Origin of the sequence: Citreicoccus inhibens (assembly GCF_019039035.1) — a bacterium.
GTDB classification, from domain to species: domain Bacteria; phylum Myxococcota; class Myxococcia; order Myxococcales; family Myxococcaceae; genus Citreicoccus; species Citreicoccus inhibens.
Window position 1 is genome coordinate 1 of sequence record NZ_JAHNZT010000035.1, and the last position, 82,428, is coordinate 82,428.

An 82,428-nucleotide genomic window follows, 5' to 3' on the forward strand; every position below is an offset into this window, starting at 1 on the left:
GGCGCAGCCTGTCGCCGCCGCGCCGGAGGCCGAGGCCCCCGCCGCCGCGCCGCAGCCGGCCCCGGCGCCCGCCGCCGAGCCCGTGCGCCGCTTCCGCGAGCTGAACGACGCGGACCGCGAGAAGATGGAGCGCCTGGAGACCGCGGCCAACAAGGACCGCAGCCGGGCCGTGGAGCTGGAGAAGGAAGTGCGCCGCGTCAAGGGTCGCGCGGACACCCAGCAGCGCATCTACGCCGCCACCAAGGGCGAGCTGGACCTGATGAAGGACAAGTACAAGGCGCTGGAGAAGCGCCTGAACCGGACGCTGCTGGAGCGCGACCTGATTCGCCGGGCCATCCGTGACCTGGAGAAGAAGACGGGCATGCTCGCCGAGCGCACGGAGCTGACGCCCGAGGAGATGGCCGCCAGCGATCAGCGCACCGAGGAGACCGCCCGCGTGCGCGCCGAGTCCGAGGCCCAGGCCGCCCAGGTCTCCGCCCCCACCGAGGCGCCCCCGGAGACCGAGGCCAAGCCCGCGGAGACGGCGCCCAGCGCCTGATCCCGGACCACCCTCTGGGTCGTCCCCCGCCCTCCGGCCCACTCGGCCGGGGGGCTTTTCATTTGCGGGCCCCTGAAGCGCGCCGGAAAAGCGCCGGTGGCTGTGTATTGGAAGGTTTCACTCCTGGTAGCATGCGTGGCCGGTCGCAGGTGTCACGACAGGGGGAGCCTCATGTCACCCACGCAGAATTCACCCGCGTTCTCGCTGCGGGTGGGGCCTCATGAAGCCAAAGAGCTGGTGGTCCACCGAGTGGCGGGACAGGAGGGCCTGAGCCGCCTGTACGACTTCACGGTCGACTTCGCGCCGTGGGCCGAGGGCCCGCTGGACGCGACGGCCCTGCCGGGCACCACGGCCCTGCTGACGGTGGAGCAGCCGCACGGCACGCCGCGCCACGTGCACGGAATGGTGTCCACGGTGGAGGCGCTCGGTCATCGCGGGGGGCGGTGGCGCTATCGCGCGCGCGTGGTGCCCACGCTCTGGCGGCTGACGCAGGTGAGCCGCAGCCGCATCTTCCAGAACAAGTCCGTGCCGGACATCCTCAAGGCCGTGCTGGACGCCGCCAAGGTGGAGGCGCGCGTCGCGCTCCAGGGCAGCTACGTCGCGCGCGAGTACTGCACGCAGTATCGCGAGTCCGACTTCGCCTTCCTCAGCCGGCTCATGGAGTGGGAGGGCATCTTCTACTTCTTCGAGCACAGCGCGGACGGGCACACGCTGGTGCTCGGCGACACGCCCAGCGCGCACCCCGAGCCCGCGGCCGGCGCCATCCTCCCGGTGCGGCCCGCGGACGGGCGCGTGGAGTCCGGCGAGTACCTGGTCCACCTGTCGCGCATCCACCGCCTGCGCCCCGGCGCGGTGCACCTCAAGGACTTTGACTTCGAGAAGCCCGCGCTGGACGTGTCCGGCAAGGCCACCCAGGCCGAGGGCGTCCCGGCCCTGGAGCTGTATGACTATCCCGGCGGCTACGTCGCGCCCGGCACCGGCAAGGCCACCGCGCGGGTGCGCGCACAGGAGGCAGCCCAGTCCGCCCTGACGCTCGACGCGGAAGGCGTGTGTCCGCGCGCCACCGCCGGCCACTTGCTGGAGGTGGACGAGAGCGGCGGCACCCACGCGGGCCGCTATCTGGTCACGCAGGTGCTGCACCACGGCGAGCAGGCCGAGCGCCCGGGCAGCACCGAGGCGCTCGGCGGCGCCTACCGCAATCACATCCAACTCCTCCCGGAGAGCGTCCCCTTCCGGCCCCGGCGCCTCACGCCGCTGGCGCGCATTCCCGGCCTCCAGACGGCCACGGTGGTGGGCCCCGGCGGCGAGGAGATCCACACGGACCCGCACGGCCGCATCAAGGTCCAGTTCCACTGGGACCGCGAGGCGCAGGGCGATGACCGCGCCTCGTGCTGGATGCGCACCAGTCAGGCCTGGGGCGGTCCCGCCTGGGGCGCCAGCTTCACGCCGCGCATTGGCCAGGAGGTGGTGGTGCGCTTCCTGGAGGGCGACCCGGATCGCCCCCTCGTCGCGGGCGCCGTCTACAACGGCAACAACCCCACGCCCTACGCGCTCCCGGACGAGAAAACCAAGAGCACCAACAAGAGCGCGTCCAGCAAGGGAAGCCAGGGCTACAACGAGCTGCGCTTCGAGGACGCGAAGGGCTCCGAGGAGGTCTTCCACCACGCGCAGAAGGACCAGAAGCTCGTCACGGAGAACGACAAGGAGCAGGAGGTGCGCGCCTACGAGGCCCTGCTCGTGAAGAAGGACCGCAAGCGCCGCATCGATGGCAACCAGTTCCTCTCCGTCACGAAGGACGACGTGGGCATCGTCGAGGGCAACCAGACGCTGCTCGTCCAACAGAACCGCACGTCCGCCACCCAGGGCAGTCACAGCGAGCAGGTGGAGGGCAACCAGACCGTCACCGTGGCGGGCAACGAGCGCATCGACACGAGCCTCGCCTCCACGATGCTCGTGGGCGCGGCGCGCGCGATGACCATTGGCGGAGGCTACGTGGTCAACGTCGCGCTCGCGATGAACGAGGCGACGGGCGGCCTGCGCAGCCTCCAGATTGGCGGCGCGGCCACCGAGTTCATCGTCGGCACGAAGCAGGAGTCGGTGGCGAAGGACTTCTCCCGCAAGGTGGGCAAGGACTTCGTCACCGAGGTGAAGGGCACGCTCAACCAGACGATGGGCAAGGACCTCGACGAGAAGGCCGGCGGCGACTCACAGCTCCAGGCGGTGGAGCTGATGTCGTGGATGGCCAAGACGTTCCAGGTGAAGGCCGAGCAGTTCTCCCTCATCGTGGGAGGCAACCTCATCCTGAGCATGGAGAAAGGCGGCGGCCTCCAGCTCTACGCCGAGAAGCTCACGCTCGACGGCAAGGAAGTGAAGATCAAGGGCGGCAAGGTGAAGAAGCTGGCCGCGGGCTCGCTCAAGTCCAAGAAGGAGAAGTTCAAGGACATCCAGAAGCTGGAGGACGCGAAGCCCGGCCCCATGTCCGTGCAGGTCAAGAGTCAGGACGGCAAGTCACTCGCCAACGTGAAGTACGAGATGGAGCTGCCAGACGGCACCGTGCGCAAGGGCACGCTCGACGGCAGCGGCAAGGCCGAGCTGAAGGACGTCCCCCCGGGCAACTGCCGCATGTCCTTCCCCGACCTGGACGCGGGCATCTCCAAGAGCTGAGGGCACCATGAAGACCTATACCGTGCAGGACGGCGACACGCCCCACGGCCTCGCCTCGCTCTTCGGATTCAAGGACTGGAAGAGCATCTACGAGCACAAGTCCAACGAGGCGCTTCGCGGCAAGCGCGGCCCCAACGAAATCCAACCCGGAGACTCCGTCACCATCCCGGACGCGTTCATCGAGCTGCCCAGCGGCTCCAGCGCGACGCTGATGGCCTCGGAGAAGCTGCCGCTCGCGCCCGTCATCATCGACGCGCACATGCACATCATGAGCGGCAACTGCACGCCGTTCCCGGTGGCCTACTACACGCAAATCGAGCCGCGTGTGAGCGGACTCCTGTCCCCCGCGAGCTCGCGCAAGACCCTCAACGGAGTCGGCAAAGTATTCAGCTTCGTCATGCCGTTCCTCGGCTGGTCCCCACGTGTCACGCTGAAGATTGGCGAGGACACCGTCGATCAGAACGACAGTGTGCCCGCGGTGTTCCGCAAGATGGACGCGGTGAAGGAACTGCGCGACTGCCGGCCATCCTTCCTGGGTATCTCCATCGTGCTGACCATGGACATGGATCTGTGCCAGCTCGATGGCTACAAGGGCTACCCAGTCTACAGAGAGGCCCCGGCCAACGACTCGCGGACCTCGACTGGGTCGCCGGTGGCCACGCCCGAGGGGCTCCCTCCCCCGACTAACGGGCTGGGGAAGACTTCCTGTGACGCAAACACTCCAACCGCGCGAAAGGAAAAGAAGCGATACCTCTTCAATACCCGGCTCACCGGAGCCGTGGACGAGCGGCCTGATACAGGTGTGGCGCACCCAGGGGAGTGGGGCCTCTTCGAGCAGTGGAGCGCGCAGTTGCTCGCCACCAAGGTGGCTTGCGCCGAGCACCCACTGCGCCTCATCCCCATGTACCATTACGAGCCGCGCCGATATTCTAAGTGGACGGGCCAGGAGAAGTCCTTCAAGGAGGCTTCGCTCGCACCCAACTGGGACCGGCCCTTCTCGCAGCTGGCCACCGAGTCGCAGGCGGGCATGTTCGCCGGCTTCAAGATGTACACGTCGCAGGCGTATCAGCCCATCGACCCGCACGTGCCCAGCCTGGCGAAGTTCTTCGCGCGGTGCGCCCAGGAAGGCGTGCCCATCATGACCCACTGCACGCCGTCCGGGCACTTCACCCATGATCGCCGGCTCTATATCGACCTGGACCCCGCGGCCGCGGACACGCTCAGCCAGACGGACAAGGACGCGTACCAGGACGGGCGCAAGAAGCGCGATGCCTACCTGGATGCGAAGGAGGTCCACACCCAGAAGGAGAAGACCTTCAAGGACTACTGCGCGGAGAAGGGCCTGGCGCTGAACCCGTACCTGTACCAGCAGCACGGCATGCTCGCGGCCGACATGGGCGTGATGCTCCCCGCCGAGTATTGGCAGTACTACGGCGAATACGAGGACGCGCGCACGGCCATGAACGACGCGGGCGAGGACTACGAGCGCATCGCCCGCTCGCTGCGCAACCACGAAGAAATCTCCGCGCGCTACAAGCGGGCGAACAAGGACCTGGCGAAGATGGACCAGGATCCCCCCCTGCGCTTGAAGTACTTCAAGGAGAAGCACCTGCATCCGGAGGCGTGGCGTCCGCTCCTGGAGAAGCACCCGAAGCTCAAGCTGTGCCTGGCGCACTTTGCCTCGGACACGTGCCTGTGGTCGCACTACCTCAAGGACGAGAACGCGAAGTGCCGCGACCTGGATGATGTCGAGTACGAGAAGAACTGGGTCACGTCCATCGTGGACCTCTGCGACAAGTTCGAGAACTTCTACACGGACCTGTCGTACCTGCCGCTCCTGGAGCCGCTGGTCCCCTATCCCGCGCGCTCCAAGCAAGAGGAGAAGGCGCTGAGCAAGATGGTGAAGGACAAGAAGCTGCCGCTCATGTGGCAGGGCCTCGCCAAGGCGTGCAAGGCGAACAAGAAGATGCTGACGAAGATCATGTTCGGCAGCGACTGGTACATGATCCTCGCGTCCAAGAAGAGCTACTCGAAGTGGTATCAGGAGACCATCGAGGGGCTGTCCTACGTGGAGAAGGAGCTGAACCTCCCGCGCAAGGTGAACCTCTTCTACCAGTTCGCGGTGGTGAACCCGATGCGCTTCTACCGGCTGCCGCTCATCGCGGACAACCTCAAGGCGGGCATCGAGGCCTTCGTCAACGACGCGCCGCTGACCGAGGAGGAGAAGGAGGAGCGCTTCTCGCAGACGTCCGAGCGGATGACGCGCAACTACCCCATCCTGAAGAACCTCGCGGCGGTGCTCGAGAAGGTGGAGAGCGCGTCGGGAGACGACAAGGGGCGGCTGTACCTGGATCAGGTCCGCTTCGTGAACGTGGTGCCCACGTCGTGAACGTCGCCTCGGAGTCCTCCGCATGCCTTCCGCACCCTTGACGCTGGGCCAGAGCGTGCCCTTCCCCGCCGCGGCGAAGCGATACGCGTTGCCGGTGACGGCCGAGCAGCTCGCGCTGGTGATGCCCACGCCCCGACCGGGCAGCGCGGCGGTCATCCTCTTCGACGAGACGCTGCGCCTCATGGAGCTGGGCGACTCCTCCGCGCACCTCACCAAGGTGGAGCGGGGCTACCTGCCGCAGGTGTCCGGCGGCAGTCTGCAAGGCATCGCGCCCGCGGTGCTCCCTGACTCGTGCGCGTACCTGCAGACGCGGCTGCTCGTGCTCTACGACCTGGCCAAGCGCGAGCATCAGCTCCACATGGCGGCGGACACCATGGAGGAGATGCCCATGACGGCGCGGTGGCTCTCCGTGGAGCCCAAGCGCATCGCGGTGGTGGTGCGCGACCTCACGAACTACCTGGACACCGGCAAGGCGGACTTCCGCCTGCGGGTGCTCGACCTGAGCGGGCTGGAAGCCGAGACGGTGGGCCAGCTCGACATGGGCACCGACGGCGGCTTCGTGTGGGACGCGGGCCATGGCGTGTTGGTGCTGCGCAAGGACAACCAGGTGCAGGTGCTCGGCCCCACGCTGAAGGGCCCGGTGGACCACCCGCTGCCGCGCGCGCTCGCGGGCCTGCTGTCCGCCAGCATGCGGTTGGATCGCCTGCGTCTGCACCCCACGCGTCCGCTCGCGATCTTCACCGTGGCGGGCCTCACCCCGGCGGACAAGGACGTGGGCGGCCTGTGGCGCGCCACCTGGGACGAAGGCGAGGCGAAGCTGGAGCCCCTGGCGCGACTGTCTCCCCTGGAGCGCGTGAAGCTGGGCGAGTTCTCGCCCGACGGCGGATGGATCTTCTACACGCAGACGGAGCCTGGGCCCGCGCGCCTCTATGCCCAACAGGTCGTGGACACGGTGGGGCCGCCGCACCTGCTCGGGCCGCTGGAGGACGTGAAGACGTTGCTGTGGACGCGCGCGCCGCTGGCGCTGGCGGCCATCTCGACGCGCCAGCAGCAGATCACCCGCTGGGCCTTCCCGAAGTGAAGGCCCGTCCCCGCCCGCGTCAGTCGCGCGGCGGGGGCATCACCACCAGCGCCTCGACGGGGAACCGCGAGGCGTCCTGGCTGTTGTCCACCCCGCCCACCACCAACACGGAGCCGTCCGGCAACACGGTGCACGTATGCTTCCAGCGAGGCTGGGGCAGCGGCGGCAATGACAGCGCCACCGAGGCGCCGTCCGCCTCGGGCTGCACCCAGTCCGCCTGGTCCACTGCGCGCATGATGCCATCCTCGTCCGGGCGCGAGCCGCCCAGGACGAGCACGCGCCCATCCGGCAGCGCCACCGCGCAGACGTTGGCGCGCGAGGCGAGGTTGGGCCCCGCCGCCACGCCTCGGAACCCCTCGTCGCCCACGTCCAACAGCTCGGAGGCCGCGACGGTGCGCGCCCGCTGTCCGGTGGCGACCTGGCCGCCCGCCACCAACAGCCGAGGTCCCTCGGACAGCGCCCGCCCCAGCCACGCCACCGCGGCGCCCGTGCGCGGCACCTTCAGCGAAACGCCCTCGCCCTGAGGCGCGAACGTGCCGTCCACGAAGGAGAAGGTCGGCACGAGGGCCTGCACCTGCCCGCCCTCGGAACCGCCCACCAGCGCGAGCGTGTGCCCATCCGGGAGCACCGCCAGCCGCCCGTCCGCACGCGGCATCGGCGTGGGCACCGCGAAGCCCTGCCCCAGCGCCGAGTCAAAGCCCTCCGCCGTGCCCACCGTCGAGCCATCCGTGTTGACGCCGCCGACGAACAGCACGTGTCCCTCGGCGTCCACCGCGGCCGTGTGGTGGGAGCGAGGCAGCCCCAGCGACAGCGCGCTCACCGTGCCCTGGGCCACGTCCAGGAGCACGGCGCTCCGCAGGGACTCGGGGACGATGCGGGTGCCCGCGTCCATCGCGCCTGCATCCGGGGAGCCCACGCCCGTGGAGCCCGCATCGAAGGGCCCTTCGAGCGGGCCGCCCGCGTCGGCGACACCCGCGTCGGAGGGGCGAATGCCCGAGGCGCCCGTGTCCCCTCCCGCGAGGAGCACGCGCCCATCCGGCAGGAGCGTCGCGGTGTGGAAGGCGCGAACGCCCACGTCGGGCGCGGGGGAGAAGGTCCCCTCGTGCGGATCAAAAACCTCGGCCGAACCGAGCCCCTTCGTGGTGCCATCGCCCACGTCGAGGTAGCCACCGGCCACCAGCACGCGGCCATCCGGCAGCGCCGTGGCGGTATGGCCCGCGCGCTGCGTGCCCGGCACGGCGCAGCCCGTGGGGTTGCTCGCGACGTTGGCCGCGGCGAACTCGCCCACGCGGCGCAGGAAGACGCGCACCGCCACGCGCCCCGTGCCGCTCTCTGGAACATCGAACGGCGCCGAGCGCCCGAGCGCGACGCTCACCGGGTGGGCCCCTGGTGAGCCCACATAGCCCCGCACCTCCAGCACGCGCGCGCGCCCCGCGGGGACCTCGGGCACGTCCTCGGGGGCCCAGCGCACGGTGCCGAGGTGCTCGCGCGGCGCCATGTCCGGCCCGCTGACGCGGAAGGACAGGTGCGTCACCCCGTCGAGCGGCGCCGTCCCAGTGCACGCCGTGGTGATGAGGTCCAGGTCGGTGGCCGCCTCGCGCGACCCGCACGCGCAGAGGGAGGCCACGAGGGAGGCGGGCAGGAGCCAGAGGAGGGTTCGCGCGGACATGGAGGGCCCACGCTAGCAGGCCCGCCCCCCAGGGGAGCGCGGGCTGTCAGGCCAGGGCCCCCGGAGCCCCGGGAAGTGGACGGATGACTTGCGCTTGGACGCTGGGGCGCGTAGCGATGACGTTCCACGGCCAGTCCCGGCCGGCTCCTGAATGAAGCTCTCGCTCGCCACCCGCATCTTCCTCGGCTACGCGGTGGTGCTCGTCACCTTCGGGGCGGTGTCCCTGTTCAGCGTGACGGAGCTGCACCGCAACCGGCTGGAGATCCGCCTCGTCAGCCAGGGCTACCTCCAGCTCTCGCAGGACGCCGCGGAGCTGGAAGCCCTCCACAACAACCAGAAGAAGGACACCGAGCGGCTGTTCGATCAGAACAGCGTGGAGACGCGCCGCGCCCTCATCCGCCTCACCCGCCTGTACTTCCCGCCGCACATGGCCCAGCGGCTGGGCACCGCCCGCGCCCGCGCGCGCGAGGTGCTCTCCTTCGCCCCCAGCGGCGAGGTGCCCTTCGTGCGGGGGCTGGACACGCGCTTCGGGGAACTGGCCCACCAGTACGAGGCCTATGGCCGCGCCGCGGAGGCCGTCTACGCGGTGCTGGCCGCGGACGCGCCGGACCACGTGGCGCTCGCGCGCACCATGGGGGACCTGAGCCAGGTGGAGAGCACCATCAGCCGCGAGCTGAGCGTGCTGCGCACCACCCTGGAGAACCGCATCCGCGAGCGCGTGGACGGCGCCGAGGAGCGCGAGCGCCGCACGGGCCTGGCCATCATCACCCTGTCCGTCATGGCCATCGGCGTGGGCCTGGGCGCCACCGCCTGGTCGGCGCGCACGCTGCGCCCGGTGCGCACGCTCATCGAGGGCGTGTCCCGCATCGCGCGCGGTGACTACAACGCTCAGCTCGGCGTGCGCGGCGATGACGAGGTGGCCGTGCTCGCTCGCGAGTTCGACCAGATGGCCCACTCACTCCAGACGCGCGAGGCGCAAATCAAGGCCCAGGCCGAGGCCCTCATGCGCGCCGAGCAGCTCGCCGCCGTGGGCCGCATCTCCGCGCAGATCGTCCACGAGGTGCGCAACCCACTGTCGTCCATCGGACTCAACGTGGAGCTGCTCCAGGACGCCCTGGCCGAGGCCCGCTTCCCCGCCGACGCGGGCTCCGAGGCCAGGGACCTGCTGGCCGCCGTCACGGGGGAGGTGGACCGGCTCACGGAGGTCACCGAGCAGTACCTGCGCATGGCTCGGCCCCCGCGCCCGGACCTGGAGCCCGAGGACATCACCCAGGTGCTCGACGGGGTGCTGGAGTTCACCCGCGAGGAGCTGGCACGCGCGGGCGTGGAGGTGGTGCGCGAATTCACGCCCGACACCCCCCGAGTGCTCGCGGACGAGGGCCAGCTGCGGCAGGTGTTCCTCAACCTGCTGCGCAACAGCCGCGAGGCCATGCCCGAGGGCGGCCGGCTGCGCGTGGCCACCCTCCCCCGCGAACGCGACGTGGAGGTGACGGTGCAGGACACGGGCGGAGGCATGACGGCGGAGGTCCGCCGGCACCTGTTCGAGCCGTTCTTCACCACCAAGGAGGGCGGCACGGGCCTGGGGCTGGCGGTGAGTCAGCAGATCCTCCAGGCTCACGGCGGCTCGCTCTCCTGCCAGAGTATTCCCGGCCAGGGCACGACCTTCGTGTTAAGGCTTCCTCGCGCATGAGCTTCGCACCGTATCGGGATGTGCTGCCCTCGGGGCTGCGCGTCGTCACCGTCGAGACTCCCCACCTTCACACCGCCCTGTTGGCCGTGTACGTGCGAACCGGCAGCCGCCACGAGCTGCCCGCCAACAACGGCGTCAGTCACTATCTTGAGCACCTCTTCTTCCGCGGCAGCGCGAACTGGCCGGACACCGTGCGGATGAATGCGGCGGTGGAGGAAGTGGGCGGCAACCTCAACGGCGTCACCACGCGAGACCACGGCTACTACTACACGCCGCTGCACCCGGATCATCTGCGCGTGGGCATGGACATCCTGGGCGACATGCTCACCCGCCCCCGCCTCACCGACATGGAGGTGGAGCGGCAGATCATCCTCGAGGAGATGCTGGACGAGGTGGACGACAAGGGCCGGGACATCGACCTGGACAACCTCGCCAAGCGCGCGCTGTTCGGCAACCACCCGCTCGCGCTGAAGATCGCCGGGACGAGGGAGTCCGTCACCGCCCTCACCCACGCGCAGGTGCTGGAGCACTTCGCGCGGCACTACGTGGCCGGGAACCTGGTCATCACCGCCGCGGGCCGCGTGAAGCACTCGGAGGTGATGGAGCTGGCCGAGCGCGCCTTCGCGCACCTGCCGCGTGGCCCGGCCACCACCGAGGAGGCCCCGCCCGACACGCCGCGCGGCCCCACCTTCCACTTCGTGGCGCACGACGAGGCCCAGACGGAGTTCCGCCTCAACTTCCGCACCGTGCCCGAGCAGCACGACGACTACGCCGCGCTCCAGATTCTGCGCCGCCTGCTGGATGACGGCCTCTCCTCGCGGCTGCCCTTCGAAATCGTGGAGAAGCGCGGGCTGGCGTACTCGGTGAACGCGTCGCTGGACACGTACCACGACGCGGGGCTGCTGGAGATTGAAGCGGCCAGCGCGCCGGAGAAGGCGTCGCTCGTGGTGGCCGAGGCCTTCCGCGTGCTGGGCGCGCTGTGCGACCAGGACGTGGGCGAGGAGGAGCTGCGGCGCGCCAAGCGACGGCACCGCATGCTGCTGGAGTTCTCCCAGGACTCGCCGGGCGAGCTGGCCGGGTGGTTCGGCGGCACCGAGCTGTTCCGCCCGCCCGAGACGTTCGGCCACCGCGCAGACCTGGTGGACCGCCAGTCCGCGGCCCACGTGCGCGAGGTGGCGCGCCGCTACTTCGCGCGCGAGAACCTCACGGTGGTCGCGGTGGGTCAGCGCAAGGGCATCAAGGCGCTGGAGAAGGTCGTCGCGGACGCGGACGGGCTGCCCTCGCTGGGCGCGCCCGTGCTCAGCGCCGGCTCCCTCGGATGATGACGGGCCCCGTGGGACGCTTCCGCGTCTTCGGGGTCGCGTTGTCGAGCGCCTTCCGGATGCGCAGGTACTCGGGGTTGGCGGGCTCGCGCTTGAGCAGCTCCTCGATGAGCTTCTTGCCGCGGGGCACCTGCGTCTCCAGCTGAGCGGAGAGGTCCGCCAGGTTGGCCTTCTCCTCCGGAGTGGCCTCCCCCAGGCCCAGCAGCCGCTCCAGCGTGGACATGGCGTCCGTCTTGCGGCCCGCGTCCAGGTGGAGCCGCCACACGCGCGAGAGCGCGGGGGCGAAGGTCGCGTCGGCGCTCAGCGCGTGGCGGAAGCTCTCCTCGGCGGCGCGCCGGTCCGACTGCTGCTCCTGCACGCGGCCTCGCACGTAGAGGGCCTGGGCCAGCCGCGGGCGCACGCGCAGCGCGCGGTCCACCCACTGGAGCGCCTCGGACTCGCGGCCTTGCACGCGGGACACCTCGGCCAGCCACGCCATGGCGTCCGCATTGCCGGGCTCCGCGTCCAGCAGCGCCTTGAGCGCCGCCTCGGCCTCCGGTGCGCGCTTGAGCGCGATGAGCGCCTGGGCCCGCAGCGCGACGACCTCCAGCTTCTTGCCCTCCTCGCCGGGCACGCTCTGCAAGTCCGCCAGGGCGAGGTCCGGGTAGCCGCTGGTGAGGAAGTAGTGCGCGCGCAGGAGCCGTGCGGCCGTGAGGCCCGGGTCCTGGTTCAGCAGCCGGTCCATGAGGTTGGCCGCGAGCACCTCGTCCCCTCGACGCAGGAGGATGTCCGCTTCCACCACCTTGGCGCCGGGGTCGTCCGGCCGGTCCGTCTGGATTCGCTCCAGCGTCTTGAAGGCGGCATCCACATCACCCATGCGCGCCTGGAGTCGCGCGAGCGACAACACCTCGTCGTCGCGGAGCTGATCCGCGTCCCGCAGGGACAGGAGGATGGCCAGGGCCTCGGAGGAGTGCCCCTCGCGCAGGTAGAGATTGGAGAGCTGCTTCTGGATGACGGGGTCCGTCCCCGGCGCGAGCGCCTCGGCCTGCTTCAGCGTGAGGATGGCGGCGCCCGGGTTGCCCGCCTGTTGATGGGCATCGGACAAGAGCAGCAGCGGCTCCACGCTCTCCGGTGCCGCGACGGAGGCGCGCTGGAGCGCGGCGATGGCGCGGCTGGTGTTACCGCTGGCCAGGGCCGCCTTGCCCTCGGCGAGCGCCGTCTGCGCGGTCTGTGCCTGCGTTTGCGCGGCGACAGTCTCCGGGTCCTTGCAAGCAAGCGGGAGGAGTAGCGCCAGCGCCCATGGCCGAAGGAAAAATCGTCGAGGCATCACTGAGGCGCAGGGTAGCGGATGTTATCCTCTCCCGTCGATGGACCCATTCGTCCGGCGCCTCGTGGAGAGGCTCCATGATCCCAGCAAGCCCCTGTCTCGCAACAGGCACTTCCACACCTTCGACACACCGGAGGGGCGGATGGCGCTGAAGGTGTTCCGCCGCCTGCGCAGCCTGCAGCGGGACATCCTGGCCTGCCAGGCCGAGGGCCGGCGGGCCTGCATCTCCCGCCGCGTCAACCCGGCCGGTGAGCACCGCCTGGAGCTGCTCATGGAGCGGCTGGCCGGCCGGCGTGTCTCCATGCTCCAGGCCGCGGAGTTCGAGCTGCTCGCCAACCTGCCCGGCGTCCGCGACGCGCTCGAGTTCCGCGACGAGGCCGCGTAGCACCTCCCCTGCGCCGAGGCTCAGGACGCGCTGGCGCGCTGCACCTGCGTGACGCCAGGGAGCGTGGGCGCGGGGTTGAGCGCGTGCATCAGCAGCGCGCGCAGCGCCTCGGCCAGGTCCTCGCCCACCGACACCGCGCCCGCGGGAGAGCCCTGCAGCGCGGCGGGCACCTCCGAGCCCACCACCACCACAGGCACGCGCACCTCCCACGCCAGGTAGCGCGCGAGCCGCACCGCGCCCTCGGACACGTCCATGAGGAGCGCGCCCAGCGCCCCGGCGCAGAACGGACGCCAGAGCGGACGCGCGGCCTCGGCCGGAGGCAACACGCAGAAGTCCAGGCGCAGCACTTCGCTCAACTCCAGCCGCCCCAGCGTCCCGAAGCCACTCTTCACCGCGGTGGGGTCCGCCGACAGCGCCTCCAGTCCCGGGACGCGCGCCAGCACGCGCCGGGCCGCGGACGCGCCACTGCCACAGACGAACACCTTCGCGGTGGCCACCTTCGAAGGCGCCCGGGTGCGCAGGATGCGTCCACGCAGCGCATGCACCTCCGCCGCGCCGAGCAGGTCGCTGGCGCCCAGGTTCGCGCCGTCGCCCTCCACCGGCCGGGCCACGCCCTTCGTGAGCAGCGTGGACAGCACGCCGAGCACGTCCATGTCCGTCGCCGGCGCCAGGTCCAACACCTCGCCGAGCGCGCGAGGCTGGCGCAACAGCTCCACCACCTGCGCCGTCACCGGGTGCAACTCGTCCGGCAGCACGACATCCGGCGCGAGCAACAGGCGCGTGTGCCGCGGAGGAAGCTTGGGCAACAGGCGGTTCACCTCGTCCGACTGACGCATGCCCTCCAGCAGCGCGTCGTCCATGGCCCGGGAGATGCGCGGGCGCGCGGCGCTGGTGCCCGGGGTGAACGTGAAGTTGCCCTCGGTCCACGCCAACAGGCGGAACAGGGCCTTCTCCCCTTCCACCCGGCCCAGGCGCGCGTTCACCGGGCGCCCCTCGGCCACGGAGATTTCACCGCGCTCGGCGCCGCGCTCCAGCGCGAGCCGCCCGTTGCGCTTGTTCATCCCCAGGATCTGCATCAGGTCCGGGATGCTGAGCTGGGTGAGCGAGCCTTCAATCTCCTGCTGCTCGCTCTTGAGGTCCTTGGCCGCCTCGCTGCGCCGGAAGATGTGCTCGATGCGGCTGAGCACTTCGTCCAGGTTGAAGGGCTTGCGCAGCGAGCCGTCGCGCGCGCGCACCCGGTCCGCGTCCAGGCTCGAGGTGGTGAGCACCACGGGGATGTCTTCGGTGCGGGGGTTGGTGCGCAGGATCTGGATGAAGGTGCGCGCGTCCAGCAGGCGGCACGCCTCGTCGAACAGCGCGAGGTCCGGATGGCGCAGCACCGCCACCTCCAGCGCGCGCGAGCCATCCGGCGCGTAGTGCACTTGATAGCCCTTGGTCCGCAGCGCCCGAGACAGGGCGCGCACGGAGTCGAGGTCGGGGTCGGCGATGAGGATCTTCCGCACCTGGGCCACGGCCGCGCGCCTCGCTTCAGTAGGGCTGCAGGTCGTACTCGGCCTGCAGCTTGGAGATGAGCCCGTCCACCACCGCGGTGTCCGAGGTATGGAAGCCCCACGTCGCCCCGCGCCCGCGCCGCTGGATGAGCGCGTAGGCCGCCGTCTCCGACAACCACAGGATGAACTCGTGGCGGGTGACGCGCTCGTCGCCCTCCAGGAACACCGGCGTGAGCGCGGGATGCGACTCCAGGTCGCCGCGCCGCCCCAGCAGGTAGATGCGCGAGGCCATGTCCGGCGGCGCAGACTCCAACCCCGAGGCGATGGGCAGCTCCGCGCGAATCTCGGGCCCGCCCACGTACAAGAGTCCACGCTGACCTGGATCCCGAACCAGCTCCCGCGCGATCTCTGCCTGAAGCTCGTCGAAGAGCACGTCCGCGACCTTGCCCCGGCGGCTCGGCTCGGCGCGCTCATCCGAGGGCAGGCGCGGGCTGGTGGGGTTGCCGAGCAGCAGGTCCACCTCGTCCCAGAACGGCAGACCATCCAGCATCAACCGCCGCTGCAACGACGCGCGCCGCTCGTCCATGCGACGGCGGCAGCGGTGCACCAGCTCGTCGAAGTCCTCTCCGTCCTTGGGGAACGTGCTCGCCCCGCCCACCAGCGCGAGCGGCAGGCGCTGCTCCACCTCCTGCGCCTCGGGCTCCTCGCGCACCGCGGCCACCGCGCGCCGCACGAACATCATCGCGCCGAAGAAATCCGTCTCGGGCAGGAGCAAGTAGAACTCCTGGTCGCTCGCCTTCGCGATGACGTCCGAGTCTCGGATGATCCGGCTGAGCGCGCGGATGATGCCGCGCACGGCCTTCTTCGCCTCCGCCGCCCCCAGGCGCACGCGCACCAGCGGGAGGTTGTCCACGGAGAACGTCAGCAGGGAGAACGTCCGCCCGTAGCGACGCGCCTTGTAGATCTCCTTGGAGGCGTAGTCGGTGAAGTAGCTGAGGTTGTACGCGGCAGTGTCTCGGTCCCTCAGCCCCAGGCGCTGGAGCGCCAGGAGGCGGCGACCGTTCTTCACGCCCACCGCGGCGAAGTCCGCCAGCAGCTTCGCGTCGCGCGTGTTCTCGGGACGGAAGTCGCCCGCGAGCGGGTCGCTCATCTGCGCCAGTCCCATGACCTCGCCCGAGGCGATCAACGGGACATAGAGCACCATCGAGCGCTCATCGCGCGCCACCCAAGGCTGGGCCTCGCGCAAGCGGCCGGAGAGCGGGCCCTCGGGGCTCATCTTCTCGGCGAGGAACTGCTTGTCGAGCAGGCCCCGGTACGCGCGCAGCACCAGGTCGCCGCGATCATCGATGACCCACAGCGCGGCGCTCTGCGCGTCGCACACCGCGGACAGGTCCGCGATGATGCGCTCCTGAAGCCACTCCAAGTCCGGATGGGACAGCAGCTCCAGGCAGCGCTGGTGCAGGTTGTGGAAGCGCGCGAACTCCAGGTTCTCGTCGCGCAGCTGGGCACGCTCGCGCCGGAGCTGCGCGCGCTCCAGGGCCCGGTCCACCGCGAGCAGCAGGTCGGCCTCGTCCACCGGCTTGGTGAGACAGTCCGCCACGCCTGCGCGCAGGGCCGTCTCCGAGCCCTTCACGTCGGAGCGCTGGCTGACGAGGATGACCTCCTGGTCCGGGTCGCGCTCGCGCAGGCGCGCGGTGAGCGCGAAGCCGTCCACGCCCGGCATGACGACGTCGGTGATGACGAGGTCGAAGGCGGCGCGCGCCACCTCCTGCAACGCCATCGTGGCGTTCTCCACCGCGACCACACGGTGCCCCCGGCGGGACAGCATGTCGCTGGCGAGCTGACGGAAGAACAGGTCGTCGTCGACGACGAGGATGGGACCGGCCACGGAGCTCGGAATCGAGAGGAAGGGAGCCCGGAGGTTACTGGCCCGTGGGAAGGGCCACAACGCCTTCGAAGACGAAGGCCACCGGCCCACGGAGGCGGATGTCGGACAGGTCGGCCGGCACCTGGATGCCCAGGTCGCCACCCGGCAGGGTCACGCGCAGCCAGGCATCCGCTGGCAGCCGCCGCGCCAGCACCGCCGCCACCGCGGACGCACACGCCCCGGTGCCGCACGCCTGAGTCAACCCGCAGCCCCGCTCCCACACCACCACGGTGAGCCCATCGGACTCGACTCGGACGAACTCCACGTTGGTGCGGTCCGGGAAGGATGGATGGACCTCCAGGATCGGCCCCTTGAGCGGCGCATCCGAGAGCGGCTGATCCAACAGCACGAGGTGCGGATTGCCCATGCTCACCGCGGTCCCCGCCACCAAGTCCGCGTGGCCCGGCACCGCTGCGCCCACGAAGGGGGTGCCTGTCACGCCCGAGGGCAGGTTGGGCGCCACGAGCCGCGCGGGGCCCATGGAGATGTCCACCTCCACCACGCCGCTCGCGACGTAGCCGGGGACGCACCGGAGCACTCCGGCCCCCGTCTCCACGTCGAGCCACTCGGGGCGCTCCCCGGAGTGATCCACCAGGTACTTCACGGCGCAGCGCAGGCCGTTGCCGCACATCTCCGCGATGCTGCCATCCGCGTTGTGCACGACCATCCGCGCCATGCCGCGCGAGGAAGGAAGCAGGGAGAGCACCCCGTCCGCGCCAACCCCCAGGCGCCGGTCGCAGAGCCATCGCGACGTGTGCGCATCGATGTCCTGGCCCGTGCGGCGACGGTCCAGCACGACGAAGTCATTGCCCAGGCCCTGGTACTTGAAGATGCGCTCGCGTGCGTCCACGTCGGCAATCCTAAGCGCGAGCCCTCATTCCCGCTCGCCCGCTTTCTTGGTCGGGGTGGGAGGCAGGTCCAACGCGGGCACCGCGGCCCGCGGCTTGGACGCGGCCGGGCCCGGCGCCGGGCGCTGCGGGGCGTCTCGCGGGGGGGCTGCGGGGCCTTGAGCGCGCAGGGTCGCCAGCTCGGTCTCCTGTGCGGCGACCTTGTCCTGGAGCGACTCAATCAGGGTCTGGAGCTGCTCCATCTCCGCGGCCATCTCCAGGACGGCCTCGGGAGGCTGGGCGGCGGCCTTGAGGGACTCCACCGTGCCGAGCAGCTCGGCGCGCTCGGTCTCCAGCGTTTGGGCCAGGGCCCGCGTTGAAGACAGCTCCGAGTGAAGCGCCGAGAGCTGCGCCGAGGAGTCCCCCTCACGAGAGGACCGCTCGCGCGTCTGCTCCAGGGTCTGGGCAAGCTTCTCGCGCTCGGCCCGCTCCGCGTCGAGCAGCCGCACGGCATCCACGGACGCGGTCTCCAAGGCACTCACGCGCCCTTCCAAGCGGATGCGGGCAGCACGAGCGATGGTGAGGTCCGACTGGAGGCGCTCACGTTCGGAGGTGAGCGTCGTGCGCTCGGCCTCCGCCCGTCGAGCCTGCGCCTCCGCGTCGGCGGCGGCCTGGGACAGCTCCGCGACCCGGGTGTCGAGGGCGGAGCGCTGCGACGTGAGCGCGGAGTGGGCCTCGGCGGCTTGAGCCGAGAGTTCCGCGAGCCGGGCCTCATGCGCGGCCCGCTCCGACTCAGCGCGAGCCGTCAGCGCCGCGAGTCGTGCCTCCACGTCCCGCACTTCGGACGAAGAACGAGCCGTCGTCTCGGTGAGCCGAGACTCCCACTCCGTCTGCTGCGCTGAAGCCAGGGCCTCCTGCTCCGCGAGCCGCGTCTCCCACTCCGTCTTCCGCGCTGAAGCCAGGGCCTCCTGCTCCGCGAGCCGCGTGTCCCACTCCATCTTCTGCGCTGAAGCCAGGGCCTCCTGCTCCGCGCGCCGCGTCTCCCACTCGGCCTTCTCCGCCGAGGTACGGGCGCCCAGCTCCGCGAGCCGCGCTTCCAGCTCCGCCTTGTCGGACGTGGACCGAGACACCTGCTCCGCGAAGCGCGCCTCCTGCTCCGCGCTCAGGTCGGCCAGCTTCGATTCCAGGGCCGCGGTGCGCTCGCGTTCGGCCAGAGCGGACTCGGTGGCACGCTGGACTTCCACACGCGCGGCCTCGGCATCGGAGCGAGCGGACTCCAGCGCGGTGCGCTCGGCCTCCAGCGAGGACTCTAGATTGTTGGCCTTGCCGGCGAAGCGCCGCGCGGTCTCGAGCTGAACCACGAGCAACTCGGCGTGCTCGCGCGTGGCGGAGAGGCGGTCTTGCGCATCCACCAACTCCGCGTCCAACCGCGCGATGTGAATGCCGCGCTCGTGCAGCGCCGCATGGGCCCGTTGCAGCTCGGTCCCCAGCCGCATCAACTCCTGACGGGTCGCGCCCAGGTGGGCCAGCTCGCTCCGCGCACCAACCAACTCCTGGTCGCGGAGCGCGAGCTGCTGGAGCGCTTCCTCGGAGTCCTGCTGCCGCCGCTCTGCACGGGACAGCGAGCCCTCCAGCTCCGCCTCCAGCGACACCAGCCGAGCACGCGCCTCCGTCAGCGTCTGCTCGCGAGTGCCCGCGGTCTCCGTGAGCCGCTGAGCCCGCAGCTCCTCCTCGCGCAGCTTCTCCTGCAAGGACGCAACGAGCTTCTCCTGCTCCGCGAGCGACGACTCCAGCGTCTCGCGGCGAGTCTCTGCGGAGGCCTGCGCGGCGCGGGTCTCCGAGAGCTGCGACTCCCAATGCGAGCGCTGCTCCTGGACAGTCCCTTCGGCCCAGGCCCGCTCCGCCTCCAGCCGCTCCAGGCTCGCGCGCAGTTCTGTCTCCTGCGCCTCGGCGGCGGCGCGATGCTCCTCCAGCACGCGCTCCGCCGCGCTCAGTCGAGACGACAGCTCCGCGGCTTCAGTACGAAGCGTCTCCAACTCAGCCAGGGTCCGCGCCTGAGTCTCGCGAGTCTCCGCGAGCGACGCCTCCCCTTGAGCCTGCGCCTCGCGACTCTGCCGCAGCGAGGACTCGGCCCCGGCGCGAGCCTCGGTCTCCGCGCGCAGCCGCTCCTCGGCCTGCGCGAGCGCCTCCTGCTCCGCGACGAGGCGACGTTGCGCCTCGGCCAGCCCCGCTTCGCCCGCGTTGCGTCCCAGCCGCTCGGAATCCAGCTCCGCGCGGAGGCGCTCCAATTCGGCCCGAGCCGCCTCGGCCCCCCCACGAACCTCGGCCAGGGAGGACTCGACCTGCGCCCGGGTCTCGCGCTCGGACGCCAGTGCCTCCCGGGCCTCGACGAGCACGGCCTCCTGCCGGGCCCGCTCCAGCTCCCCATCGGCCTGGGTCTCGGACAGCGACGCCTTGATTCGGGCAAGGGCCTCGCGCTCCGACGTCAGCGCGCTCCGCGCCTCGGCGAGCGAAGCCTCCACTTCGGAGCGAGCCCCACGCTCGGCCTCCAGCGCGGACCGGGCCGCACCGAGTTCCTCGTGCACCGCGCCCAGCGCCACGCGCGCTTCACCCAGCGAGACCTCGTTCGCCGCGCGAACCTCACGCTCAGCCGCCAGCACCGCCTGCGTCTCGGACAGCTCCTGGTGCGTGGACTCCTGCGTCGCCCGGACCGAGGCGAGCGCAGCCTGTTCCGCCGCCAGCGCCGCGCGAACCTCTGCGAGCGAGGCCTCCGCCTCCGCCCGAGCCTCGCGCTCACGCTCCAGCGCCGCGCCCGCCTCACGAAGCGAGACCGCACGCCCCTCCTGCTCGGACTGCAGCGCGACCTGGGTCTCGGCCAGCGCCTCCACCGAGCGAGCGTGCGCGTCCTGGGCCGAGGCAAGCGCGGCCCGAGCCTCCGCGAGCGACTCCTCCGCCCGCGCGCGCCGAGCCTGTTCCTGGGCCAGCGCGCCTTCGGCCTCCTCACGCAAGCGCACCAGCGCCTCATCGGTGCCGATGGCGCGAGCCTGGATCTCCGAGAACGTGGCCTCCAACCGAGCCCGGTGCTCCCGCTCGGTCTCCAGGGCCGACCGCGTCTCCGTCAGCGACAGGTCCGTCCGAGTCCGGTGCGCGCGCTCCTCATCCAGCGTCGCCTTCGTCTCGGCAAACGAAGCCTCCAGCGCCTCGCGCTGGGTCCGCTCGGCCTCCAGCGCCGAGTCCACCCGGGCCCGCTGCTCGCGCTCCGTCTGCCACTGGGCCTGAGTGTCCGCGAGCGCGGCCTCCCAGCGAGCCCGCCGCTCCTCCTCGGCCGCGAGCGCCTCCCGGGTCTTCGCCAGCTCCGCGTCCGACAGTTCCCGCCGAGCCTGCTCGGCATCGAGCGCGCCCTGGACGTCCTCGCGCTCCAGGCGCTCCAACTCCAGCGTCTCGCGAACATCGGCGAGCGCCGACTCCAGCTCCACCCGGGTCTGTTGCTGGGCCTCGCCACTCGCCGTGGCGCCCGCCAGCCGCCGCTCGGTCTCGGCGAGAGATTCCCCCAGCCGGGTCAGCGATGCGTCCGCGGTCTTGCGCGCCTGAGTCTCGCGCTCCAGCTCCTCGCTCGCGAGCGCCGACAGCGCCTCGGCCGACTCCAGCGCGCGCCGCGTGGTCTCCAGCTCCGCGCGCGCCTCGCGCAGCGCCGCGTCCACCCGCGCGGCCTGCTCCAACGCCACGACGAGCCGAGCCTCCAGCGCCTCGTGCGCCTCGAACGATGCGCGCCGCAGCGCGCTCAGCTCCTCCTCCCCTGCCTCCCGGGCCCGAGTCGCGAGCGCCCGCTCCTCGCCCAGCGCCTGCTCGAACCGAGCCCGCTCCGAGTCCAGCTCTCGCGTCCGGGACTCACCCGTCTGTTCGAGCAGCCCCAGCCGCTCACGGGCCGCCTGCAAGGCCTCCTCGAGAGACGCGGCCAGCGCCCGCGCCCGGGCCTCGTCGGCCGTGCGCGCCTCCAGCGACTCGCGAAGCTGGGCCTCGGCCTCGCGCGTGAAGGCGACCTCCGTCTCCAACCCGCGCAGGGTGGCCTCGCGAGCCTCCAGCCGCGACTCCGCCTCCTGCCGAGCCCCTTCCGCGGCGGACATGCGCAGGTGCGCCTCGGCCAGCTCGCGGTGCGCCCGCGCCAGCTCCGCCTCCTTCGCGGGAACGGAGTCGCCCGCGGCCCGGACGGCTTCCTCGGCGCGGGTCACCTGCTCCTTGAGGTGCTCCACGGCCGCGAGCGCCGCCGAGTACTGCTCGGCGATGCGCAGCTCGCGCTCACGCGCGGCCTCCGCCTGCCGGCGCCGAGCCTCCGCCGCGTCCAGGGCGCGCTCCGCCGCCAGCCGGTCCTTCTCCCGGTCGATGCGCAGGGTCCCCTGCTCATCCTGAAGCTCGCGCACCTGGGCATAGGCCTGGGTCAACCGCTCGCGCGTCTCTTCCAGTGAGGAGGCCAGCTCCTCACGCCGCGCCCGCTCCAGCCGCACCGACTCCTGGGCCGCCAGCACCTGCACGCCCGCGTCGGCCTGGGCCCGCTGCGCCGCCTCCACATCCAAGCGGTGCGCCGAGAGCCGCCGGTCCGCATCCGCCAGCCGCTCCGTCGCGACCTGCAGCTCCAGCTCGCGCCGCCGAAGTCGTCCGCTCAGCTCATCCCGCTCGCGCGCGGACTCCGCGCTGCCCCGCGCCTGCTCCAACTGCGCGGTGAGACGCGCCACGTCCTGCCGCGCCACCTCCAGCGCGGGCTGCAGCGCCGCCACCTCGGCCTCGCGGTCGCCCGCCTCCGCCCGGACCTTGGTCAACGCCTCCTTCAGCCGACCGGCGCGCTCCTCCCAGGACTTCGCCCGGGCCGCGACGTCATCCAGCTTCCCGCGCGTGAAGGCCAGCGGCTCGGGCGGCAGCTGCACCCACGTCGGGTCCACCACCCGCGCGGGCTCCTGACCGGCCACCACGACGAAGTAGGCCGCCTCGCCACCCGTGACGAGCGAGCCGTCCACCTGGAGCCCCTCGCCCCGCTCGAACGCGAGCTGGTAGCCCAGCACGGGGGACTGGGTGGCCACCTCCACCTGGGGGAAGTGGACGGAGAGGGCGTCCAGCGCCTGGCCGAACGTGGGCGGCACGCCCTCCTCCGGCTCCATGAGTTGCGTGAGCGCCAGCCCCGCGATGTTGCGCAGCCCCCCCACCAGGTACCCCTGGCGAGACACCAGCCGCGCCAGCTCGGCGAGCAGCTCCGGCGCTCGGACATAGGGCGCCAGGTCCGCCACCAGCACCACGTCGAAGCTGCCCGGCTCCAGGTCGTCGTAGATGTTGGCGCGGAAGCGCAGTCCCGGCGCGACGGGGCCCTTCTGGGCCGCCTCCACCGCGGAGATGTCCGAGTCGCACGCCACCACCGCGCGAGCGCCGCGCTCCAGGAGGAAGCGCGCGCTCTCGCCCCCCGTGGAGGCCACCGCGTCCACTTCGAGCACCCTGCGACGCGCGAAGAGGCTCTCCGCGAAGATGTACCGGGGCAGCAGTTCACTGGGCCCCATGCGGCGGAATGTGGGATGCATGGGTGTGTTCGGGAGTGGGAGTATAGCCAGGGGCTCCCGAGCCCCAAGGAAAGCGCCGGGCCCACCTCCAGCTCCGGGGCCTGCACGACAGGAGGGTAGGCGACATGAACGTGAACTCACCCCAGGGATTTGGCCACCGGGCGCGCCGCGCCTTCATGCGCACCGTCACCCTCCTCGTCATCTTGACGCTGGGGGTGGGCGTCCTCTTCCTGCTCGGGAAGATCAACGCCCGGACCTTCACGCTCACCGTGGACAACGGCGCCCTGGTGGTCATGAAGGGCCGCAACCTCCCCACGGGCGCCGCGCCCTACCAGCCCGGCGACGCGCGGCTCGCGGACGCCTACGCCCCCATCCCCCTGGAGGGCCAGGACGCCACCCTCCTCACCCTCCAGAGCTACTCCGAGCGCGACGAACTGGACCGCGCCCTGTTCCCCCTCCTGGAGTCCCTGGCTCGGCCCCGCATCGCCTCGGATGAACCCGCCCGCGTGGACCGGGGCCTGTACTACCTGCGCCGCGCCGAGAAGCTCTCCGGCCTCACCGACGAGCAGCGCCGCTCGCTCCAGGGGATGCTCGCGGACGTGGCCTACTACCAGGCCCGCCAGAAGCTCGAGGACGCCCGGCGCCTCGTCTCGGAGAGCCTGGCCCAGCTCAAGCTCGCCGCCGAGAGCCAGAACCGCCACGCCCGCAGCGCCAACCAGATGCTGTCCACCGTGGGCCCCCCGGCCCGCGACCTGGAAGAAGCCCTCCGCCGCGCGGTGCACACCGAAAGCGGCCCCCAGGAGGCCCAGGACGGCGCCACGGCCCCGACGCGTCAGGTCTCCCCCTCGCCCCAGCCCCCCACCTCGCCCAGCGCTCCCGTGCCCGCCCAGGGCCCTGGAGCCCCCGCCCAGCCCCCGGACGCGGGCCCCACTCCCTGAGCCGGAAATGCCCCGCCCACCCTGCCAGGTGGTTCACAGCGGGTATTTCCCCCACACGGACTCGACGTTGTCTCAGTGTCTTGAAGAGAACGTGACCCGGACGCCAGAAACCGCCGAGAGGATCGATCGTAGATTGCAATTGTCGATCCTAGGGGGGCACAAGATCTCGCGTTGACAGGCCATGGGTGCCCCCATACCTTGTGCCCCGTCGATGGTTCCCCCACCACCGACGGTGTCGGCAGAGGGGGTTCTTGGAGGAGATGTGGTTTTCTTGCTCACCGCGCCCATCTGCCTCAAAACGAACCTCGCTCCGGTCGACACACCGAGACGATAGACCCTCCCGCGCGACCGACGCGGAGGGTCTCCCCTGAACAGATTTTCATGTAACGTGGCGGGGAATGGCCCTTCCCCCGAACGGGACCGGTGTCCGTCCCGTGGCCACGCCATTGTCTTGCCAATGCTTCACTTGGAGTGAGCCGCTCGTGACCGTCGAAACGCCCATGAAGCCGACCGCCGCCACCACCCTGCCCCTCCCGCCCGCGCCCCCGGTCACGGCCGCGCCGGCCACCTCCCCGCAACCGGCGCAAGGTCCGGCCGAGTTCGGCACGACGACCATGCGGGTGCGCAAGCGCAACGGCACGGCGGAGCCGGTGGACCTCAACAAGATTGTCCGCGCGGTGGGGCGCAGCTGCATGGGGCTGTCGCGCGTGGACGTCATGCGCGTGGCCACCAAGACCATCAGCGGCCTCTATGACGGCGCCACCACGCGCGAGCTGGACAGCCTCTCCATCCAGACCGCCGCCGCCCTCATCGTGGAGGAGCCCGAGTACGCGCGGCTCTCCTCGCGCCTGCTCGCCACCTTCATCCAGAAGGAGGTCAGCAACCAGGACATCCACTCCTTCAGCCAGTCCATCGCCGCGGGCCACAAGCACGGCCTCATCGCGGACCGCCTGCTGCAGTTCGTCCAGGCCAACGCGCGCAAGCTCAACGCCGCCATCGACCCGGCGCGCAACGACCTCTTCGAGTACTTCGGCCTGCGCACCGTCTATGACCGCTACCTGCTGAAGAACCCGCAGACGCGCGAGGTCATCGAGACGCCGCAGGAGTTCTTCCTGCGCGTGGCGTGCGCGCTCAGCGGCGACAACGCGCGCGAGGCCATCGAGCTGTACCGCCTGTTCAGCTCGCTGGAGTACCTGCCCAGCTCGCCCACCCTGTTCAACTCGGGCACGCGCCACGAGCAGCTCTCCAGTTGCTTCCTCCTGGACTCGCCCGCGGACGAGCTGGACTCCATCTACAAGAAGTATTCGGACATCGCGATGCTGTCGAAGTTCTCCGGCGGCATCGGCGTGGGCTACCACCGCGTGCGCGCCCGCGGCTCGCTCATCCGCTCCACCAACGGCCACTCCAACGGCATCGTCCCCTGGCTCAAGACGCTGGACGCCTCCGTCGCCGCGGTGAACCAGGGCGGCAAGCGCAAGGGCGCGTGCTGCGTGTACCTGGAGTCATGGCACGCGGACATCGAGGACTTCCTCGAGCTGCGCGACAACACCGGTGACGAGGCCCGCCGCACCCACAACCTGAACCTGGCCAACTGGGTGCCGGACCTGTTCATGCGCCGCGTGGAGACGGACGGCGACTGGAGCCTGTTCGATCCGAAGACGGTGCCGCACCTGACGGACCTGTGGGGCGACGCCTTCGACAAGGCCTACGCGGAGGCCGAGGCCTCGGGCGTGGCGCTGCGCAAGGTCAAGGCGCGCGACCTGTACGCGCGGATGATGAAGGTGCTGGCCCAGACCGGAAACGGCTGGATGACCTTCAAGGACCTGAGCAACCGCAAGAGCAACCAGACCGCGAAGCCGGCCAACGTCATCCACCTGTCCAACCTCTGCACGGAGATCCTGGAGGTCACCAGCCAGGGCGAGACGGCGGTGTGCAACCTGGGCTCGCTGAACCTGGGCCGGATGGTGGCGGACGGGAAGTTCGACTTCGAGCGCCTGCGCGCCAACGTGCAGCTCGCGCTGCGCCAGTTGGACCGCGTCATCGACCTCAACTACTACCCCATCCCCACCGCCGCGGACTCCAACCGCCGCTGGCGCCCGGTGGGCCTGGGGCTGATGGGCCTGCAGGACGTGTTCTTCCAGCTCCGGCTGCCCTTCGACGCCCCCGAGGCGCGCGCGCTGTCGCAGAAGATCTCCGAGGAGATCTACTACGCGGCCCTGAGCACCTCGGCGGACCTGGCCGAGCAGTTCGGCGCGCACCCGGGCTTCTCGGAGACGCGGGCCGCCCAGGGCGAACTCCAGTTCGAGAGCTGGGGCGTGGTGCCCGAGGACACCGCGCGCTGGAGCACGCTGCGCGCCCGCATCCAGAAGACGGGCCTGCGCAACTCGCTGATGATCGCCATCGCGCCCACGGCCACCATCGCGTCCATCGCGGGCTGCTACGAGTGCATCGAGCCGCAGGTGTCCAACCTGTTCAAGCGCGAGACGCTCTCGGGTGACTTCCTCCAGGTGAACCGCTACCTCGTGCGCGACCTGCAGGCGCTGGGGCTGTGGAACGACAGCACGCGCAACCGCATCAAGATGGCCGAGGGCAGCGTGCAGGACCTCACCGAGCTGCCCGCCGAGCTGCGCAACGTCTACCGCACCGCGTGGGAGATCCCCATGCGCTCGCTCATCGACATGGCGGCCGACCGCGGCGCCTTCATCGACCAGAGCCAGTCGCTCAACCTCTTCGTGGAGACGCCCAACATCGGGAAGCTTTCTTCCATGTACTTCTACGCATGGCAGAAGGGGTTGAAGACCACCTATTACCTGCGCTCGCGTCCGGCCACGCGCATCGCCAAGGCCACGGTGGGCGCCAGCGGCGCTGCCGCGACCTCGGCCCCTGCCCCCGCCCCCATGGCCCAGGCCATGCCCGAGGCGGAAGCCGTGGCGTGCTCGCTGGAGAACCCCGAGTCGTGCGAGGCGTGCCAGTAGGCGCGCCCGCGCACCTCCGCCCGGACCTGTAAGGAGTCACGGAAGCAATGCTGCTCGACCCTGGATTGAACCTGACGCTGCGCCCCATGGCCTATCCGGTCTTCTTCGAGATGTACCGGAACGCCATCAAGAACACGTGGACCGTGGAGGAGGTGGACTTCTCCACGGACCTGGTGGACTTGCGCTCGAAGATGACCGAGGCGGAGCGTCACCTCATCCACCGGCTGGTGGCGTTCTTCGCGACGGGTGACTCCATCGTGGGCAACAACCTGGTGCTCAACCTGTACAAGCACCTGAATGCCCCCGAGGCGCGCATGTACCTGTCGCGCCAGCTCTATGAGGAGGCCCTGCACGTCCAGTTCTACCTGACGCTGCTGGACACCTACGTGCCGGATCCGGCGGAGCGGGCCAAGGCCTTCGCGGCCATCGACAACATCCCCTCCATCCAGCGCAAGGCCGCCTTCTGCATGAAGTGGATGGACAGCATCCACGACGTGCAGGCCGCCCGGACGAAGGAGGATCGCCGCCGCTTCCTCCTGAACCTCATCTGCTTCGCGGGCTGCATCGAGGGGCTCTTCTTCTTCGCCGCCTTCGCCTACGTGTACTTCCTGCGCAGCAAGGGCCTGCTCAACGGGCTGGCCGCGGGGACCAACTGGGTGTTCCGCGACGAGAGCGCCCACATGGCGTTCGCCTTCGAGGCCATCCAGGTGGCTCGCAAGGAGGAGCCGGACCTGTTCGACGCGCGCATGGAGCGCGACGTGGTGCAGATGCTCCGTGAAGCGGTCGAGTGCGAGACGACCTTCGCGCAGGACCTGCTCAGCGGCGGCGTGGTGGGCCTGTCCACGCAGGACATGCGCGGCTACCTCGAGTACGTGGCGGATCAGCGCCTGCTCATGCTCGGGATGGCGCCGGTGTTCCGCACCAAGAATCCGCTCGGGTTCATGGAGCTGCAGGACGTGCAGGAGCTCACCAACTTCTTCGAGCGCCGCGTGTCCTCGTACCAGGTGGCCGTGGGCGTGGGCGCGGCGAACGATGTCGTGTTCGACGCGGCCTTCTGACCCCCAGCGCCTCCCCTCCTACGGGACGGGAGGCGCCCGCTCGCCCCCTCAGGTGGGGTTCTCGCGCCGGTCGCGCAGCAAGCGCTCCCGGCGTTGCCGCTGAAGAGACCCCTCCGCCGTGGCCGCGGTGATGGGCCGCGCCACGGTCTGGATGACCGAGCGGTACACCGCCGCCGCCAGGCCCGCGCCAATGCAGGGCGCGATGATGAAGAGCCACAGCTGGCCCAGGGCGTGCCCGCCCACGAAGAGCGCGGGCCCCAGGCTGCGGGCGGGGTTCACGGACGTGTTCGTCACCGGGATGCCCACCAGGTGGATGAGCGTCAGCACCAGGCCAATGGCCAGGCCCGCGAAGCCCACCGGCGCCTTCGAGTCCGTGGCGCCGAGCACCGTCAGCACGAGGAGGAAGGTGAGCGCCACCTCGGCGAGGAAGGCCGCGCCGCCGCCGTATCCCCCGGGGGACCAGGTGCCATAGCCGTTGGTCGCCAGCCCCTCCTGGGACGCCGAGTAGCCGGCGGGCACGCCGCGGGCAATCATCAGCACCACCGCCGCGGCGAGGAACGCCCCCAGACACTGGGCCACCACGTAGCCCAGCGCATGGCGGCGCTCCAGCTTGCCCGCCAGCACCATCCCCAGCGTCACCGCGGGATTCACGTGGCAGCCGGAGATGGGCCCAATCGTGTAGACCATCGCGAGCAGGGACAGGCCAAACGCGAGCGCGATCCCCGCGTAGCCAATGTCATCGCCCGCCAGCACGGCGGCCCCGACTCCGCCCAACACCAGGACGAAGGTGCCCACCAGCTCCGCGGTGTACTTGCGAAGCGCGTCATCGCCGGTGGCGACAGCCGCCTCCTTCTCCGCCTTCACGTTCGACGCATCCATGCGCAGCCTCCCCGCTCCGGGCCGGGCACGCACACGCGGCGCCTGAAGCCCAAGAGGATGCTGCGCATGCATCGCCTCACCACCAGGGAGCAGCCGCCCCCCGGTAGGAAGGCGGCGGGCTCGGCGGGGGCGCGCCTACTTGCCCTTCCAGACGCCGATGAAGTTGATGTTCCGGTACTTCTCGCCGTAGTCCAGGCCGTACCCGACGACGAAGTGGTCGTCGATGACGAAGCCCTTGTAGTCGATGTTCACCTGCGTGCGAGCGCGGGCCGGCTTCTCCAACAGCGAGCACAGCTTCAGCGACGCGGGGTGACGCGCGGCCAGGTTCTCCATGAGGAAGCTCATGGTGAGGCCCGTGTCGATGATGTCCTCGATGACGAGCAGGTGCTTGCCCGCCATGGGCTTGCTGACGTCGGTGGTGATGCGCACCTCGCCCGTCGACTCGGTGCCACCCTGGTAGCTGGACACGCCGAGGAACTCGAGCGTCAAGGGCAGGTCGATGGCCCGCGCCAGGTCCGTGGCGAAGAACACCGAGCCCTTCAGCACGCAAACGAGCGTCAGCTCCTTGCCCTGGTAGTCACGGGTGATGGCCGCGCCCAGCTCCTTGATGCGCGCGTGCAGCTTCTCCTCGGAGATGAGGACGTCGACATCCTTCTGGTGGAACGTCACGGGTGCTCCCTCTACACGTAGGCGTTGTTCATGATCTCCCCGAAGCCGCCGCCGCCGGGGACGATGTACTGACGGTCATCCAGGCCCCGCTCCTTCTCCCAGAGCGCGCCCGGCTCGGTGCCGAACACCTCGGGCGGGGACAGGCCGCGATCCAACCGGAGCGCGTAGATGATGACGTCCGGGTGCTCCTTCGTCATCCGCCGCAGGTACTCGGGCGTGATGATGAGGTTGAGCGTGATGATGCGCCTGGCCTTGCCGGGCACCTTCGTCTTGTAGAGCTGGATGGCCGTGGAGAGGCTGCCGCCCGTGGCCCCCATGGGGTCCGGGAACAGGACGAACGCGTCGTCCACGTCGCCGCCAATCTTCGCGCCGCCAATGGACGAGCCCACCACCGTCTCGGCCGCGTCGATCATCCGGCTCATGATGATGTGGTCCTGCCGGACGAGCGTGGGGTCCACCGTGAAGTTGAGCAGGTCGTACGTCACCTGCGACGGCAGCGTGCCCGCGCGCGCGATGTTCACCGTCACCACGCGCAACTGCGGCTCCACCACCTCGCCCTGGTAGATGCCCAGCGGGGTGTGATCGATCATCCGCGTGGGCAGCGCCACCATCTTGCGCGGGAACTCCGCGTTGATGACCGTCTTCACCAGGTCCGTGTAGAGCAACTCCACCAGCCGGTTGATCTGCGGCTGCAGCGTGCCCTTGGCGCACAGCGTGGCCAGTTGGGACAAGAGGAACGGGTTGCCCACCAGGTGGACGTTGGGCCCGTAGTGGTGCGCCATCTCGTTCAGCCGGAAGGGCACGTTCGAATAGAGGGTGTCGCGCATCGCTCGGTCTCCAGGCGGCGGCCCCAGGCCCGGGCCGCGCGTCGATTCAGTCGAACAGCTTCAACGTCTGCGGCGGCGTGCCTTCCGTGGGGTCCGGCACATGGCACTTGCGGCAGCGCGGCTCGTACGCGCCCGCCGCGCCCACCATCACCCGCTCCCCACTGGAGAGGATGCGCTGGGAGCGGTTGGCCGGATTGCCACACACCACACAGATGGCCAGCTCCTTCGTCACGTACTCCGAGACCGCCATCAGCTGCGGCATCGGCTCGAACGGGCGGCCCTGGTAGTCCTGATCCAACCCCGCGCAGATGACGCGCAGGCCCTTGTTGGCCAGCGCCTCGCACACCTGCACCACCTCGGGCCCGAAGAACTGCACCTCGTCAATGCCCACCACCTGGGTGTCGGCCTCCAGGTGGTAGAAAATTTCTTCAGCCCGCTCGATGGGATTGGACGTCAATTTCAGCTGCGAGTGGCTCACCACCTGGGTCTCGTCGTAGCGCGTGTCCAGTCGCGGCTTGAACACCTGGACCTTCTGCTTGCCGTACACGGCCCGCTTGACGCGGCGGATCAGCTCCTCCGTCTTGCCGGAGAACATGGACCCGCAGATGACTTCTATCCACCCGATATCTTTAGGGAATTGGTGCAAGGAAGGCTCGCCGGACAGAGGGCGGAGGGGCGCAATCTCGTGCACGGTCCCCCCTGAGTCAATTTCCCTTTTCGAACGCGGCGCGCGCCCCTCGCGCGGAGCGGTGGCGCGCGCCGCGGCCTTGGCAAGCGCCTTGAAAGGAGGTCGCTCCGGATTGGGGAACTGGGCGAGGGGGCGGGCGTGGCGGCGACGGTCGAGCAGGCACAGGGCGCGGCGTGGACGAAGCGGGCTTCTTTCTATGCGTCACCGGCCTCGGTGGCGCTCCTCGTCCTGAACTTGTTCGACGGGCTCTTCACCCTGCTCTTCTTGCAGTTGGGGGTGGCCGAGGAGCTCAACCCGGTGATGCGCGTGGCCTATGAGCAGTCACCGCTCTTCTTCATGTTGTCCAAGCTGCTCATCGTCAACGCGGGCCTGTGCCTCTTGTGCTTGCACCGCCACATGAAGGCCAGCCGCATCGCGATCCGCGCGGGCGCCATCATCTACGCCATCATCGTCGTCTATCACCTGGCCTTCCTCACCCACCTGGTAAGTCACTGGCCCGCCATCCTGGGTGGCAGGCCGGTTTGAAGTGCTCGGTACGGTGCACTTGCGCTCCGGGCGTGCTTGCATTTCCCACCCCTCATGTCCCAGGCTTCCCGGTTAGCTCCGACCTTTCGGGTTCGGGGGGGGGACCATGAACATCACCGACGTCCGGGTGTTTCCGGTCGAAGAGGACAAGCTCAAGGCGTATGTCACCATCACCCTGGACCACTGCTTCGTCATCCGTGACTTGAAGGTGATCCACGGCTCAACCGGGCTCTTCATCGCGATGCCCGCGAAGAAGCGGAAGGATGGGACGTACAAGGACATCGCGCATCCGCTCAACGCGGACACGCGCAGCCAGATGGAGCGGGTGATCCTCATTGAGTACGAGCGACACCTCCATCAGGCGCAAGCTGGGCAGGTCGTCGCGGTGGCAGCGGACCTCGACTAACGCCCTTCCCTTCCGCGCGGCCACGGGATAGTCAGCGGCCCACCATGCAGCCGCGTGACTTCAAGGTGTTCACCGGGAACTCGAATCCCGGTCTGGCGCTTCGCATTTGCGAGTACCTCAAGCGCCCCCTGGGCAAGGCCGTCGTCGGGCGATTCTCGGACGGGGAGATCCACGTCGAGATCGGCGAGAACGTGCGTGGACTGGACATCTTCATCATCCAGTCCACCTGTCCTCCCTCGAACGACCACTTGATGGAATTGCTCATCATGTGTGACGCGCTCAAGCGCGCCAGCGCGGGCTCCATCACCGCCGTCATTCCGTACTACGGCTATGCCCGGCAGGATCGGAAGGTGGCGGCGCGCACGCCCATCACCGCCAAGCTGGTGGCGGACCTGCTGGGCGTGGCGGGCGCCACCCGCGTGGTGTCCATGGACATGCACGCCGGGCAGATCCAGGGCTTCTTCAACATCCCGTCGGATCACCTCTACGGCTCGCCGGTCTTCCTGGAGGACCTGCGCAAGCGCTTCCCCGAGCCCAACGACCTGGTCATCGTGAGCCCGGACGCAGGCGGCGTGGAGCGCGCGCGCGCCTACTCCAAGCGGCTGAACACGGGCCTGGCCATCATCGACAAGCGCCGCCCCCGCCCCAACGCCTCCGAGGTGATGAACCTCATTGGCGACGTGAAGGGCAAGGACGCCATCCTCGTGGATGACATGGTGGACACCGCGGGAACGCTGGCCCAGGCGGCCGCCGCGCTGAAGGACAAGGGCGCGCGCCGCGTGGTGGCCTACGCCGTCCACCCCATCCTCTCGGGCCCCGCCATCCAGCGCATCACCGACTCGGTGCTGGAAGAGGTCGTCTTCACGGACACCGTGCCGCTGTCGGACGCGGCCCAGGCCTGCCCGAAGATTCGCGTGCTCACCACCGAGCGCCTCTTCGGCGAGGCCATCGCGCGCATCCACCGCGCCGACTCGCTCAGCTCGCTCTTCGTCTGAGCGGCCCCATCCCTGCCCGCCGGGCGGCTTGACTCCAGGCCCCCCGGCTGGCATGTGCACCCTCCTCCACCGGCCTCCCCTGCTTTACGGGGGCGTCGTCATCGGGGCCCGCCACAGGGGCGGGATGCCGAGGACGCCCAGGAAGCCGGTGCACCCGCGGTCCCAAGAAAAGGCAGAACCATGTCCGTCGACAAGAGCACCCTCGAGGCCCAGGCGCGTGAAGGTTCCGGCAAGGGCGTTGCCCGCCGTCTGCGCGCGAAGGGTCAGATTCCCGCCGTCGTCTACGGCAAGCACCTGGCGAACCCGCAGCACATCGCGGTGGATCCGAAGGCGATCCGCACCGCCATCAACACCCCGCACAAGTTCAACACGCTCATCCAGCTGAAGGTCGGCGCGGACACGCACCAGGTCCTCCTGAAGGACTACCAGCAGGATCCGCTCACCCGCAGCATGCTCCACGCGGACTTCATCGCCGTGAAGGAGACCGAGCAGGTGAAGGTGAACGTCCCCGTGGTGCTCACCGGCAAGGCGGCGGGCGTGGCCGATGGCGGTCTGCTCACGCAGATCCGCCGCGAGCTGGAGGTCTGGGCGCTCCCCACGGCCATCCCGCTGGCCATCGAAGTGGACGTCTCGGCGCTCAAGATCAACGAGGCCATCCACGTCAACGACATGAAGCTCCCCGCGGGCGTGTCGGTGAAGACGAACGTCAACTACACCGTGGCCGTTCTGTCCGCGCCCGAGGCCCTCGAGGCCGCTCCGGCGGCGGCTGCCGCGGCTCCGGCCGCCGCGGCTCCTGCGGCGAAGGCGGGCGACGCCAAGGCGGGCGACGCCAAGGCGGCCCCCGCGGCCGCTGCCAAGGCTCCGGCGAAGAAGTAGTTCCTCGTCGCGGTCTGTGTTTCTTTCGCGGGGCTGGCCTTGTCATGGGGCCAGCCCCGCGGTCTTTTCGGGAGCCATCTCCTCGGAGCGGTCATGAAGCTCATCTGCGGACTGGGAAACCCCGGGCGCGAGTACGAGCGGAACCGGCACAACATCGGGTTCATGGTGGTGGACGCGCTCTTGGGCCGAGCCCGCGCCGACCTGAACCAGGACAAGTTCCAGGCCCGGGTGGGTCAGGGCACGCTCGCCGGCGAGCGCATCCTCTTCGTCGAGCCCCAGACGTACATGAACCTGTCCGGCCGCTCGGTGGCGGAGGCCGCGCGCTTCTACAAGATCGCCGTGGAGGACGTGCTCGTCATCCACGACGAGTTGGACCTTCCCCTGGGTCGGCTCCAACTGAAGGCCGGTGGCGGTTCGGGAGGACACAACGGCCTGAAGAGCATCGTCTCCAGCCTGGGCGCGGACGGCTTCATCCGGCTGCGCTTCGGCATCGGGAAGCCCGAGGGGCCCAACGCCCGGGAGCGCGTGGCCGGCTACGTGCTGTCCAACTTCGACGATGGCGAGCGCCGCGAGCTGGACGCCCTGAGCGACCGGGCGATCGACATGGCCGAGTGCTGGGTGCGTGACGGCCTGGCCACCGCGATGAACCGGTTCAACCGCAAAGCCTGAGCCCTGGGGGCGCGGGCGGCTTGACTTGGGGGATGGCCCCCCTTAGAAGGCCCGTTCCCCGGGTGTGACAGTCCGCTGTACCGGGATGCTCTTTTTCATCTTCCCGTGTTCTGCACGGGACAAGGCGCGGCGGTGACGGGCGCGCAGGTTTCCCGTCCCCGGTTGTGGCTTCTGGGCCACGGACCGTTTCCCCGCTCCCCGGATAGGCCGGGGGGCACTCGACCCCAAGGGGAGAGAAACATGGCAGAGACGCAGGCCGCCAAGCGGCTTCGTGAGTACGAGACCATCTTCCTGGTCAAGCCGGACCTCACCGACGACAACGTCGACAAGATCAAGGAGCGCGTTCGCTCCATCGTCGCGCGTGAGGGTGGCAAGGTCATTCGCTTCACGGTGTGGGGCAAGAAGAAGACCCTGTTCCCCGTGGCGAAGCAGCCCCGCGCCATCTACGTCCACACGCACTTCCTGGGTGACGGGAAGGCCGTGTCGGAAGTGGAGCGCAACCTCCGCAACCTCGACGAGGTCTCCCGCTACATCTCCGTGAAGCTCGCGGACGAGGTGGATCCCGAGACGCGTCCGGTGCTCGAGGATGTGAAGCTGGCCGGCGACGTCGAGGAGACGCGTCCGGGCGCCGCTTCCGAGCGCGATGGCTCCTTCCGGGCTGAGCCCGCCGAGGAGTCTGGGGCCGAGTCCGAGGAGGAGTCGACCGAGGAGGCCTGAGGGCCCCCGGTGGACATCTCCTAGAGACCTATCCAGGAAAAGAGAGACTTCATGAACACGGACAACAAGATGAGCACGGGCGCCTCGGGCGCTCGGGGCCCTGGCGGCGGCTCGCGGGGCGGTGACCGCGGTGACCGCGGCGGCGAGCGTGGTGAGCGCGGCGGCGATCGCGGCGGTCCCATGGGCGACGACGACAAGCGTGGTGGTGGCCGCGGCTTTGGCCGCAAGAAGGTCTGCCGCTTCTGCGCCGAGAAGAACGCTCAGGTCGACTTCAAGGACCAGGCCACGCTGAAGTACTTCGTGACCGAGCGCGGCAAGATCATCCCCCGCCGCATCTCTGGCAACTGCGCGAAGCACCAGCGCGAGGTGGCGGTGGCCATCAAGCGCGCCCGTGGCATCGCGCTGCTCCCCTACAACGCGGTCGTCGGCTAGCCGTCCGCCCAGGAGACTGAACATGAAGGTCATTCTGCGAGAGGACATCGACAACCTCGGCAAGTCCGGGGACCTCGTGACGGTGAAGGACGGCTTCGGCCGTAACTTCCTGCTGCCCCGCAAGAAGGCAGTGCTGGCGAGCGAGCAGAACATGCGCCAGCTGGAGCACGAGAAGGCCGTCATGACGGCCCGCAACGCCAAGCTGAAGGGCGCCGCGGAGGAGCAGGCCAAGAAGGTCGGCGCCACCAAGGTCACCATCAAGCGCAAGGTGGGCGAGCAGGACAAGCTGTACGGCTCCGTCACCGCGCTGGACATCGCCGAGGCGCTCGCCGCCGCGGGCCAGACGGTGGACCGCCGTCACATCCACCTGCCCGAGCCCATCAAGGCCCTGGGCAGCTTCGAGGTGGAGCTCCGGCTGCACCGCGACGTGGTGGCGAAGATCAAGGTCGACGTGGCGGCGGAGTAGTCCGCCCCCGCATCACCGCTGAAGTTCGGAAGGGCCGTCCGGGAAACCGGGCGGCCCTTCTGCTTTGGGCCCAACCAGTCCGGCCGGCGCCGCGGGCAGTCCGGCTCACGACATCCGCGTGGAGGGCTCGCGCGGCGACGCGTATCGGTGGCACAGGAGGCCGCCCATGAACGCGCCCGCACGCCCCGCATCCGAGCACCGCCCCGACCTGGACTGGCTCCGGGTCATCGCCATCGCGCTGCTGCACTTCTTCCACACCGGCATGATGTTCAACCGGTGGGACTGGCACGTGAAGAGCCCGGTGCCGCTGCCCGCCCTGGAGCCGCTCATGGAGCTGCTCCACCTGGTGCGCATGCCCCTGCTGATGGTCATCTCCGGCGTGGGCACGGCGCTCGCGCTGCGGCACCGCTCGCTGGGCTCTTTCGCGAAGGACCGGGCGAAGCGGCTCCTGTGGCCGCTCGTGTTCGGGATGTTCGTCATCGTCCCGCCGCAGATCTACGCCGAGCGCCTTCAGCGCGGGCAGTTCGCTGGCAGCTACCTGGACTTCTACCCGTCCGTGTTCGAGTTCGTGACCTATCCCCGGGGCAGCCTGAGCTGGCACCACCTGTGGTTCGTCGCGTACCTCTTCGTGTACTGCGTGCTGGCGCTGCCCCTGTTCGCGTGGATGGAGACCCGAGGCGGACAGGCGTTCCTCGCGCGGGCCAACGCGTGGCTGTCGCGCGGCTTCAACGTGGCGCTGCTGTGCCTCCCCATGGTGCTGAATCAGATTGCGCTGAACGGCTCCCCAGAGACGCATGCGCTCGTGGATGATCCACGCACGCTCTTGCACTACGCGATGCTCTTCCTGTTCGGGCACCTCTTCGGTCGCTGCCCCGGAGTGTGGGAGCGGCTGGTGGCGCTGCGCCATGTGTTGTTGGGAATTGGCGTGGCGGTGCTGGTGCCCATGCTCCCGGACGGCGCGTTCCCGCTCGTGGCGGAGCGGCTGGGACAGGGCATCATCCTCTGGACGCTGCTCCTGTCGGCGCTGGGTTACGCGAGGGCCCGCCTGCTGACTCGGCCCGCGTGGCTCGCCCGCGCACAGGAGCTCTCGTATCCGTTCTACATCCTCCACCAGACGGTCATCGTCGTCCTGGGCCTCGCGATGCTCCGCCTGCCGCTGGGCCCCTGGGCGCTCTTCGCCTCGGTGCTGGCCGCCTCGTTCCTCGTCACCTGGGCGCTGTGCGAGGGGGCTGCCCGCGTGGACTGGCTGCGTCCCTGCTTCGGCATGAAACCACGCGCTCCGCGCCGCCAGGCGAGCCCCATCTCCTCGACTCCCGCCTCGGGGCATACTGCGTGAACGCACGATGACCTCGCCTGCCCATGACAGCGCGCCGCGCCCCTGGCGCTGGCAGTGGCCCCAGGTCCAGCCGAGGACGACGCTCCTCGTGTGGGGCATCTGCCTCGTCATGGGGCTGTGGCAAGGCACCGTGGTGCGCCTGGCGCTGCTGGCGGATGGGAGCACCCTGCCCGCCTCGCGGCCGCTCGTCTGGGAAGTGACGGGAGCCCTCTCCGCCGCGCTGCTGCTGCCCATCATGCGCACGGCGGCGCTCAACGCGCCCCGGCCCCGCGTGGGATGGACGCGATTCCTCGGCATCCACGCCATCGCCTTCGCGCTCTACACGTCGCTGCACATCGTGGTGATGGTGGTGTCGCGCCACGCGCTGTACTCGCTGTTCGGCTGGGGCGACTACCACTACGGCGTCATGGCCTTCCGCGTCCCCATGGAGGTCCAGAAGGACGTCATCGCGTATGGCATCGCCATCACGGCCATCGTCAACGTGGACCTGTGGCGAGCCCGCCATGAGCGTGCGCTGCGCGAGGCCACGCTGGAGAGCGAGCTGCGCACCGCGCAACTCCAGTCCCTCACCGGACAGCTCCAGCCGCACTTCCTCTTCAACGCGCTGAACACCATCAGCTCGGTCATGTACGAGGACCTGGGCCGCACCGACCGCATGCTGAGCGACCTGGGGCAACTGCTCCGCGCGAGTCTCGCGCGCACCGAGCCCACCTGGACGTTGGCCGAGGAGCGCGCCCACTCCGAGCGCTATGTCGCGCTGCTCGCGGCCCGCTTCGGCGAGCGGCTCGTGGTGCGGTGGAGCCTGGCGCCCGCGCTCGACTCGGTGCGCGTGCCTTGCTTCGCGCTCCAGACGCTGGTGGAGAACGCCGTGAAGCACAACCAGGACCTGCTCGGCGTGCTCGAGGTTCGCATCCGCGCCGACGCCGAGGGCGCACGCTGGCGCCTGGAGGTGGAGGACACGGGCCGTGGCTTCGGCGCGCCCTCGCCCGAAGCGGGCCCAGGCGTAGGGCTGTCGCATCTGTCGCGCGTGCTGGCGCTCCTGCATGGACCCCAGGCCGCGCTCGAACGCAGCCAGGGGCCCGAGGGCGGCGCGCGCGTCACCCTGTGGCTTCCTCAGGAGGCCGCATGACGCCCTTCCGTGTGCTCGTGGTGGACGACGAGGCCCCGGCCCGCGCGAAGGTGAAGCGCCTGCTCGCGGGCGATGAGCGCTTCGCGCTGGCGGGTGAGGCCAGCGACGGGCCGGAGGCGCTCGCGCAAGTCGAGGCGCTCCAGCCCGACCTGCTCGTGCTCGACGTGCAGATGCCGGGCCTCACCGGCTTCGAGGTGCTGGCCTCGCTGGATCCCGACGCCTGCCCCGCCATCATCTTCTCCACCGCCCATGATGCGTTCGCGCTCCAGGCCTTCGAGGCGCACGCGGTGGACTACCTGCTGAAGCCCTACGACCTGGGGCGATTCCGCAAGGCGCTCGACAAGGCGGAAGCCCTCTTGCGCGGCAAGCGGCGTGAGCCGGAGCGACTGCGCGCGCTGCTCGCCACCGCCCGATTGGAGCGGCTGGTGGTGAAGGTGGGCGAAGGCTGGGTGCCCCTGCGCGTGGATGACGTCTGGCACCTCGCGGCGGACGACAAGTACGTCCGCGTGCGCACCGCGCAGGGCGAGCACCTCGTCCGCCAGAGCCTGCGCACGCTGGAGGAGCGCCTGGACCCCGCGCGCTTCATCCGCGTGCATCGCGGCGACCTCGTCAACCTGGAGGCCGTGACGCGCCTGGAGCCGTGGACCCACGGCGATGGCATCCTCGTGCTCCGCGACGGAACCACCGTGGTCCTCAGCCGCACCCACCGGGAGGAGTTCCTGCGCCGCTGGGGCCTGGAGACCTGAGCCTGCTCGCCCGCCGGGTGAGCCGCGCCACGCCCGACCCGGTGTGGGCAGAAGCCCGACGTCCGGTGTGATTCGGACCCGCTGCTACAGGTCTGTTGGATGAAAAGTAGACGAGCCCTGGGCCGTGTCAGACGCTGCCTGTAGAGGAAGCGGGTAGCCATGCAGAACATCATGGACGGCAGAGAAGGACGGCGGGTCCACGAGGATCTCGCGGCGGAGCGCGCGGTCCTGGGGGCCGTGCTGGCGGACAATGGCCTCATCGCCCCGGTGGCGGAGGTCGTCCACGCGGACGACTTCTCCAGTCCGGCGCACGCGCAGATTTTCGCGGCGATGATGAAGCTGGACGGCCAGCAGAAGCAGGTTGACCACCTGACACTGGCCGAGGAGCTCAAGGTCCTGGGGCAGCTCGTATCGGTGGGCGGCCCCGCCTACCTGATGGGGTTGGATCAGGTCGTCCCCCTGGCCTCCAACGCGGTCCAGTACGCGAACATCGTCAAGGACCAGGCCATCCGCCGCCGCCTGGCCAACGTGGGGCGCGAGATTCAAGAGCTCGCCAGCACGGAGACGGGCGAGTTGGAGGTGCTGCTCGACGAGGCCGAGCGCAAGGTGTTCCTCCTCGCGGAGAAGAAGCGCGAGGGCGACCTGCGCCCGGTCAGCGAGCTGATGGAGCAGACGCTCGATCTGCTCGACAAGATGAAGGCCGCGTCCACGGGCGTGACGGGCTTGTCCACCGGTTACATCGACCTGGACATGCAGCTGACGGGGCTTCACGCCGGTGAGCTCATCATCCTCGCGGCGCGTCCTGGCGTGGGCAAGACGTCCTTCGCGATGAACATCGCGGTGCACGCGGCCATGAAGGAGAACAAGGCCGTCGGCATCTTCAGCCTGGAAATGCCCGCGGATCAGCTCCTCATGCGTCTGCTCGCGTCCACCGCGCGCGTGGACATGAAGAAGCTGCGTGGCGGCCGGCTGAGCCCGCATGACGAGGAGAAGTTCCAGGAGATGGCGGGCGCGCTCTACAACGCCCCCATCTACATCGACGACTCCGGCGGTCTGTCCCCCTTCGACCTGCGCGCCAAGGCGCGGCGCGTGAAGCAGAAGGATCCGCGCCTGTCGCTGCTCGTCATCGACTACCTCCAGCTGATGCACCAGAAGGGCAAGGTGGAGAGCCGCCAGTTGGAAGTCGCCGAGATTTCCCGCGCGCTCAAGCAGCTCGCCAAGGAACTCTCCGTGCCCATCATCGCCCTCAGTCAGCTCAACCGTAAGGTGGAGGAGCGCAAGGGCGGCAAGCCCATGCTCTCCGACCTCCGTGAGTCAGGCTCCATCGAGCAGGACGCCGACGTGGTGATGTTCATCCACCGCGAGGAGACCGATGAGGGCGGCGAGGGAGGCGGCGGTGGTGGGGGTGGCGGAGGAGGAGGCAGCGGGGGCGGAGGTGGAGCCTCCAGCACGGTCATCCCCGTGGAGCTCATCGTCGCCAAGCAGCGTAACGGCCCCATCGGCTCCGTGGAGATGGTGTTCCTCTCCGAATACACGCGCTTCGAGAGCCGCAGCCGCGGCGAGTAGCGCTCCGCTTCAGTCCTGACCCGTGCGCAGATAGCGCGCCACCTGCGCGCGCGCCAGGCGCACGGCCGTCACCATGGGGCGCCCCCGCCCCAGCTCCGCGGCGAGCGCCGAGGCCAACCGGCAGCCTGTCCCCCGCCGTGTCGCGGGTCGCGCCAGCCGCCGCCCCACCAACACGCGCACCCGAGACGCCAGGGCGAGCACATCCGCCACGCCCTGCCCTGCCGGCAGGTGTCCGCCCTTCACCAACACCGCGCCAAAGCCGAAACGATGAAGAGCCCCGGCCGCGTCGGACGCCTCGGCCACGGTGCGCGGCACGGGCCGTCCCAGCAGCCACGCGGCCTCGTCCAGGTTGGGCGTCAGCACCACGCGAGGGCCCGCGAGCCCCAGGTAGTCACGGGCCGAGAGGCGCGAGAGCACCTGACCTCGGGACGTGCGCACCACCGGGTCCACGACCCACCACGCGTCCAGGTCCGCGAGCACGGCCCGCAAGGCCCGCAGCTGAGCCGGCCCCACCACCATGCCGAGCTTCACCGCGTGCAGCGGGCCCAGCTCGCGCGCGGCAGCCACCTGCGCGGCGAGCACCCGCGCGGGCGAAGGGAACGTCCCGAACGTCCGAGTCCCCTGCGCCGTCTGCCCGGTCGGAATCGCGACCGCCTCCGCTCCGCGCGCTCGCGCCGCGGACAGGTCCGCGAGGAGCCCCGCTCTGCCCGTGGGCTCATGGCCCGCGAGCAACAACACCCGCGGCGTCACCGTCGATGCTCGCGCGCTCGCTGGATGAAGAGCTTGTAGACACCGAGCTGCACGGGGATGGTCCCCAGCATCATCTCGGGGTGCCACTGCACGCCGAGCGCGAAGCCCGTGGCCGTGGACTCAATCGCCTCCACCACGCCATCGGGCGCCACCGCGGACACCGTCACGTCCGTGCCCGGCCGAGCCACGGCCTGATGGTGCGTCGAGTTCACCATGAGCTGGCCGTGCCCCACCGCCTCCGCGAGCAGCGTGCCGCTGCGCACCTCCACCGGGTGCTGCGGCTGGGTGCGGTCGTGCTTCTGCTCGTGCTCACGCGCGCCGGGCACTTCACGGCCGATGTCCTGGAAGAGCGTGCCGCCCAGCACCACGTTCAAGAGCTGCATCCCGCCGCAGACGCCGAGCACGGGCATGTTGCGCTTCAGCGCGCCGCGCATGAGCTGGGTCTCGAAGGCGGTGCGGCCCTCCTTCACCTGCCCCATGCCGTCACGCACCTTCTCGCCATACGCCTCGGGGGGAATGTCGAACGCGCCACCCGTGACGAGCAACCCCGATACGCGGTCGAGGTACGCCTCCACACAGCTTGCGTCATCCGAGTACGGCAGCACGAAGGGCAGGCCCCCCGCGCGCAGCACGGCGTCCGCGTAGGGCACCTTCAGCTCATAGCGCGGGAAGGCGGAGTCAGCCGGCTGGACGAAGTCCGGCGTGATGCCGATGTTGGGACGACGCGGGGCCTGGCCGTGGTGACGCGGAGGATGGTTCATGGGGGGGTGACCGGCCGGCGAGGCTAGCCCCCTATGCGCCCCTGTCAAACGCGTCCGCCAACCGCCGGACCCGCTCGGCGATGTCCTGAGCGAGCAGCGCGTCCGACGCCACCGCCGCCCCGTGCGCGCCGGCCGCCGCCACCCGGCCGATATTCTCCAGCCCCACGCCACCAATGCCCACCACCGGCAGCGGACAGGCCCGCACGACCTGGGCGAACGCCTCCAGCCCCAACACCGGGGCCGCGACCTGCTTGGTCGTGGTCCCGAACACAGGCCCCAACCCCACGTAGTCCGCTCCGGCATCCCGCGCGGCCCGCGCCCCCTCCACGCCCCGCACGGTGACGCCCACCAGCCGGCCCGGCCCCAGCAGCTGGCGCGCGGCCTCCGGGGGCAGGTCCTCGTCTCCCACATGCACCCCATCCGCGCCCGAGAGGAGCGCCAGGTCCACCCGGTCGTTCACCAGGCACAGCGCCCCAGCGGCGTGACAGCGGGCCACCACCTCCCGCGCCGCCCCGAGCGCCTCGCGGACCGGGGTGCGCTTCATCCGGAGCTGGAGGATGCGGGCGCCCCCAGCCAGGAGGCGGGCGGCCTTCTCGGCCAGCGACACCTCGGGCAGGAGGCTGTCGTCGCACAGCAGGTAGGGGCCACGGGGAAGCGAAGGACGGAATGCGGCGTTCATCGGGTCCGAGGAATGGTATGGCGGCGTTGACAGGCGCCCTCCCTGCTATAAGGTGGCGCGCTGTTTTCCAAGCAATTCCGAGGATTTGAATCATGGCGGACAACGTGGACCCGAAGCACCTCGACAAGCGCACCGCGGACCGGTACCTGCGCGGCGGCCAGCTCAACGAGAAGGCGTACGAGAGCCACATCAAGGGCTTGCCGGACGTCGCCGAGAAGGCGGTCCCGGTGGAGACTCGGATGGACGAGGACCTCGACATGTACGACGACGAGGACGAGGACGAGCTCGACGACACCGAGTCCGACGAGGACGAGGACTCGGACGACGACGCCGAGGACACGGCGGCCGAATGAGCGCCGGGGAGAAGCGCGGCGAGACCTTCGTGATGAAGGGAGAGTCCCGCTCCGCGAGCGAAGAGCCGTTGTCGTTCACCACCTTCATCGTGGGGCTGGGCACCGCCGTGCTCATCCACCTGGGCAACGCGCCCCATCCCGAGACGGGCCAGCAGGCGCGTGACCTGCCGCTGGCTCGGCAGAACCTGGACCTGTTGTCCATGCTCCGGCAGAAGACCCGGGGCAACCTCACCGCCGATGAGGAGAAGCTGCTCGACGGCCTCCTCACCGACCTGCGCATGCGCTACGTGGAGGCGACCCAGAAGTGACGTCCCTGGTTTCCGGCCCCGAGGGCCTGCCCCGCCGCGTTCGCATCGCGGCGGCGGTGTGTCTGGTGCTCTCCATCCTCACCGGCATGCTCTCCGCGATGGAGGCCATCGGGCTCTCCCACTTCTCCGAGTACCGAGAAGCCCACCTGGAGCAGCGCCGCACCACGCTCCTGGGCGGAGACCCCATCGTCGCCGAGCGCTTGTACGAGGCGCAGTTCGCCGCGCTCGAGCCCATGCGCGAGCCCCGCTCCGTCCTGCTCGGCGCGCTGGCCGTCGCGTGCGCCTTCACCTTCGTGGCGTCCGGGCGCCTGCTGCGGCCCGCGGGCCTGCCTCGGGACGGCATGCGCCGGATGCTCGGGGGCGCGGCCCTCACCGCCGCCATCCTGCGCACCATCGACGGCGCCCAGTGGACCGTGGTGGCCCGTCGCATGGGCGTCGCCATGGCGGAGAACCTGGGCAAGCTGCCCGAGTTCCAGGACCCGCTCGCGGCGGATCAACTCAAGCAGTTCATGCCGTCGCTGATGGCGGGCAGCTCCGTCCTCCAGACGGCGGTGGTGGCGGGCACCTTCGCGCTCATCGGGCAGTACTTCCGCAGCCAGGGCGTGCGTGACGCCATCACCGCGAAGGACGGCCCCACCGAGTAGCGTGCGTCAGCCCGCGTCCGGTCCCGCGCGCGGGGCCTGGGGCTCGGGAAGAAGCGTCGCCAGGGCCGCCTCCGCGCTGCTGTCCGCCGCATCCAGCATCAGCACGTGCGCCGGCATGGCGCGGGGCATCCGCACCAGCTCCTCGCGCGTCAGGCCGAACACGTACGCCAGGTGCCCCAGTGGCCAGCGGGACTGCAATCGCTCGAAGGTCGCATCATCCAGCTCGTCCAGCGGGCACGGCAGCTCGGCGTCCTCGTACACCACCCGCTCACCGCCCACCCGTCGGCCGTTGCCATACGCGATGACCTCTTCGCCCTCGTCCGCGTCGTAGACGTAGGCATGCACCGTCGCGTTGGCGGCCCGAGACAGCAGCCGGGCCAGGGCGTGGTGCGCCGCGTACCAGTGCGCCCCCTGCCGGCCCGCCGTGAAGGGCGCCACGAAGGCCAGGCGAACCACCTTGCGGCGCCGGTTCACCGTCACCCGCAGGGCCGTCGCGCCTTCCGCGCTGTCGAGCGCCAGCGCCTCACGGGCCAGCCGGAGCAGCTCCAGCCCGGAGAAACTGTCGAGTCGAACGAGATAGCCGCCGTGCGCGTCCAGAAAGCCCCCCGGGGGTTGGGCGCCGCCTATAACCGATGACCCCGTCCCTGGCAACTCCGTCACCGAGAAAAGCCGGCTGGTCCCAGCAGCTCAAAGTATTCCGTGAAAATCGCAGGGCGAGCACCCGGCGCTGGCTTGCCAAGGGGGGGCCTGCCCTTACGTTGAAGCCATGCGACTCGACAAATACACGGTAAAGGCGCAAGAGGCGATCCAGGAGGGTCAGGCCCTCGCGCGGCGAGCGGACAACCCCACCTACGAGCCCGAGCATCTGGCCACCGCGCTGCTCAGCCAGAAGGACGGCATCGTCGAGCCGCTGCTGCGCAAGATTGGCGCGGACGTGAAGCTGTTCGCGGCCCGGTTGGGCGAGGCCCTCGGCAAGCTGCCGAAGCTCCAGGGCGGCGAGGGCGCCACGCTCAGCCAGCGCCTCATGAAGACCTTCGACAAGGCCGAGGACGAGGCCAAGTCGCTGAAGGACGAGTTCGTCTCCTCCGAGCACCTGCTCCTCGCGCTCACCAGCGACAAGGGCGCCACCGGCGAGGTGATGAAGTCCTCGGGCGTGACGCGGGAGCGCGTGCTGGCGGGCCTCAAGGAGGTCCGCGGCTCGGCGCGCGTCACCAGCCAGGACGCGGAGTCCACGTACCAGGCGCTGGAGAAGTACGGGCGCGACCTGACCGAGGCCGCGCGGGCCGGCAAGTTGGATCCGGTGATTGGCCGCGACGAGGAGATCCGCCGCTGCATCCAGGTCCTCAGCCGGCGCACCAAGAACAACCCCGTCCTCATCGGTGAGCCGGGCGTGGGCAAGACGGCCATCGCTGAGGGGCTCGCGCGGCGCATCGTGGATGGCGACGTCCCCGAGGGCCTGAAGAACAAGCGCCTCATCACCCTGGACCTGGGCTCCATGGTCGCGGGCGCCAAGTTCCGCGGCGAGTTCGAGGAGCGCCTCAAGGCCGTCCTGAAGGAAGTGGCGGACGCGGCCGGGGAGATCATCCTCTTCATCGACGAGATGCACACGCTCGTGGGCGCCGGGAAGGCCGAGGGCGCCATGGACGCCGGCAACATGCTCAAGCCAGCGCTGGCGCGCGGCGAGCTGCACTGCATTGGCGCCACCACGCTGGACGAGTACCGCAAGTACATCGAGAAGGACGCCGCGCTCGAGCGCCGCTTCCAGCCCGTGTACGTGGGCGAGCCCAGCGTGCACGACACCATCAGCATCCTGCGTGGCCTCAAGGAGCGCTACGAGGTGCACCACGGCGTGCGCATCCAGGACAGCGCGCTCGTGGCCGCCGCCACGCTGAGCCACCGCTACATCGCGGACCGGTTCCTGCCGGACAAGGCCATCGACCTGGTCGACGAGGCCTCCAGCCGACTGCGCATCGAGATCGACTCCATGCCCACGGAGATCGACGACATCCGCCGGAAGATCACCCAGCTCGAGATTGAGCGGGAGGGCCTGCGCAAGGAGACCGATCCCCACTCGAAGGAGCGGCTGGGGCAGATTGAGAAGGAGCTGGCTAACCTCAACGAGAAGTTCAACTCGCTCAAGGTGCACTGGGATGAGGAGAAGAAGGCCATTGGCGCCATCCGCTCCGCGAAGGAGAAGCTGGAGAAGGCGCGCAATGATCAGGCGGCCGCCGAGCGACAGGGCGACCTGAACCGCGCCGCGGAGCTGAAGTTCGGCGTCACGCCTCAGCTCGAGAAGGAGCTGAACACCCAGAACGAGAAGCTGGCCGAGCTGCAGAAGAACCAGAAGTTCCTCAAGGAAGAGGTGGACGCGGAGGACATCGCCGAGGTCGTGGCGAAGTGGACGGGAATCCCCGTCTCGCGCCTCATGGAGGGCGAGGTCCAGAAGCTGGTCCACATGGAGGACCGGCTCGCGAACCGCGTGATTGGGCAGCGCAGCGCCATCGAGGCGGTGTCCAATGCCGTGCGCCGCGCGCGCAGCGGCTTGCAAGACCCCAACCGTCCCATCGGCTCGTTCATCTTCCTGGGCCCCACGGGCGTGGGGAAGACGGAGACGGCCAAGGCCCTGGCGGAGTTCCTCTTCGACGACGACAGCGCCATGGTGCGCATCGACATGTCCGAGTACATGGAGAAGCACTCCGTGGCCCGGCTCGTCGGCGCGCCCCCGGGTTACGTGGGCTACGAGGAGGGCGGACAGCTCACCGAGGCCGTGCGGCGGCGGCCCTACACCGTGGTGCTCTTCGATGAGATCGAGAAGGCCCACCACGACGTCTTCAACATCCTGCTCCAGATTCTCGACGAGGGCCGGCTGACGGACAGCCAGGGCCGCACGGTGGACTTCCGCAACACGGTGCTCATCCTCACGTCGAACCTGGGCTCGCAGGCCATCCAGGAAGGCATGTCCGGCAAGGACACGCTGACGGAGCTGGCCCGCAACGAGGTGATGGAGGCGCTGCGCAGCCACTTCCGCCCGGAGTTCCTCAACCGCGTGGACGAAATCGTCATCTTCGAGCCGCTGCGCAAGTCGGACATCTACCGCATCGTCGACATCCAGCTCGGCAAGCTCCAGAAGCTCCTGGCCGACAAGCGGCTCACGCTGGAGCTGACGGAGAAGGCGCGCGAGTTCCTCGCGGACCGGGGCTACGACCCCACCTACGGCGCCCGGCCGCTCAAGAGGGCCGTGCAGAAGTACCTGTTGGATCCGCTCGCGCTCAAGGTCCTCAACGGCGACTTCGCGCCGGGTGACCACATCCAGGCCGATGCGAGCACGGATGGAATCACCTTCGCCAAGGTGCTGGTGGACTCCGCGAAGAACGTGAAGCGCCCGGCCTGACGCAGCGCTCGCGTCACGGAAGGAACAGGGCCCGGAACCCCGTGGGGTTTCGGGCCCTTCGCGTCTCGTGCGTCAGCGGAACACGACGGTCTTGTGGCCGTTGAGCAGGATGCGGTGCTGGACGAACCACGTCACCGCGCGGGCGAGCACGACGCATTCCACGTCGCGGCCCAGCGCGGTCAGCTCGTCGGCGGTCATGGTGTGGTCCACGCGCTCCACGCCCTGCTCGATGATGGGTCCCTCGTCCAGGTCGCTCGTCACGAAGTGCGCGGTGGCGCCGATGAGCTTCACGCCTCGGTCGTGCGCCTGCTGGTAGGGACGCGCGCCCTTGAAGCTGGGCAGGAACGAGTGGTGGATGTTGATGAGCCGGCCGCGCAGCGCCTCGCAGGTCTCGGGCGAGAGGATTTGCATGTAGCGCGCGAGCACCACCAGGTCGATGCGGTGCTCCCGCACCAACTCCATCAGCCGCGCCTCTTGCTGCGCCTTGGTGGCGGCGGTGACGGGCAGGTGGTGGAACGGGACGTTGTGGGACGCCGCCAGTTGGTAGAAGTCCATGTGGTTGGACACGATGGCGGGGATGTCCACCGGCAGGATGCCGCTGCGGTAGCGATACAGCAGGTCGTTCAGGCAGTGGCCAATCTTCGACACGAGGATGAGCACGCGCGGCTTCACCGCGGCTTCGTGCAAGTGCCACGTCATGGCGAAGCGCTCGGCGAGCGGTGCGAAGGCGCGGCTCAGCGCGGCGTGATCGCGGCGCGCATGCTCATCCGCGAAGTGCACGCGCATGAAGAACAGGCCCGTCTGGTGATCGCCGTACTGGGCGCTGTCGAGGATGTTGCAGTCGTGCTCGGCGAGGAACCCCGAGACGGCGTGGACGAGGCCACGGCGGTCCGGGCAGGAGAGCGTGAGGGTGTATTCCGGGGGCGTTTCAGTCGTCATGGGGCAGTCTCGCTGACACTACCTCATGACATCCGGGCTGGCGCCCGCCTGCTCGCCATGGGGTCCCCTGTGCGGACCTCACGCCCTACCCTGCTGTCGAGGGGGAGCGAGCGCATGCACACACGCGAGGCACTGAGGGCCACCGGGTTTGGAGTCATCGCGGGGATGCGATCGCTTTCCGCGCCCGCATTCCTGGAGCACCGGCTCGCACGGCATGAGCACCTCGGCTGGAGGTGGGGCCGGGCGAGCAAGACACGCCGGGTGGCGCGGCTCCTCACGACCCTGGCGGCAGGAGAGCTCGTCGTGGACAAGCTCCCCTTCGCGCCGCCGAGGATTGCGCCTCCCGCGCTCGCCGGACGACTGGCCTCGGGGGCCTTCACCGGGGCGACGCTGGCGCGGGCGAAGCGACAGCCCGTGCTTGCCTTTGCCGTCATGGGCGGACTCGCGGCGCTCGCCTCGTCGTTCGCGTTCTATGGGTTGCGCCAGCTCGCCACGCAGCGACTGCGGGTGCCGGATGTCGTCGCCGCGCTGTTCGAAGACGGGCTCACCTTGCTCGCGGGCAGTCGCCTCGCGATGGGCTGAGACAGGCCGGACACGCACGAACACAGACAGTCGTCACCGGGGCGCATCAGTCAAAGGGCAGCGGGCTGTCGAACGTGAGGCGCGCGCCCGTGTGGGGATGACGAAAGGACAGCGCATCCACGTGCTGGCTGGTTCGCGCGTCTGCCGCGCCTCGCGAACCGAGCGGCCACGCCTTGAGGCCGTGCTCATCCGCCCGTTGCACGTGTCCCCAGTCCTTCGCGGAGACGTGCGCCTCTTGAAGCGCGAACTGACGCATGAGCGCGGCGTGCGTCTGGGCGTCCTTGCTCACCACCATGAGACCCGAGGACTCGGGCTCCAAGCGTCTCGCGAAGTGTGGCGTCACGACCGGCGGCGAGCGTTGACGCAGCCGCGTCAGCACGGAGTCGCGCTCGCGCGCGTGGCGGTTCGGCGAACAGGGCAGGCCCGCGGGCTTCTCCAGCACGAGCAACCACGAATCCTCGAAGAGGAACCGCAGCGCCGCGGGGGCACCACGCTCGACCGGGGGCGCGGGCTCGGCGTCCAGGCCTTGGAGCATGAAGGGTAGGACGTCCCCGCACTTGGCTCGGCACGCGGGATAGAACGCCCCTTCGCGCCGGTCTCCTGACGCGGGCGCGCCCCCCCACCAGAACTCCGCGAACGCGACGGGCCTCAACCCAAGCCCATACGCCGCGCCGAGGAGCTTGGGCGCCGCGCAGTCGCCCGCGCCACCCGGGGGCGCGAGCGGCGCATACATCGCGTCCAACGTCTGTTGCTCCCCGCGCGCATTGCGAAAGACATACGTCCGAGCATTGCGCCGCCACAGCTCCCGCGAGAACTCGGCCCGAGCCCTCGCGACCGTCTCGCGCCGCACGGCCAGCGCACGCAGGGCCTCCCGTATCCGCTCCGCATCCGAAGCGCGGCCATCCGCCCGCTGTCGCGAGGCAGCCACCCCGCGGGCGGCCTCCAGCCAAGACAGGCGTTCGCGCAGGGCCGTCACCTCGGGGCCGTGGGTCAACTCCGCATACCGCGCCGACAGCAGCGCCAACGTGGCGTCCCCTGTCTCCCACAGCGCCTCGCGCGCTACCGCGTCGAAGAGCGGCGGCACGTACCCCGCGATCCACCAACGCTCCGCGAGCATCCCCGAAAAAGCACGCAGATGGCCGAGACGTCCATCTGGCGAGGCGACCACCAACACCCCGAACATCTTCCCCTGCCCTGCCCCTGCCAGAACTCGGGCTTCCACTGCCGGCGCGATGACGCCGCGACGCAACTCGCGCTGAAGCGCCTCGGCCGCTCGCCGCGCCAGGGGATGCGGCGCGTCCTCACGGAACGGGCTGGGCAGCCGCACCGGCACCTCGCCCGGAGCGGGCTGGGGCTCGAAGTACGTCACGAGTTCCGACACTGCGCACTCACTCCCACGCCCCAGCGCCTTCAGGGCCACCCACCGCGGCGCTCCTCGCGCCACCCAGGACACGTTCCCGCGGACTCTCGACGACCGCGGGTGTCCCCGCAACCTGCACCTGGAAGCAAGCAGAACGTCGGCTCGGGGTGACGCTTGCCCGGTCTGCGGGCACACCACAAAAACATCAGCCCCGACGCGCCAGGACCGGCCACGTCGGGGCTCCCCCCAGGGAATCTCAGTGAGGCGGAAGCTTCATGACGTAGCCGTCCGGGTTGCCCTTGATCGTGTTGCCGCCGTAGTCCCCGTACAGATAGCCCGCCATGTAGAAGTTCCCGGCCTCGTCAATCGACATGCCCATGTTGAAGACGCGCTGGTCGACACCGCCCTTGGTCGCCGGCGGCTGCTGGGAGAACCACTGGATGTTGCCCGCGGTATCGAACTTCGCGATGAACGGATGCTGCTCCGTGCCCGTGCTCGCGGAATTGGACACGTCCCCGACGCCCGAACCCGACACGTACACGCCGCTGGCATCGATGAAGAGCGCGTTGCCAAAAGTACCGCTCGCCGAACCGAACTGCCGGGTCCACTGCTTCACGCCCGCCGTATCGTACTTCGCGAGGAAGGTGGTCTGGCGATAGCCCGTCGGGTTGCCATCAATGGGGCCGTTCACATACCCCACGAGATAGATATTGCCCGCAGCGTCCAGTGCCGACCCATAGATCGAGGCAACCGCTCCACCCGGCGCGCTGTTCTGACGCGTCCACTGCTTCACGCCCGCAGCGTTGTACTTCACGACAAAGAAGTCCTGTCCGCCCACGCGCGTGTTGCCATCCAAGCCACCCGTGGTCCAGCCCGAGACGAACACGTTGCCCGCGGCATCCGCGGAGGCGCGGCGGCCGATGGTGTCCTGGCTCGTCGCACCCACCTGCCGGGTCCATTGCTTGTTGCCCGAGGCGTCATACTTCGTCACGAACGCGTCGTAGCGGCCCGTGCGAACGTTCCCATCCAGCCCCGCGTCGGTGGAGCCCACCACGAACGCGTTGTCCGAGCCATCCACGGCCACGCCATAGCCTTCGGTAGAATACCCCGACACGCCGAGCTGCCGCGTCCACTGACGCACGCCCGTGTAGCGGTACTTCGTGAGGAAGAAGTCGCGCCCCCCCGAGGAGGCGGTCCCGTCCAGCGAGCCGTCCGTGAGGCCCGCGACGTAGATCTGCTCGTAGGTGCTGTTGCGCGCGATGCCGTAGCCCACCGTGGCGCCATTCGTGACACCAAACTGCGCGGCGAAAATCTTGGCGCCGCTGGAGTTGTACGCATTCAGGAAGCCGTCCATGGCGCTTACGGCGGGGTTCCCCTCCAGCCCCACGTTCGTCATGCCCGTCACATAGGTGCGCCCGGCCAGGTCTCCCACCAGGTCGTGCTGACGCGTGAAGCCATCCGGCGCCCCCTGCGTCTTCACCCACAACGCGTTGACGGTCGTGGGGGCACAGCCAATCAGCTCCAGCGTTCCCATGGAGATGACGACGATGCCCGCCCGGGTGTCGTTGTCATCCGAGATGTTGATGCGGAACTTGCGATACGTCGCGGGCGTGGAGAGCGTGAACACGCGCCGCTCGCCGCCGCCCCAGCTCACCTGGTTCGTCCGCGTATCGAGCACCACCCAGGCGCTGCCGTTCCAGCCCTCGAAGGTCCAGTTCTTCGGCGCGCGGGTGGTGATGCTCCCGTTGCTGTATTGAATGGCATACGACTGGACCGTGCGCGGTCCATCCACCCACTCATACGCCAGCCACGCTGGCGTCTGGTTCTCCTGGGAGATCCACATCGAAGGAATGCTCGAGTCGAACGCCTGCCACGCCGGATAGCCCGTGCTGAAGTCTCCCGAGGCCGTCACGATGCCCGAGGGCGAGGTCGCGCTCGTCATCGCAGGGACCATCGTGACACCACACAGAGATTGAGCGCTGGAGCCCGTCTCATCCGTGGCCCCTTCCACGGGTGAGTCCGCGCCCTGGCAACCCGGCAGGGCCAACACGCCCATGGCTCCCGCCAGAAACAAGTTCTTGAATGACTTCATGACTGACATGTGTTCCCCCTGGGTAAGGCATGTGCAACGTGCACACGGCGGGGAATACACAGAACTCCCTCGAGAGGGCGGGACGATGTGACGAACCCGCCCTCCCGAGTGACGAACCGCGCGAATCCTGATGCGAAACTCCACCCGGGGCACGCTGCGTGCCCGCACCCGTGGGGTTTCCGCGCTACTGCGGGGACAACTTCACGAGGACCGTGTCCGTGGACCCCTTCAGCGTGTTACCGCCGTAGTTCCCCATCGTGCTGCCCGCCAGGTAGTAATTCCCGTTCGGGTCGATGGCCGCGCCATAGCACCGCACGCCCACCGCGGAGCCATTCCGGAAGGCGGTGTCCTGCTGAGACACCCACTGCAAGACACCCGCCGCATCAAAGCGGGCAAGGAAGGAATGCTGCTCCGTTCCCGTGCTCGACGGGACGGTCACGTCCCCCTTCGCGTCGCCCGCCAGGAAGACGCCCGAGGAATTGGCAACCACCGCGTTGCCATACGCGCCGCCATTGGAGCCCAGCTGCCGGACCCACTGCAGGACACCCGCGCTGGTGTACTGCGCCAGGAACGCCGTGGTCCGGCCTCCCACCGAGTTCCCCGGCAGGTCGCCGTTGGAGTAGCCCGACAGATAGAGATTGCCGGCCGGGTCCATCGTGGAGGCCAACAGCGTGACGCCGCTCCCCGCGGACACGTAGAACTGACGCGTCCACTGCTTCACGCCCGCCGCGTCGTACTTGATGACAAAGACACTCCAGCCAGTCGCCGTCGAGTTGCCATCCAAGGCGCCGTTCGTGGTGCCCGACACGTAGACATTGCCCGCGCTGTCCGTGACGACGCCCTTGCCCGTGGTGCTCGCCCCCGCGAGGCCCGTCTGCCGCGTCCACAGCTTGTTGCCCGCGGCATCGAACTTCGTGACGAAGACATCCGACATTCCCGCCCGCACGTTTCCGTCCAGGCCCGCGTCGACATCCCCCATGATGAAGGAGTTATCCGAGGCGTCCGTGGCCACGGTGTACCCGTAGGTCGAGCCACCCGCGACCCCCACCAACCGGGTCCACTGATACACGCCCGCGGCGGAGTACTTCGTGACGAATGCATTGCGCGGACCGGGCATCGGAACCCCACCCAGCGCGCCGTCCGCCCAGCCGCTCACGTAGACAGTATTGGACACGCGATTGAAGGCCACCCCCATGCCCGCGGTCATGACGCCGGGCACGCCGAGGACCCGAGACCATTGCGTCACCCCGCTCGCGTCCGACACGCTCAGGAAGGTATCGAGCGTGCCGACCGCCGCGTTGCCTTCAATCCCCACCGTCGACATGCCCACGGCGTACGTGCGCCCGTTGCCATCTGCCGCGAGGGCGCGCGTCTCCGAGTAGCCGTTGTTCGAGCCCTGCGTCTTCGTCCACAGGGGCGAGGTCGTGGTGGGCGCGCAGCTGAGCAACTCCAACCGCCCGATGGAGATGACCACCACGCCCGCGCGGGTGTCATTGTCATCCGAGATGTTCAGCCGATACTTCCGATAGGAGCCGGGCGAGGTCACCTGGAACTCGCGCCGCTCGGCGCCGCCCCAATTGATTTGATTGCTGCGCGTGTCGAGCACCAACCACGCGCTCCCGTTCCATCCCTCGAACGTCCAGTCCTTCGGCGCTCGGGTGGTGATGGAGCCATTGCTGTACTGAATGGCATACCGATGGACGACCTGTGGCCCGTCCGTCCACTCATAGGCAAGCCACGCCGGAGTCTGGTTCTCCTGAGAGAGCCACATCGTGGGGAAGCTCGAGTCGAAGGCCTGCCAGGCTTCGTAGCTCGAGCTGAACACGCCCGAGCGACTGACGATTCCCGTGGGCGTGGTGTTTCCCGTCATGACGGGAGCCACGGAGGACCCGCACAGCGCCTGCGCGCTCGTGTTCAGCAACTCCTCACCGCCTGGCTCGGACGACGCCTCGCCCTGACACCCCGGCAATGACAATGCAACCACCGCGCCCGCCAGAAACAGCCGCTTCAACGTCTGAATGACTTCCACGATGCCCCCTTGAAATGCCTGTGCGGAATGCACGTGGGCTCTCTTAGGGGCCACACCTCCGGTGCATAAGCCGGAAGTGTCGAAGTCTCCGCCGCGCGGGGCGAAGCGCGCTGGCGTTGGGACGAGACTCCCCTTTCAGGGACCTTGCGTGGTCAGCCGCTCTACCGCGGCGCGGACCTCGCGCAGCAGCGACGGGTCTCTCACCGCCACGAAGATGGTGTCGTCGCCCGCCACCGTACCCGCCAACCCCGGCAGTTCCTGCTCCCGGTCCAAGGCGAGCGCGAAGATCTGCGCGTACCCAGGCGCGGTCTTGAGCACCAGCATGTTCGGCGGCGCTTCGATGATGGACACCCGCGGGCGCTCGGGCACCCGTGCCACCGGCGCCTCCACCCGCTGATAGCGCCCGTTCACCTTCTGCACGTTCAGCTTCTTCAGCCGCCGGGACAGCGTGGACTGGCTCGGTTCGTGGCCGCCCGCCTCCAGCAGCTCCTGCAGCACGGACTGGTCCGTGATTTCACGCTCGGAGATGAGCCGGAGGATCGCGTCGTCCAGGTTCTTCATACCCCCTCACCATGCATGCGAGTGAATACGCGTGCAAGCCGCTGCATAGCCTCCCCAGAATCTTCTTGCGCGCCGCGCCGTTGTGCATAATATCCGCCCGAATTCGTCATTTATGCACGAGATTGCGTGCATATTCACAATATTCCAGCCACTGACCGGCCCCGCCGGGGAGCGCAACCGATGAAGCATGTCACCCGCATCCTGGACCTGGGCCCCGAGGGCGTCGAAGCGGTGCTGGCGCAGGCCGCCGCCTGGAAGCAGCAGGACCCCGGCGCCATCTTCGCGGGGAAGCTCCTGGGCATGGTGTTCTTCAACCCGTCGCTGCGCACGCGCACCTCGTTCGAGGCGGTGATGCTGCGCGCGGGTGGGCACGCCATCGTCCTGGATGTGGGCTCCGGCGTGTGGAAGCTGGAGGACCGGCCGGGCGCGGTGATGAACGCGGACCGCGCGGAGCACATCAAGGAGGCGGCGCCGGTGCTGTCGCGCTTCGTGAACATGCTCGGCGTGCGCACGTTCTCCCAGGGCGGCGGTGACGCGGAGGACGAGGTGGATCCGGTCATCAACGCCTTCCGCAAGTGGGCGACGGTGCCGGTGGTGAGCATGGAGTCCGCGCGCGAGCACCCGTGCCAGGGCCTGGCGGACGTGCTCACGCTGCGCGAGACGTTCGGCACCACGCGCAAGCTGCCGGTGACGCTGACCTGGGCGCCGCACATCAAGCCGCTGCCCAAGGCGGTGCCCAACTCGTTCCTGCTGTCAGCCGCGGCCGCGGGCTGCGAGGTGCGCGTGGCGCACCCTCCCGGGTTCGAGCTGCACCCGGCCGTGCGGGCCGAGGCCGAGGCCTACGCCAAGGCGACGGGCGGTAGCATCACGTACACGCACGACCAGGAGGAGGCGCTCGCGGGCAGCCGCGCGGTGTACGCCAAGTCCTGGGGCCCCAGCGCCGAGTCGGCCTTCACGCCGGCGGACGTGGCCACGCTGCTCGCGTCGTACTCGGGCTGGATGCCCACGCGTCGGCACATGGCCCAGGCGGCCAAGGACGCGGCCTTCCTGCATTGCCTGCCGGTGCGCCGCAACGTGGAGGTGTCCGACGAGGTGCTCGACCATCCGAGCAGCCGCGTCGTGGACGAGGCGGGCAACCGCTACCACGTGCAGCGCGCCCTCCTGAACTGGATGCGGTTCGCCTGAGCGCGCGCCGTTCCCCTTCCCTTCCTTCTCAGCCTTCAGCCTTCCGAGGTCCTCCGTGCCCCTGTCACCCGATCCCTACGCCGCCCTTCGCCACGCCGCGCGCTATGTGCGGCAGTTCCGCCGCAAGACGTTCGTGGTGAAGCTGGGAGGCCCCGTGCTCAGCGACCCGCGCACCCGGCGCGCGGTGTGCGAGCAGATCGCCCTCCTGTGGACGTTCGCCATCCGGCCCGTGGTGGTGCACGGCGGCGGCCCGGAGCTGGACTCGCTCTGCGACGCGCTCCACCTGCCGGTGGAGAAGGTGGCCGGCCGGCGCGTGACGTCCGCGCCCGTGCTGGACGCCGCGAAGATGGTGCTCGCGGGCAAGCTGCACACGGACCTGCTCGCGGACCTGCAGGCGGCGGGCGTGCCCGCGGTGGGCCTGAGCGGCGTGGACGCGGGACTCCTCAAGGCGCGCAAGCGTCCGCCCGTCCTCGTGACGGAGCCGGGCTCCACCGAGGGCCGGGTGGTGGACTACGGACTGGTGGGTGACATCGAGTCGGTGGACACGCGCGTGGTGGAGCACCTGCGGCAGGCGGACTACGTCCCCGTGGTGGCCCCGCTGTCGGGCGGTCCGGACGGCGCCGTGTACAACACCAACGCGGACACCGTGGCGGCCTCGCTCGCCGTGGCGCTCAATGCGGAGAAGCTGTTCTTCCTCGTGCAGGTGCCGGGCCTCCTGAAGGACCACACGGATCCGTCCTCGCTCATCACCCTGGCGACCCTGGCCGACCTGGCGTCGCTCGAGGTCGAAGGCCGGCTCGCCGGCGGCATGCGCCCCAAGGCCCACGCCATCCGTCACGCGCTCGTGGGCGGCGTGGGCAGCGTGCACCTGGTCAGCGGCATGCAGTCGGACGCGCTCTTGGAGGAGGTCTTCACCAACGAGGGCAGCGGCACGATGGTGGTGCGCGAGCACCCGCAGAAGCACGGCGAGGCGGCGCAGGGATGAAGCCGGAAGAGCTCCTCACCGCGCTGGTGGCCACGCCCAGCGTCTCGGGCGATGAGGCCCGGCTGGCGGACACCGTCAGCACCTGGGCCGAGGGCTGGGGTGCGCGCGTGCACCGCCAGGGCCACAACGTGTGGTTCTCGGTGGGGAGCGGGCCGCGGCGGCTGCTCGTCAACTCCCACCTGGACACGGTGAAGCCGTGCGCTGGGTGGAGCACGGAGCCGCACGTGCCCGTGTGGAAGGACGACGCGCTGTACGGCCTGGGCGCCAATGACGCCAAGGGCTGCGTGGCCTCCATGCTGCTCACGGCGCGGACCTTCCTCAGCGAAGGCGCGCCCGCGGGCGGCGAGCTGGTGTTCGCCTTCACCGCCGAGGAGGAGACGGGCGGCAAGGGCCTGGGCACGATGCTGTCCGAGTTGGGACCGCTCGACGCGGCGGTGGTGGGCGAGCCCACGGGGCTCAAGCCCTGCACGGCGCAGCGAGGCATGTTGCTGCTCAAGTGCGTGGCCCACGGGAGGAGCGGCCACGTGGCGCACGCGCACGCCAACGGCGCGGACAACGCCATCCACCGCGCGGCGCGAGACATCCACGTCCTGTCCGAGCTGCGCTTCCCCGCGCACGAGCTGCTGGGCGAGGCACGGCCGCAGGTGACGCAGGTGTCCGGCGGCATCTCTCGCAATCAAGTGCCGGACCAGTGCGAGTTCTTCGTGGACCTGCGCACCACGCCGGGCATGGACCACGCGCAGGTGGCACAGCATGTAGCAGGGGTGCTGGAGAGCGACGTGCGCGTGCACTCGGCGCGCTACCTGCCCAAGTCCACCTCGGCCTCCGAGGCCATCGTCCGCGCGGCCGTGACGGCCTCGGGCGTGGGCCCGGTGGGCTCCAGCACCGCGTCCGACTGGGCCTTCCTGGGCAGCGTGCCCACGGTGAAGGTGGGCCCGGGAGACACGCACCGCAGCCATCAGGCCAATGAGTTCCTCACGCGCGCGGAGCTGGAGGCGGGCATCGCCTTCTATGGCTCGCTCCTGCGCGGTTACTTCGCGGAGGTGAGCCGTGGCTGACACGCTCTGGGGCAAGGGGCAGCCGCTCGACGCGGCCATCCACCGCTTCACCGTGGGGGATGACCCCATCGTGGACCTGTCGCTGGTGCCGCACGACGCACTGGGCAGCGCCGCGCACGCGCGCATGCTGGCGCACGTGGGGCTGCTCAAGCCGTCCGAGGCCGCGGACCTCGTGGCCGCGCTGCACCAACTCCACGACGAGGCGCGCGCGGGTCAGTTCACCATCCTCCCCGAGCAGGAGGATGGGCACACCGCGCTGGAGGTCGCGCTGGTGGTGCGCGCGGGCGAGGCCGGCAAGCGCATCCATCTGGCGCGCTCGCGGAATGATCAGGTGCTGCTCGCCCTGCGGCTGCTGATGCGCGAGGAGCTGCTCACGCTGGGCGCGCGCGTGGCGGAGCTGGCCGGCGCGTTCCTGGACTTCGCCGAGGCGCACGCGGCCCTGCCGCTGCCGGGCTACACGCACCTGCGCCGGGCCATGCCGTCCACGTTCGGGCTGTGGGCCATGGCCTTCGCGGAGGGGCTGCTCGAGGAGCTGGAGGCGCTCAAGGGCGTGTGGTCGCGATTGGATCGCTGCCCGCTCGGCGCGGCGGCGGGCTTCGGCGTGCCGCTGCCCATCGACCGCAAGTACGTCGCGTCGCTGCTCGGCTTCTCGCGCGTGCAGCGCAGCCCCATCGACGCGCAGGACAGCCGAGGCCGGCACGAGTCCGCGCTGCTGGGCTGGGCCTGCTCCGTGGCGGGCACGCTGGAGAAGTGGCTGTGGGACGTGCAGCTCTACAGCATGGACGAGTTCGGCTTCCTCAAGCTGCCGGACGCGTTCACCACGGGCTCGTCCATCATGCCGCAGAAGAAGAACCCGGACGTGGTGGAGCTGGCGCGCGGGCGCTGCCGCGAGCTGCGCGGGCTGGCGCACCAGGTGGAGGCCGTGGCGGGCGGGCTGCCGTCCAGCTACCACCGCGACTTCCAGCTCCTCAAGCGCCCCACCCTGTCCGCGCTCACCAGCATGCGCGCGCTGGTGGAGGTGCTCACCCGGCTGGTGCCCGCGCTCCAGGTGCAGCCGGAGGCCGCCGCGCGCGCGTGCGACGACTCGCTGTACGCCGCCCACCACGCGTACGTGCTGGTGGCCCAGGGTCTTCCGTTCCGCGATGCCTACCGCGAGGTGGGCCGTCAGCTCGGCGAGGGCACGTTCCACCCCGACCGGCAGGCCCTCACGGCCACACACCTGGGCGGCGCCGGAAACCTCGCCGTGGCCTCCGCGCGCGAGGAGCTGACCGCCTCGCGCGAGTGGCTCACCCGTCTTCACGCCTCGCTCGCGGAGTCCGCCGCGCGCGTCTGGTCCGCCTGAACCCTTTTTGATTCATCCGAGGAGTACCCCATGAGCAAGAAACCCGTGGTGCTGGCGTTCTCCGGCGGCCTCGATACCGCCTTCTGCACTGTGTACCTGCGCGAGCAGGGCCACGACGTCACCACCGTCACCGTGGACACGGGGGGCTTCCCGGCCGAGCAGCTCGCGCGCATCGAGGCGCTGTCGAAGCAGCTGGGCGCCGTGGCGCACCAGACGGTGGACGCGCGCGCCACGTTGTTCCAGGGCTACCTGCGCCACCTCATCGCCGGCAACGTGCTGCGCGGCCAGCTCTACCCTCTGAGCGTCTCCGCCGAGCGCGCGTGCCAGGCGGTGGAGGTGGTGCGCGTGGCCCGCGAGCGCGGCGCGCAGGCGCTGGCCCACGGCAGCACGGGCGCGGGGAATGATCAGGTCCGCTTCGACGTGGCGTTCCGCTCGCTGGCGCCGGAGCTTCAGCTCATCACCCCCATCCGCGAGCTGTCGCTCAGCCGTCAGCAGGAGCTGAACTTCCTGGCCGAGCGCGGCGTGCACATGCCGCCCAAGCTGGGCTCGTACTCGGTCAACGAGGGCATGTGGGGCACGTCCGTGGGCGGGCGCGAGACGCTCGATTCGTGGAGCACGCTGCCCGAGGCCGCGTTCCCCGGCGGCGAGATTCCGGGCGACCTGAAGCCGCGCCCGCTGGTCATCGCCTTCGACAAGGGCGTGCCCGTGGCGCTGGACGGCCAGTCGCTGTCGCCCGTGCAGGTGGTGGAGGCGCTCAACGCGCTGGGCAAGCCGTATGGCATCGGCCGGGGCGTGCACCTGGGCGACACCATCCTGGGCATCAAGGGCCGCGTCGGCTTCGAGGCCCCGGCCGCGCACCTGCTCATCACCGCGCACCGCGAGCTGGAGAAGCTGGTCCTCTCCGGCAAGCAGCTCTTCTGGAAGGAGTCGATGGGCAACCTGTACGGCTCGCTGCTCCACGAGGGCCACTTCTTCGATCCGCTGGTGAAGGACCTGGAGGCGTTCCTCGCGTCGTCGCAGGAGCGCGTGACGGGCGAGGTGAAGCTGGTGCTCCACCCGCGCACCATGGTGGTGGAGGGCGTGCGTTCGCCCTACTCGCTCATGGACGCGAAGGTGGCGACGTACGGCGAGGCCAACGTGCTGTGGACGGGCGCCGAGGCCGCGGGCTTCGCGAAGCTCTACGGCGTGGCGCAGATGCTCTCTCACAAGGCGGCGAAGTGACATGAAGATCTACGTCGACAAAGTCGGCAGCGTCACCCGCAACCTCCAGCTCGGCCGGACCGTGCACCTGACGGATGAGGTGCGGGCCGAGGAGGGCGCGGTGGTGGCCGTGCGCATCCACGGAGAGAAGAGCGTCTACAACCAGCTCGAGGACGTGAACGGCCGCCTCGTCACGCTGCACGCGGGCGACATCGTCGTGGGCGCGCTGGGTCACCGCAACGCCCTGCACGGCTACGAGGGCGTGGTGCCCGAGTCCGTCAAGGTGGGCGACCGCATCAACGTGCTCAACATGGGCGGCGTCATCGGCAAGTGCACCTCGCACAACCCGGGCGTGGGCACGCCGTTCGAGGCCGAGGTGCTCGGCCAGGTGCTCGTGTTCCCCGAGTTCCAGTCGCGCTTCGGCCAGCCGGCGCACATCAGCAACGGCGCGCTGAAGGGCACCGCCAAGCCAGTGACGTGCCCCGTGGTGTACGTGGTGGGCACGTGCATGAACGCGGGCAAGACGTACGCGGCCAGCGCCATGGTGCGCCGGCTGATGCAGGCGGGCTACCGCGTGGGCGGCGCGAAGCTGACGGGCGTCTCGCTCATGCGCGACACGCTGAGCATGCAGGACAGCGGCGCGGACGTGGTGATGGACTTCACGGACGCGGGCATCGTGTGCACGGGCTCGCGCACGGCGGCGCGGGTGGCGCGCACCATCTTCTCGGAGATGGCCGCCGCGAACGTGGACGTCATCGTCGCGGAGACGGGCGACGGCATCATGGGCGAGTACGGGGTGCAGGCCATCCTGGCGGACCCCGAGCTGAAGGCGCTGGGCGGCGCGTTCGTGCTGTGCGCGAACGACCCGGTGGGCGCCGCGGGCGGCGTGCGGCACCTGCGCGAGGTCTACGGCATCGAGGTGGACATGGTGGCCGGGCCCGCCACGGACAACGCGGTGGGCGTGCGCTTCGTGGAGCAGGTGGTGGGATTGCCGGCGCGCAACGCGCGGGCGGATGCGGCGGCCCTTGGCGGGCTCGTCCTGGAGAAGCTCGCCCCCAAGCTGGGCGCGGGGAGGAAGTCATGACGCAGGCGCACATCTACATCCTGGGGGCCTCCGGCTTCGGCGGCGGCGAACTCTTGCGGCTGCTGTCGGGCCATCCCGCGGTGGCGGGCATCCGCGTGGTCTCCCGGCACCACGCCGGCGAGCCCATCCACAAGGTGCACCCGCACCTGCGCGGGCTGGTGGACGCGCGCTTCGAGGCCGAGCCGGACTGGCGCTGGCTGGCGGACTCTCCTCGCCCCGTCGTGTTCAGCGCGCTGGGCCACGGCGAGCTGGCGTCGCAGTTCGCCGGCCTGGAGAAGAAGTGGGCCGAGTTCGGGCTCACCGAGCGGATGCTGCTCGTGGACCTGTCGTCCGACTTCCGGCTGGACCACCCGGGCCGCTACGCGGGCGCCTATGGCCGGCCGCACCCGTCGCCGGAGCTGCTGGGCACCTTCACGTACGGCCTCACCGAGTGGAAGCGCGAGAGCGTGAAGCAGGCGCGGCGCATCGCCAACCCGGGCTGCTTCGCCACCGCGGTGCAGCTCGCGCTCCTGCCCATCGCGAGCACGCCGGGGCTGGGCCTCCTGGCCGTCTCGGGCGTGACGGGCTCCTCGGGCTCCGGCTCGCTGCCGGGCGAGGGCACGCACCACCCGACGCGCGCGCATGACTTCCGCGCGTACAAGCCGCTGGAGCACCAGCACGAGGCCGAGGTCGAGGTCATGCTCGTGGCCCACGGCGCCTCCCGGCACCGGCTGGCCTTCGTGCCCCACTCCGCCCCCATGGTGCGCGGCATCTTCGCCACCGTGCAGTTCGAGTGGCCGGAGCACGGCGGCGCGGTGGTGACGCAGTCGCTGACGGAGAAGTTCCGCCGCTACTACGAGGGCTCGAAGTTCGTGCGCATCGTGGAGGGCACGCCGCGCGTGGCCGCCGTGGTGGGCAGCAACTTCTGCGACATCTCGGTCGCGACGAAGGGCCGCTCGGTCGCGGTGATGGCCGCGCTCGACAACCTGGTGAAGGGCATGGCCGGACAGGCGGTGCAGAACTTCAACGTCGCGCTCGGACTCCCCGAGGACATCGGCCTGCGTCAGGCCGCCTGCTACCCGTAAACCCGCGGACCGCTCACGCCGCGGGCGACTTGGGCGCCTGCGGCTCCACGGCCTCGGGCGTCCCCGCTGGCGTGAGCGAAGTGACCGCGCCTGGGGCCTGTCCCTCGGACGGCGCCTGTTCAGGCGGCGCGACAGGAACGGGCTCCGACGCGGCGGACAGCGGGAGCGACGTCACGGGAGCCGATGCCACGTCCACCGTCGCGGCGGGCGGCGTGGCGACACCGGCGGCGAGGGCGCCCTCTCGCTGCTCCAGCCGCGCGCCGCCCTGGGCCGCGGCCTGGAGGAACTCGTCGTACTCCGACTTGCGCGCCTCCGCCTTCGTCGCCGCCTGACTCGCGACCGTGGCTGCCGCCGCGCGCCCTGCCTTCACGGCCTGAGCCGTGAGGAACACGCCCACGCCAAAGGCCGCCCAACGCAGCACCGTCGGCAGGCCGCCTTCCCACAGGCTCCCGGTGCCATCTCGCACCAGATCCAACGCCACCACGAAGAGCGCGCCGGACAGGCCCGAGCCCACCGCCGTGTTCCAGGGCCGCAGGTCGAACGCGCGCGCGGCACCGTAGGCGAGCGCGGGCAACACCCCGAGCACCCACAGGTTCTCCAGCGCCACGGCCATGGCGATGCGCAGCGGCTCGAAGGGCAGGTCCAACACGCGCGTGGACAGCCGCAGGGTCAACGCCACGCTGAGGATGGAGCCCAGCACGAGCGACAGGAAGCCCAGCCCAACGATGAACTGGAAGCGCCGGACGCGGACGCGCAGCGGGACGAGGACACCGTCTTGATTGCTCACGCGCCCAGCCTACCGCACTTCAGTCCTCGTCTTCGTCTCCGCCCGGAGGGCCATCGCCATAGAAGACCTCCTCCAGGACCAGCCCCTGCGGCGGCGCCGTCGGTCCCGCCCGCTTCCGGTCGAGCGAGGCCAGCACCTCGGCCACCCAGGCCTCGGGGCGCTTCCCCTTCCCGACATCCACCAACGTGCCCACCAGGTTGCGCACCATGTGCTTGAGGAACGCGGTGCCCTCCACCACGAACGACACCGCGTCGCCTCGCGTCCCCTCCACGCGCAGCGAGCGGATCTCCCGCATCGCGTGCTTCGCCTGGCAGTCCGAGGCCCGGAACGCGGAGAAGTCATGGCGCCCCTCCAGCACCCGCGCCGCGCGTCGCATGGCCTCCACGTCCAGCGGCGCGAACACCTCCCAATGCGTGTCCCGACGAAGCGGTGAGCGCGTGGGCCGGTTGCTGACGCGATAGCGGTAGCGCTTGCCTCGCGACCAGCGGCGCGGGTCGAACTCCGCGGGGACCTCCTCGGCCGCCACCACGGCGATGTCCGAGGGCAGCATCCCGTTGAGCCCCATCCGGTAGGCCTTCAGCGGGAGCACGCGCGCGGTGTCGAAGCAGGCCACCTGCCCCTCGGCGTGAACGCCCGAGTCCGTGCGGCCCGCCGAGTTCACGACCACGGGCTCGCCCAGCAAGCGGGCCAGGGTGTCCTGCATCACGGCCTGGATGGAGGGCCCATTGGGCTGCATCTGCCAGCCCACGTAACGGGTGCCGTCGTATTCGAGCGTCAGTTTCAATCGCGGCATGGGCGCTCAGCGGTACTTCAGCCATGCCTCCAGCAGCTCGGCCACCATGCGGCCGGCGGGCACGCCGTGCTTGCGCGCCAGCGCCTCCAGGGATTCGGACAGCGCGGGGCTCAAGGGCACGGCCAGCATGCGCGGCTCGGTGCGCTCCTCGTGAGACCAGGGCACTGGCTCGGCCGCGGCCTCCACCGGAGCGGGCTCGACCACCGAGGGGGCCGTGGGCGTCTCGGGGACGGGCGCTTCCTCCAATGGCGGGACGACCTCCAGGGCCGGCGCCTCGGCCGCGGGCGCGTCCGCCACCGCGGCCACGACCTCGGACAGCTCCAGCGCCTCCTCGGAGGTCGGCGCCGAGGCCTGACGGCTCGCGAGCCGCCGCTGCTCTTCGGCCAGCTCATCTTCGAAGAGCTGCTTGATGAAGTTGGCGAGGTGCAGCGGCGTGGGCGTGAACTCGTACGCGTCCAGGAACGCATCCAGGTCCCGCTGGAGGTCCGCGGCCGTCGCGTAGCGGCGGTCCCGGTCGCGGTCCAGGGCCTTCATGAGGATGGCTTCCACGCGCTCGGGCAGGTCCTCGCGGAAGTACGAGGGCGCGTAGATCTTCCCCTCGGTGATGCTGCGCATCACCGCCACGTCCGTCTCGCCCGTGAAGAGCTTGAAGCCCGTGAGCCACTCGTAGAGCACGGTGCCCAGCGAGAAGATGTCGCTGCGGCAATCCACGGGGCGACCCAGGCACTGCTCCGGGCTCAGGTAGCTGAGCTTGCCCTTGATCTCCCCGGTGCGCGTCTGCTCCACCTGCGTGGTGGCCTTGGCGATGCCGAAGTCGAGCACCTTCACCGAGCCATCGAACGAGACGACGATGTTCTCTGGCGTCACGTCGCGGTGCACGATGTTCAGCGGGTTGCCGTACAGGTCCACCTTCTGGTGGGCGTAGTGCAGGCCCGCGCACACGCACGAGGCAATCTTCAGCGCGTACACCATGGGGAAGGGAATCCCCAGGGACTCGGCCTTGGGCACCACCCGCCGCATGTCGCGGCCGGAGACGTACTCCATGGCGATGAAGTGGCTCTCGGCGATCTTCCCCAGGTCGTGGATCTGCACGATGTTGGGGTGATTGAGCTGAGAGGCCAGCCGCGCCTCGTTGAGGAACATCTTCACGAAGGCGGCGTGCTTGGACAGGTGGGGCCGGATGCGCTTGATGACGACGGGCGTCTCGCGGCCCTGCTTGTCCGTCTGATGGGCGAGGAAGATCTCCGCCATGCCGCCCACGGCAATCCGGTCAATGAGCCGGTACTTGCCGAAGCGGCCGGCGTCGCGCTGCTGCGATGCGGCGGAAGGCATGACTGGAGGCACTGTAACCGCGCCCGGCCCGGCGACGCTAACGAAGTTGGACGACGTGCACCTTCAAGGCCGGCTCCTCGCCCTCTGGCGAGGGGAAGTCCAACGCGGAAGGGCCGAGCGACCCCACCCCTCGCCCCGCCCGCCCCGCGAGCGCCACCCCCTCCGCGACCATCGCCTCGAAGCGCCGCGCGGGCAGCCCCGCGTGGTTGCAGCAAGCGACCAACCGGCCTCCGGGCGCCACCAGCCGAGCGGCGGACTCCGCCAACTGCGCGTAGTCGCGCGCGGCGGAGAAGCGGGTCGTCTTCGTGGTGGAGAACGACGGAGGGTCCGACACCACGAGGTCGAACGTCTCTCCCTTCTTCGCCAGCCGCTTGAGCCACTCGAAGACGTCGCCAGCGATGTAGTCGTAGCGGTCCACCGGCTGGCCATTGAGGCGTGCGTTCTCCTCGCCCCACTCCAGCACCCGGCGGCTCGCATCGATGTTGAGCGCGCGCGTCGCGCCTCCAGCGAGCGCCGCCACTCCGAACGCGCACGTGTACGCGAAGAGGTTGAGCACCGTGAGGCCACGCGCCTGCTCTCGCAGCCACACGCGCGTGTCGCGCATGTCCAGGTACAGGCCCACGGACAGCCCTTGTCCCGGCTGGATGAGGAAGGACAGTCCGCCCTCCTTCGCGACCCAGGACTCACGCGACTCGCCCCGCGCGGCCTGCTCCGGCGCGAGCGCATCCTTCGCCACATTGGCGAGCACGCGCGCCTCGCGAGGGCGGCGCTTGAGGTACAGCGCACGCGGCGCCCAGGCCTCCATCGCCGCGTCGAGCAACGCCGACTCCTCCTCGGGCGTGAAGTCCCGATAGAGGCTCACCACGCACAGGTCCTCGAAGACATCGGCCGTCACGTCCGGCACGCCATCGGCGCCAGCGTTGAGCAACCGGAAGGCGGAGGTGCGCGGGTCGGACAGCAGGGGCCCGCGTCGAGCACGGGCCGCGCGAAGCACATCAGCGAGGCCAGGAGGAAGTGCGCTCATACCCCGCCATACGACGGGAGCCGCGCCCGGGTCCACACACGCGCGAGCGCTTCCGCCGCGGCACGGGAGAGCTCCACATAATCGGAGCCAAGGAGCTGCCCTTCGCGCACGCACACCCGGCCGTGCACGATGGTCCACGCGACGCGCGAGTGCGCGACCTGTCCCAGCAGGTGCGGCGAGTAACCCGTCTCCGGATCCGCGGCGGGCACTGCGTCATACACGACGAGGTCCGCGAGCCCCCCCTCCTCCACGGCGCCCGATGGCGCCCCGAAGATGCGGGTGCACAGCTCGGCGGGCCCGCTGACGAGCAGGTGCGCCAGCGAGCTGTCCGGGTCCAATAGTCGCCCGGTGCGCGCGATGTGCAGCACCCCGACCGTGGCCGCGAGCAACTCCTCCTGAAGCGTGCCGTGCCCGCCCGTGCCCAGGCCCACCAGGTGGAGCTTGGACAGGACGGCCTCCATCGGATCGCCGCCATGCTCCAGCGTGCGAGTGCCCCGAGGCGTGAGCGCGACGAACGTCTCCGTCGCCGCGAGCCGCTCCGCGTCGGCGTTGTCCACCACGCGCGCATAGCCCGCGATGGCATGCGGACCCAGCAGCCCGAGCGACTCCAGCCGGGGCACCACGCGACGACTGAACTGCGCATACGTCGTGGTGAGGTCGTCCTCGCTCTCCGCGAGGTGGAACAAGGTGAACGCGCCCAACTCCTCACGCAGGCGCGCCAGCCGAGTGAGGAACGCATCCTCGGCGGTGTAGGACGCATGGAAGCCCAGCACGCCGCGAACCAGCGGATGCGTCAGGTAGCGACGCGCGAAGTCCGCGTTGGCCTCCAGTTGAGCCTCGGCCGCGGAGGGCCCGTCCAGGCTGTGGGTGGAGTGACCCGTCACCAGACGCAGCCCGAGTTGCTCCGCGGCACGCGCCTGCGCGGCCAGCGCTCCGGCCACATCCGAGGGGCACGCCAGGTGCTCAACCACCAAGGTGATGCCCTCGCGCAGCGCTCTCGCCGCGGCGAAGCGCGTGAGCGCCTCCACGTCCTCGGCGGTGACGTGCGCCGCCACGTGGCGCATCCGGCCCAGGCGCGAGCGCGGCAGCCGCAGCAGGAAGTCGCCATTGGGGGGCAACAGCTGGCCGTTCACGAGGTGGGAGTGACAATCCACCAACCCCGGCGCGACGAGGCGCCCACGACAGGCCACCTCCCAGTCGCCGGGCAGCACGGGCACCTCGGCATCGGGCGCCACGCGGCGGATGAGGCCTCCCTCCACCACCACGGCCATGCCGGTACGGACCCGACCATCTGCGCGGAACACGGCGCAGTTCTTCAGCAACAGGCGGCCTTCCATGGACGCTCGCGTCTTAGCATGGGCCCCCTGGGGAAATATCGACTCGCCGCAGGTGGGGGCGGCCTTTCGTGGGGTGGGTCACGTCGTGCCCGGTTGGTGCCTCCGGATGCGTCCCGTCTTCTTCCGGACACCTCGGGCGCGGTAGCCTGCGCCCACATGCGGAAGCGGTTCCTTCTCCTCCCCGGGCCGGCGGCACTCGTGGCGCTCTGGCTCGTCACGAAACTCGGGCTGTCGCCCCTCAAGAACTACGACCTGTTCTTCCACCTCGCGGGCGGCCGCTTCGTGCTGGAGCACGGATTCACGCGGGTGGATCCTTTCAGCCTCACTGGCACGGCGGGCTGGGTGCCGCACGAGTGGGGCTTCGGGGTCGCGTGCGTGCTGCTCGTCAAGCTGCTGGGCGCCGCGGGCCCCGCGCTCTTCGTCTCCGGACTGGTCGCCGCCAACGTGCTCGTGCTGTGGGGCGCGCTGGGCCGCGCCGCATCGGGACCGCGCGGGCTGCTCGCGGTGGCCACGCTCGCAGCGGTGCTCGCGGTGCAGTCACCTACCTGGCCGCAAGAGCGGCCCTACCACCTGGGTCACCTCCTCTTCGCGTTCGCGGTGATGGCCGTGCTGGCCTGGCGCGCTGGCAATGACCGCGTGCTGTGGGCCTTTCCCGTGCTGGGCGTCCTGTGGGCCAACGTGCACGGAAGCTGGCTCTTGGGCCCCGCGCTGCTCGGAGCCACGGCCGTGGGACAGGCGCTGGACGTCCCCACGCCGGAGTCACGCCAGCGCTCCGTGAAGGCCCTGGGCTTCTGCGTGGCGATGTTCCTGGCCGCGGGCCTGGGCCCGGATGGCACGGCCATCTACCTCTACCCGCTGCACCACTCGGTGCTGCCGTCCACGCAGACCATCGTCGAGTGGCGACCGCTCGACCTCGACATGGGCGCGAGTTGGGCATACCTCGCGCTCTTCGGTGCCACCCTCTTCGCCGTGGGTCAGGCGCCCACGCGCAAGGTGGCCAGCCTGCTGCCCACGTTGGTGCTCGGCATCGCCGCGCTCAAGGTGCAACGTCACGCGCCCTTCGCGGGCGTGCTGCTCGGACTTGCCCTGCTGGAGCACGCGGCCCGGTCCGAGCGACGGTTCGCCCTCCCCGACTCCGTGCGTCGGCTCTTTGAGGGCGTGGATCGTCGCGTGGCCACCTGGAGCGCCGAGGCGCGAGGGAACGTGTGGCCAGCGGTGGTGCTCGCGGGGCTCGTGACGGTGCACGCGCGCACGCCCCTGCCCATTGAAGCAGGCGTGCGGCACGCCACCATCCCGCTGAAGGTCTTCGAGGCGCTGCGCAAGCTGCCGCCCGGCAAGGTGCTCAACCGGTTCGTCATCGGCGGCCCCATCTCGTACTTCGCGGGCGCAGACTACAAGGTCTTCATCGACAGCCGGAACGACCCCTTCCCCATGGCCATCCATGACGACTACGAGCGGCTCGTCTGGTCCGAGCCCGGCTGGGAGGACGTGCTCACGCGCTACGACCCGGACTATCTCGTCTGGGACACGGTGAATCCGGGCAACATCCTGCTCGACCATCTGCGCACGCGCGGCGGCTGGCGCGAGGCCTCGCGCGATGGCGAGTATGTGCTCTGGATTCGCGACCGCGCCGCCACGGCGACGCCGCCGTGATGTCCCTCCGCGACGCTCAGCGCGACGCACCGGACGGCGGGCGAAAGACGTAGAGCACCAGCCCACCGTTCGCCTCGGCGCGCACCTGCGCCGCGCGACGCAGCACCCAGAGCTGGCCCGCCTTCACGGGTCGAGCCTCCGGCGCCGTCAGCGTCCCCATGCCCCGCGCCACGTAGAGCACCACGGGCTGCTCGAGCGTCGCGGTCAGCGCATGCTCGCCACGCTCCAGCAGCAGGCTCGACATGTGCCCATCGAGCACAGGCAACGGCTCCTCGCGCGACGCCTCCCCGCTCGCACGGAGCGCCGCGAGCGCGGCGTCCGGGTCGAAGGCAAAGGGCTCGCGGCCCTGCTTCATCCGCGCGTCATCCGCGTCCACGTACAGGTTGCCGTCGAAGTGGGGCGTGGCGAAGACGAGGTTGCCCAGGAACTGCTCCGCCGAGGGATTGCGCCACTCATGGCCCGTGAAGGGCGGCGAGCCGATCAGCTCACCGGGCCGCCGCGGAGACCTGAGTTCGATGAGGGCATCATCATGCCCCCACACCTGCCGCACGAGGGCCTGCCCCGCGGCAATCACGGTCGCCTCGTGGGTGCCTCGGTGGATGTGCAGAGGACACGTCTGCCCCTTGCCCATGGCATGCAGATGCACGGTGGCGCTGTCTCCGTAGAAGTACGTCTCCGAGACATCCGCCGCGCTCGGGTTGTGCCGAGCCAGCGCCTCGAAGCGCGCCGGCACGTCGAACACCTCCACGTCGGGATCCGCAGCGGTCGCCATGGCCCGCCGCACCGCGCCGAGCACGCCCAGGAGCGACAGCGACAGCACGACCACCAGCCCGCGGTACAGCCAGAGGCGGCGATTCAACGAAACGAGGGCATCGGGGACGGGCGTGCTCACAAGGCACGCATCCTAGCCGTCACCTCGCGCGCCATGGCCCCAAACGAAAATGGCAGGCGCCTCGAGAGAGGCACCTGCCATTCGTGCAACGAACACCTGAGAAATCAGTAGGTGTTGTTGTGACCGAAGTCCTTCATGGTCTTCTTGTTCAGCGTGTCGTTGGACTTCTGACCCGTGTTGTCCACGTTGTCCTCGCCGGCGAGGGCCGCGGCCGAGGCACCGAACAGCTTGCGGATGTTGTCGCCGAACAGCGTGATCACGCCGATGGCGGCGATCGCGATGAGGGCAACGATGATGATGTACTCGGTCATACCCTGACCACGCGACTTGCGCAGCTGGGTCTTCTTGCTGAGGGCCTTCATGGAAGCTCCCGGGTTGAAGCGGTGGAGTTGCTCACCCTGAGCTGCCAGGGTTCGAAACGCACAGTAGAGGGATCCCACTTCCACCTCCATCCGTCATCGGGAGGATGGGGAGAAAATCTAGGAATTCCGGGCCAGTTGCCCCACTCGGCCCGCCGCCCAGGCCATTTCAGGGGCCAGAAGGGGCCGCCACGGGCTCCGTGGCGGGCGCGCAGGCGGTGGCCGGCAGGGCCTCGCAGAGCGAGCGCAGGGCGGCCGCGAGCGGAGCATATTCCGGGTGGGCGCGCGAGACATCTCGGCCCAGGGCCACGGCATCGGCGGTCTGTTGGGGCGTCCAGACGGTGCGCTGGGCCCAGATCTGCGCCGCGATCAGCTTCAGGTACGCCGTCACCAGCTCGGGCTCCCGGCCCCCCTTCTCCACCTCTGGAACGAGCAGCGAGGCAGCCAGCGTGAGGTCCTGCTGGGCCAGGGCGGCCTTGGCCAGCGCCACGGCCGCATCGCGGCTCTCGGGCGCGAGCGTATGCCAGAGCGTGGCCACGCCACGCACCAACGGATCATTCGCGGCGTGGAATCGCTCGATGTTGCGCGCCAGGCCCGCCACCTGCTCGGCGGTGGGCGGGTGCGCGCGCACGTAGTCGTGGATGAACAGGCGGGGGCCGCCATCCGGCGCGCGGCGCTCGTCCTTCACGCGCACGTCCAGGTTGCCCACGAAGAAGGCAATGGGCGAGGCGTACTCGAGGAGGTTGTGATCATCCGTGTTGATGGGGCCCGGCCCCGCGAACTCCAGCTGCCCCGCCTCGCTGTGCACCTGCTTGGACAGCAGCGCGAAGACGTCGCGGATGTCCACGCGGTCCAGGTCGGCCTTCGGCTCGGGGCGGCTCATCCGCTCGGCCACGCGCGCGGCGTCGAAGGTGATGGGCTTGCGGCTCGCCACCAGGATGAGGTCCTGCGGGCCCAGCCACGTCGTCGCATGCGGGAAGGTGTCGCGCAGCGTCCGGATGACCAGCTTGATGAGCTCTTCGTTGCTCTCGTAGGTGTGGATCCACTGCACGAGCACACCGTCGTCCGAGAGGTGCTGATCCACCGTCTGGAAGAAGTCCCGCGTGAAGAGTCCGGACACGCCCGCCACCCACGGGTTGGACGGCACGCTCACCACGAGGTCGTACTTGCGCGGCGCCAGCGCCATGAACGTCTTGGCGTCGTCGATGTGCACGTGCGTGCGCGGATCATCCACCGCGTTGCGGTTGTCCGCCTTGAAGAGGCGCGCGGCGTCGATGACCGCGGGGGAGATCTCCACCATGTCCAGCCGCTCGATGGGATGCGCCAGCACGCTGCCCGCGGTGATGGCGGCGCCCGCGCCGACGAGCAGCACGTTCTTGGGGTCGCGCGGGTGCAGCAGCACGCCCAGGTGCCCGGCCACCACCTGCGTCTCCACGTCGCTGCCGTTGGAGGCGTCCACCTTCCCGTTGAGCTTCATGAAGCGCAGGTGGTCGGGCGGATAGTCGCCCACCAGGACCGTGGCGAACGTGTCGTCGCGATAGAAGACCGGGCGGATGTCGCGCTCGGTGTCCGCCACCAGCTTCGCGTAGCTCTCGGGCGGCTTCTGGTGCACGCGGATGGCGGCGATGGCGCTCAGCCGCACCGGCCATCCGTGCATGCTCCCCAGCACGACGACGGCCAGCACCGCCGTCGCGGCCACCGGCCACAGCGCGCGACCCTGGCCTCCACCACGAAGGCCCTCCACCTTCGCGCCCGGCGCGGCCCCGTAGGCCAGCCCCGCGGCGAGGAGGTTCGCCACCACGCCCGCGACGAAGTTGCCCTCCATGCCCCACCACGGCATGAGCAGCAGGCCGCCCAGCGCGGAGCCGGTGATGGTGCCCACCGTGTTCCACAGATAGACGCCACCCAGCTGACGCCCCACCTCGGACACCTTCGCCGTGGCCACGCGCGCCACGGCGGGGAACGCCGCGCCCATGAAGAAGGTGGGCGCGAGCAACACCGCGCAACAGAAGGCGAACGTGAGCACCTGGAACACCGGCCACGTGTCAATCGAGCGCGACAGCATCCACTGCGCCTGGCGGAACAGGTGCGGCAAGCGCACGTACAGCGGCAGCGCCACGCAGACGCTCACCACCAGCGCCACCTGCATCCGCCCGAAGAGGCGCAGCGAGTCCACGCCCTCGCGGCGCATCATCAGCCAGAAGCTGCCCAGGCCAATGCCCAGGATGAACGCGGTCAGGATGAGCGTGAAGGCATACGTGGAGGCGCCCAGCACGATGGACAGCAGGCGGATCCACGTCACCTGGTACAGCATCGACGTGAAGCCAGACAGCAGCACGCCCACCAACGCGGCGCGCACCGCCGTCCGTGGATAGGCGACCTCGGTCTCCCCTTCCGAACTCGGTGCGGACTCTCCCGGCCGCAGCGCAGGGGGCGTGGTCCGAGCCAGGGCCAGCGCGGCCAGCGCCAGGAGGATGTTGAGGCCCGCTGCCAGCGTGGCCGAGGCGGACAGGCCAATGACTGGCACCAACCGCGTGCCCGCCACGAACGCGCCCACCGCCGCGCCCAGGCTGTTGACCGCGTACAACCGTGCCAGCTCGCGCCGCACCCCCGCGAGGCTCGCCGCGAAGTGCCGCACCAGCGCGGGCAGCGTTCCGCCCATCAGCAGCGTGGGCACCACCAACGACAGCGCCGCCACGAGGAGCCGAGGCCCGGCCCGCAGCCCCTCGGGGACGCTGGGCGCCACCGCGAGCCAGAGCGCCCCCAGCGCGCGCAGCACCGAGGGGAACGCCAGCGCATAGAGGCCGACTCCGAGTTCCAGCAGTCCGTACAGGGCCAGGGGGCTCTTCACCCGGTCCGCTGTCCGCCCGAAGACAGATGCCCCCAGGGCCAGCCCGCCCATGAACGTAGCCAGGACAACGGCATGGGCTTGTCCGCTGTTCCCCAGCACATTCCCGAGGTACTTGGACCAAACCAATTCGTATACCAGTGCGGTCGACCCCGACAGGAACAAGAGGGCGGCCACAAGGTTCTTCGGGAAACGCGTGGATCCAGACATGGGGACAGCGAGGAAGCTTACTCGGTATGTTCCAGACCCACCAATGAACTCCCACCTCCTTCAGGTCGCACGGCTCGCCTGGTCCCCAGGTCTGCGGGTCACGCGCGCCGAGGGCGACACCACCACCGTGCTGCGCCGGACCAGCGCGGACTTGATGGACCGTCCGCTCCATGTGGCGCTGGGCGTGAGCGCCGAGCGCGCCCGCGAGCTGGACGCCCGCGCCCGCGAGAACCGCGGCGCCGTGGAGTTCGCCGCCACGCACCTGGGCGAGCAGGAGCCCTCCTTCCTCCGGCTGGTCCTGGGCCTGGTGGAGGGAGAAACCAGCGCGGGTGTGATGGACCTGGGGACCGTGCTGGAGGGCGCCCCACCCGTTCAAATCTCCCGGCTGTCCTCCTCGCTCAGCCACGAGATTCGCAACCCGCTGTCCTCCGTGAAGATGGCCGTGCAGACACTGGCCCGCAACACCACGCTGGGAGACCGCGACCGGCGGCGCCTCACCATCGCCAACCGGGAGATTCGCACCATGGAGCGCATGCTGTGGCTCCTGTCCGAGTACGGCCGCGACACCACGCCCAACTTCGAGTCACAGCCCCTGCGCACGGTGCTCCAGGAGGCCAACGCCATGGTGGCCCCCGAGCTGGCCGAGCGCCGCATCGAGCTGGAGGTGGACGAGGAGCCGGACCTGCCTCGCGTGCGAATGGACGGCTCGCGGCTGCGGCCCGTGCTCGCGCAGGTGCTGCTCAACGTGGCCATGGGGCAACCGGAGGACAGCCGCATGCACGTGTCGCTGCGCCAGGGGGGACCCGGCCGCGTGCTCATGGTGCTCAAGGACCCCGCCGCCGCCCTGCCCCCCGAGGAGCGGGGCTCCCTCTTCGAGCCCTTCGGCACCCGACTGGCGCGCGGCGCCGGCCTGTCCCTGGCCGCGCTTCGTCGCGTGATGATGAGCCAGGGCGGCGACGTGAGCGCCGAGGGGGGCGCGGAGCCGGGGATGGTGTTCACGCTGACCTTCGCCGCCTGAACCGCCCATGGAGACCCTCCTCATCGTCGACGACGACGTCTCACTGCTCGAAACCCTCACGATGCACTTCGAGGACATCGAGCAGGACGGGCAGCCGCGCTATCAGGTCGTCACGGCGACCAACGCGTCGGCGGGGCTGACGGCCGCGCAGGAGTGTCTGCCCAGCGTGGTCATCCTCGACATGATGCTCCCGGACCGCACGGGCCTGGAGATCATCGAGGAGATGAAGGGCCTGTGCGGCGACGCGCGCATCATCCTCGTCACCGCCTACCACGACATGGAGACGACCATCCGGGCCATGAAGGCCGGTGCGTTCGACTACATCCACAAGCCGTTCCCGGACCCCGCCGCGCTCGACCTCGTGGTGGAGCGCGCGCTCGAGTACCGGCAGCTCTCGCGCCGCGCGGATGAGGTCAACCGCGAGAACGCCGCCGTGCGCCTGGGCGACATCGTCGGCACCAGCGGCTCCATGCAGCAGCTCGTCAAACAGATTGGCAAGGTGACGAGCAGCGCCGCCACGGTGCTGATTACTGGCGAGAGCGGCACCGGCAAGGAGCTCATCGCGCGCGTCATCCACAACTACTCCTACGACGAGGCGCGGCCGTTCATCGGCATCAACTGCTCGGCCATCGTGGACACGCTGCTGGAGAGCGAGCTGTTCGGCCACGAGAAGGGCGCCTTCACCGGCGCCACCACGGGCAAGCCCGGCAAGTTCGAGGTGGCCGAGGAAGGCACCGTCTTCCTCGACGAGATTGGAGACATGTCGCTCATGCTCCAATCCAAGCTCTTGCGCGTGCTCCAGGAGCGCGAGTTCGAGCGCGTGGGCGGCGTCAAACGCATCAAGCTGCGCGCGCGCGTCATCGCCGCCACGCACCGCACGCTCGCCGAAGAGGTGGAACAGAACCGCTTCCGCGAGGACCTCTATCAACGCCTCAAGGTCATCACCCTCCAGATTCCTCCCTTGCGCGAGCGACGTGAGGACATCCCCCTCCTGGTGAAGCACCTGCTCGAGCGCATCAACGAGAAGGTGCACAAGCGCGTCACCCGCGTGCCCACCGAGGTCATGGAGCGCCTCACCCTCCTGCCCTGGCGCGGCAACGTGCGCGAGTTGGAGAACGTGCTCACCCGCGCCGTGGTGCTCGCCCCCGGCGATGTCCTGCGCGGAGACGACCTGCCCGCGCTGGAGCCCACCACCCCGCCCGAGCCCGGCCGCCTTGCGGCCCCCATGTTCGCCGCCCCCGCCGTGGACGATGTGAGCCTCATCCCCACGCTGGAAGAGGCGGAACGACAGCTCATCGCCCGCGCGATGGCCGTCACCAAGGGCCACAAGGGTCGCACCTGCCAGATTCTTGGAATCAGTCGCCCCACCCTGGAGCGCAAGCTTCAAAAGTACGGCCTTGCACAGAGCCAGGGGCCACAGGTGCCGCCGTCCCCCTGACGGCCGCCTGCTGAACACTGTCCCCCCTTCGACAGTCCGGCCCATCGATTGAACATTTCGTTCAATCTGATCAGACTGTTTGAACGTTCTGTTTCAGGTTTTGGACACGGAAATGAGGGAGATCCGGGGCTGTAGCGCTAAGTACCCGCCATTCCTGGATGTGTTCCCTCGGCAGCACTTTCAATCCGCTTGGCACATTCCTTGGAGAAGGCACTTCCCATTCGCCGGCCAGCGAGTTGGCGGGCTGCCTTTCCCCCATTCTCAGGAGTGAATGCCATGCACGGATTCAACCGCCCTCTGGGCCCCATCGGTTCCAATGTCGTGGCGCCGCTGCAAGCGACCAGCTCCGGGATGATGGTCACCGCGAACAAGCTGGTCCCCGGCCAGGAGGCCATCGACTTCAAGGGGTACTTCAAGGTCGAGTCGTTCCCGCACAACTCGACCATCTACCGGCCCGGCGACAACACGGACCGCGTCTACCTGCTGAAGTCCGGCCGCGTGCGCCTCATGCGCATCGGGAAGAATGGCACCCGCTCGGTGGTGTCCATCCTTCGCCCCGGTGACTTGTTCGGCGAGCTGTTCCGTCCCGAAGGCACGCCCATCGAGGAGATGGCCATCGCCGCGGGTGAGGCCGAGGTCTGGAGCATCGAGGGCCGCGACTTCCGCGCCCAACTCGAAGCCCGTCCCGCCCTCGCGGTGGACGTGGTCCGCGCCTACGCCGAGCGCGTGCGTGCCCTGCGCAAGCGCGTGCTGGGCCTGACCTTCAAGGAAGTGCCCGCGCGACTGGCGGACACGCTCCTCACGCTGGTGGAAGCCCACGGCGAGCGCTGCCCGCACGGCGGCGAGACGGACCTGCGCGGCATCACCCAGCAAGACCTCGCGGACCTGGTGGGCGCCTCGCGCTCGTTCGTGTCCACGCTCATCAACGAGATGAAGCGCGAGGGCGTGCTGGGCAACGTGGGCCGCATCCTCTGCGTGCGCGACCAGAAGGCGCTGCGGAAGATCGCCTCGAAAGAGAAGTAGCCGCACCCGCGTCGGGCGAGGGCTTCAGAACGTGAAGCCCAGTCCGAGGTAAGGGCCGAACAACCGTTCGCGGTGCGCGACACCATCCATCTTCCCCGCGTCATCGAGGAAGAGACCGCGCACGCCACCGCGAAGCACCAACCCTCCGGCATGCAGCGCGAGCCCGGCCTCGCCATCCACCTGGCGATGCGGGAAGGGCGTCGCCTGCGCGCGGGCTTCCAGGTCGAGCGGCCCCACGACACAGCCCTCGAAGGAGAGCCCCACGCTGGGCCCGATGAAGGTGACGTCCGGGCCGTGCGCGGTGCTGATGCCCGCCTCGGCGCGCAACCGCGCCTGCGGGATGGCCACCAGCGCCCACGCGACATGGACCTCCGAGACGGAGATGGCGTCCGAGCCGCTCGAGCCGTCATCCCCCTTCAGGAAGAGGCGAACGAGCCGCGCGTCCACGCCGAAGTAGCGCCCATCCACGCCCAGGAAGTAGTCCGCGCCCCTCCCCTGCCGAGACATGAGCAGGGCCTGGGCCCCCATGCGCACGGAGATGGGAGCGGCGTGGCGTTGATCCGAGATGACGCCCGCGGGCAGCTCGCCGTTCGGTGACACCGACGGGTGGTTCCCGGACTGCGCGATGATGAAGACGAGGTTGCGCACCAGCAGCTCGACCATGAAGCCGGCGATCGCGCTGCCGATATCGCCGCCGCCCCCGTCATCATCGTCACGAGCGGGTTCGACGACATCCTCGTCCGAGGACACCGTCTCGCGATGAGGCGTCTTCGCGGGCTCATCCTCGGTGCCTATCGCGGTGGCCGCATGCGTGGGCTTCTCGGACTTGGACTCGTCCGAGCGCTTGCCGAAATCAGCCCGAGCGGGAGCAGCGACGAGCACTCCAGAGAGGAGGCCCGCGCACCACGCTGCCTTGGGGAACCGCATGTTCGCCTCGTGCGTGCGGCGCACTCCGGCCAGCGCCCCGCGCTCCGCTGACATAACACGCTCCGTCCCTGAGGAATCCAAGACGCGGCATGTCATCCAGGCTCGCGGGTGCTGGCTATAGTGCCCACGCCCCATGACGCCTTCCCCCGCGGTCCCCGCTCCTTCTCTCTCCCGGCCAGGTTTCGCCCGCGCGTTGGATGGGTTCATTCCCGTGGTGGGTCTGCTCGGACTGCTCGCGATGGGCCTGTTCTACCGAGCCCATCCGGAGTTGGAGCCCATCCGCTCGGATGGATACGGGCACTACCTCTACCTGCCCGCGGTCTTCGTGCAGCACGACCTGTCGATGCGCACCGAAGTCGCCGAGTGGGGCGAGAACTGGGACCCCAACATCGGCCTGACGGAGGATCCTCGCACGGGGCGATACCTGAACCGGTTCCCACCGGGGCAGGCGCTGCTCATGTTGCCCGCGTTCCTCGTCGCGCATGCCTATGCCTCCGTGACAGGGGGCGTGCCGGATGGCTTCTCCACGCCCTATCAGGTGATGGCGGCCCTCAATGGATGGCTGGCGTTGTTGGTGGGATTGGCGCTGCTTCGACGTGCGCTGTCCGCGCTGTTCTCGCCGGGCGTGGTGCTCGCGACGTTGGCGGCGGTGACGCTGGGCACCAACCTGTTCCACTACGGCACGTACGACGCCATCTTCAGCCACGTCTATTCGTTCGCGCTGTTCGCGGCACTGCTCGTCGTGTTGCCGGAGTGGTATCGCGAGCCCACCGCGCGTCGCTCGGTGGTGCTGGGATTGGTGGCGGGGTTCATCGTCCTGGTGCGCAATCCCAACGCCGTGGTGCTGCTGCTCGTCCCGTTGTACGGCGTGGTGGATGGAGCGACGCAGCGAGCGCGATTGGCTTTCTTTCGCGCGAACGCGCGGCAGGTGGCGCTCGTGTCGCTCGCGTTCCTCGCCGTGGTGGGCGTCCTGATTGCGTACTGGCACTTCGTGACGGGGGCCTGGCTGGTCTACTCGTATCGCGGCTACGGGTTCCGCTTCGACCATCCGCAGGTGCTGCCGGTGCTGTTCAGCGTGCGCAAGGGACTCTTCTTCTGGGCCCCCGTGTGGCTGTTCGCGGTGGCGGGGTTCGGCAAGGCGCGTGAGCAATTGGAGCCCTACGTGCTGCCGGTGTTCCTCTTCTTCCTCCTGCACACGTTCCTGGTGGCGAGCTGGTGGCATTGGCCCTACGGCGGCAGCTTCGGGCATCGCGCGTACACGGAAGCCAGCGCGCTGTTCGCCCTGGGCCTCGCGGGCCTGTTCACGAGCCTGCGACGTCCGGCATCTCGCGCCATCGTGGGCGGACTGACGGTGGGGCTGGTGCTGCTCCAGTGCTTCCTCATGGTGCAGTACTGGCGCAACGTGCTGCCGCCGGACCGGACCACGTGGGCGAAGTACCAGAGCCTCTTCGTGCCGGGCCCGTGAGGGACGCGTTGTCGTCTATGATGGGGCGCGCATGTCCTCGTCCATCCCCGCCCCGGCCCTCCGCGAGCCCGCAGCCCCCGCGTCCGTGCGCTTCACCGGACTGTGGCTGTTCTCGCCGCGAATGGACGTCAGCCTGTTGCTCCTGCCCGCGCTGCTGACGCTCTTCTGCGTGTGGCTGGCGAAGCTTACGGGTGAAGGGCCGCTGGGCTTCTCACGGGCCATCGGACAGTGGACCTCGCAGTACGTGCTGCTCAATGGCACACACGTCATCCTCACGTTCCTGCTGCTCGGCACGCGGCGCGAGCTCTTGCACACGACGCCCACGCAGCCTCGGCTCCTGGTGGGCGGAGCCGCGGTCGTGTTCGCGCTCACGGCCTCGCTGCTCTGGTACGCGGGCGAGCACGCGCCACGTTTGGACCTGATGCTCGCGGCGACCATTCACATCTTGGCGGTGCACCACACGTTGTCCCAGGTGAAGGGCATCTGGGCCCTGCACGGCCTGCGAGCCCGCACGGCGGGAGCCCCGCCCCTCTCCGAAGCCGAGCGCCGCATGCAGCGCAACTTCGTCCCCGTGGCGCTGCTGTTGATGATGGCGCGCTCGTTGGCGGTGCCGCTGTCGGCAGCGAAGGGCTCGGCGCCCATGGTGAACATCGGGCAGGCCGAGGGTGGCAGCCTCCCCTACGCGACGACGTGGGTCCTGCTGGCGGCCTGGATTGTCTTCGTGGGCGTGCTGGTGAACTCGATGCGTGGCGCTGGAGGGTCCAGCGGTCCGCGCCGCCTGTATGTGTTGGGGCACGCGTCGGTGGTCGCCGTGTACCTCGTGTGGCCCACGTGGGGCGCCATCCTGAGCGCGGGCATCCATGGGCTGGAGTACTTCTTCCTCACGGGGCGGATGATGGAGCCCACGGCGAAGGAGTCCGATGCAAGGCTGCGCGGCGCCGGCGTCTGGGCGGCCATGATGCTCGTGATGCTGCCCATCATCCTGGTGGGCGTGGCGAACAGCCCGTTCATCCCCTTGGTGGACCGGAGCACGAACGGCGCGGCGACGGAGTTCCTGCTGCGGCAGCAACCGCTGTGGTCGCTGGGCGTCATCGTCACGAACGCCATCGTGCTGGCGCACTACTTCTCGGATGCGTTCATGTTCCGCTTCCGGATTCCTCGCGTCCGCGAGGTCACCCTCGGGCGACTCGGCTTGGGCTGAGACCTCCAGTCAGCCGAGCGCAGACGCGTCGTCCACGGCGCATGCGAATCCTTTCTGTGGAGACCACGCCATTCTTGGAATGGCGCTACCTGAACGCCGCGCCCCGAGGAGGAACCCGGGTGGAGCGACTTCCCCTGCTGCGAGGCTGGGTGGATGCCCTACCTCCGGGGGTGGATGCGCTGCTCGCGACCTCGGACTTGCAGGGCATGGCCACCAGCGCGCGCCGCGATGGCGCGGCGGCGCTCCTGGGCGAGTTCCTGGCCGACGAGGTGGCGATGCAGGGGGCAGCCGGCGAGCTGCTGACATGCCCTGGGATTTTCGGACCAACTGAAGATTGAGAAGATGCCGCTCCGGGTACAACGGAGGCAGGCGGTGAAGAAGAGTCGATTCAGCGAGGAGCAGATGGTCGCGATTCTGCGCGAGGCGGAGCGGACCTCGGTGCCGGAGACCGCGAAGAAGCACGGGGTGAGTGAGCCGACGGTGTACGCGTGGCGCAAGCGCTTCGGGGGCATGGACGCCAACGACACGAAGCGGCTGAAACAGTTGGAGGCGGAGAATGCCTGGTTGAAGAAGCTGCTGACCGAGCGGGACTTGGACATCGAGGTGCTGAAGGAAATCCAAGCAAGAAAATGGTGAGCGCGCTCGCGCGAAGGCAGGAGGTGGAGCATGCCCGCGCGATAGGGTTGTCCACCCGGCGAGCATGCAGGCTGCTGCGGGTGGCGCGCTCGGCACTGGGGTACGAGTCGCAGAAGGCACAGCGGGAGAATCCCGTGGTGGAGCGGATGCGTGAGCTTGCTCTGCAGTACCCGAGGTACGTCTACCGTCGCATCCGCATCTTCCTGGGGCGCGACGGGCACCCCATGTGTCCTGACAAGGCCTACCGACTCTGGAAGCAGGAGGGGCGTACCCGTCCGGATCTAGGCGTCGAGGAGTTGAGTGAGTCGGGACACCTCCATGCGTTCAAGGGGCGCGATGGAGGAGCGAATGACGAGACGAATTGGAGCCGCCGAGTGGCGGCGACTGGTGTTG

68 protein-coding genes and 2 pseudogenes are annotated in these 82,428 nt (G+C 69.7%); 42 read left to right on the top strand and 28 right to left on the bottom strand.

All coding sequences use genetic code 11. The features are described from left to right. From KRR26_RS29350 to KRR26_RS29365, 4 genes and pseudogenes are all read left to right on the top strand, one after another. Positions 1-538: pseudogene (locus KRR26_RS29350) on the top strand (cell envelope biogenesis protein TolA); the annotation flags it as partial. Between the two features lie 171 nt (positions 539-709). Beyond that, the gene (locus KRR26_RS29355) at positions 710-3,202 is read left to right on the top strand and encodes a type VI secretion system Vgr family protein (protein ID WP_217081418.1); all 2,493 of its coding nucleotides are present in this window, start codon (positions 710-712) and stop codon (positions 3,200-3,202) included. Positions 3,203-3,209: 7 nt separating this feature from the next. Continuing rightward, positions 3,210-5,591 (top strand): amidohydrolase family protein, encoded by a 2,382-nt coding sequence (locus KRR26_RS29360; protein ID WP_217081419.1) that lies wholly within the window; start codon positions 3,210-3,212, stop codon positions 5,589-5,591. A 22-nt stretch (positions 5,592-5,613) separates the two neighbouring features. Beyond that, a complete protein-coding gene (locus KRR26_RS29365) occupies positions 5,614-6,672 on the top strand; it encodes a hypothetical protein (protein WP_217081420.1) in 1,059 nt (352 codons plus the stop codon). Positions 6,673-6,691: 19 nt separating this feature from the next. On the opposite strand, the gene KRR26_RS29370 is transcribed toward KRR26_RS29365, so the two are convergent. Then, positions 6,692-8,341: a Kelch repeat-containing protein gene (locus KRR26_RS29370; protein ID WP_217081421.1), complete on the bottom strand. Its 1,650-nt coding sequence runs from the start codon at positions 8,339-8,341 to the stop codon at positions 6,692-6,694. A gap of 151 nt (positions 8,342-8,492) precedes the next feature. Here KRR26_RS29370 and KRR26_RS29375 point away from each other — a divergent pair, with 151 nt between their 5' ends. Both KRR26_RS29375 and KRR26_RS29380 read left to right on the top strand, forming a co-directional pair. Beyond that, a complete protein-coding gene (locus KRR26_RS29375; RefSeq protein WP_120208406.1) occupies positions 8,493-10,031 on the top strand; it encodes a sensor histidine kinase in 1,539 nt (512 codons plus the stop codon). Then, positions 10,028-11,353, top strand: coding sequence for a M16 family metallopeptidase (locus tag KRR26_RS29380; RefSeq protein ID WP_120208404.1), 1,326 nt, complete (start codon positions 10,028-10,030; stop codon positions 11,351-11,353). Before KRR26_RS29375 ends, KRR26_RS29380 begins: the two co-directional genes overlap by 4 nt. Here KRR26_RS29380 and KRR26_RS29385 read toward each other — a convergent pair. Continuing rightward, entirely contained in the window at positions 11,331-12,659 is a 1,329-nt protein-coding gene (locus tag KRR26_RS29385; protein WP_120208402.1) for a tetratricopeptide repeat protein, read from the bottom strand. The two genes, KRR26_RS29380 and KRR26_RS29385, sit on opposite strands and share 23 nt — an antisense overlap. 142 nt (positions 12,660-12,801) lie before the next feature. On the opposite strand from KRR26_RS29385, the gene KRR26_RS29390 reads away from it, so the two are divergent. Next, positions 12,802-13,044, top strand: coding sequence for a hypothetical protein (locus KRR26_RS29390; protein ID WP_233577317.1), 243 nt, complete (start codon positions 12,802-12,804; stop codon positions 13,042-13,044). A gap of 20 nt (positions 13,045-13,064) precedes the next feature. Here KRR26_RS29390 and KRR26_RS29395 read toward each other — a convergent pair whose 3' ends face one another. The 4 genes from KRR26_RS29395 to KRR26_RS29410 are packed head-to-tail and all read right to left on the bottom strand — an operon-like array spanning position 13,065 to position 22,849. Further along, the gene (locus tag KRR26_RS29395; protein ID WP_120208398.1) at positions 13,065-14,555 is read right to left on the bottom strand and encodes a DUF4388 domain-containing protein; all 1,491 of its coding nucleotides are present in this window, start codon (positions 14,553-14,555) and stop codon (positions 13,065-13,067) included. 16 nt (positions 14,556-14,571) lie between these two features. Then, positions 14,572-16,422: a GGDEF domain-containing response regulator gene (locus KRR26_RS29400; RefSeq protein ID WP_217081422.1), complete on the bottom strand. Its 1,851-nt coding sequence runs from the start codon at positions 16,420-16,422 to the stop codon at positions 14,572-14,574. Between the two features lie 34 nt (positions 16,423-16,456). Beyond that, the gene (dapF, locus tag KRR26_RS29405) at positions 16,457-17,311 is read right to left on the bottom strand and encodes a diaminopimelate epimerase (protein WP_217081423.1); all 855 of its coding nucleotides are present in this window, start codon (positions 17,309-17,311) and stop codon (positions 16,457-16,459) included. A gap of 24 nt (positions 17,312-17,335) precedes the next feature. Then, entirely contained in the window at positions 17,336-22,849 is a 5,514-nt protein-coding gene (locus KRR26_RS29410; protein ID WP_217081424.1) for a methyltransferase domain-containing protein, read from the bottom strand. Positions 22,850-22,953: 104 nt separating this feature from the next. Between KRR26_RS29410 and KRR26_RS29415 the strand changes: the two genes are divergently transcribed. The 3 genes from KRR26_RS29415 (at position 22,954) to KRR26_RS29425 (ending at position 27,799) form a co-directional block, all read left to right on the top strand. Next, a complete protein-coding gene (locus tag KRR26_RS29415; RefSeq protein ID WP_217081425.1) occupies positions 22,954-23,766 on the top strand; it encodes an IF-2 protein in 813 nt (270 codons plus the stop codon). A gap of 500 nt (positions 23,767-24,266) precedes the next feature. Further along, on the top strand, positions 24,267-26,741 hold the full coding sequence (locus KRR26_RS29420) for a ribonucleoside-diphosphate reductase subunit alpha (protein ID WP_120208390.1): 2,475 nt from the start codon (positions 24,267-24,269) through the stop codon (positions 26,739-26,741). Between the two features lie 47 nt (positions 26,742-26,788). Next, positions 26,789-27,799 (top strand): ribonucleotide-diphosphate reductase subunit beta, encoded by a 1,011-nt coding sequence (locus KRR26_RS29425; protein WP_120208388.1) that lies wholly within the window; start codon positions 26,789-26,791, stop codon positions 27,797-27,799. A gap of 48 nt (positions 27,800-27,847) precedes the next feature. Here the strand turns inward: KRR26_RS29425 and aqpZ are convergent, their stop codons facing one another. From aqpZ to KRR26_RS29445, 4 genes are all read right to left on the bottom strand, one after another. Next, on the bottom strand, positions 27,848-28,678 hold the full coding sequence (gene aqpZ / locus KRR26_RS29430) for an aquaporin Z (RefSeq protein WP_217081426.1): 831 nt from the start codon (positions 28,676-28,678) through the stop codon (positions 27,848-27,850). Between the two features lie 135 nt (positions 28,679-28,813). Continuing rightward, on the bottom strand, positions 28,814-29,347 hold the full coding sequence (gene hpt, locus KRR26_RS29435; RefSeq protein ID WP_120208384.1) for a hypoxanthine phosphoribosyltransferase: 534 nt from the start codon (positions 29,345-29,347) through the stop codon (positions 28,814-28,816). An 11-nt stretch (positions 29,348-29,358) separates the two neighbouring features. Next, positions 29,359-30,174 (bottom strand): uracil phosphoribosyltransferase, encoded by an 816-nt coding sequence (locus KRR26_RS29440; protein ID WP_120208383.1) that lies wholly within the window; start codon positions 30,172-30,174, stop codon positions 29,359-29,361. 46 nt (positions 30,175-30,220) lie between these two features. Continuing rightward, a complete protein-coding gene (locus KRR26_RS29445) occupies positions 30,221-30,820 on the bottom strand; it encodes a thymidine kinase (protein ID WP_120208640.1) in 600 nt (199 codons plus the stop codon). A gap of 180 nt (positions 30,821-31,000) precedes the next feature. Between KRR26_RS29445 and KRR26_RS29450 the strand changes: the two genes are divergently transcribed. From KRR26_RS29450 to dnaB, 12 genes are all read left to right on the top strand, one after another. Continuing rightward, positions 31,001-31,387, top strand: a complete 387-nt coding sequence (locus KRR26_RS29450; RefSeq protein WP_199723855.1) for a DUF5658 family protein — start codon at positions 31,001-31,003, stop codon at positions 31,385-31,387. 106 nt (positions 31,388-31,493) lie between these two features. Further along, positions 31,494-31,793: a septation regulator SpoVG gene (spoVG, locus tag KRR26_RS29455; protein ID WP_120208379.1), complete on the top strand. Its 300-nt coding sequence runs from the start codon at positions 31,494-31,496 to the stop codon at positions 31,791-31,793. A gap of 44 nt (positions 31,794-31,837) precedes the next feature. Further along, positions 31,838-32,788, top strand: coding sequence for a ribose-phosphate pyrophosphokinase (locus KRR26_RS29460; protein WP_120208377.1), 951 nt, complete (start codon positions 31,838-31,840; stop codon positions 32,786-32,788). A 180-nt stretch (positions 32,789-32,968) separates the two neighbouring features. Next, complete coding sequence (locus KRR26_RS29465) at positions 32,969-33,664, top strand: 50S ribosomal protein L25/general stress protein Ctc (RefSeq protein WP_120208375.1); 696 nt, start codon at positions 32,969-32,971, stop codon at positions 33,662-33,664. Between the two features lie 93 nt (positions 33,665-33,757). Then, on the top strand, positions 33,758-34,333 hold the full coding sequence (gene pth / locus KRR26_RS29470) for an aminoacyl-tRNA hydrolase (RefSeq protein WP_120208373.1): 576 nt from the start codon (positions 33,758-33,760) through the stop codon (positions 34,331-34,333). Between the two features lie 240 nt (positions 34,334-34,573). Continuing rightward, on the top strand, positions 34,574-35,050 hold the full coding sequence (rpsF, locus tag KRR26_RS29475) for a 30S ribosomal protein S6 (protein ID WP_120208371.1): 477 nt from the start codon (positions 34,574-34,576) through the stop codon (positions 35,048-35,050). A gap of 51 nt (positions 35,051-35,101) precedes the next feature. After that, positions 35,102-35,482: a 30S ribosomal protein S18 gene (gene rpsR / locus KRR26_RS29480; protein WP_120208369.1), complete on the top strand. Its 381-nt coding sequence runs from the start codon at positions 35,102-35,104 to the stop codon at positions 35,480-35,482. A 22-nt stretch (positions 35,483-35,504) separates the two neighbouring features. Further along, the gene (gene rplI, locus KRR26_RS29485) at positions 35,505-35,948 is read left to right on the top strand and encodes a 50S ribosomal protein L9 (protein WP_120208367.1); all 444 of its coding nucleotides are present in this window, start codon (positions 35,505-35,507) and stop codon (positions 35,946-35,948) included. A 166-nt stretch (positions 35,949-36,114) separates the two neighbouring features. Beyond that, the gene (locus KRR26_RS29490; RefSeq protein ID WP_217081427.1) at positions 36,115-37,284 is read left to right on the top strand and encodes an acyltransferase family protein; all 1,170 of its coding nucleotides are present in this window, start codon (positions 36,115-36,117) and stop codon (positions 37,282-37,284) included. A gap of 7 nt (positions 37,285-37,291) precedes the next feature. After that, positions 37,292-38,413: a sensor histidine kinase gene (locus KRR26_RS29495; protein ID WP_217081428.1), complete on the top strand. Its 1,122-nt coding sequence runs from the start codon at positions 37,292-37,294 to the stop codon at positions 38,411-38,413. Next, the gene (locus tag KRR26_RS29500; RefSeq protein WP_217081429.1) at positions 38,410-39,159 is read left to right on the top strand and encodes a LytR/AlgR family response regulator transcription factor; all 750 of its coding nucleotides are present in this window, start codon (positions 38,410-38,412) and stop codon (positions 39,157-39,159) included. Before KRR26_RS29495 ends, KRR26_RS29500 begins: the two co-directional genes overlap by 4 nt. A gap of 159 nt (positions 39,160-39,318) precedes the next feature. Next, complete coding sequence (gene dnaB, locus KRR26_RS29505; protein WP_217081430.1) at positions 39,319-40,725, top strand: replicative DNA helicase; 1,407 nt, start codon at positions 39,319-39,321, stop codon at positions 40,723-40,725. 9 nt (positions 40,726-40,734) lie between these two features. On the opposite strand, the gene thiD is transcribed toward dnaB, so the two are convergent. The 3 genes from thiD to thiE are packed head-to-tail and all read right to left on the bottom strand — an operon-like array spanning position 40,735 to position 42,915. Then, positions 40,735-41,475, bottom strand: coding sequence for a bifunctional hydroxymethylpyrimidine kinase/phosphomethylpyrimidine kinase (gene thiD / locus KRR26_RS29510; RefSeq protein ID WP_217081431.1), 741 nt, complete (start codon positions 41,473-41,475; stop codon positions 40,735-40,737). Beyond that, entirely contained in the window at positions 41,472-42,236 is a 765-nt protein-coding gene (locus KRR26_RS29515) for a gamma-glutamyl-gamma-aminobutyrate hydrolase family protein (RefSeq protein WP_120208354.1), read from the bottom strand. The genes thiD and KRR26_RS29515 overlap by 4 nt, the downstream gene beginning before the upstream one ends. 31 nt (positions 42,237-42,267) lie before the next feature. After that, on the bottom strand, positions 42,268-42,915 hold the full coding sequence (gene thiE, locus KRR26_RS29520; protein ID WP_120208352.1) for a thiamine phosphate synthase: 648 nt from the start codon (positions 42,913-42,915) through the stop codon (positions 42,268-42,270). Positions 42,916-43,007: 92 nt separating this feature from the next. Here thiE and KRR26_RS29525 point away from each other — a divergent pair, with 92 nt between their 5' ends. The 3 genes from KRR26_RS29525 to KRR26_RS29535 are packed head-to-tail and all read left to right on the top strand — an operon-like array spanning position 43,008 to position 44,220. Further along, positions 43,008-43,268 (top strand): hypothetical protein, encoded by a 261-nt coding sequence (locus KRR26_RS29525; RefSeq protein WP_120208350.1) that lies wholly within the window; start codon positions 43,008-43,010, stop codon positions 43,266-43,268. Continuing rightward, complete coding sequence (locus KRR26_RS29530) at positions 43,265-43,576, top strand: DUF1844 domain-containing protein (protein WP_120208348.1); 312 nt, start codon at positions 43,265-43,267, stop codon at positions 43,574-43,576. The genes KRR26_RS29525 and KRR26_RS29530 overlap by 4 nt, the downstream gene beginning before the upstream one ends. Next, positions 43,573-44,220 (top strand): hypothetical protein, encoded by a 648-nt coding sequence (locus KRR26_RS29535; RefSeq protein ID WP_120208347.1) that lies wholly within the window; start codon positions 43,573-43,575, stop codon positions 44,218-44,220. Before KRR26_RS29530 ends, KRR26_RS29535 begins: the two co-directional genes overlap by 4 nt. A gap of 6 nt (positions 44,221-44,226) precedes the next feature. Here the strand turns inward: KRR26_RS29535 and KRR26_RS29540 are convergent, their stop codons facing one another. Then, entirely contained in the window at positions 44,227-44,880 is a 654-nt protein-coding gene (locus KRR26_RS29540) for a hypothetical protein (protein ID WP_233577315.1), read from the bottom strand. Between the two features lie 106 nt (positions 44,881-44,986). Here KRR26_RS29540 and clpB point away from each other — a divergent pair, with 106 nt between their 5' ends. Then, on the top strand, positions 44,987-47,611 hold the full coding sequence (clpB, locus tag KRR26_RS29545; protein WP_217081432.1) for an ATP-dependent chaperone ClpB: 2,625 nt from the start codon (positions 44,987-44,989) through the stop codon (positions 47,609-47,611). 72 nt (positions 47,612-47,683) lie between these two features. On the opposite strand, the gene purU is transcribed toward clpB, so the two are convergent. Then, positions 47,684-48,550, bottom strand: coding sequence for a formyltetrahydrofolate deformylase (purU, locus tag KRR26_RS29550; RefSeq protein ID WP_120208344.1), 867 nt, complete (start codon positions 48,548-48,550; stop codon positions 47,684-47,686). Between the two features lie 165 nt (positions 48,551-48,715). Between purU and KRR26_RS29555 the strand changes: the two genes are divergently transcribed. After that, a complete protein-coding gene (locus KRR26_RS29555; RefSeq protein ID WP_147423016.1) occupies positions 48,716-49,132 on the top strand; it encodes a DUF4126 domain-containing protein in 417 nt (138 codons plus the stop codon). 46 nt (positions 49,133-49,178) lie between these two features. On the opposite strand, the gene KRR26_RS29560 is transcribed toward KRR26_RS29555, so the two are convergent. From KRR26_RS29560 to KRR26_RS29575, 4 genes are all read right to left on the bottom strand, one after another. Beyond that, positions 49,179-50,513 (bottom strand): pseudouridine synthase, encoded by a 1,335-nt coding sequence (locus KRR26_RS29560; protein ID WP_328707235.1) that lies wholly within the window; start codon positions 50,511-50,513, stop codon positions 49,179-49,181. A 235-nt stretch (positions 50,514-50,748) separates the two neighbouring features. After that, positions 50,749-52,584, bottom strand: coding sequence for an SBBP repeat-containing protein (locus KRR26_RS29565; RefSeq protein WP_158611532.1), 1,836 nt, complete (start codon positions 52,582-52,584; stop codon positions 50,749-50,751). A gap of 184 nt (positions 52,585-52,768) precedes the next feature. Further along, complete coding sequence (locus tag KRR26_RS37710; RefSeq protein WP_217081433.1) at positions 52,769-54,646, bottom strand: SBBP repeat-containing protein; 1,878 nt, start codon at positions 54,644-54,646, stop codon at positions 52,769-52,771. 102 nt (positions 54,647-54,748) lie between these two features. After that, positions 54,749-55,174: an arginine repressor gene (locus tag KRR26_RS29575; protein WP_120208334.1), complete on the bottom strand. Its 426-nt coding sequence runs from the start codon at positions 55,172-55,174 to the stop codon at positions 54,749-54,751. Between the two features lie 180 nt (positions 55,175-55,354). Between KRR26_RS29575 and KRR26_RS29580 the strand changes: the two genes are divergently transcribed. Genes KRR26_RS29580 through argC form a run of 7 tightly spaced genes read left to right on the top strand, consistent with a single transcriptional unit; the run spans position 55,355 to position 63,092 of the window. Further along, positions 55,355-56,359: an N-acetylornithine carbamoyltransferase gene (locus KRR26_RS29580; protein WP_120208332.1), complete on the top strand. Its 1,005-nt coding sequence runs from the start codon at positions 55,355-55,357 to the stop codon at positions 56,357-56,359. Positions 56,360-56,414: 55 nt separating this feature from the next. Next, positions 56,415-57,344, top strand: a complete 930-nt coding sequence (gene argB, locus KRR26_RS29585) for an acetylglutamate kinase (protein WP_120208330.1) — start codon at positions 56,415-56,417, stop codon at positions 57,342-57,344. Continuing rightward, positions 57,341-58,402: a M20/M25/M40 family metallo-hydrolase gene (locus tag KRR26_RS29590; RefSeq protein WP_120208328.1), complete on the top strand. Its 1,062-nt coding sequence runs from the start codon at positions 57,341-57,343 to the stop codon at positions 58,400-58,402. The genes argB and KRR26_RS29590 overlap by 4 nt, the downstream gene beginning before the upstream one ends. After that, positions 58,395-59,744, top strand: coding sequence for an argininosuccinate lyase (gene argH, locus KRR26_RS29595; protein WP_217081434.1), 1,350 nt, complete (start codon positions 58,395-58,397; stop codon positions 59,742-59,744). Before KRR26_RS29590 ends, argH begins: the two co-directional genes overlap by 8 nt. Positions 59,745-59,774: 30 nt before the next feature. Continuing rightward, positions 59,775-60,965: an argininosuccinate synthase gene (argG, locus tag KRR26_RS29600; protein ID WP_217081435.1), complete on the top strand. Its 1,191-nt coding sequence runs from the start codon at positions 59,775-59,777 to the stop codon at positions 60,963-60,965. Between the two features lies 1 nt (position 60,966). Further along, the gene (locus KRR26_RS29605; protein WP_120208322.1) at positions 60,967-62,028 is read left to right on the top strand and encodes a DUF1611 domain-containing protein; all 1,062 of its coding nucleotides are present in this window, start codon (positions 60,967-60,969) and stop codon (positions 62,026-62,028) included. Then, on the top strand, positions 62,025-63,092 hold the full coding sequence (gene argC, locus KRR26_RS29610; RefSeq protein WP_217081436.1) for an N-acetyl-gamma-glutamyl-phosphate reductase: 1,068 nt from the start codon (positions 62,025-62,027) through the stop codon (positions 63,090-63,092). The genes KRR26_RS29605 and argC overlap by 4 nt, the downstream gene beginning before the upstream one ends. Positions 63,093-63,105: 13 nt before the next feature. Here the strand turns inward: argC and KRR26_RS29615 are convergent, their stop codons facing one another. From KRR26_RS29615 to KRR26_RS29635, 5 genes are read right to left on the bottom strand one after another with little or no spacing between them, the layout of a single operon-like run. Then, a complete protein-coding gene (locus KRR26_RS29615; protein WP_199723854.1) occupies positions 63,106-63,879 on the bottom strand; it encodes a hypothetical protein in 774 nt (257 codons plus the stop codon). A 19-nt stretch (positions 63,880-63,898) separates the two neighbouring features. Continuing rightward, positions 63,899-64,672 (bottom strand): tRNA pseudouridine(38-40) synthase TruA, encoded by a 774-nt coding sequence (truA, locus tag KRR26_RS29620; RefSeq protein ID WP_120208318.1) that lies wholly within the window; start codon positions 64,670-64,672, stop codon positions 63,899-63,901. 6 nt (positions 64,673-64,678) lie between these two features. Further along, positions 64,679-66,004: a serine/threonine protein kinase gene (locus tag KRR26_RS29625; protein WP_217081437.1), complete on the bottom strand. Its 1,326-nt coding sequence runs from the start codon at positions 66,002-66,004 to the stop codon at positions 64,679-64,681. 37 nt (positions 66,005-66,041) lie between these two features. Then, positions 66,042-67,028, bottom strand: coding sequence for a class I SAM-dependent rRNA methyltransferase (locus KRR26_RS29630; protein WP_120208314.1), 987 nt, complete (start codon positions 67,026-67,028; stop codon positions 66,042-66,044). Then, entirely contained in the window at positions 67,025-68,365 is a 1,341-nt protein-coding gene (locus KRR26_RS29635; RefSeq protein WP_217081438.1) for an amidohydrolase family protein, read from the bottom strand. The genes KRR26_RS29630 and KRR26_RS29635 overlap by 4 nt, the downstream gene beginning before the upstream one ends. A 156-nt stretch (positions 68,366-68,521) precedes the next feature. Here KRR26_RS29635 and KRR26_RS29640 point away from each other — a divergent pair, with 156 nt between their 5' ends. After that, entirely contained in the window at positions 68,522-70,018 is a 1,497-nt protein-coding gene (locus KRR26_RS29640) for a hypothetical protein (protein WP_217081439.1), read from the top strand. Positions 70,019-70,034: 16 nt separating this feature from the next. Here KRR26_RS29640 and KRR26_RS29645 read toward each other — a convergent pair whose 3' ends face one another. The 3 genes from KRR26_RS29645 to KRR26_RS29655 form a co-directional block, all read right to left on the bottom strand. Continuing rightward, positions 70,035-70,910 carry a hypothetical protein gene (locus tag KRR26_RS29645; protein ID WP_217081440.1) on the bottom strand — a complete coding sequence of 292 codons (876 nt, stop codon included), beginning with the start codon at positions 70,908-70,910 and terminating at the stop codon, positions 70,035-70,037. 104 nt (positions 70,911-71,014) lie between these two features. Beyond that, the gene (locus tag KRR26_RS29650; protein ID WP_120208636.1) at positions 71,015-71,272 is read right to left on the bottom strand and encodes a hypothetical protein; all 258 of its coding nucleotides are present in this window, start codon (positions 71,270-71,272) and stop codon (positions 71,015-71,017) included. Positions 71,273-71,438: 166 nt separating this feature from the next. After that, a complete protein-coding gene (locus KRR26_RS29655; protein ID WP_236069316.1) occupies positions 71,439-74,171 on the bottom strand; it encodes a fused MFS/spermidine synthase in 2,733 nt (910 codons plus the stop codon). Positions 74,172-74,370: 199 nt separating this feature from the next. Between KRR26_RS29655 and KRR26_RS29660 the strand changes: the two genes are divergently transcribed. The 3 genes from KRR26_RS29660 (at position 74,371) to mrpC (ending at position 77,806) form a co-directional block, all read left to right on the top strand. Further along, positions 74,371-75,345, top strand: a complete 975-nt coding sequence (locus KRR26_RS29660) for a sensor histidine kinase (RefSeq protein WP_120208304.1) — start codon at positions 74,371-74,373, stop codon at positions 75,343-75,345. A 7-nt stretch (positions 75,346-75,352) separates the two neighbouring features. Next, positions 75,353-76,783, top strand: a complete 1,431-nt coding sequence (locus tag KRR26_RS29665; RefSeq protein WP_217081442.1) for a sigma-54-dependent transcriptional regulator — start codon at positions 75,353-75,355, stop codon at positions 76,781-76,783. A gap of 276 nt (positions 76,784-77,059) precedes the next feature. Next, positions 77,060-77,806, top strand: coding sequence for a Crp/Fnr family transcriptional regulator MrpC (gene mrpC, locus KRR26_RS29670; RefSeq protein ID WP_015351149.1), 747 nt, complete (start codon positions 77,060-77,062; stop codon positions 77,804-77,806). A 24-nt stretch (positions 77,807-77,830) separates the two neighbouring features. On the opposite strand, the gene KRR26_RS29675 is transcribed toward mrpC, so the two are convergent. Beyond that, positions 77,831-78,787 carry a hypothetical protein gene (locus KRR26_RS29675; protein WP_236069317.1) on the bottom strand — a complete coding sequence of 319 codons (957 nt, stop codon included), beginning with the start codon at positions 78,785-78,787 and terminating at the stop codon, positions 77,831-77,833. Positions 78,788-78,866: 79 nt separating this feature from the next. Between KRR26_RS29675 and KRR26_RS29680 the strand changes: the two genes are divergently transcribed. From KRR26_RS29680 to KRR26_RS37050, 4 genes and pseudogenes are all read left to right on the top strand, one after another. Then, complete coding sequence (locus KRR26_RS29680) at positions 78,867-80,198, top strand: hypothetical protein (RefSeq protein WP_217081443.1); 1,332 nt, start codon at positions 78,867-78,869, stop codon at positions 80,196-80,198. 31 nt (positions 80,199-80,229) lie between these two features. After that, positions 80,230-81,399: a hypothetical protein gene (locus tag KRR26_RS29685; protein WP_217081444.1), complete on the top strand. Its 1,170-nt coding sequence runs from the start codon at positions 80,230-80,232 to the stop codon at positions 81,397-81,399. A gap of 119 nt (positions 81,400-81,518) precedes the next feature. After that, entirely contained in the window at positions 81,519-81,737 is a 219-nt protein-coding gene (locus tag KRR26_RS29690; protein ID WP_217081445.1) for a hypothetical protein, read from the top strand. A 34-nt stretch (positions 81,738-81,771) separates the two neighbouring features. After that, positions 81,772-82,313: pseudogene (locus KRR26_RS37050) on the top strand (transposase); the annotation flags it as partial. Positions 82,314-82,428 lie beyond the last annotated feature (115 nt).

Excerpts from the sequence above, each read along its gene's own strand:
- KRR26_RS29355 (WP_217081418.1), top strand. The coding sequence starts at position 710 with ATGTCACCCACGCAGAATTCACCCGCGTTCTCGCTGCGGGTGGGGCCT.
- KRR26_RS29360 (WP_217081419.1), top strand. The coding sequence starts at position 3,210 with ATGAAGACCTATACCGTGCAGGACGGCGACACGCCCCACGGCCTCGCC.
- KRR26_RS29365 (WP_217081420.1), top strand. The coding sequence starts at position 5,614 with ATGCCTTCCGCACCCTTGACGCTGGGCCAGAGCGTGCCCTTCCCCGCC.
- KRR26_RS29370 (WP_217081421.1), bottom strand. The coding sequence starts at position 8,341 with ATGTCCGCGCGAACCCTCCTCTGGCTCCTGCCCGCCTCCCTCGTGGCC.
- KRR26_RS29375 (WP_120208406.1), top strand. The coding sequence starts at position 8,493 with ATGAAGCTCTCGCTCGCCACCCGCATCTTCCTCGGCTACGCGGTGGTG.
- KRR26_RS29380 (WP_120208404.1), top strand. The coding sequence starts at position 10,028 with ATGAGCTTCGCACCGTATCGGGATGTGCTGCCCTCGGGGCTGCGCGTC.
- KRR26_RS29385 (WP_120208402.1), bottom strand. The coding sequence starts at position 12,659 with ATGCCTCGACGATTTTTCCTTCGGCCATGGGCGCTGGCGCTACTCCTC.
- KRR26_RS29390 (WP_233577317.1), top strand. The coding sequence starts at position 12,802 with ATGGCGCTGAAGGTGTTCCGCCGCCTGCGCAGCCTGCAGCGGGACATC.
- KRR26_RS29410 (WP_217081424.1), bottom strand. The coding sequence starts at position 22,849 with ATGCATCCCACATTCCGCCGCATGGGGCCCAGTGAACTGCTGCCCCGG.
- KRR26_RS29415 (WP_217081425.1), top strand. The coding sequence starts at position 22,954 with ATGAACGTGAACTCACCCCAGGGATTTGGCCACCGGGCGCGCCGCGCC.
- KRR26_RS29420 (WP_120208390.1), top strand. The coding sequence starts at position 24,267 with ATGAAGCCGACCGCCGCCACCACCCTGCCCCTCCCGCCCGCGCCCCCG.
- KRR26_RS29425 (WP_120208388.1), top strand. The coding sequence starts at position 26,789 with ATGCTGCTCGACCCTGGATTGAACCTGACGCTGCGCCCCATGGCCTAT.
- aqpZ (WP_217081426.1), bottom strand. The coding sequence starts at position 28,678 with ATGGATGCGTCGAACGTGAAGGCGGAGAAGGAGGCGGCTGTCGCCACC.
- KRR26_RS29440 (WP_120208383.1), bottom strand. The coding sequence starts at position 30,174 with ATGCGCGACACCCTCTATTCGAACGTGCCCTTCCGGCTGAACGAGATG.
- spoVG (WP_120208379.1), top strand. The coding sequence starts at position 31,494 with ATGAACATCACCGACGTCCGGGTGTTTCCGGTCGAAGAGGACAAGCTC.
- KRR26_RS29460 (WP_120208377.1), top strand. The coding sequence starts at position 31,838 with ATGCAGCCGCGTGACTTCAAGGTGTTCACCGGGAACTCGAATCCCGGT.
- KRR26_RS29465 (WP_120208375.1), top strand. The coding sequence starts at position 32,969 with ATGTCCGTCGACAAGAGCACCCTCGAGGCCCAGGCGCGTGAAGGTTCC.
- pth (WP_120208373.1), top strand. The coding sequence starts at position 33,758 with ATGAAGCTCATCTGCGGACTGGGAAACCCCGGGCGCGAGTACGAGCGG.
- rpsF (WP_120208371.1), top strand. The coding sequence starts at position 34,574 with ATGGCAGAGACGCAGGCCGCCAAGCGGCTTCGTGAGTACGAGACCATC.
- rpsR (WP_120208369.1), top strand. The coding sequence starts at position 35,102 with ATGAACACGGACAACAAGATGAGCACGGGCGCCTCGGGCGCTCGGGGC.
- rplI (WP_120208367.1), top strand. The coding sequence starts at position 35,505 with ATGAAGGTCATTCTGCGAGAGGACATCGACAACCTCGGCAAGTCCGGG.
- KRR26_RS29490 (WP_217081427.1), top strand. The coding sequence starts at position 36,115 with ATGAACGCGCCCGCACGCCCCGCATCCGAGCACCGCCCCGACCTGGAC.
- KRR26_RS29495 (WP_217081428.1), top strand. The coding sequence starts at position 37,292 with ATGACCTCGCCTGCCCATGACAGCGCGCCGCGCCCCTGGCGCTGGCAG.
- KRR26_RS29500 (WP_217081429.1), top strand. The coding sequence starts at position 38,410 with ATGACGCCCTTCCGTGTGCTCGTGGTGGACGACGAGGCCCCGGCCCGC.
- dnaB (WP_217081430.1), top strand. The coding sequence starts at position 39,319 with ATGCAGAACATCATGGACGGCAGAGAAGGACGGCGGGTCCACGAGGAT.
- KRR26_RS29515 (WP_120208354.1), bottom strand. The coding sequence starts at position 42,236 with ATGAACCATCCTCCGCGTCACCACGGCCAGGCCCCGCGTCGTCCCAAC.
- thiE (WP_120208352.1), bottom strand. The coding sequence starts at position 42,915 with ATGAACGCCGCATTCCGTCCTTCGCTTCCCCGTGGCCCCTACCTGCTG.
- KRR26_RS29525 (WP_120208350.1), top strand. The coding sequence starts at position 43,008 with ATGGCGGACAACGTGGACCCGAAGCACCTCGACAAGCGCACCGCGGAC.
- KRR26_RS29530 (WP_120208348.1), top strand. The coding sequence starts at position 43,265 with ATGAGCGCCGGGGAGAAGCGCGGCGAGACCTTCGTGATGAAGGGAGAG.
- clpB (WP_217081432.1), top strand. The coding sequence starts at position 44,987 with ATGCGACTCGACAAATACACGGTAAAGGCGCAAGAGGCGATCCAGGAG.
- purU (WP_120208344.1), bottom strand. The coding sequence starts at position 48,550 with ATGACGACTGAAACGCCCCCGGAATACACCCTCACGCTCTCCTGCCCG.
- KRR26_RS29555 (WP_147423016.1), top strand. The coding sequence starts at position 48,716 with ATGCGATCGCTTTCCGCGCCCGCATTCCTGGAGCACCGGCTCGCACGG.
- KRR26_RS29565 (WP_158611532.1), bottom strand. The coding sequence starts at position 52,584 with ATGAAGTCATTCAAGAACTTGTTTCTGGCGGGAGCCATGGGCGTGTTG.
- KRR26_RS29575 (WP_120208334.1), bottom strand. The coding sequence starts at position 55,174 with ATGAAGAACCTGGACGACGCGATCCTCCGGCTCATCTCCGAGCGTGAA.
- KRR26_RS29580 (WP_120208332.1), top strand. The coding sequence starts at position 55,355 with ATGAAGCATGTCACCCGCATCCTGGACCTGGGCCCCGAGGGCGTCGAA.
- KRR26_RS29590 (WP_120208328.1), top strand. The coding sequence starts at position 57,341 with ATGAAGCCGGAAGAGCTCCTCACCGCGCTGGTGGCCACGCCCAGCGTC.
- argG (WP_217081435.1), top strand. The coding sequence starts at position 59,775 with ATGAGCAAGAAACCCGTGGTGCTGGCGTTCTCCGGCGGCCTCGATACC.
- KRR26_RS29605 (WP_120208322.1), top strand. The coding sequence starts at position 60,967 with ATGAAGATCTACGTCGACAAAGTCGGCAGCGTCACCCGCAACCTCCAG.
- argC (WP_217081436.1), top strand. The coding sequence starts at position 62,025 with ATGACGCAGGCGCACATCTACATCCTGGGGGCCTCCGGCTTCGGCGGC.
- truA (WP_120208318.1), bottom strand. The coding sequence starts at position 64,672 with ATGCCGCGATTGAAACTGACGCTCGAATACGACGGCACCCGTTACGTG.
- KRR26_RS29625 (WP_217081437.1), bottom strand. The coding sequence starts at position 66,004 with ATGCCTTCCGCCGCATCGCAGCAGCGCGACGCCGGCCGCTTCGGCAAG.
- KRR26_RS29630 (WP_120208314.1), bottom strand. The coding sequence starts at position 67,028 with ATGAGCGCACTTCCTCCTGGCCTCGCTGATGTGCTTCGCGCGGCCCGT.
- KRR26_RS29635 (WP_217081438.1), bottom strand. The coding sequence starts at position 68,365 with ATGGAAGGCCGCCTGTTGCTGAAGAACTGCGCCGTGTTCCGCGCAGAT.
- KRR26_RS29640 (WP_217081439.1), top strand. The coding sequence starts at position 68,522 with ATGCGGAAGCGGTTCCTTCTCCTCCCCGGGCCGGCGGCACTCGTGGCG.
- KRR26_RS29650 (WP_120208636.1), bottom strand. The coding sequence starts at position 71,272 with ATGAAGGCCCTCAGCAAGAAGACCCAGCTGCGCAAGTCGCGTGGTCAG.
- KRR26_RS29655 (WP_236069316.1), bottom strand. The coding sequence starts at position 74,171 with ATGGGCGGGCTGGCCCTGGGGGCATCTGTCTTCGGGCGGACAGCGGAC.
- KRR26_RS29660 (WP_120208304.1), top strand. The coding sequence starts at position 74,371 with ATGAACTCCCACCTCCTTCAGGTCGCACGGCTCGCCTGGTCCCCAGGT.
- KRR26_RS29665 (WP_217081442.1), top strand. The coding sequence starts at position 75,353 with ATGGAGACCCTCCTCATCGTCGACGACGACGTCTCACTGCTCGAAACC.
- mrpC (WP_015351149.1), top strand. The coding sequence starts at position 77,060 with ATGCACGGATTCAACCGCCCTCTGGGCCCCATCGGTTCCAATGTCGTG.
- KRR26_RS29675 (WP_236069317.1), bottom strand. The coding sequence starts at position 78,787 with ATGTCAGCGGAGCGCGGGGCGCTGGCCGGAGTGCGCCGCACGCACGAG.
- KRR26_RS29680 (WP_217081443.1), top strand. The coding sequence starts at position 78,867 with ATGACGCCTTCCCCCGCGGTCCCCGCTCCTTCTCTCTCCCGGCCAGGT.
- KRR26_RS29685 (WP_217081444.1), top strand. The coding sequence starts at position 80,230 with ATGTCCTCGTCCATCCCCGCCCCGGCCCTCCGCGAGCCCGCAGCCCCC.